Origin of the sequence: Bradyrhizobium denitrificans, assembly GCF_013179005.1 — a bacterium.
In the GTDB taxonomy this organism is placed as follows: Bacteria; Pseudomonadota; Alphaproteobacteria; order Rhizobiales; family Xanthobacteraceae; genus Bradyrhizobium; species Bradyrhizobium denitrificans.
In genome coordinates this window covers 57672-169140 of record NZ_JABFDP010000006.1, presented here as the reverse complement: position 1 = coordinate 169140, position 111469 = coordinate 57672, and the positions used below count along the sequence as shown (strand labels likewise).

At 65.4% G+C, this 111469-nt stretch carries 109 protein-coding genes, 1 other RNA gene and 1 pseudogene (2 of these 111 only partly in view); 41 read left to right on the top strand and 70 right to left on the bottom strand.

What is annotated here, in order from left to right; all coding sequences use genetic code 11:
- The 3 genes from HL671_RS08180 to HL671_RS08170 all read right to left on the bottom strand — a co-directional run.
- On the bottom strand, positions 1-118 hold the 5' end (the start) of the coding sequence (locus HL671_RS08180) for an ABC transporter ATP-binding protein (protein WP_172236094.1). The gene continues 1067 nt to the left of window position 1, outside the view; the window shows 118 of its 1185 coding nt (coding positions 1-118); the start codon lies at positions 116-118; its stop codon lies beyond the left edge, outside the window.
- 49 nt (positions 119-167) lie between these two features.
- Positions 168-1715: a glycerol-3-phosphate dehydrogenase gene (locus HL671_RS08175; RefSeq protein ID WP_172236093.1), complete on the bottom strand. Its 1548-nt coding sequence runs from the start codon at positions 1713-1715 to the stop codon at positions 168-170.
- Between the two features lie 131 nt (positions 1716-1846).
- The gene (locus tag HL671_RS08170) at positions 1847-4555 is read right to left on the bottom strand and encodes a sensor domain-containing protein (RefSeq protein WP_012046663.1); all 2709 of its coding nucleotides are present in this window, start codon (positions 4553-4555) and stop codon (positions 1847-1849) included.
- A gap of 211 nt (positions 4556-4766) precedes the next feature.
- Between HL671_RS08170 and HL671_RS08165 the strand changes: the two genes are divergently transcribed.
- Positions 4767-5870 (top strand): NAD(P)/FAD-dependent oxidoreductase, encoded by a 1104-nt coding sequence (locus HL671_RS08165; RefSeq protein WP_172236092.1) that lies wholly within the window; start codon positions 4767-4769, stop codon positions 5868-5870.
- Positions 5871-6110: 240 nt separating this feature from the next.
- Here HL671_RS08165 and HL671_RS08160 read toward each other — a convergent pair whose 3' ends face one another.
- On the bottom strand, positions 6111-6296 hold the full coding sequence (locus tag HL671_RS08160; protein WP_083780728.1) for a YdcH family protein: 186 nt from the start codon (positions 6294-6296) through the stop codon (positions 6111-6113).
- A 291-nt stretch (positions 6297-6587) separates the two neighbouring features.
- Between HL671_RS08160 and HL671_RS08155 the strand changes: the two genes are divergently transcribed.
- The 3 genes from HL671_RS08155 (at position 6588) to HL671_RS08145 (ending at position 7487) form a co-directional block, all read left to right on the top strand.
- Entirely contained in the window at positions 6588-6794 is a 207-nt protein-coding gene (locus tag HL671_RS08155) for a YdcH family protein (protein WP_041751032.1), read from the top strand.
- Positions 6795-6947: 153 nt separating this feature from the next.
- A complete protein-coding gene (locus tag HL671_RS08150; protein WP_012046668.1) occupies positions 6948-7160 on the top strand; it encodes a hypothetical protein in 213 nt (70 codons plus the stop codon).
- A 75-nt stretch (positions 7161-7235) separates the two neighbouring features.
- Positions 7236-7487 carry a hypothetical protein gene (locus HL671_RS08145; RefSeq protein ID WP_172236091.1) on the top strand — a complete coding sequence of 84 codons (252 nt, stop codon included), beginning with the start codon at positions 7236-7238 and terminating at the stop codon, positions 7485-7487.
- A 65-nt stretch (positions 7488-7552) separates the two neighbouring features.
- Here the strand turns inward: HL671_RS08145 and HL671_RS08140 are convergent, their stop codons facing one another.
- Positions 7553-8221 (bottom strand): GGDEF domain-containing protein, encoded by a 669-nt coding sequence (locus tag HL671_RS08140; RefSeq protein WP_049795425.1) that lies wholly within the window; start codon positions 8219-8221, stop codon positions 7553-7555.
- A gap of 146 nt (positions 8222-8367) precedes the next feature.
- On the opposite strand from HL671_RS08140, the gene purE reads away from it, so the two are divergent.
- From purE to rpsU, 3 genes are all read left to right on the top strand, one after another.
- A complete protein-coding gene (purE, locus tag HL671_RS08135) occupies positions 8368-8856 on the top strand; it encodes a 5-(carboxyamino)imidazole ribonucleotide mutase (protein ID WP_012046671.1) in 489 nt (162 codons plus the stop codon).
- Positions 8853-9968, top strand: a complete 1116-nt coding sequence (locus HL671_RS08130; RefSeq protein WP_172236090.1) for a 5-(carboxyamino)imidazole ribonucleotide synthase — start codon at positions 8853-8855, stop codon at positions 9966-9968. The genes purE and HL671_RS08130 overlap by 4 nt, the downstream gene beginning before the upstream one ends.
- Before the next feature lie 162 nt (positions 9969-10130).
- Complete coding sequence (rpsU, locus tag HL671_RS08125; protein ID WP_009028248.1) at positions 10131-10433, top strand: 30S ribosomal protein S21; 303 nt, start codon at positions 10131-10133, stop codon at positions 10431-10433.
- A gap of 255 nt (positions 10434-10688) precedes the next feature.
- Here rpsU and HL671_RS08120 read toward each other — a convergent pair whose 3' ends face one another.
- From HL671_RS08120 to HL671_RS08065, 12 genes are all read right to left on the bottom strand, one after another.
- Positions 10689-11576: a hypothetical protein gene (locus HL671_RS08120; RefSeq protein WP_172236089.1), complete on the bottom strand. Its 888-nt coding sequence runs from the start codon at positions 11574-11576 to the stop codon at positions 10689-10691.
- Positions 11577-11805: 229 nt separating this feature from the next.
- Positions 11806-12090, bottom strand: a complete 285-nt coding sequence (locus tag HL671_RS08115) for a cupin domain-containing protein (RefSeq protein ID WP_172236088.1) — start codon at positions 12088-12090, stop codon at positions 11806-11808.
- A gap of 17 nt (positions 12091-12107) precedes the next feature.
- Positions 12108-13205, bottom strand: a complete 1098-nt coding sequence (locus tag HL671_RS08110; RefSeq protein WP_172236087.1) for a calcium:cation antiporter — start codon at positions 13203-13205, stop codon at positions 12108-12110.
- Between the two features lie 110 nt (positions 13206-13315).
- Positions 13316-14650 carry a sodium:proton antiporter gene (locus HL671_RS08105; protein WP_172236148.1) on the bottom strand — a complete coding sequence of 445 codons (1335 nt, stop codon included), beginning with the start codon at positions 14648-14650 and terminating at the stop codon, positions 13316-13318.
- A gap of 100 nt (positions 14651-14750) precedes the next feature.
- Complete coding sequence (locus tag HL671_RS08100) at positions 14751-15551, bottom strand: alpha/beta hydrolase (protein WP_172236086.1); 801 nt, start codon at positions 15549-15551, stop codon at positions 14751-14753.
- An 18-nt stretch (positions 15552-15569) separates the two neighbouring features.
- Positions 15570-16967 carry an NAD(P)(+) transhydrogenase (Re/Si-specific) subunit beta gene (locus HL671_RS08095; protein ID WP_172236085.1) on the bottom strand — a complete coding sequence of 466 codons (1398 nt, stop codon included), beginning with the start codon at positions 16965-16967 and terminating at the stop codon, positions 15570-15572.
- Between the two features lie 45 nt (positions 16968-17012).
- A complete protein-coding gene (locus HL671_RS08090; RefSeq protein ID WP_006612207.1) occupies positions 17013-17330 on the bottom strand; it encodes a proton-translocating transhydrogenase family protein in 318 nt (105 codons plus the stop codon).
- Between the two features lie 24 nt (positions 17331-17354).
- Positions 17355-18482, bottom strand: a complete 1128-nt coding sequence (locus HL671_RS08085; protein ID WP_012046679.1) for a Re/Si-specific NAD(P)(+) transhydrogenase subunit alpha — start codon at positions 18480-18482, stop codon at positions 17355-17357.
- 126 nt (positions 18483-18608) lie between these two features.
- Positions 18609-18761 (bottom strand): aa3-type cytochrome c oxidase subunit IV, encoded by a 153-nt coding sequence (locus HL671_RS08080; RefSeq protein ID WP_012046680.1) that lies wholly within the window; start codon positions 18759-18761, stop codon positions 18609-18611.
- 105 nt (positions 18762-18866) lie between these two features.
- Positions 18867-19253 (bottom strand): type II toxin-antitoxin system death-on-curing family toxin, encoded by a 387-nt coding sequence (locus HL671_RS08075; RefSeq protein WP_083780729.1) that lies wholly within the window; start codon positions 19251-19253, stop codon positions 18867-18869.
- Positions 19250-19513, bottom strand: a complete 264-nt coding sequence (locus HL671_RS08070; RefSeq protein WP_172236084.1) for an AbrB/MazE/SpoVT family DNA-binding domain-containing protein — start codon at positions 19511-19513, stop codon at positions 19250-19252. The genes HL671_RS08075 and HL671_RS08070 overlap by 4 nt, the downstream gene beginning before the upstream one ends.
- 68 nt (positions 19514-19581) lie before the next feature.
- Positions 19582-21591 (bottom strand): M3 family oligoendopeptidase, encoded by a 2010-nt coding sequence (locus HL671_RS08065; protein WP_172236083.1) that lies wholly within the window; start codon positions 21589-21591, stop codon positions 19582-19584.
- Between the two features lie 120 nt (positions 21592-21711).
- On the opposite strand from HL671_RS08065, the gene HL671_RS08060 reads away from it, so the two are divergent.
- From HL671_RS08060 to HL671_RS08045, 4 genes are all read left to right on the top strand, one after another.
- Positions 21712-23205, top strand: coding sequence for a sigma-54-dependent transcriptional regulator (locus HL671_RS08060; protein ID WP_172236082.1), 1494 nt, complete (start codon positions 21712-21714; stop codon positions 23203-23205).
- 39 nt (positions 23206-23244) lie between these two features.
- Entirely contained in the window at positions 23245-23424 is a 180-nt protein-coding gene (locus tag HL671_RS08055) for a hypothetical protein (protein WP_148221548.1), read from the top strand.
- 100 nt (positions 23425-23524) lie between these two features.
- Positions 23525-25678, top strand: coding sequence for a L,D-transpeptidase family protein (locus HL671_RS08050; protein WP_463054344.1), 2154 nt, complete (start codon positions 23525-23527; stop codon positions 25676-25678).
- A gap of 298 nt (positions 25679-25976) precedes the next feature.
- Positions 25977-27611 (top strand): peptidoglycan L,D-endopeptidase MepK, encoded by a 1635-nt coding sequence (locus HL671_RS08045; RefSeq protein ID WP_172236081.1) that lies wholly within the window; start codon positions 25977-25979, stop codon positions 27609-27611.
- Positions 27612-27731: 120 nt separating this feature from the next.
- On the opposite strand, the gene HL671_RS08040 is transcribed toward HL671_RS08045, so the two are convergent.
- Together HL671_RS08040 and HL671_RS08035 are read right to left on the bottom strand one after the other, a co-directional pair.
- On the bottom strand, positions 27732-28007 hold the full coding sequence (locus HL671_RS08040; protein WP_012046687.1) for a DUF2312 domain-containing protein: 276 nt from the start codon (positions 28005-28007) through the stop codon (positions 27732-27734).
- 269 nt (positions 28008-28276) lie between these two features.
- The gene (locus tag HL671_RS08035; RefSeq protein WP_172236146.1) at positions 28277-28579 is read right to left on the bottom strand and encodes a DUF1244 domain-containing protein; all 303 of its coding nucleotides are present in this window, start codon (positions 28577-28579) and stop codon (positions 28277-28279) included.
- 193 nt (positions 28580-28772) lie between these two features.
- Between HL671_RS08035 and HL671_RS08030 the strand changes: the two genes are divergently transcribed.
- Both HL671_RS08030 and pyk read left to right on the top strand, forming a co-directional pair.
- On the top strand, positions 28773-29360 hold the full coding sequence (locus HL671_RS08030) for a DUF1036 domain-containing protein (protein WP_172236080.1): 588 nt from the start codon (positions 28773-28775) through the stop codon (positions 29358-29360).
- Positions 29357-30793 (top strand): pyruvate kinase, encoded by a 1437-nt coding sequence (gene pyk / locus HL671_RS08025; protein WP_012046690.1) that lies wholly within the window; start codon positions 29357-29359, stop codon positions 30791-30793. Before HL671_RS08030 ends, pyk begins: the two co-directional genes overlap by 4 nt.
- Positions 30794-30799: 6 nt before the next feature.
- Here the strand turns inward: pyk and HL671_RS08020 are convergent, their stop codons facing one another.
- The 3 genes from HL671_RS08020 to HL671_RS08010 form a co-directional block, all read right to left on the bottom strand.
- Positions 30800-32410 carry a glycosyltransferase 87 family protein gene (locus HL671_RS08020; protein ID WP_049795426.1) on the bottom strand — a complete coding sequence of 537 codons (1611 nt, stop codon included), beginning with the start codon at positions 32408-32410 and terminating at the stop codon, positions 30800-30802.
- A 92-nt stretch (positions 32411-32502) separates the two neighbouring features.
- Positions 32503-33177: a TetR/AcrR family transcriptional regulator gene (locus tag HL671_RS08015; protein ID WP_172236079.1), complete on the bottom strand. Its 675-nt coding sequence runs from the start codon at positions 33175-33177 to the stop codon at positions 32503-32505.
- A gap of 160 nt (positions 33178-33337) precedes the next feature.
- On the bottom strand, positions 33338-34564 hold the full coding sequence (locus HL671_RS08010) for a glycosyltransferase family 87 protein (RefSeq protein ID WP_172236078.1): 1227 nt from the start codon (positions 34562-34564) through the stop codon (positions 33338-33340).
- A 180-nt stretch (positions 34565-34744) separates the two neighbouring features.
- Between HL671_RS08010 and HL671_RS08005 the strand changes: the two genes are divergently transcribed.
- Positions 34745-35950, top strand: coding sequence for an acetylxylan esterase (locus HL671_RS08005; protein WP_172236077.1), 1206 nt, complete (start codon positions 34745-34747; stop codon positions 35948-35950).
- 245 nt (positions 35951-36195) lie between these two features.
- On the opposite strand, the gene ftsH is transcribed toward HL671_RS08005, so the two are convergent.
- From ftsH to HL671_RS07920, 17 genes are all read right to left on the bottom strand, one after another.
- Positions 36196-38112, bottom strand: coding sequence for an ATP-dependent zinc metalloprotease FtsH (ftsH, locus tag HL671_RS08000; protein ID WP_012046695.1), 1917 nt, complete (start codon positions 38110-38112; stop codon positions 36196-36198).
- 235 nt (positions 38113-38347) lie between these two features.
- Positions 38348-39424, bottom strand: a complete 1077-nt coding sequence (gene tilS, locus HL671_RS07995; protein WP_172236076.1) for a tRNA lysidine(34) synthetase TilS — start codon at positions 39422-39424, stop codon at positions 38348-38350.
- Between the two features lie 159 nt (positions 39425-39583).
- Positions 39584-40624: a tol-pal system protein YbgF gene (gene ybgF, locus HL671_RS07990; RefSeq protein WP_172236145.1), complete on the bottom strand. Its 1041-nt coding sequence runs from the start codon at positions 40622-40624 to the stop codon at positions 39584-39586.
- A gap of 171 nt (positions 40625-40795) precedes the next feature.
- A complete protein-coding gene (pal, locus tag HL671_RS07985) occupies positions 40796-41290 on the bottom strand; it encodes a peptidoglycan-associated lipoprotein Pal (RefSeq protein ID WP_041751034.1) in 495 nt (164 codons plus the stop codon).
- A gap of 277 nt (positions 41291-41567) precedes the next feature.
- On the bottom strand, positions 41568-42257 hold the full coding sequence (locus tag HL671_RS07980) for an N-acyl amino acid synthase FeeM domain-containing protein (RefSeq protein ID WP_244424219.1): 690 nt from the start codon (positions 42255-42257) through the stop codon (positions 41568-41570).
- Positions 42258-42566: 309 nt separating this feature from the next.
- Positions 42567-44900 carry a putative bifunctional diguanylate cyclase/phosphodiesterase gene (locus tag HL671_RS07975; protein ID WP_012046701.1) on the bottom strand — a complete coding sequence of 778 codons (2334 nt, stop codon included), beginning with the start codon at positions 44898-44900 and terminating at the stop codon, positions 42567-42569.
- 246 nt (positions 44901-45146) lie between these two features.
- Positions 45147-46505: a Tol-Pal system beta propeller repeat protein TolB gene (gene tolB / locus HL671_RS07970; protein ID WP_049795427.1), complete on the bottom strand. Its 1359-nt coding sequence runs from the start codon at positions 46503-46505 to the stop codon at positions 45147-45149.
- A 38-nt stretch (positions 46506-46543) separates the two neighbouring features.
- Positions 46544-47554, bottom strand: a complete 1011-nt coding sequence (locus tag HL671_RS07965) for a membrane protein TolA (RefSeq protein ID WP_012046703.1) — start codon at positions 47552-47554, stop codon at positions 46544-46546.
- A complete protein-coding gene (locus HL671_RS07960; RefSeq protein WP_012046704.1) occupies positions 47551-48030 on the bottom strand; it encodes a biopolymer transporter ExbD in 480 nt (159 codons plus the stop codon). Before HL671_RS07960 ends, HL671_RS07965 begins: the two co-directional genes overlap by 4 nt.
- Before the next feature lie 39 nt (positions 48031-48069).
- A complete protein-coding gene (gene tolQ / locus HL671_RS07955) occupies positions 48070-48783 on the bottom strand; it encodes a protein TolQ (protein ID WP_012046705.1) in 714 nt (237 codons plus the stop codon).
- 447 nt (positions 48784-49230) lie between these two features.
- Positions 49231-49719 carry a DUF2852 domain-containing protein gene (locus HL671_RS07950; protein ID WP_012046706.1) on the bottom strand — a complete coding sequence of 163 codons (489 nt, stop codon included), beginning with the start codon at positions 49717-49719 and terminating at the stop codon, positions 49231-49233.
- A 130-nt stretch (positions 49720-49849) separates the two neighbouring features.
- Entirely contained in the window at positions 49850-50569 is a 720-nt protein-coding gene (locus HL671_RS07945; protein ID WP_012046707.1) for a TetR/AcrR family transcriptional regulator, read from the bottom strand.
- A gap of 331 nt (positions 50570-50900) precedes the next feature.
- Entirely contained in the window at positions 50901-51269 is a 369-nt protein-coding gene (locus tag HL671_RS07940; RefSeq protein ID WP_172236075.1) for a YciI family protein, read from the bottom strand.
- A gap of 29 nt (positions 51270-51298) precedes the next feature.
- Positions 51299-51715, bottom strand: coding sequence for a YciI family protein (locus HL671_RS07935; RefSeq protein WP_012046709.1), 417 nt, complete (start codon positions 51713-51715; stop codon positions 51299-51301).
- A gap of 34 nt (positions 51716-51749) precedes the next feature.
- Positions 51750-52163: a YciI family protein gene (locus tag HL671_RS07930; RefSeq protein ID WP_172236074.1), complete on the bottom strand. Its 414-nt coding sequence runs from the start codon at positions 52161-52163 to the stop codon at positions 51750-51752.
- Positions 52164-52250: 87 nt separating this feature from the next.
- A complete protein-coding gene (locus tag HL671_RS07925) occupies positions 52251-52925 on the bottom strand; it encodes a glutathione S-transferase family protein (protein ID WP_172236073.1) in 675 nt (224 codons plus the stop codon).
- 62 nt (positions 52926-52987) lie between these two features.
- Positions 52988-53527, bottom strand: coding sequence for a dihydrofolate reductase family protein (locus tag HL671_RS07920; protein ID WP_172236144.1), 540 nt, complete (start codon positions 53525-53527; stop codon positions 52988-52990).
- 117 nt (positions 53528-53644) lie between these two features.
- On the opposite strand from HL671_RS07920, the gene HL671_RS07915 reads away from it, so the two are divergent.
- A complete protein-coding gene (locus HL671_RS07915) occupies positions 53645-54160 on the top strand; it encodes a winged helix-turn-helix transcriptional regulator (RefSeq protein ID WP_041751721.1) in 516 nt (171 codons plus the stop codon).
- A 51-nt stretch (positions 54161-54211) separates the two neighbouring features.
- Here HL671_RS07915 and HL671_RS07910 read toward each other — a convergent pair whose 3' ends face one another.
- Positions 54212-55423 (bottom strand): hypothetical protein, encoded by a 1212-nt coding sequence (locus HL671_RS07910; RefSeq protein ID WP_172236072.1) that lies wholly within the window; start codon positions 55421-55423, stop codon positions 54212-54214.
- 881 nt (positions 55424-56304) lie between these two features.
- Positions 56305-56436, bottom strand: a complete 132-nt coding sequence (locus HL671_RS38750) for a hypothetical protein (protein ID WP_283813078.1) — start codon at positions 56434-56436, stop codon at positions 56305-56307.
- Between HL671_RS38750 and HL671_RS07905 the strand changes: the two are divergent.
- A pseudogene (locus HL671_RS07905) lies at positions 56393-57149 on the top strand (SDR family NAD(P)-dependent oxidoreductase). The gene HL671_RS38750 and the pseudogene HL671_RS07905 sit on opposite strands and share 44 nt — an antisense overlap.
- Positions 57150-57170: 21 nt before the next feature.
- Entirely contained in the window at positions 57171-57617 is a 447-nt protein-coding gene (locus tag HL671_RS07900; protein ID WP_012046715.1) for a hypothetical protein, read from the top strand.
- Between the two features lie 13 nt (positions 57618-57630).
- Here the strand turns inward: HL671_RS07900 and HL671_RS07895 are convergent, their stop codons facing one another.
- From HL671_RS07895 to HL671_RS07875, 5 genes are all read right to left on the bottom strand, one after another.
- On the bottom strand, positions 57631-58044 hold the full coding sequence (locus tag HL671_RS07895) for a VOC family protein (protein WP_012046716.1): 414 nt from the start codon (positions 58042-58044) through the stop codon (positions 57631-57633).
- A 30-nt stretch (positions 58045-58074) separates the two neighbouring features.
- The gene (locus tag HL671_RS07890) at positions 58075-58443 is read right to left on the bottom strand and encodes a DoxX family protein (protein WP_012046717.1); all 369 of its coding nucleotides are present in this window, start codon (positions 58441-58443) and stop codon (positions 58075-58077) included.
- 161 nt (positions 58444-58604) lie between these two features.
- Positions 58605-59870 carry an RNA polymerase sigma factor gene (locus HL671_RS07885; protein WP_012046718.1) on the bottom strand — a complete coding sequence of 422 codons (1266 nt, stop codon included), beginning with the start codon at positions 59868-59870 and terminating at the stop codon, positions 58605-58607.
- The gene (locus HL671_RS07880; protein WP_012046719.1) at positions 59867-60235 is read right to left on the bottom strand and encodes a YciI family protein; all 369 of its coding nucleotides are present in this window, start codon (positions 60233-60235) and stop codon (positions 59867-59869) included. The genes HL671_RS07885 and HL671_RS07880 overlap by 4 nt, the downstream gene beginning before the upstream one ends.
- A 98-nt stretch (positions 60236-60333) precedes the next feature.
- Positions 60334-60636 carry a hypothetical protein gene (locus HL671_RS07875; protein ID WP_012046720.1) on the bottom strand — a complete coding sequence of 101 codons (303 nt, stop codon included), beginning with the start codon at positions 60634-60636 and terminating at the stop codon, positions 60334-60336.
- An 89-nt stretch (positions 60637-60725) separates the two neighbouring features.
- Between HL671_RS07875 and HL671_RS07870 the strand changes: the two genes are divergently transcribed.
- A complete protein-coding gene (locus HL671_RS07870; RefSeq protein ID WP_172236071.1) occupies positions 60726-61691 on the top strand; it encodes a 2-hydroxyacid dehydrogenase in 966 nt (321 codons plus the stop codon).
- Here the strand turns inward: HL671_RS07870 and HL671_RS07865 are convergent.
- Positions 61678-62367, bottom strand: a complete 690-nt coding sequence (locus tag HL671_RS07865; RefSeq protein WP_012046722.1) for a TetR/AcrR family transcriptional regulator — start codon at positions 62365-62367, stop codon at positions 61678-61680. The two genes, HL671_RS07870 and HL671_RS07865, sit on opposite strands and share 14 nt — an antisense overlap.
- 88 nt (positions 62368-62455) lie before the next feature.
- Here HL671_RS07865 and HL671_RS07860 point away from each other — a divergent pair, with 88 nt between their 5' ends.
- Both HL671_RS07860 and HL671_RS07855 read left to right on the top strand, forming a co-directional pair.
- Positions 62456-63100, top strand: coding sequence for a glutathione binding-like protein (locus tag HL671_RS07860; protein WP_172236070.1), 645 nt, complete (start codon positions 62456-62458; stop codon positions 63098-63100).
- 123 nt (positions 63101-63223) lie between these two features.
- The gene (locus tag HL671_RS07855) at positions 63224-68005 is read left to right on the top strand and encodes a DUF3320 domain-containing protein (RefSeq protein WP_172236069.1); all 4782 of its coding nucleotides are present in this window, start codon (positions 63224-63226) and stop codon (positions 68003-68005) included.
- A 96-nt stretch (positions 68006-68101) separates the two neighbouring features.
- On the opposite strand, the gene ybgC is transcribed toward HL671_RS07855, so the two are convergent.
- From ybgC to HL671_RS07820, 7 genes are all read right to left on the bottom strand, one after another.
- On the bottom strand, positions 68102-68551 hold the full coding sequence (ybgC, locus tag HL671_RS07850; RefSeq protein ID WP_172236068.1) for a tol-pal system-associated acyl-CoA thioesterase: 450 nt from the start codon (positions 68549-68551) through the stop codon (positions 68102-68104).
- Positions 68552-68611: 60 nt separating this feature from the next.
- On the bottom strand, positions 68612-69532 hold the full coding sequence (locus tag HL671_RS07845) for a metallophosphoesterase (RefSeq protein WP_172236067.1): 921 nt from the start codon (positions 69530-69532) through the stop codon (positions 68612-68614).
- Between the two features lie 83 nt (positions 69533-69615).
- The gene (gene ruvB, locus HL671_RS07840; protein WP_012046727.1) at positions 69616-70662 is read right to left on the bottom strand and encodes a Holliday junction branch migration DNA helicase RuvB; all 1047 of its coding nucleotides are present in this window, start codon (positions 70660-70662) and stop codon (positions 69616-69618) included.
- Positions 70659-71078 carry a cytidine deaminase gene (locus HL671_RS07835; protein ID WP_012046728.1) on the bottom strand — a complete coding sequence of 140 codons (420 nt, stop codon included), beginning with the start codon at positions 71076-71078 and terminating at the stop codon, positions 70659-70661. The genes ruvB and HL671_RS07835 overlap by 4 nt, the downstream gene beginning before the upstream one ends.
- 46 nt (positions 71079-71124) lie before the next feature.
- Positions 71125-71742 carry a Holliday junction branch migration protein RuvA gene (ruvA, locus tag HL671_RS07830; protein WP_012046729.1) on the bottom strand — a complete coding sequence of 206 codons (618 nt, stop codon included), beginning with the start codon at positions 71740-71742 and terminating at the stop codon, positions 71125-71127.
- On the bottom strand, positions 71739-72266 hold the full coding sequence (gene ruvC, locus HL671_RS07825) for a crossover junction endodeoxyribonuclease RuvC (protein ID WP_172236066.1): 528 nt from the start codon (positions 72264-72266) through the stop codon (positions 71739-71741). Before ruvC ends, ruvA begins: the two co-directional genes overlap by 4 nt.
- A gap of 74 nt (positions 72267-72340) precedes the next feature.
- Complete coding sequence (locus HL671_RS07820; RefSeq protein ID WP_012046731.1) at positions 72341-73087, bottom strand: YebC/PmpR family DNA-binding transcriptional regulator; 747 nt, start codon at positions 73085-73087, stop codon at positions 72341-72343.
- Between the two features lie 221 nt (positions 73088-73308).
- Between HL671_RS07820 and HL671_RS07815 the strand changes: the two genes are divergently transcribed.
- Both HL671_RS07815 and HL671_RS07810 read left to right on the top strand, forming a co-directional pair.
- Positions 73309-75063 carry a methyl-accepting chemotaxis protein gene (locus HL671_RS07815; protein WP_012046732.1) on the top strand — a complete coding sequence of 585 codons (1755 nt, stop codon included), beginning with the start codon at positions 73309-73311 and terminating at the stop codon, positions 75061-75063.
- Positions 75064-75120: 57 nt separating this feature from the next.
- Positions 75121-76548, top strand: coding sequence for a methyl-accepting chemotaxis protein (locus HL671_RS07810; RefSeq protein WP_012046733.1), 1428 nt, complete (start codon positions 75121-75123; stop codon positions 76546-76548).
- A 10-nt stretch (positions 76549-76558) separates the two neighbouring features.
- Here HL671_RS07810 and HL671_RS07805 read toward each other — a convergent pair whose 3' ends face one another.
- From HL671_RS07805 to ssrS, 3 genes are all read right to left on the bottom strand, one after another.
- Positions 76559-77383, bottom strand: coding sequence for a TIGR00282 family metallophosphoesterase (locus tag HL671_RS07805; protein ID WP_012046734.1), 825 nt, complete (start codon positions 77381-77383; stop codon positions 76559-76561).
- A 1-nt stretch (position 77384) separates the two neighbouring features.
- On the bottom strand, positions 77385-77966 hold the full coding sequence (locus HL671_RS07800) for a 5-formyltetrahydrofolate cyclo-ligase (protein ID WP_012046735.1): 582 nt from the start codon (positions 77964-77966) through the stop codon (positions 77385-77387).
- A gap of 135 nt (positions 77967-78101) precedes the next feature.
- Positions 78102-78263, bottom strand: a non-coding RNA gene (gene ssrS / locus HL671_RS07795) — 6S RNA.
- 514 nt (positions 78264-78777) lie between these two features.
- Here ssrS and HL671_RS07790 point away from each other — a divergent pair.
- Positions 78778-79233, top strand: coding sequence for a DsrE family protein (locus HL671_RS07790; RefSeq protein WP_012046736.1), 456 nt, complete (start codon positions 78778-78780; stop codon positions 79231-79233).
- Between the two features lie 119 nt (positions 79234-79352).
- On the top strand, positions 79353-80615 hold the full coding sequence (locus HL671_RS07785; RefSeq protein ID WP_172236065.1) for a TAXI family TRAP transporter solute-binding subunit: 1263 nt from the start codon (positions 79353-79355) through the stop codon (positions 80613-80615).
- Positions 80616-80901: 286 nt separating this feature from the next.
- Here the strand turns inward: HL671_RS07785 and HL671_RS07780 are convergent, their stop codons facing one another.
- Positions 80902-81543, bottom strand: coding sequence for a glutathione S-transferase family protein (locus tag HL671_RS07780; RefSeq protein ID WP_172236064.1), 642 nt, complete (start codon positions 81541-81543; stop codon positions 80902-80904).
- Between the two features lie 3 nt (positions 81544-81546).
- The gene (locus HL671_RS07775) at positions 81547-82815 is read right to left on the bottom strand and encodes a serine hydrolase domain-containing protein (RefSeq protein WP_172236063.1); all 1269 of its coding nucleotides are present in this window, start codon (positions 82813-82815) and stop codon (positions 81547-81549) included.
- A gap of 208 nt (positions 82816-83023) precedes the next feature.
- On the opposite strand from HL671_RS07775, the gene HL671_RS07770 reads away from it, so the two are divergent.
- Positions 83024-83227 carry a hypothetical protein gene (locus tag HL671_RS07770; protein ID WP_172236062.1) on the top strand — a complete coding sequence of 68 codons (204 nt, stop codon included), beginning with the start codon at positions 83024-83026 and terminating at the stop codon, positions 83225-83227.
- A 68-nt stretch (positions 83228-83295) separates the two neighbouring features.
- A complete protein-coding gene (locus HL671_RS07765) occupies positions 83296-83682 on the top strand; it encodes an ester cyclase (RefSeq protein ID WP_172236061.1) in 387 nt (128 codons plus the stop codon).
- Positions 83683-83861: 179 nt separating this feature from the next.
- Here HL671_RS07765 and HL671_RS07760 read toward each other — a convergent pair whose 3' ends face one another.
- On the bottom strand, positions 83862-84245 hold the full coding sequence (locus HL671_RS07760) for a cell division protein ZapA (protein ID WP_012046741.1): 384 nt from the start codon (positions 84243-84245) through the stop codon (positions 83862-83864).
- Positions 84242-84592 (bottom strand): DUF4164 domain-containing protein, encoded by a 351-nt coding sequence (locus HL671_RS07755; protein WP_172236143.1) that lies wholly within the window; start codon positions 84590-84592, stop codon positions 84242-84244. Before HL671_RS07755 ends, HL671_RS07760 begins: the two co-directional genes overlap by 4 nt.
- A 269-nt stretch (positions 84593-84861) precedes the next feature.
- On the opposite strand from HL671_RS07755, the gene tkt reads away from it, so the two are divergent.
- The 10 genes from tkt (at position 84862) to HL671_RS07705 (ending at position 96972) form a co-directional block, all read left to right on the top strand.
- On the top strand, positions 84862-86847 hold the full coding sequence (tkt, locus tag HL671_RS07750; protein WP_012046743.1) for a transketolase: 1986 nt from the start codon (positions 84862-84864) through the stop codon (positions 86845-86847).
- Positions 86848-87094: 247 nt separating this feature from the next.
- Positions 87095-88972, top strand: coding sequence for a DNA helicase RecQ (recQ, locus tag HL671_RS07745; RefSeq protein ID WP_012046744.1), 1878 nt, complete (start codon positions 87095-87097; stop codon positions 88970-88972).
- Positions 88973-89116: 144 nt separating this feature from the next.
- Positions 89117-90124, top strand: a complete 1008-nt coding sequence (gene gap / locus HL671_RS07740) for a type I glyceraldehyde-3-phosphate dehydrogenase (protein ID WP_012046745.1) — start codon at positions 89117-89119, stop codon at positions 90122-90124.
- A gap of 114 nt (positions 90125-90238) precedes the next feature.
- Positions 90239-91429: a phosphoglycerate kinase gene (locus HL671_RS07735; protein ID WP_012046746.1), complete on the top strand. Its 1191-nt coding sequence runs from the start codon at positions 90239-90241 to the stop codon at positions 91427-91429.
- Positions 91430-91475: 46 nt separating this feature from the next.
- Positions 91476-91733, top strand: a complete 258-nt coding sequence (locus tag HL671_RS07730) for a hypothetical protein (protein ID WP_172236060.1) — start codon at positions 91476-91478, stop codon at positions 91731-91733.
- A gap of 196 nt (positions 91734-91929) precedes the next feature.
- Positions 91930-92997 carry a class II fructose-bisphosphate aldolase gene (gene fba, locus HL671_RS07725; protein WP_172236059.1) on the top strand — a complete coding sequence of 356 codons (1068 nt, stop codon included), beginning with the start codon at positions 91930-91932 and terminating at the stop codon, positions 92995-92997.
- A 240-nt stretch (positions 92998-93237) separates the two neighbouring features.
- A complete protein-coding gene (locus tag HL671_RS07720) occupies positions 93238-94260 on the top strand; it encodes a class I fructose-bisphosphate aldolase (RefSeq protein WP_172236058.1) in 1023 nt (340 codons plus the stop codon).
- A 1-nt stretch (position 94261) separates the two neighbouring features.
- Complete coding sequence (locus HL671_RS07715; RefSeq protein ID WP_012046750.1) at positions 94262-94939, top strand: thiamine phosphate synthase; 678 nt, start codon at positions 94262-94264, stop codon at positions 94937-94939.
- Between the two features lie 10 nt (positions 94940-94949).
- Positions 94950-96056 carry a tetratricopeptide repeat protein gene (locus HL671_RS07710; protein ID WP_172236057.1) on the top strand — a complete coding sequence of 369 codons (1107 nt, stop codon included), beginning with the start codon at positions 94950-94952 and terminating at the stop codon, positions 96054-96056.
- Between the two features lie 124 nt (positions 96057-96180).
- Positions 96181-96972 (top strand): inositol monophosphatase family protein, encoded by a 792-nt coding sequence (locus HL671_RS07705; RefSeq protein ID WP_012046752.1) that lies wholly within the window; start codon positions 96181-96183, stop codon positions 96970-96972.
- Between the two features lie 45 nt (positions 96973-97017).
- On the opposite strand, the gene HL671_RS07700 is transcribed toward HL671_RS07705, so the two are convergent.
- From HL671_RS07700 to HL671_RS07680, 5 genes are all read right to left on the bottom strand, one after another.
- Complete coding sequence (locus HL671_RS07700; RefSeq protein WP_172236056.1) at positions 97018-97614, bottom strand: outer membrane protein; 597 nt, start codon at positions 97612-97614, stop codon at positions 97018-97020.
- A gap of 202 nt (positions 97615-97816) precedes the next feature.
- Positions 97817-100972 carry a multidrug efflux RND transporter permease subunit gene (locus tag HL671_RS07695; protein WP_012046754.1) on the bottom strand — a complete coding sequence of 1052 codons (3156 nt, stop codon included), beginning with the start codon at positions 100970-100972 and terminating at the stop codon, positions 97817-97819.
- Between the two features lie 6 nt (positions 100973-100978).
- Positions 100979-102175 carry an efflux RND transporter periplasmic adaptor subunit gene (locus HL671_RS07690; protein WP_210263805.1) on the bottom strand — a complete coding sequence of 399 codons (1197 nt, stop codon included), beginning with the start codon at positions 102173-102175 and terminating at the stop codon, positions 100979-100981.
- Between the two features lie 278 nt (positions 102176-102453).
- Positions 102454-103485 carry an SAM-dependent methyltransferase gene (locus HL671_RS07685; RefSeq protein WP_012046756.1) on the bottom strand — a complete coding sequence of 344 codons (1032 nt, stop codon included), beginning with the start codon at positions 103483-103485 and terminating at the stop codon, positions 102454-102456.
- Entirely contained in the window at positions 103482-104297 is an 816-nt protein-coding gene (locus tag HL671_RS07680; RefSeq protein WP_172236055.1) for a DUF1295 domain-containing protein, read from the bottom strand. The genes HL671_RS07685 and HL671_RS07680 overlap by 4 nt, the downstream gene beginning before the upstream one ends.
- Positions 104298-104481: 184 nt before the next feature.
- Here HL671_RS07680 and HL671_RS07675 point away from each other — a divergent pair, with 184 nt between their 5' ends.
- The 3 genes from HL671_RS07675 to HL671_RS07665 are packed head-to-tail and all read left to right on the top strand — an operon-like array spanning position 104482 to position 106991.
- Complete coding sequence (locus tag HL671_RS07675; protein ID WP_012046758.1) at positions 104482-105474, top strand: hypothetical protein; 993 nt, start codon at positions 104482-104484, stop codon at positions 105472-105474.
- A gap of 42 nt (positions 105475-105516) precedes the next feature.
- Positions 105517-106545, top strand: coding sequence for a peptidoglycan -binding protein (locus HL671_RS07670; protein ID WP_172236054.1), 1029 nt, complete (start codon positions 105517-105519; stop codon positions 106543-106545).
- Positions 106542-106991, top strand: a complete 450-nt coding sequence (locus HL671_RS07665; RefSeq protein ID WP_172236053.1) for a GNAT family N-acetyltransferase — start codon at positions 106542-106544, stop codon at positions 106989-106991. Before HL671_RS07670 ends, HL671_RS07665 begins: the two co-directional genes overlap by 4 nt.
- A gap of 148 nt (positions 106992-107139) precedes the next feature.
- Here HL671_RS07665 and HL671_RS07660 read toward each other — a convergent pair whose 3' ends face one another.
- Together HL671_RS07660 and HL671_RS07655 are read right to left on the bottom strand one after the other, a co-directional pair.
- On the bottom strand, positions 107140-107340 hold the full coding sequence (locus HL671_RS07660) for a hypothetical protein (protein ID WP_006614616.1): 201 nt from the start codon (positions 107338-107340) through the stop codon (positions 107140-107142).
- Positions 107341-107643: 303 nt separating this feature from the next.
- On the bottom strand, positions 107644-109503 hold the full coding sequence (locus tag HL671_RS07655; RefSeq protein ID WP_172236052.1) for an ABC transporter ATP-binding protein/permease: 1860 nt from the start codon (positions 109501-109503) through the stop codon (positions 107644-107646).
- A gap of 234 nt (positions 109504-109737) precedes the next feature.
- Between HL671_RS07655 and rpmE the strand changes: the two genes are divergently transcribed.
- Positions 109738-109965, top strand: a complete 228-nt coding sequence (rpmE, locus tag HL671_RS07650; RefSeq protein ID WP_012046762.1) for a 50S ribosomal protein L31 — start codon at positions 109738-109740, stop codon at positions 109963-109965.
- 140 nt (positions 109966-110105) lie between these two features.
- Here the strand turns inward: rpmE and rcdA are convergent, their stop codons facing one another.
- Positions 110106-110618, bottom strand: coding sequence for a protease adaptor protein RcdA (gene rcdA, locus HL671_RS07645; protein ID WP_012046763.1), 513 nt, complete (start codon positions 110616-110618; stop codon positions 110106-110108).
- A 399-nt stretch (positions 110619-111017) separates the two neighbouring features.
- The gene (locus HL671_RS07640; RefSeq protein WP_172236051.1) at positions 111018-111209 is read right to left on the bottom strand and encodes a DUF1192 domain-containing protein; all 192 of its coding nucleotides are present in this window, start codon (positions 111207-111209) and stop codon (positions 111018-111020) included.
- A 101-nt stretch (positions 111210-111310) separates the two neighbouring features.
- Between HL671_RS07640 and HL671_RS07635 the strand changes: the two genes are divergently transcribed.
- Positions 111311-111469 carry the beginning of an NAD(P)H-quinone oxidoreductase gene (locus HL671_RS07635; protein WP_172236050.1) on the top strand. The gene runs 840 nt beyond the window's last position, so 159 of the gene's 999 nt are visible here — the first part of the coding sequence; it begins with the start codon at positions 111311-111313; its stop codon lies off the right edge, out of view.

The following is a 111469-nucleotide window of genomic DNA, read 5'->3' as shown; positions in this document are numbered from 1 at the left end:
AGGTCTTGACCACGTTCTCGATCCGCAGGATCGGCGGCTGGGGATCAGGGCGCGGGACCGGCGACGATGGTGGCGCCGGCTCGGCAGCAGGCTCGGAGGTCGCGATGTCGTCAGCCATGATCCGTTCAAATCACCCCTGCCGGCCCGAACGGCACGGCGAGGGCAAGCTAGCCGCCGATGGCCTGCAGCTCAACCGCACGGGCCGGACTATCCCCGTCCACCTCATGCGGAGGCATCGTGCTCTGGTCACGGGCTGCCGCGGCCATGAAGGCTGCAAGCGCCTCCTGTTCGGCGGCGCCGAGGGTCAGGCCGAGCTTGGTCCGCCGCCACAGCACGTCGTCAGGAAAGCGGGCCCATTCCTTGGTCATGAGATAGCGGACCTCGGCCTCCGTCAGCTGCGATCCGAACGCGCGGCCCAGCTCGGCCCTGCTGCTGGCGTCCCCCAGGACGTCGGCGAGCCGTGTGCCGTAGGCGCCTGCCAGGCGCCTTGCCTCGGCTTCGCTGAGGAACCGCCAACGCTCGCGGACGTCGTCCACCAGATCGTCGAACCGGTTCCAATCGAAATCACCGCCGGGCAAAGGCGCGCCAGCGGTCCAGCGCGGCGACATCGGATAGAAGGTCGCGAGCCGGTTGATCGCCTGCTCGGCGCGCCGCCGGGCGGTGGTGACGTCGCCGCCGCACATCGTCAGCAGCGGCGCCTGGGTCCGGCTGGCCTCGAGGCTCACGACGGTCTCCAACCGCTCACCGCCGGCGGCGCGCAGCATCATGTTGGCTCCGGAGACCGTCCGCACCACGTCGACAGGCTGAATGTCGGAGCGGAAATAGCGGTTGGCGGCCCGGCAGAGATAGGCGACGTCAGGCGCCGGCATCGCCACCACCGCCGGATCGCCCTTGAACTCATGGGCGACCGTGCCGATCAGGGTGAAGTCCCGCTCATAGGGCTGGGCGAAGATCAGCCTGCCGTCATGGTTCTGGAAGACGTAGACCGCGTCGACATCGAACAGCCGGGGCACCACGATCTGACTGATCTGCCGCGCGACGACCCGCGGCGGCGGCTGACGCAGCACGGTCTCCGCCGTCGAGACGCTCCACGCGCCGGTCGCGTTGGCAAGGGCCCGGGACGTGACGATCCGCCGATGGCCGCGGTCGATGATCGCCAGCCGCCAGATGCGGTCGCGGTCGGCCCGCACGCAACGGGCACCGGTCCGGATCGCGGCGCCACGCTCGGCCGCGTCCAGCGCCGTCAGCACCACCAATCGGGAATCGTCGACCACGCAATCGGAATAGGCGAACGCCGTTCCGATCGGGCGCTTCAGCGCGTCGCCGATCGGATGATGCGTCACGTCCAGCGTCGTCGCGGCGGGCAACCGCTTGCGAGCCGCGAGCCGGTCGTAGAGCCACAATCCGGTGCGCAGCTGCCAGGTCGGACGCTCCTCGGCATGGGCGGGAATGGCGAAGCGGATCGGGCGCACCAGATGCGGCGCGATCCTGAGCCAGACGTCGCGTTCGGCAAGAGCGGCGCGCACGCGCAACACGCGGCGGCGCTCCAAGCTGGCGAGATCACCATGCACCAGCCGCGAGCTGGCGGAGGAGGCTGCGCTGCCGAGGTCGCCCTGCTCGACCAGAATGACGCGCAAGCCGCGGCCGACCGCGTCCCGCGCCAGGCTGACGCCGTTCAGACCTCCGCCGATGATTGCAAGATCATAGTCCGCCATACGCAACGTCTTCGAGCGTGTCAGGACATGCGATCCTAAGCCCGCATCGATGATTCTCGTAGCCGCGACGCGGACGACTCAGCGGATATATTCGTGCTGTTGCGCGATCGCCTCTGGCCGCAATCCTACGGTCATCCGGTCTTGCGAACCGCCGTGATGGCGTCGACATGCGCGCGGCCGACGATGCCGTCATATTTGTCGATCGGCAATGGCTTGCCCAGCAGATAGCCTTGAACGGAATCGCAGCCCTGCTCGGCGAGGAAGCCGAGTTGCTCCGGCGTCTCGACGCCTTCGGCCACGATCGACATGTTCATGCCGTGACCAAGCCCGATCACCGCACGGATGATCGCCGCGGATTGCGGATTGCGGCCGAGATTCATGACAAAGGCGCGATCGATCTTGATCTTGTCAAACGGGAAGGCCTGCAGATAGCTCAGCGACGAGTAGCCGCTGCCAAAATCGTCCATCGAGACGCGAACACCGAGCGCCTTCAACCGGCGCAGCAGCGCGACGCCGCGGTCGAAATCCTCGATCAGCACGCCCTCGGTGATTTCGAGCTCGAGCCGGCCGGGCGACAGCCCCGTCTCCAGCAGGATGGAGTGGACCAGAGCGACGAGATCGCCATGGACGAACTGGGCGGGCGACAGGTTGACCGCGACCTGCAGCGGCTTTGGCCAGGACGCCGCCTCGCGGCAGGCCTCACGCAGGATCCACTCGCCCATCTCGACGATCATTCCGCTCTCTTCCGCAAGCGGGATGAAGTCGCTGGGCGGCACGAAGCCACGCACGGGGTGGTGCCAGCGGGCCAGCGCCTCGAAACCGATGATCTCGCTGCAATCCACGGTCCGGCCGGAGCTCGCCTGCGGCTGGAAGTACAGTGACAGTTCGCCGTTCTTGATCGCGACCGACAGCTCCTGATGCAGAACGCGGCGGTCGCGGATCTGCTGGTCCATCTCGGGTTCGTAAAAGGTGATGCTGCCACGCGACCTGGCCTTGGCGCGGAACAGGGCTGCACCGGCATTCGCGAGCAGCGAGGCCGGATCCGGGCCGTTATGCGGGAACACCGAGATGCCGGTCGTCAGCGCGGTGCGAATTGATTTGCCTTCGATCTGAAATTCGACGGCGATGGCTGCGGCCAATTGTTCAGCGAGCGCCCTGCCTGTCTCCGGTTGCTTGCCGTCGATGATCAAGCCGAACTCGTCGCCGGAGAGCCGTGCAACCACGCCGCCTCTTGCCACGGTGTGCACGCGGCGAGCGACTTCGATCAGCAGCTTGTCACCGATGGCGTGGCCGAACACATCATTGACGTCCTTCAGCCCCTTGAGATCGACATTCAAGACGGCGAATTCCTCGCCGGTATCCGCGCAAGCTTCGATCATCTGGCTCAAGGCCTGGAGGAACGCCGCGCGGTTCGGCAGGTCGGTGAGGCCGTCATGATAGGCCATATGCGCCATCCGCGATTCGGTCTGGCGCCGGTCGGTCACGTCCTCATAGGTCTTGATCAGATATTGCGGCTCGCCACCGTCGCCGAGCACGGTCGCCCGCCGGGTCAGGAACAGGCGCAGGCCGTCCTTGGTCGAGATCGGATGTTCCTCGGTCAAAACCCCGCGCTTCTTGATGGCGGCTTCGTCGCGCGCCATGATCAGCCTGGCCTCGCGCGGATTGAAGATGTCGGCCGTGGTCAGGCCGGTTGCATCCTCCCGCTTGCGGTTGAGGATGATCTCCGCGCTGCGGTTGGCGAGCAGGTAGCGGCCATCGCCGGCGCTCTCGACGATCAGCGAGACCGGGATGTTGTCGACGATGAGCTCCAGGAACTTCTTGGTGCTTTCCAGCTCCTGGCTGAGCGAGCGCCGCTCGGTCGCATCATCGAACAAGGCGATGAGGAACTGCGGTTCGTTCTTGTCATTGCGCGCGACGACCCGGTGGGATTCCAGGATTCGTTTCTCGTCGCCGCGCTGGACCACGAGCTCGCTGCGATAGGTGGTGCCCGGCGCCAGCATCGCTGCGCGGTCGGCTTGCGTGATGTTGGCGGCGGTCTCCTCGCCGAACAGGTCGCCGGGGCGCTTTCCAATGATCCGGTCCCGCGACACCCGCGCGAACCGCTCGAAGGCGCGGTTGGCGAAAATGTAACGGCCGTCCTCGATGTTCTTGGCGACAACGCAGGCCGGGACCTGATCCACCACCGATTCGAGGAACTGCTTGGTCGAGGCGAGCTCGTCCTCCAGCCGGCGCTGCACCGTGCAGTCCTCGTGGATGCCGATCGATCCCCCGGTCGGCAGCCGGAAGATCTTCGCGCGGACCGCGCGTCCGTCGGGCAGGTCCGTCAGACACCCGTCCGGCTCGCGCGCCTTCCGGGCGTAGTCCTCGACCGATAGCGCGAGCAGGCCGCGCTGACGCCGAAGCTCGACAAGATCTCGCCCGGTACAGCCGGGCGGGATGTCCGCCCTGGTCATGCCGTAGATCTCGAGAAACCGACGGTTATAGAAGACGACGCGATTGGCGGAGTCCGTCAGCATCAGACCCTGGCTGAGATTGTTCAGCGCGGAGCTGACGAAGGCGTTACGGCGCAGTTGCGCACGCTTGGTTCGCCGCAAGCTCGAATGGATCCAGATCACCACCGAGGCGAGAAAGGCGCAGACCACGATTCCGGCGATCAGCACCTTCCAGAGCACGTCGGGCTCGACGACCCCCACAAAGCTGCTGGGCGAGAAATCGGCCGGAGCGGCCCAGGCACACGCCGGCGATGCAGCTTCCAACGCGGCCATGACGGCCATCGCGGCCGCAACGACACGCGCAGGAAACGCATTTCTGCTGCTCGCCTGCCAATTCTTGCCAGCCATCGATCACCCGCGGTATTCGGATGGCATAATCTGGCTTCACGTGTTGGGATCGGGTAAACGGCTTTGGCAAACTTCGAAAAAGGCGAAGCAAATTCGGTCAATGATCTCCCATGATGAACGGTTTGCTAACACGCGACATGCTTTGGAACGCGGTTCCACCTACTAAAAATTGCACGAGACCATAACTCCACGAATCGTTTCAGGAACGCGCATGGATAAAGTCGATTGCGTCATCATCGGCGCTGGCGTCGTCGGGCTTGCCATCGCCCGCCACCTCGCCATTTCGGGGCGTGAAGTGATCGTCCTCGAAGCCGCCGAGGACATCGGCACCATCACCTCGTCCCGCAACAGCGAAGTGATCCATGCCGGCATCTACTACAAGGCCGGCAGCCTGATGGCCCGCTTCTGCGTCAGTGGCAAGCGGATGCTGTACCGGTATTGTGATGAGCACGGCGTTCCCTACCGCAATTGCGGCAAGCTGATCGTTGCAACCAATCCGACCGAGACCGAGAAGCTGCAAGGCATCCGCGCACACGCCGAAGCGAATGGCGTGGAGGGCATGCAGCTGCTGTCGGGCCCGCAGGCGCGCGCCATGGAACCCGCCCTTGCCTGCGAGGCGGCCCTGCTGTCGCCGTCGACCGGCATCCTCGACAGCCACGCCTACATGCTGTCGCTGCGCGGCGAGATCGAGGACGCGGGCGGCGCGTTCGCCTTCAACACGCCGCTGCTGCGGGCCAGGGCGACCGGCGATATGATCGAGATTGATGCTGGCGGGGAGCAGCCGATGACGCTGGCCTCCCGGCTGCTGGTCAATGCCGCCGGCCTGAACGCGCCCGCCGTGGCCGGGCTGATCGAGGGCATGCCGCCAGCGCTGGTGCCCAAGGCCTATCTCGCCAAGGGCAATTACTTCAGCTGCAGCGCCAAGGCGCCGTTCTCGCGGCTGATCTATCCCGTGCCGGAGCCTGGCGGGCTGGGCGTCCACCTGACGCTCGACATGGCTGGCCAGGCGCGCTTCGGCCCGGACGTCGAATGGATCGATCACATCGACTACACGGTCGACCCGTCCCGCGCCGAACGCTTCTATCCAGCGATCCGCAAATACTGGCCGACACTGCCGGACGGTGCCTTGATGCCGAGCTATTCGGGCATCCGGCCGAAGATCGTACCGCCCGCGGTGGCCTCGCAGGACTTCGTCATTCAGGGCCCGCGCGATCACGGGGTGGCCGGACTGATCAATCTGTTCGGAATCGAATCGCCCGGATTAACCTCGTCGCTTGCGATCGCGCAGCATGTGGGCGAGCTCGCCGCGAACTGAGGAAGGAAGTTGGCGCGGGGAAAATCTGCGCGATGTCAGATCAGGACGCCCAACATTTTCAGGCAGAGTTTCCAGTTCGGAAATCACCAGACGGAGACGTCCACATCGAAGACGTCCTCAGATGATAGGCTGGGAATAGGCTGGGAAAGGCACGAAGCGTGCCTTCCCAGCGCGAACGCGTCTTTGGCGTTAGTGGTGATCCCGGCCGGGATCCGTCAGTTGTGATCTCAGGCGATCAAATCAGTGAATCGTCTCGCTCGTCACTTGTCTCAAGCGTTCGATCTCGTCCTTCACCATGAGTTTGCGGCGCTTCAACTCGGCAATACGCAAGTCGTCAGTCGATGGATGCAGGAGAGCTTCATGCAATTCGTTTTCAAGAACTTTATGCTTACGCTCGAGTTCAACGAGATGCGCCTGAAGGGCCATTCGAAACCTCCTCGATAGGTCAAGTTGAGATTCGACCAGGGTGAATAAGTGTACACAAGTGGTTTGACCTGTCGATGGGGCCAAAAGACCGCACATGCAAATTTGAAGGCCGTGTGTAATGAAGCGTGAGGAGATGTGGACGAATCTCGCACTGACACCAACTTGAAATTCACGGGACAGAGGCGGTGATTCAGTCGTTCTCGACTTGCGCGAGAGGTTCGCAAGCGCAATATTTGCGACCTCCCGCCGCAAGCCTTTCCCCTTCTGTCCGCTTTTTTGCTATCATAGATCATGGCTGACCAAGACGAGCGCGAACTGCAGGCCGAACTCGCGCGCCTGCAGCAGGAGCACCGCGATCTCGACGCGGCGATTGACGCTTTGCATCAATCGCCAGCGCCGGATTTGTTGCGGCTGCAACGACTGAAGAAGCGGAAGCTGTCGCTGCGCGACCGGATCGCCTTCATCGAAGACCAGATCACGCCCGACATCATCGCCTGACCACAAGCGTCAGCATTCCTGACGCATAACGTTCTGACCAACAGGGTCCGCAGATCGCTGTGAGTTCACACGTCGGCGGCAATTGACATTTTAGAACAAAACAAGAACAATCAGACCGCCTCTCACGCCGCCCGAGCAGACAGGATCGATCTGATGCCCGCCCCCTTTTCTCCGCAAGACCGCCTCTACGAACAGGCCTGCGATCAGGCGATCGCGATGTGCGACGGAAATCTGCGCTCCACGATCAAGGCGCTGATCATCGCCAACGAATATCTTGAACTGGAGCTGCACGAACTGCGCGCCGCGATCTCCTGCGGCTGCATGCCGAACGCCCTTTCGGACGAAGCGAAGAGCAGTGCCGCCTGAGCCGCCGTCTTCGATCCGCCCGCGGACGAGCCCCGACGCCTGCCCGTACTCCCGACCGAGTTGGAGACGCGTGCGATGCCTGATGTCACCTACTACGTGGCCCTGCCGTTTCGACTCGACGAATCAGGCGCGCTGATCGCCGGAGCGGCAGAGGAATGCCGGAGCGCGACGGCCGCGCTCCGCCGGGCAGAAGCAATGTCGCGCCTCGGGGACAACATCGGAGCCGTCGCCTTCAGTCGCAGCGGCGATCCCTTGTTGGGCGAATTCAGCGACGCGCATCTGCTGCACAAGTTCGGTGAGCTGCCGGACGATCTCGGCGAGCTGTGACGCCGTCGCATGGCCGGCGGCCTGCCCCCGCACAGGGAGAACGGAGGCCCCGTTCCTTGTGGTCCTCAGGCACGAGCTTCGTGCCTGCGCTGGGCCTTTCGGACATACATCGCACGGTCGGCCTCCTCCAACGCCCGCACCGGATTGACACGCCTGTCGAGAACGGCAACGCCGGCTGAGGCGCCGGCATGAACCGTCTGGCCATCGAAGGTGAAGCTCAGACTGTCGATGGCGTGTTCCAGCTCGGCCGCCTTGGCGCGCGCATCGGCCTCGCTGAGGTGCCACAGGAGCACGCCGAACTCGTCACCGCCGAGCCGCCCGATCACGTCCGAGGACCGCACGACTTCGCTGAGCACACCGGCCACCGCCTTCAGGACTTCGTCGCCCGCGGCATGTCCAAACGTATCGTTGATCGGCTTGAGGTGATCGACGTCGAGCACAATCAGCGCGCCAGTTGCGTCATAGCGCTTGATGAAGGCGATGGAGCGGTGGAGCTCCCGCGCAAATCCTCGCCGATTGAAGATGTCGAGCAGAACATCGCGCTCGGCCAGAGCCGTCAGTTCAGCGATCCGGGCTTGCGCCGCGGCGAGTTCCGCCTTGAGGCGGCGTACGACCTGGCGCGCCCCCGGCGGGGCCGCCGCCGCACGCGTCCCGGCGCCGCGCACGGGCTTCCGACGGTATTTTGTTCCGCGCGCTCCGGCATTCGCGGCCTTGATCATGCGCTTCTTTTTCATCGGAGACCTTGACGCACGAGGTTTGGGCTTGCCGGGGTTTACCAAGTCAGGATAGTCCATTCAGACCTCCATGCCATGGCTTGCCGCTGTCGGGACCGATCCTATACTCCGGCCCATGCTTCTGGATTCCCGAGAGAATTGAGTTCATGACCGCCGCGATCGCCATCATCATGGGAAGCCAGTCGGACTGGGATACCATGCGTCATGCCGCCGATACACTCGGCGCCCTCGGTGTGAGCTACGACGCCCGCATCGTCTCGGCGCATCGGACCCCGGATCGGCTCTACGCCTTTGCCAAAGGCGCCAAGGCGGCCGGCTACAAGGTCGTGATCGCCGGTGCAGGCGGCGCAGCGCATCTGCCGGGCATGACGGCGTCGCTGACAGAGCTGCCAGTATTCGGCGTCCCGGTCGAATCCAAGGCGCTATCGGGGCTCGATTCGCTCTATTCGATCGTTCAGATGCCGGCCGGCATTCCGGTCGGGACGCTGGCCATCGGCAAGTCCGGGGCGGTCAATGCGGCCCTGCTCGCGGCCAGCGTGCTGGCGCTCTCGGATACCGCCCTTGCCGAGCGGCTTTCGGCCTGGCGGCAGCAGCAGACGAGTTCGATCGCCGAGCGTCCGGAGGGCGCGGCGTGAGCGGGTCCAATCGGGTGAAGCTGAAGCCCGGCGACACGATCGGCATTCTCGGCGGCGGCCAGCTCGGCCGCATGCTGGCGCTGGCGGCGGCGCGGCTCGGGTTGCGCTGCCAGGTGTTCTCGCCGGACCCGGATTCGCCGGCATTCGATGTTGTCCTGAACGCAACCTGCGCCGAATATGCCGATGTCGAAGCGCTCGAATTGTTCGCCAACGACGTCGATGTCGTGACCTATGAGTTCGAAAACGTGCCATCGGCCGCTGCCATGGTGCTGGCTGCCAGACGTCCCGTGCTGCCGAGCCGCTCGGCGCTCGAAACCACGCAGGATCGGCTCACGGAAAAGGATTTCGTGACCTCGCTCGGTATCCGAACGGCCAATTACGCCGATGTCTCCTCGCCATCCACGCTGCGCGAAGCGATCCTGCGGATCGGCCTGCCGGCCGTGCTGAAAACCCGCCGCTTCGGCTATGACGGCAAAGGTCAGGTGAAGATCCGCCAGGGCGATGACCTGGAAAAACTGTGGGCTGAGCTCGGTACCAAATCCGCGATTCTGGAAGCCTTCGTCCCGTTCGAGCGCGAGATCTCGGTGATCGCCGCGCGGGGGGCTGACGGACAGGTCGAGTGTTTCGACGTCACGGAAAACGAGCATCGCGATCACATTCTGAAAGTGTCGCAGGCGCCGGCCCGCATCCCGGACACGCTGGCCGACGAGGCCCGCGACATTGCCAGCCGGATCGCCACCGCGCTCGATTATGTCGGCGTGCTGGCTGTCGAGATGTTCGTCGTGCCCGGCCCCTCCGGTCCCAGCGTGCTGGTCAACGAGATTGCCCCACGGGTGCATAATTCCGGCCACTGGACCTTGGATGGGGCTTCGATTTCGCAATTCGAGCAGCACATCCGGGCGATCGCGGGCTGGCCGCTTGGCAAGCCGCTGCGCCACGGGCAGGTCACGATGACCAATCTGATCGGCGACGAGATCAACAGCTACGAGCAATGGCTCACGGTTCCCGGCGCCACCGTGCACCTCTATGGCAAGGGGGCGGCCCGGCCGGGCCGCAAAATGGGGCATGTCACCCAGGTGTCCCCGATGCCGCCAAGGGCGGGCCTGAAATAATCCGCTTCTGGCGCGTTAAACTTTCCATCCAGAGCCCGGCACCGGGTGGACAGGGATGGTGTTGTCTGATACACGGGCGCCCTCAAGGTTAAGGGCGCGGCCTTTTGCCAGCCCTGGCTTTCACCAGATTTCAAACCGATAGACTGAGAAAGAGGATGCCGCGTGCAGGTTCTCGTTCGCGATAACAATGTCGATCAAGCTCTCAAGGCGCTCAAGAAGAAGATGCAGCGCGAGGGCATTTTCCGCGAGATGAAGCTCCGCGGCCATTACGAGAAGCCCTCTGAGAAGAAAGCACGCGAGAAGGCCGAAGCCGTGCGCCGCGCACGCAAGCTGGCCCGCAAGAAGCTGCAGCGCGAAGGCCTGCTGCCGATGAAGCCGAAGCCGGTGTTCGGCGCTGGCGCAGGTGGCGACCGCGGTGCTGGTCGCGGACCGGGCGCAGGCCCCCGTCCCGGCGCGCCGCGCTGATCTGCCCAAACAGATTTGACGATGTTCCAAGCGCGGGCCTGCAGCCCGCGCTTTTATTTTGCCTGCTGTAAGCGGGAGCGCTGTTGCGCGGGAGACGCCGCCGACGACCACCCGGCCATCTTGGCATCCGGCGATTTCGTCCCGAGCATCCTTCGGAACGCCGGTCTCACTTGTCCTTCGATGGTACCGACCAAAGCAAAAGCGGCGGACCCTTGGCCGCCGCTTTGAGATCACCGCAGGAGCTGAGCAAGTCCGCTATTTCGGCAGGACCGAATGGAACACGGACTTCGCAGCCGACATCATGTCCTGCGCAACGTTGGACATCTGATCCTTGATCGACGGATCGTTCTTGTCCGCACGCAGATCGAGCGGGCTCAACTGGCGTGTCGGGATTTCGGCCGGCGGCGTCGGGCGCCCATCCGGCTGGAGCGCCCCGGTATAGGGCGGGTTGGTGCCGGACGCCGGGGCCATGCCGAAGCTTTGCTCGGCCGGCGGAGCCGAAACCGTGACGGGAGGCGGCAACGGCCGGACCGCAGAGACCGGAGGCGTCGCCGTGACGATACGCGGCGCTTCGCCGGCACCACGGGCAGCATCGGCCGGCTTTTCGCTCGACGCCTTGCCGGTGCTCTCGCTCGCACGCAGCCGTTCGATCGCCGCGCGCGCCAGATCGGCGGCATCGCGTCGCTCCTCCGGCTGAGCGGCCGGCGCCTCTGCGGGAGTTCCTCGCGCGATCAGCTTCTCGCGCGGCGAGGCCGCACGGCGCGGGGTCTCGGCCGGAAGGCTCGCCGTCTCGGCCGGCTTCACCTCGACAGCCTTCTCCGCAGCCTTTTCGGTCAGCGATTTCTCCGAGACGCCCTTCGCCTTGATGCCCGGCGCCGGCACGTTGGAGACCTCGGCCGACGTCTCGGCGGACTTGGCATCCACCTTGGTCGCGTCGGTGTGACTTGCGGACGCGTCGGTCTTGGACGCGTCGCTCTTGGCGCCAGTGAGCTTGGCGTAGGCCGCCGACGCAACGGACGCCACGGTCGAGGGCGGCGAGTCGGGCTTGGTATTGATGTAGTGGTTGACGATGTACGCGCCGATGATGGTCGCCACCACCGACGGGATGATCTCCATGGCGAACTTGGTGAGATATTTCAGCATGCTGACCACTCCCGCGGCGCGGTATTTGCGGGAACTTTGAGGCACAATTAAGGGACCATTCCCCACCTTCCGAAGCTCACGCCTGCCAAGCGGACCGGCGCGCCCTTCGCAAGATCGTTTCCTGAAAGCCGTTCAGACCGGAGCCGTGCGGCCGCACTGGGCGGCGCCATAGCAAACCGGATCACCGGTTCAAGATACCACAATCAGCGGCATGCCGGTAAACAATTGGTTACGGCTTCAATTCAACTTCCAGGAAAACGATCTCGGAACCCGTCTCGTTCAGCACATCGTGTTCAACGCCCGCTTTGCGGAAGTAGGATTTCCCGACCGCGAGCTGCGCCTTCGAGCGCTCTCCCGACGGCGCCACGATCGTCATCTGGCCGGCGGTGACGGGCACGATCACGTAATCCATTTCATGGATATGGCGCCCCGTCGCACTCCCCGGCGCCAGCCGCCACTCCGTGACGCGGACCTCGGGCGTATCGACCTGGACGTCGGATTGAGCGCTGAGCATGCGGATCTCTCTCAAAATCAGGGCACGAAGAGCAGGAAGAGGAATATCGCGAACACGACCATGTGCACCAGCCCGAACAGGATGTTGGTCCGGCCTGTGCCGAAGGTCAGCATGCTCAGCACGAAGGTCAGGACCAGCAGCACCATTCCCTGGGCATCGAGCCCGAGCACGAGCTGCTTGTCGAGCGCATAAGCGGCGACCGCCACGGCCGGAATGGTCAGGCCGATGGTCGCGAGCGACGATCCCAGCGCCAGGTTGATGCTCTTTTGCAGATCGTTGGCGCGCGCCGCCGAGATCGCCGCCACGCTCTCCGGCAGCAGGATCAGCAGCGCCACCAACACGCCCGCGACGGCGGGCGGCGCACCGGTCGCGGCCACGCCGGCATCGACCACCAGCGAGAACTTCTTGGCGAGCAGCACGACAGCGAGCAGCGCGACCAGCAACAGCCCGACGCTGAGCATCAGCTTGCTGCGCGGCAGCCGGACATCATCATCGGCGAAGCCGGCCGAGCTGCCAACGAAATAGTCCCGGTGCCGGGTGGTCTGCGTATAAAGAAACATCGCGTAGAGCAGGATCGTGACGATACTGACGAAGGCGAGCTGCGCCGTCGAATAGACCGGACCGGGAGAGGTCAGCGTGTAGTTCGGTAGCACCAGCGTGATGGTCGCCATCGTGAACAGCACGCTGAGATAGAGATTGGCACCGGACACGAGCACGTCCTGCTCGCGATAGCGCAGACTGCCAATGAAGATGCAGATTCCGACCAGGCCGTTGCATACGATCATGACGACGGCGAACACCGTGTCACGGGCCAGCGCCGGCGCAGCCTTGTCGCCGAGCATGATGGTGGCGATCAGCGCCACCTCGATAATCGTCACCGCCAGCGTCAACAGCAGCGTGCCGAACGGCTCGCCGATCTCATGCGCGATCACCTCGGCGTGATGCACGGCCGCGAACACCGTGCCGAACAGGATGACCAGCAGCACGGCCGCAAACACCAGTCCAACCGCTGACGGAGTGAAGTCGTAATGCAATGCCGTGACCCCCACGACCAGCGCCACGGCGAGGCCGGGGAAGATCACCGACGATGCCGGCGTGGCACCCTTCACGCTCATGATTCGCGCTCCTCGATCGGTTCCCATCGACTATGCGCGATGGCGCGGCGATCGTCACGCGCCGGGACGCACGCTTCTCGACCGGCACGGCCTCCGACATCAGCATCGGATCAATGCGGGTCGAGCAGCGGGTGGATCGGCAGCACCGTCAGCAGCACGAAGAGCGGGATCAGGATGGCGGCCGCCCGGAGCATGTAGCCGAAAAAGCTCGGCATCCTGATGCCCTGCTCGTTGGCGATCGCTGCGACCATGAAGTTCGGCGCGTTGCCGATATAGGTCAGTGCGCCCATGTACACCGCCCCCATCGAGATCGCGGCCAGCGTTCCCGACAGCTCGCCCATCAACACCTTGGGATCGCCGCCGGCGAGCTCGAAGAACAACAGATAAGTCGGCGCATTGTCGAGGAAGGCCGACATCAAGCCGGTAAACCAGAAATAGGCGACCTCGCGCGGCGCGCCGGAGGGCGTCGTCACCGCGGTCAGGAGCCAGCCGAACGAGCCGCCATGGCCCGCATTCAGCATCGCGATGACCGGAACGATCGCGGTGAAGATCGCGGCGAACAGCTTGGCGACCTCTCGGATCGGCTCCCAAGTGAACCCATTGGCCTCGCGGTGCTCATCCGGGGTGAGCCAGAGCGACAATCCGGCGATCACGACCAGGACGGCATCGCGAACCAGGTTCTGCAGCTCGAGATGCGTGCCGACAACGTCGAAAGAAATGCCCGGCTTCCAGGTCGCAGAGATCAGCGTGTTGGCAACGATGGCGGCGATCAGGAGGATGTTGACGAGCCCGCGGACCCGCAGCGGCTCCGTCGGACCATCGACGCTCGCCGGTTTCTCGGCGCGGTAGCGCCAAACATCGACCGCGGCGAAGACGACGAGCAGCAGGCCGGCGACGATCGCCGTCTGCAGCCAGATGTTGCGCGTGGTCCAGAAGAAGTCGACGCCGCGCAGGAAGCCGACGAACAGCGGCGGGTCGCCCAGCGGGCTCAAGGCGCCGCCGACATTGGCCGCAAGGATGATGAAGAAGATCAGCACATGGACGTTGTGCGGCCGCGTCAGATTGGCGCGGATCAGCGGCCGCACGAGGATCATCGCCGCGCCCGTGGTGCCGACCACGCTCGCGATGATCGTGCCGAGCGCGAGGATCGACGTATTGGTGGCGGGCGTGCCTCGGATGTCGCCGGTCACCAGGACACCGCCGGCCACCGTGTAGAGCGCGAACAGCAGCAGGATGAAGCTGAGATATTCAGCAAGCAGCGCATGGACGAACGACGCGAATGCGGCGCCGGGCCCGGCCTGCCAGCTCAACGCCGCCAACGTCATCAACGCCCATGCCGCAGCGATCTTGCCGTAGTGATGATGCCAGAACTTGGCGAACAGCAGCGGCCCGAGCGCGATCGACAGCAGCAATCCGGCGAATGGCAGCGCGAACGGCCAGGTCATCGCGGCGCCGTCCAGCCCGGTGGCGGCATGCGCCGGCCCGGGCAGCGCTGCGAAAACCAGACCCCCAACGAGCAGCGCCGGCCACGTCTTGAGGCCGAAGCTAAGGGCCGTCGATGAAAGTCTTTGCCGTCTCGGTCGCACCAAACAAATCCAGATCATTATGTCCGCCGTCAGGAAACCGTACGAAGCGCTTGGGGTCATGCGCAAGCGCGAACAATCGTTCCCCGAAGCGGATCGGAATCCCCGGATCCTGGGCCCCATGCATGATCAGGAGCGGCACGTGGACCGCGGCGATGCGGCGGTCCGAATGAAAGCTGTCGCGCATCAGCAGGCTGACCGGAACGACGCGGAGCATCTCGGAGGCGACATCGACGGTCGACGTGTAGGGCGCCTCCAGGATGAGCTTTGCAATCGGATGCTGTGCAGCAATTGCGGTCGCCACGCCGCTCCCGAGCGAAAAGCCCCAGGCCACGATGCGGTCGGCCGCATAGCGCTCCCGCGTGAACGCATAGGCGGCTGCGGCATCCTGAAGCAGCCCCGTCTCGCTGGGACTGCCAGTCGATCCGGCATAGCCGCGGTAGGACAACGCCACGAGACCGGTGCCGTCGGCGGTCAGCGCCTTGAAGCGCGAGACGACCCCTGCGAGGAAATCGCCATTGCCGGGGAAATAGAGCACGAGCTTGTGCCCAGGCTTCGCCGGGACATGCCAGGCAATGACCTTCTCGCCATCGGCGGAGGTCAGCACATGCTCTTCAGCTTGCGGAAAGCCGGCGGCAGAAGGCGCCGTGCGGCCGACCGGCGGGATCGGAAACAGCATCGCGCGCTGACGCACGAACAGTACCGCAATCACGGTGGCGTAGATCGCCACCACGACGATCAGGAGCCATTTCACGACGGTCATGGCTCCCGACCGGCTCCGTCACATCGCCTTGACGATGTTCTCGGTCATCTTCTTGGCGTCGCCGAGCAGCATCATCGTGTTGTCGCGGTAGAACAGCGGATTGTCGATGCCGGCATAACCGGACGCTAGCGAGCGCTTGATGAACATCACCGTGCCGGCCTTCCAGACCTGCAGCACCGGCATGCCGTAGATCGGCGAGGTCTTGTCCTCCTCGGCCGCCGGGTTGGTGACGTCGTTGGCGCCGATCACGAAGGCGACGTCGGCCTGCGCAAACTCCGAGTTGATGTCCTCAAGCTCGAACACCTCGTCATAGGGCACATTGGCTTCGGCGAGCAGCACGTTCATGTGGCCGGGCATGCGGCCCGCGACCGGGTGGATGGCGTATTTCACCTCGACGCCTTCCTTCTTCAAGGTGTCCGCCATTTCGCGCAGCGCGTGCTGGGCCTGCGCCACCGCCATGCCGTAGCCGGGGACGATGATGACCTTCGACGCGTTCTTCATGATGAAGGCAGCATCGTCAGCCGAACCGAGCTTGGCCGGCTTCTGTTCGCCCGCGGCGGCCCCCGCGGACGCAGTCTCACCGCCGAAGCCACCGAGGATAACCGAGATGAAGGAGCGGTTCATCGCGTGGCACATGATGTAGGACAGGATGGCGCCGGACGAGCCGACCAGCGCGCCGGTGATGATCAGCGCCGAATTGCCCAGCGTGAAGCCGATGCCCGCGGCGGCCCAGCCCGAATAGGAGTTCAGCATCGAGATCACGACCGGCATGTCGGCGCCGCCGATCGGGATGATCATCAGCACGCCGAGCGCCAGCGCCAGGAGCGTGACCATCAGGAAGTCGAAGCCACCGCCGGTCAGCACGAGGCGGATGACGAAGAAGACGAGCGCGACGGCGAGCGCAATGTTGATCAGGTGGCGCGCCGGCAGGATGATCGGTGCGCCGCTCATCCGCGCCGACAGCTTGAGGAACGCGATCACCGAGCCGGTGAAGGTCAGCGCGCCGATGGCGACGCCGAGCGACATCTCGACGAGGCTCTGCGGATGGATGTTGCCGGCCGTGCCGATGTCGAAGGCTTCCGGCGCGAAGAAGGCCCCTGCGGCGACCAGCACCGCGGCCATGCCGACCAGCGAGTGGAAGGCGGCGACGAGTTCGGGCATCGCCGTCATCGGCACCCGGCGGGCGATGACCGCGCCGATGCCGCCGCCGATCGCGACGCCGAGGATCACCAGGATCCAGGCCAGCGCATCCGCCGGCGGGTGGCTGGCGAGCGTGGTAAGGACCGCGATCCCCATGCCCACCATGCCGAACAGATTGCCCTGGCGGCTGGTGGCCGGGCTGGACAGCCCGCGCAGCGACAGGATGAACAGCACACCTGCCACGAGATAAAGGAGTGCCGACAGATTGGCGTTCATTGCAGATGCCCCGTTGTGCCTGTCATCCCGCGTCGTGCGGCGTTGTTACTTGGACTTCTTCTTGTACATCGCCAGCATGCGCTGGGTGACGAGGAAGCCTCCGAAGATGTTCACGCAGGCGAAGATCAGCGCGATGAAGCCGAAGGCCCGCGCCAGACCGCTGCCGCTCGACACCATGGAGACGCCGACCGCCAGCAGGGCGCCGACCACGATGACCGAGGAGATCGCATTGGTCACCGACATCAGCGGCGTATGCAGCGCCGGGGTCACCGACCACACGACGAAATAGCCGACAAAAACGGCGAGGACGAAGATCGACAGCCGGAAGACGAACGGATCGACGGCTTGGACGACATGCTCCATGGCTTTGCTCCTTGTGTCTTCCGACTAGGCCTTCGGCTGGAAGTTCGGGTGAATGATGGCGCCGTCCTTTGTCAAAGCCGTGGCCTTGACCAGTTCGTCGTCCCAATTGACCGCCAGCGTCTTCTCCTTCTTGTCGATCATCGTCTCGATGAAGGCGAAGAGGTTGCGGGCGTACAGCCCCGAGGCCGAGGCGGCGACGCGCCCGGCCAGGTTCGGGAAGCCGATGATCTTGACGCCGTCGATCTCGACGGTCTCGCCGAGCTTGACGCCTTCGACATTGCCGCCGCGCTCGACTGCGAGGTCGACCAGCACCGAGCCCGGACGCATCGACTTCACCATCTCCATGGTGACCAAGCGCGGGGCCGGACGGCCGGGGATCAGCGCCGTCGTGATGATGACGTCCTGCTTCTTGATGTGTTCCGCCGTCAGCGCCGCCTGCTTGGCCTGATACTCTTTCGACATTTCCTTGGCGTAGCCGCCGGCGGTCTGCGCATTCTTGAATTCCTCATCCTCGACGGCCAGGAACTTGGCGCCGAGGCTTTCCACCTGCTCCTTGGTGGCTGGACGGACGTCGGTGGCCGAGACGATGGCGCCGAGCCGGCGCGCAGTCGCGATCGCCTGAAGGCCGGCGACGCCGACGCCCATCACGAAGACCTTGGTCGCCGGCACGGTGCCGGCGGCGGTCATCATCATCGGAAAGGCCCGGCCGAAGGCCTCGGCCCCTTCGATGACCGCGCGATAGCCGGCGAGGTTCGCCTGGCTCGACAGCACGTCCATGACCTGGGCGCGGGTGATGCGCGGCATCAATTCCATCGCAAAGGACGCTATGCCGGCATCGGCCATCGCCTTCAGCGCAGCGTCATTGCCATAGGGATCCATGATCGCGAACACCAGCGCGCCGCGCCGGTAGTTGGCGAGCTCGGAAGCCTCCGGCCGCTTCACCTTGATGATGATGTCGGCGTCCTTCAGCGCGTCGGCGCTCACGGTGGCGCCGGCTGCCGTGAACTCCGCGTCGGGGACGCCGGACTTGATGCCGGCACCGGGCTCGATCACGACCTCGGCGCCCAACGCCTTGAACTTCTTCACCGTGTCGGGAGAGGCGGCGACCCGCGGCTCCAACGGGTCGATTTCCTTGGCGACGGCAATCTTCATGAGGCCTCCGGCGCGGATGCGCGCGCGAGCTTAAAAGGGGCGGGACGGCGATGTGTCGTCAGCGGGCGCGGCATCCGCACTCAGCTGAAGGCCCGCCAGCGGGGTGCCGGCGGGCCGAAAGCGACATTAAGCGATGAAAATGGCCATCAAGATGACGATGAGGGCGACACCGATGGTGCCGTACTTCACCAGCGCGATGAATCCCTCATAGGTTGCTTCATGCGCCGCGTAGTCGTTGCCGTCAGCCGTCGAGTAGGCGGTCTCGCCATGGTTTGCCATCGGGGTCCCCCAGAGAAATATGCTTTGTTAAGGTCGCATACCTCAAAGCCGATGCAAGGGCAACGGCGGCCATGCCAGCCAGTTCTATCGGCTTTTCCGATCACCCTATTGGCTTGGCCAATTATCACGGATCCAGCGCGTCAGGCTGGCCTCGCTGACCTCGCCCGCAGCGAGGGCGAGGATCACCGCAGCGGCGTCCGCTTCCGGGACGTCGAAATCGAATCCATTGACGCCAAGGAACGTATAGAGCGCCAGCAGCGAGGTCCGCTTGTTGCCATCCACGAACGGATGATTGCGCGCAATGCCGTAGGCATAGGCTGCGGCGAGCTCCGGAAGCTCTGCGCCTTCGTAAGCCCACTTGTTTCTCGGGCGATCCAGCGCAGACTCGAGCATGCCCTCGTCGCGCAAGCCGCTTGCTCCGCCATGAATTGCAAGCTGCTCATCATGGATTGCAACGACCATCTGACGCGTGAGCCAGAACGGCTCGTTCATTTCGCCAGCTCGGAGAGCGCGTTGTGATACCGCTTCATGCCGCGCCGGGCGACTGTCATCGCCCGCTCGAAATCCGGATCATGCGGCGTCAGCATGATGCCGCCACCCGGCTGCTCGACAGGGAACAGCTTGTCCCCCTCTTTAAGGTTCAGCCGGGCCACCATCTCCTTAGGCAAGATCAGCCCGATGGAATTACCGATCTTTCGGACCTGCAGCACCACGCTGCTGTCCGGCTTCAGCTCCTTGGGACTTTCATTCATGGCAGGCTCCTCTGTTGTACACTTGTATAACAGAGAAGCCCACCCAGTTCAACAAATGTTATACGCCACTACCCCATCCGCTCCAGCTCATCGATCATGCCGGCGATGACCGACAGGCCGCCATCCCAGAATTTCGGGTCCTTGGCGTCCAGGCCGAACGGGGCGAGCAGCTCGGAATAATGCTTGGTGCCACCGGCGGCGAGCATCGCCAGATAACGCTCGGCGAAGCCCTCGGCGGCATGCTCGTAGACCGCATAGAGCGAGTTCACGAGGCAGTCGCCGAACGCATAGGCGTAGACATAGAACGGCGAATGGATGAAGTGCGGGATGTACATCCAGAAGTTCTCGTAGCCCGGCTTGATCTCGATCGCTTCGCCGAGGCTCTCGGTCTGCACCGACAGCCAGATCTGACCGAGCCGCTCGGCGGTGAGCTCGCCATTCTTGCGCTCGGTGTGCACGGCGCGCTCGAACGAATAGAACGCGATCTGCCGCACCACCGTGTTGATCATGTCCTCGACCTTGCCGGCGAGCAGCGCCTGGCGCTGCTTGGCGTCGCGGGTCTCGGACAACAGGCGCTTGAAGGTCAGCATCTCGCCGAACACGCTCGCGGTCTCGGCGAGCGTCAGCGGCGTCGGCGCCATCAGCGCGCCTTGCCTCGCCGCCAACACCTGGTGGACGCCATGGCCGAGCTCGTGCGCGAGCGTCATCACGTCGCGCGGCTTACCCTGATAGTTCATCAGCACATAGGGATGCGCCGAGGGCGTGGTCGGATGCGAGAACGCGCCCGGCGCCTTGCCCGGCCGCACCGGCGCATCGATCCAGCTCTGGTCGAAGAAGCGCTGGGCGATGTCGGCCATTTCAGGCGAGAAGCCGCGATAGGCCGTCAGCACCATGTTCTTGGCGTCCGGCCAGGCGATGGTGGCGTTGGCGGCGAAGGGCAACGGCGCGTTGCGGTCCCAATGCGCGAGCTTCTTCTTTTTGAACCAGCGCGCCTTCAGTTGATAGTAGCGATGCGACAGCTTCGGATAGGCCGCGCGCACCGACGCCACCAGCGCATCGACCACTTCGCGCTCGACCCGGTTGTTGAGATGGCGGGAATCCGCGACATCCTGGAAGCCGCGCCAGCGATCGGAGATGTCCTTGTCCTTGGCCAGCGTATTGGTGATCAGCGCGAAGGTGCGCTCATTGGCCTTGAAGGTCTTGGCCAGCGCCTCGGCGGCCGCCTTGCGCTTGGCACCGTCGCGGTCCTGCAGGAAGTTCAAGGTCGGCTCGATCGCGAGCTCCTTTCCCCCGACCTGGAAGCGCAGACCGGCGATGGTCTGATCGAACAGCCGGTTCCAGGCCGAATAGCCCGTCTGCGACTTCTCGTGGAACAGCTGCTCGACGCGATCCTCGAGCTGATATGGCTTGTCCTTGCGCAGATCCTCGATCCATGGCCGGTAATGGCCGAGCGCCGGCGTCTCCATCGCGCGCTCAATGACCGCGTCGTCGATGCGGTTGAGCTCGAGCGGGAAGAACAGCAGATGCGTGGATGCAGCGGTCAGTCGCTCGGAGATATCGCCGTAGAATTTGGAAATCGCCGGATCGACACTGTCGCCGGCATGCGCGAGGCCCGCGAATGAACCAAGCCGGCCGGCAAGATCGTCGATCGCCTCGTAGCGCCGCACGGCCGCTGCAAGCCATTCGCCGCCATCGTCGCGTGCGACATGCTCGGCGAGCTTGCCCTTGTAATCCGTCTCAAACGCGACGCATTCGGCATCCATCTTCGCGAGATCGTGAGCGATCTCCGGTGCGTCGATGCCCATATACAGGTCGCCGAGATTCCATTCGGGCAGCGTCCCGATTCCCGTCTTGGCCGCGACCTCCTTCTTTGCGGGCTTGGCGGACGATTTGGCCGCTGCACCACGCCCTGCTTTGACCGCCGGTTTCGACTTGGACGCCGGCTTGTTGGACGCCGGCTTGTTGGACGCCGGCTTGCCGGACGTCGGCTTGGCGGCGGCCTTCTTGGCCTTGGCGGTTTTGGACGGAGGAGCGGACTTGGTCGGCTTGCGGAGGGCGGAAGAAGCGCGCGAGGTCATCGGATGGGTAACCTGTTGTTCGAACGTGTATCCCGATCAGCGAGGTTTAAGGTTGCGTTAATCGGCGTCGGCGAGAGTGCCCCGATTCGAGACAGATAGTCGTAGCGTGCAAGGAAAGCCATGGCTGCCAGCATTTTGATCGCCGATGATGATCCGGTCCAGCGCCGGCTGGTGGAGAACATGGTGCAGAAATGCGGCTACGAGGCGATTGTGGTCGACACCGGCGACGCCGTCATCGAGAAGCTGACCCATCCCGACGCCGGCCCGATCGACGCCATCGTGCTCGATCTGGTGATGCCCGGGCTCGACGGCATGGGCGTCCTGTCCAAGATGCGCGAAGCCGGGATTTCGATACCCGTGATCGTGCAGACGGCGCATGGCGGGATCGACAATGTCGTTTCGGCGATGCGCGCCGGCGCGCAGGACTTCGTGGTCAAGCCGGTCGGGATCGAGCGTCTGCAGGTCTCCTTGCGCAATGCCCTGAACACGTCCGCGCTGAAGGGAGAGCTGCAGCGCATCCGTCACAGCCGTGAGGGCCGGCTGACGTTCGACGACATCATTACACGGGCGGAGGCGATGGCGCCGATCCTGCGCATCGCCGAGAAGGCTGCGGCATCCTCGATCCCAGTCTTGATCGAAGGCGAATCCGGAGTCGGCAAGGAGCTGTTCGCCCGCGCGATCCACGGCACCAGCGAGCGCAAGACAAAGCCGTTTGTGGCGGTCAATTGCGGCGCGATCCCCGACAACCTCGTGGAATCGATTCTGTTCGGCCATGAGAAGGGCGCATTTACTGGCGCGACCGAGCGTCACATGGGCAAATTCGTCGAAGCCCATGGCGGAACGCTGTTCCTCGACGAGGTCTCCGAGCTGCCGCTCGCCGCCCAGGTCAAGCTGCTGCGCGCTTTGCAGGAAGGCGCGGTCGAGGCGGTCGGCGGCCGCAAGCCGGTCAAGGTCGATGTCCGCATCATCTCGGCGACCAATCGCAGGCTGCTCGAACGCGTCAAGGAAGGTCATTTCCGCGAAGACCTGTTCTACCGGCTGCATGTGCTGCCGCTGACGATCCCGCCCTTGCGCGCGCGCCGCGAGGACATTCCGCATCTGCTGCGGCACTTCCTCGCGCGTTTCGCGGCCGAGGAGAATCGCGCCGTGACCGGCATCGCCGGCGACGCCGTCGCCTATCTGACCAAGCTCGACTGGCCCGGCAACATCCGCCAGCTTGAAAACGCGGTCTATCGCGCCGTCGTCATGAGCGAGAGCGATCTGCTCGGCGTGGCGGATTTTCCGCTGATCCCGACCCATGCACCGCCGGTGGAGCCGGCGCCCGCGCTCACCGTCGAGCGGCCCATCCCGTCACTGCCGGCGGTCGTGCCGGGTAGTGAAGTACCCATCGCTCCCCTGCCCTCGCACGGTGCTCTGCCGCTCCTGACCGCGAGCGGCGAGGTGCGCCCACTCGAGGAACTGGAGCACGAGATCATCCGCTTCGCCATCGCGCATTACCGTGGCCAGATGTCGGAGGTTGCGCGGCGTCTCAAAATCGGACGCTCGACGCTATACCGCAAGCTCGACGAAGCCAATGGCGAGACGCCGGCGACGGAATCTCCGCCGCTGGGATGATCGGCTCATGTCCGAAAAACGCCGCAAGGCTCCGCAACAATGGAACATCTGAACCGTTGCCTTGCGGTGACAGACAAAGGAAAAAACGCATGGCACAAACGCACGATCGGTTTGGCCGGGGTTTCCCAAGAGTCAGTTTGTCGTGAGTTGTCCCGTGTGGCGCTGGCCGCAGAAATGGGGCTTGAGTATCGTTTGGTGAATCATTGCGTGCATGCGTGATCCATTCTCACAAGCGGGCGCTCGAGCCGGAGCCGGCGGGCAGAAGCGAGCGTGTGACCGACCCTGTTCCGGACGGAACGAATCATCCGAGGGATTGACGATGCGAGATTGTGTGACCACCCGTGGCGGATATGACCGCGTGTTGATGGCTGTCGCGGCAACCTTCCTCGCGGTGTCCGCGACCTCGGCTTTGGCCCAGGGTGACGCGCCTCGCAACAACGCTGCCGAGTTGGCCATCGATGCGGCGATCCCGCTGCCCGAGCCGGCCAATGTGCCGCCGCCGACCGCCAGCGATTTCAAGCTCGACACCACCGCGACGGTCTCGCCCGGGCCGGCCAAGACACCCGACAAGACCCCGGATCTGGCCAAAACCCCCGAGCAGGCCAAGGCACCCGAGCCGACGAAGCCGCTCGACGCTGTCGCGGCCCCGGCCGCTGAGCCAGCCAAGACGATGGCCAGCCCGCCTGCTGCCACGGCAACGGCGCCCGAACCGGCGAAGGATCCGGTCAAGGCGGCCAGCAACATTCCTGCGGCCGATCAGCCGGTGGCCGATCGTTTGCGCGACCTGATCGCCACCAAGGGCGCGCGCTATTTCGATCGCAAGACCGAGCGCGCCGCGGTCGAGAAATTCTACACCGGCCGCGACTATGCGCCGATCTGGACTCAGGCCGGCAACCTGACCGCGACCGCCAAGGGCGTGATCGCTCGCCTGCGGGATGCGGCGGCGGACGGCCTCAATCCTGCCGATTATCCGGTGCCCGATTTCAGCGCTGCGGCGGCCACGCCCGATGCGTTGGCGGAAGCCGATCTCAAGCTGACTGAAAGCATGCTCGACTATGCCCGCCAGGCGCAGAGCGGCCGCATGCACTGGTCGCAGGTGTCGGCGGACATTCAATATCCCGAACATCCGGTCGACCCGAACGAGGTGCTGGCCAACGTCACCACCGCCAAGGACGCATCTGCGGCGCTTGAGAGCTACAACCCGCCGCACAAGCTCTACAAGCTGCTGAAGGCCAAGCTCGCCGAGTTGCGCGGCGGCAGCGATGGGGCGCCGATCATCATCGACGACGGCCAGCCGCTGAAATACACCCCGGCCCGCGGCAAGAACGCGCCCGAGGCCGAGGCGCAGATGTCCGATCCGCGCGTGCCGAAGCTCCGCGCCAAGCTCGGACTCACCGAGAATGCCGACGACATCCGCTATGATGCGAAGGTCGCCGCGGCCGTGCGCAAGTTCCAGGAGAGCGCCGATCTCAAGCCGACCGGCGTGCTCGACGATCGCACCGTGAAGGCGCTGAACACGCCCAAGCGCGACAAGCAGATCGACACCATCCTCGTCAACATGGAGCGCTGGCGCTGGCTGCCGCGCGACCTCGGCGCGCCGGCGCTCGGGGATGCCTATGTGATCCTCAACATTCCCGATTATACGCTGAAGGTCATGCAACGCGGCGCCCAGGTCTGGACCACCCGCGTCGTGACCGGCAAGCCGGGCCAGCATGCGACCCCGCTGCTCAGCGAGACGATGAAGTTCATCACGGTCAATCCGACCTGGAACGTACCGCCGTCGATCATCTACAACGAATATCTGCCGGCGCTGCAGCAGGATCCGACGGTGCTCGACCGCATGGGGCTTCGCCTGGAGCGCGCCCGCGACGGCTCGATCCACATCTCCCAGCCGCCGGGCGAGGCCAACGCGCTCGGCCGCATCCGTTTCAACTTCCCGAACAAGTTCCTGGTCTATCAGCACGACACGCCGGACAAGCATCTGTTCGCGCGCGAGGACCGCGCCTTCAGCCATGGCTGCATGCGCGTGCAGTATCCCGACCAGTACGCATCCGTTCTGCTGAACATCGCCATGCCGGGCGAGCGCTACACGCCCGAGCGTATCCGCAGCATGTATGGTTCGAGCGAGATCGACCTGAAATTCCCGACGCCGATCCCGGTCAACATCACCTACCAGACCGCCTTCGTCGACGATGCCGGCAAGCTGCAGTTCCGCAAGGACGTGTATGGCCGCGACGCGACCATGATCTCGATCCTGAAGAACGGCCGCGGCAAGGATCTCGAAAACGTCGTCGCCCACGCGCAGCCGAGCTATGCGCGGCCGCGCGGACCACTGCCGAGCGCGGTCAATGTCAGCGACAACAGCTTCTCGTCGGGGTCAGGGCCGAACTTCTTCGAGCGCCTGTTCGGCGGCGGTTCGCCGACCCCGCCGGCCCCGGTCGGGCGCCCGGTGCGACGGGTGTTCACCCGCTGATCCGAGCAAGGTCCACGACCTGAAAATAACGATCTGAAAATATCGACGTGAGATCAAGAAGCCCGCCGAAGGTAACATCTTCGGCGGGCTTTTTTAATGTTGGTTAACCACAACGGTCAACCACGATTCGCTGGCCCTTTTTCGCCACACTCAAGAGTATATGTTAAGGGTAATTGGGGGGCGGGCCGGTGAGTATCCTTTAACCATCCCGCCTTAGGTAAGCGTTTCCTCTCTCTTCCGCCGGACGGGCCGCAAGAGGGTATCCGAGTAAACGCTCGTCGACGGGGTGGGCTGCATCTTGCTGTCTGTTTTCGCGCGCCAATCTGTTTCGCTCACGAGAGCGGGTTGGAAGGCTGGATGCCGATCTGGACTGGCGACGCTGCTGCTGCTGATCGGCGCAGGCTCGGTCCATGATGCGGCGGCCTTGAACGAAACACGCACGCTCTCCTTCCATCACACCCATTCCGGCGAGGACCTCACGGTCACCTTCAAGCGCGAAGGCCGCTATGACGAAGATGCGCTGAAGAAGCTCAACCACTTCCTGCGCGACTGGCGCACCCAGGACGAGACGGTCATGGACCGCCGCCTGTTCGACATCCTCTGGGAAGTCTATCGCGACGTCGACGCCAAGCAGCCGATCCAGATCATTTCGTCGTACCGCTCTCCCGCCACCAATTCGATGCTGCGCCGGCGCTCGGCGCATTCCGGGGTGGCGCGGCACAGCCAGCACATGCTGGGCCATGCGATGGATTTCTACATTCCCAACGTGCCGCTGGAGCAGATCCGCTTCGCCGGCCTGCGCCTGCAGCGCGGCGGCGTCGGCTTCTATCCGACCTCCGGCTCGCCCTTCGTGCACTTGGACACCGGCAATATCCGGCACTGGCCGCGCATGACCGCCGATCAGCTGGCGCGCGTATTCCCTGACGGCAAGACCGTGCACGTCCCGAGCAATGGCGTGCCGCTAAAGGGCTATGAGCTGGCGAAGGCCGAGATCGAGAAGCGCGGCAATGGCGAGGACGCCTCGGCTGGAAAGCCCGGCCTGCTCGCACGCCTGTTCCGGGGACGCCCGAGCGAGGATGACGAAGAGTCGTCGGAGGCCGACGTCAAGCCGGTCCAGACAGCGGCGGTCGCGGCCAAGCCGGCCGACAGCAAATCCACGGCGCGCGGCAAGATCGCCAATGCGCTGCAGTTGGCGTCGGCCGATTCGCAGGGCGCACAGCCAGTGGCCGCCAAGTCCGGCAACAAGCCCGAGTCCAGGCCCGAGAGCCAGCCGGAGGCGAAGCCCGAGACCACGAGCGCGATTGCCGCCAATGCGGCCCGGGACGGCGGCCCGCAGAGCGTCGCCGACATCATCAATTCACGCGGCTTCTGGGGTGACAATCCAGCGACGCCGAAGCAGGCGACGCCCGAGCAGGTGGCCGCGATCACCGCGCGCCGGGCGCTGTCCTCGATCGATCAGCCGCAGAACGCAAGCCTGATGCAGGCCATGGCCTTCGCTCCTCCGGCCTCCTCGCCGATCGATCGCGCCAATGGCAGCGGCACCGCGGCAGTGATCCCGGTGCGCAATTCCCGCCCCGCGACGCGCAGTGCGGCACCCGCTCCCGACGGCGCCGCGGCGGCCGGCAAGAACGCCCAGGGCCAGGATGCCGTGATCACGATGTCCACCCGGATTTCGGCCGCCAAGGGCACCGATTCGACCTGGATGCGGGCGATTCTGTTGACGCCGAGCGCCTCGTCCTCGATGTCCGTGACCAAAATGGGCGACCCTGATCTCACGGTCATGCGCAGCTATTTCGTCAAGCCGCAGGTCGCGATCGCGATGAGCTTCGCCGCCGATCCGACACCGGGACTGAGCTATGACCAGTTCTCCGGGCCTGCGATCATCAAGCTCGAAACCAAGAGCTTCACGATGCGCGCCGCAGCCTTGCGCTGAGGTGCCGTGGGCCCGCCGCATCTGCCGGCGTGACGAGCCCGGTCGGGATGCCGACAAGCAAATGCCCGCGGATGCGAGCATCCGGGGCATTCGAACGTCGACGGATCAGGCGCTTTCGCCTCAGACCATGCCGAGCGCCTGCATGTAGGTCTCGAGGATGCTCTCCTCCTCCTGGCGCTCATTCGGGTCCTGCTTGCGCAACCGGATGATGGTGCGCAGCGCCTTGACGTCGAAGCCGTTGCCTTTGCTTTCGGCATAGACGTCCTTGATGTCCTCGGAGATCGCCTTCTTCTCCTCCTCCAGCCGCTCGATGCGCTCGATGATCGACCTGAGCTGGTCTACGGCGAAGCGGGTCGCGGGCGAGTCGTCGTCCTTCGCGGCGGCGGAGGTGGCCATTTGATACTCCTGAATAGAACTGGTGTGTCCAATGAAGGCGCCCGTCAGGCGCATGTGCTCGCCGCGACCCTCAAATCTGGCGTGCCCTGCGTCAAGGCGACATCGTCCTCATCCACAGAGCGCCCACACTTTGTTGGTCCAGATGGCGGCAGGCGCGGGCCAGCCGGCGACGCCGCTTGCGTTGAGCCCGCCATCCGGCGCAGCCCTCCGATTCGCTCATTCGCGCTATCCGCGCCTGCCCTTGCAAGGGCCGATAACCAAGCCCGATATCAGCGGCCCGGGTGGACTTTTTTCATGGCGTCGAGCTGCTCGGCACTGGCCTCACGCTGATACTTCGCCTTCCACTCCTCATACGGCATGCCGTAGACGGCCTCGCGGCTCTCATCCCTGGTCATCGCGGCGCCCTTGGCGTCGGCCGCGTCCTTCAGCCAGTTGGACAGGCAATTGCGGCAGAACCCCGCCAGGTTCATCAGGTCGATATTCTGAACGTCGGTTCTGGTCCGCAGATGCTCGACGAGCCTGCGGAAGGCGGCAGCTTCGAGTTCGGTCCGGGTGGTGCTGTCCATCGTCATCGCTTTCGTTCCCTGTTCCGCGTCGTGGCGGATGTCTGCTATAAGATGCGGCATCGTCGCAGGCTTGGCCATATCGCAACACCTTAAGGGGGCAATGGGCGCGATCGACCCACCGTCGCCACGAATTGCCTTGCCGTTGACAGCCGCAGCCAAGTCACGCGACATCAATCAACGTTTGATATAGCGTCGCGCAATGATCCCCAAAACCTCCTCCCTCCTGCATCGCATTCCCCGCCGCCCCGGTTTCGGACTGCTTTCGCTGCTTGGGCTGGCCACGCTCTGTCTCTCCTCGACCCCGGCAGCGGCTGATTTCCGGCTCTGCAACAACACGTCAAGCCGGGTCGGCATTGCCCTTGGCTACAAGGACGCCGAGGGCTGGACCACCGAAGGCTGGTGGAACGTCTCATCTCGCAGCTGCGAGACCCTGCTGAAGGGCACCCTGGTGGCACGCTATTACTACATTTATGCGCTCGATTATGACCGCGGCGGCGAGTGGTCCGGCCAGGCCTTCATGTGTTCGCGCGACAAGGAATTCACGATCAAGGGAACCGAGAACTGCCTGGCCCGCGGCTTCGACCGCACCGGTTTCTTCGAGGTCGATACCGGGGACCAGCGCGCCTGGACGGTACAGCTGACCGAAGCCAATGAGCAGCCCGCGCAGCAGCGCGTTCCCGGCATTCCCGGCACGCTGGGCCCTGGCGGCAATGTGCCGGGCCTCCCCAATGGACCGCAGGCCGCCCCGCCGGCCGCCACGCCTCCCGGGCAAGCGCCCAAGCCATGAGACGATTACGGCGCATCAAGATCCTCGCCACGCTCGGCCCCGCCTCCTCGGACAGCGCGATGATCCGCAAGCTGTTCGAGGCGGGCGCCGACATCTTCCGGATCAATATGAGCCACACCCCGCATGACAAGCTGCGGGAGCTGGTGGCGACCATCCGCAGTGTCGAAGCGAGCTATGGCCGTCCGATCGGCATTCTGGTCGATCTGCAGGGGCCGAAGCTGCGGCTCGGCACCTTTGCCGACGGGCCGGTGCAGTTGAACAACGGCCAGAGCTTCGTGCTCGATGCCGACAAGACGCCGGGCGATGCGACCCGGGTGCATCTTCCGCATCCGGAGATCCTGGCGGCGCTGCAGCCGGGCCATGCCCTGCTGCTCGACGACGGCAAGGTGCGGCTGATCGCCGAGGAGACCTCGCCGACCCGCGCGGTCACCCGCGTGGTGATCGGCGGCCGGATGTCCGACCGCAAGGGCGTGAGCCTGCCGGACACCGACCTGCCGGTGTCGGCGATGACGCCGAAGGACCGCGCCGATCTCGAGGCCGCCTTGAATATCGGCATCGACTGGATTGCGCTGTCTTTCGTGCAGCGTGCCGACGACGTGCTCGAGGCCAAGAAGATCATTCGTGGCCGCGCTGCGGTCATGTCCAAGATCGAGAAGCCGCAGGCGATCGAACGTCTGAACGACATCATCGACGCTTCGGACGCGCTGATGGTCGCCCGCGGCGATCTCGGCGTCGAGCTGCCGCTGGAGCGCGTCCCCGGTCTGCAGAAACTCATGACCCGGCTGGCCCGCCGCGCCGGCAAGCCGGTCGTCGTGGCGACGCAGATGCTGGAATCCATGATCCAGTCGCCGGTGCCGACCCGCGCCGAGGTCTCCGACGTCGCCACCGCGGTCTATGAAGGCGCCGACGCGATCATGTTGTCCGCGGAATCGGCCGCCGGGAAATACCCGATCGAGGCGGTGTCGACGATGAACCGGATCGGCGAGGAGGTCGAGCGCGACGTGGTGTACCGCTCGGTGATCGCCGCGCAGCGCCCGGAGCCGGAATCGACCGCCGGTGATGCGATCGCGGAAGCCGCTCGCCGCATTGCCGAGAATCTCGACCTGCCCACCATCATCTGCTGGACCTCGTCCGGCTCGACCGCGGTCCGCGTCGCCCGCGAACGCCCGAAGCCGCCGGTCGTCGCGATCACGCCCAATCTCGCCACCGGCCGACGATTGTCGGTCGTCTGGGGCGTGCACTGCGTCGTCGCGGAGGATGCCCGCGACCAGGACGACATGGTCGAGCGCGCCGGCTCGATCGCATTCCGCGACGGCTTCGTGCGCGCCGGTCAGCGCGTGCTGGTCGTCGCTGGCGTTCCGCTGGGCACGCCCGGCACCACCAACATGGTGCGCATCGCTTATGTCGGGCCGTCCAGCGAGGCCCTTCTCTGACACCGATCAGTCGGCGCTCGTGCTCGGCCGCAATCCTGCCGTCGGCGCCGCGCGCCGCGTGGCCGCGACGACCGGACAGGCCGTGATGTCGGTGCCATCGGCGCCGGCGATGCGCTCGCAGCGCCGCGATCCGTCGATCGTGAGATCGTAATCGCCGAGCACGTCGAGCCGGGGCGGATTGTCCGCCGGGCTTTCCGAGTAATACAGCGCCCAAACGCCGCCGGGCAGCGGATCGGCCAGGCCAGCGCGAACCCTGCGGTCCAGCACGCCGCCTGGCACGATCGGGACCACCAGCTCGGACAGCTGATAGACGCGCGAGCCCGCCGGCAGGAACGAAGTGACATAGCCAAGCGGCTTCTGCAGCAGCAGGACCGTCGCCGGCTGCTGCAGCGTCTCCGCAAGCAGCGGCCGGTACGGGTCCGCCCACGGCCGCCGCATCCAGTCGGTCGGCTGCGACGCCAGCGCGATGACGAGCGCGACGCTGACGACGACAGCCTGCGCAGCGCGCGATGAGGCCGGTGGCGCCTCGCGCCAGGCCTCGATCAGCCGCAGCAACAGCAGCACGATCAGCGGCGCCGCAAGCAGCTCGAGCGGCATCAGATAGCGCTGGATCGAGAAGGCGAGCATCCACAGCACATAGCCGACCCAGAAGAAGGTGATCAGGCGGCGGTCGCGCAGCTGCAGCACTTCGCGCTTCTGCCACAGGCCCGTGACCACGAGCGCGGCCAGCAGCATGATGACGACGGCGAAGCGCGGATCACGGAACGGCCATTCCGACGACGGATGTCTGCCGACCACCCAGTAGAATGGATAGGCCAGCGCATCGAGCAGGCCCGCGGGCATGAAGCGCGTGTCGACGATCGAGATCTGCGGCGCCTCGGGCGAACGAAAGATCGTGTTGTAGAACGGATAAAGCGGACTGCCGAAATCACGAGCCATCTTCAGCGCCCACGGCCCTGCCGTCACGACGACGCCGATAGCGCTGGCCAGGCCGAAGGCGAGGACGGCACGCCATGGCCGGACCACGAGCAGCAGCGACACGCCGGCCGCGATCAGGAAGCTTGCATTGGTCAGCTTCAGCCCGGTCGCGGCACCGATCAGGACGCCGGCGGCGAGCAGATGCCGCATCGATGGCGTGTCGTCCTCGGCGCTGAACATCAGCGCGATCGCGGCGAGAATCGGCAAGGTCGTGAGAATATCCGCAAAGCTGGTGCCGACCTCGGACAGCGCCATCGGACTGAGCGCCGCGATGAGCAGCGCCGCCGCCAATGTCCAGATGTCGGCGGCACGGCCCAGCAACACGCGTGTCACCCAATACACGACGGCAAGGTTGAGCCCATGCAGGGCGCCGAGCGCGATGCCCCACCAGGGCGCGCCCAATCCATGCCGGACCATGTAAGGCAGCAGATAGATCAGCGGATTGAGGAAGCTCTGAAAGCCGCCCGGCGCCACGTCGACATCGAACCGGCCATGCACCAGCGCAAAGCCGGCATAGTCGTGATAGTTCTGCCAGTCCCAGTTGATGTCCTCGCCGGCCATATAGGCGTAGACGGCGCCAGCAGCGGCCGATCCGGCGATCACGAGCAGCATCACCGGATGTTTACGCACGATGGACATCGATTGACGACAACGCCTGGGGGTTGCGAGCTGCGGCGGCCGTCGCGGCGCCGCGCCCGACCATGGCGGCGACCCATGAATCCTTGCTTAAGCTAGGCGCCGACCAGGCTCTTGACCGGCAACACCGCCTGCACGACGAGGCCACGGGCGCGCGCGTCCATCACGCCCACCGCACGCAACGCCAGCAGGGTCACCGCCTGAACCGTGTCGCGAAGCTTCGCCGGATCGTCGAGATGGTCGGGCGCCAGTGGCCCGACCAGCGCCTCGTGCAGGGCACCGAGCAGCGCGGTGGCGGCGAGCTGGGTGTCCTGCGCCGGCAGATGTCCGGCGCGCACGGCGGCATCGATCCGCGAGGCGATCTCGCCGACGATGTCGCGGCGGCTGGCCAGGCGGGAGGCGGTGACGTCGACATCGACCGGCTCGGCCAGGATGCCCCAGGCGAGCTTGCGCTGAGACAGCACATGGACGGCGACCGTGGACACCGCCGCCGCCAGCGCCGAGGACGGCCCGGGCGCGGCATCGGCCGCGCGGCGGACAGCCACGAGCTCGTCGCGCGACACTTCGGCGATCAGCTCCGAGATCAGGTCGGCCTTGGAGGGGAAATAGCGATAGACCGTCCCGGCCGCAACATTGGCGCGGACCGCGACGGGCGCAATCTGGACAGCGGACATGCCGCCCTCGGCGGCGGTTTCACGCGCGGCCGCCAGAATGGCGCTGCGGCGCGCGGCCAGCCGCTTCACGACCTGGTGGGTTCGCCGGTAAACCATGACGCTTCTCGTCCCCGACGCGTGCCGTCCAGGCGATTCCTGGCGAACGCTGGTTCAGTGTTTTTGGAGGCTCGGCCTCGCAAATCTCAAGGAAGAACTGAACACCTGTTCAGAGCACAAGACAAGGGGGTTGTTGGCTCGATGATCGGCGGGAAGGATGTCAGGCTGCGGACAGCACCGCGCCGGAGTGAGCCGGCTGCCGTCGCCACCATGCGCCAGCTCGCGCCAGCGCCAGCCCGCCGATGATCAGGTTGGCCGCCAGGCCGAGCGGGATGCCGGTCAGCATGAACGTGATCTGGAGCCCCGCGCTACAGCCGAGGGCCGGCAGCTCATAGCGCCGGAAACCATCATGCAGGCCCATCCGCACCAGCCACGCCACCGCGATCGCCTGCACCATCATGTCGTACATGAACAGATAAGGCGTCGTGAGCAGCAGCCCGACCGCCAGGGCCGCGGCCTTGACCGCATAGCGCACCGGGCTTCGCCACATCACGACCAGCACCATTGCGATCGCCGCGGTGAGCACCCATTGCAGGGCCCAGGCGAGCGTCTCGGAGCCGCCCAGATAGCGCACCAGCGAGAACAGGCTTTGCAGCTTCCACCAGGTCGCCTTGCCCTCGGTGAGGAAGGCCTGGGAAAAGGCCGGCATCCAGTGAACGAAGGCCTGCCAGCTCTCAAGGCCGAAAGCGAGGAAGGACGCCAGCGCCAGAACCAGGGCGGTGGCGCTGGCCGAGACGAACGCGGTCCAGCGCTGGGTGGCGATCAGCAGGATCGGAAACAGCAGCCCGTATTGCGGCTTGTAGGTCAGGAGGCCGAGGCAGATCCCGGCCAGCACCGGCCGCACCGGCAGCCAATACAGCGTGCCGCCGACGAGCGCAGCGGTGAGACATCCGTTCTGCCCAACCAGCGCATTCGAGAACAGCGCTGGGAAGCCGGCCGCGAGCAACAGGCCGAAACCGCGGCCGACGATCGCCCGCATCGCCAGCGCATAGGGAATGAAGCTCGCATAGACCCAGCCGGCAAAGGCCAAGGTGTAAGGCAATTGCGCGAGCAAGGCCGCAACGAACAGGAAGGGCGGCGGATAGTGCCAAGCGAAATAGCCTGGGAAGTCCTGCCGCAGCAGATCAAGCTCGATCTGACGCTGCACGTCCCAATCCCAGGCCAGGGCCGGATGGCCCTGCAACGCAAGCTTGCCGGCGGCCCAGACGTTGACGAAATCGGTCGGGATGCCGAGCCCGTCCGCTCCCCAGATCCAGACGCCGGAGAAGAGACCTGCGGGGAAGAACGCGGCATTGATACAGGCAAGCGCGAAGCACGCTGCGAACAGGCTCACCGGAACGCCAGGACGCTGCGATGGGATCGCGGCGGCAACGGAATTGTCGGCCATCTGAACCTCACCCGCGCCAGCACGGGCGCACTCCTGATCAAGGCATAGGCCGCGAGGCTTGAAGAAGGCTTAAGCGCGGGGGCGCCGGCTGAGCTGGAGCGAGGCCGGCCGCACTGATTGTTTACGCGCGCGCTGTAGACAGGGCTCCGATGCAACTGGCAGGCACCACGCAGGAGTCCCATGCCCATGATTCGAATGATCGTCGCCCTCGCGCTCTGCCTGATGTGGCCGGTGGCAAGCCTCGCCCAGGACAAGGGCGTGGTGCGCGTCACGTCCGACGTCTCCTACGAGTTTCTGGCGCGCTGGGACACCGACCGGCTGAACAAGATCCTGACCATCGACACGCCGAAATTCGCCAGCGTCACAGTCAGCTATACGCCAGCTGTCAACGCCGTCCGGCTTTATCGCATCACCTACGCGTCGGTCGTCCCCGAACGCGGCAACAAGCCGATCCGCGCCACGGGCCTGCTGGCCGTGCCCGAGATCACCGAGACCAGCCTGCCGATGGTGTCCTATCAGCACGGCACGGTGTACGGAAAACAGGAGGTGCCGTCGTTCCCGGAGCAGTCCCCCGAGACGCAGCTGATGATCGCGCAGTTCGCCGGGCAAGGCCATCTGCTGATCGGCGCCGACTATTTCGGCATGGGGACTTCGACCGAGCCTGAAGGCTACATGGTCAAGGCGAGCCACCAGCAGGCCACCTACGACATGCTGATCGCCAGCCGGGCCGTGCTCAACGATATGCATCTGACGCCCACCAGACTGTCCATCGCCGGCTGGTCGCAGGGGGGCTTCGTCACCATGGCGTTCCTCGAAAAGCTCGAAAGCGCCGGCGTGCCGGTCGCAGCAGCTGCGACCGCAAGCGCCCCCGTCGACGTGTTCGTCGCGCTCAACGGCTTCCTGAATTTCCCCCGCAGCAACGACGCGTCCTGGGTCAACTCGCTGTTCATCCTGTCGGCGTTTGCGTTCGAGAACTATTATGCGGTGCCGGGCCTCGCCCGCTCGGTGATCGCCGACACCTATTACGATGTCGCCCGCAAGGCCTATGAGCGGCAGCCTTTCAACGTCGCCGACATACCAACCGATCTGCACAAGCTGCTGAAGCCGGATTATTTCGACGCGCAATATTTCGCCGCCTCGAGCTATGGCCGCCTGGTCGCGCAGACCCAGGCCTATCGCTGGATCATCAAGTCGCCGGTGCGCAACTATTACGGCGAGAACGACGAGGCGATCTCGGTCGGCCTCGGCCGGCTGGCCATGACCTATCAGCAGGCGATCGGCGCCGGCAACGGCAAGGTCGAGGCGGTGTCGACCGGACCGACCACGCATCGCGGCACATTCGCCACCGCCGTTCCGCAATGGAAAGCCTGGTTCGACAAGCCGTGATCCGCGCGATGAGCAGCCGGACATGGCGACGCCCGGGCGTCATCATCGCCGGGGGGCAGCCGCCCGAGACTGACGGCGCGCAGACCCGATTGCGATGCCGCTCGGGAGTCGTCGGCTGACTTTCGCAAGCCGCGGTTGGACAGCAAGGGTCGCTGAAAACGAAAAGCCCGGCTGCAAAGCCGGGCTTGTCGATTCGGTCTCGTTAAAAAGGGGGAAGTAATTCTGGTCCCCCCTCTTTGCCCGGATCAGGCCTGAGGCTGCGGCTCCAGGCCTGGATCGGGCCGCGGGCGGGGCTTGCCGGCCGGCGGCACGGCCGAGGCACGCGGCGTCGACGGCTCGATCGCAGATTCGCGGTTCGGCTTCTTGCCCTTGAGCAGGTCGAGGATCTCCTCGCCGGTCAGCGTCTCATATTCGAGCAGCGCCTGGGCGATCGCTTCCCAATCCTCACGCTTCTCGGTGATGATGCGGCGCGCCTCCTGCTCACCAGCCTCGATCAGGCCGCGAATCTCCGAGTCGATCAGGCGGGCGGTGTCATCCGAGATGTTGGTCGAGCGCGCCACCGAATGACCCAGGAAGACTTCCTGCTCATTGCTCTGGTAGCGGACGCGGCCGAGCTTGTCGGACATGCCCCATTCCATCACCATCGCACGGGCGAGGTTGGTGGCCTGCTGGATGTCGCCGGTGGCGCCGTTGGTCACCTTCTCCGGACCGAACTTCTGCACCTCGGCCTCGCGGCCGCCGAACATCATCGCGAGCTTCGACACGCACCATTCGCGGGTGTGCGAGTGGCGATCCGCCTCCGGCAGCGACTGCACCATGCCGAGCGCGCGGCCGCGCGGAATGATGGTGGCCTTGTGGATCGGGTCGTGGCTCGGAACGTTGAGACCGACGATCGCATGGCCCGCCTCGTGATAGGCGGTCAGCATCTTCTCTTCCTCGGTCATCACCATCGAGCGACGCTCCGCGCCCATCAGCACCTTGTCCTTCGCCTCTTCGAACTCGGCCTGCGTCACCATCCGCTTGTTGCGGCGGGCGGCGGTCAGCGCGGCCTCGTTGACGAGATTCATCAGGTCGGCGCCGGAGAAGCCGGGCGTGCCGCGGGCGATAGTCTTGAGGTTGACGTCCGGCGCCAGCGGCACCTTGCGGACATGGACCTTGAGGATCTGCTCGCGGCCGATGATGTCGGGGTTGGACACGACGACCTGACGGTCGAAGCGGCCCGGACGCATCAGGGCCGGATCGAGCACGTCGGGACGGTTGGTGGCGGCGATCAGGATGACGCCCTCATTGGCCTCGAAGCCGTCCATCTCGACCAGCAACTGGTTGAGGGTCTGCTCGCGCTCGTCATTGCCGCCGCCGAGGCCGGCGCCGCGATGGCGGCCGACGGCATCGATTTCGTCGATGAAGATGATGCAGGGTGCGTTCTTCTTGGCCTGCTCGAACATATCGCGGACACGGCTTGCGCCGACGCCGACGAACATCTCGACGAAGTCCGAACCGGAGATGGTGAAGAATGGCACATTGGCTTCGCCGGCCACGGCGCGCGCGATCAGCGTCTTACCGGTGCCGGGAGGGCCGACCAGCAGCACGCCGCGCGGGATGCGGCCACCGAGCCGCTGGAACTTGCCGGGGTCGCGCAGAAACTCGACGATCTCCTGCAGGTCCTGCTTGGCCTCGTCGACGCCGGCGACGTCCTCGAAGGTGACGCGGCCATGCGCTTCCGTCAGCATCTTGGCCCGTGACTTGCCGAAGCCCATTGCCTTGCCGGCGCCGCCCTGCATCTGGCGCGACAGGAAGATCCAGACGCCGATCAGCGCGATGAATGGCAGCCAGGACACCAGAAGCGACACGAACCACGGCACATTGTCGCCCGGCGGCTTGGCCGTGATCGAGACCTTGGCGTCATACAGGCGCTTGACCAGGTTCGGATCGCTCGGCGCGTAGGTCTGGAACGAGGAGCCGTTCTTGAAGGTGCCGTGGATCTCCGGCCCCTGGATCACGACGTCGCGCACATTGCCCTGGTCGACCTCGCTCAGCAGCTGCGAGAACGAGATGTCCTGGGACGACGCGCGTTGCCCTGGATTTTGGAAGAGTGTGAACAGCGCCAACAGCAACAGGACAATAATGACCCAAAGGGCGAAATTGCGCAGATTGGCGTTCATCGATTTTCCTTCGTGGTCGCGCGGATCGCGGCCGTTAGTCCTCGGACTCATCCCTGGGCAGCCACGAGGGAATCCCCCGGTCGACCGTCTCGTAATCTAGGTACCACTCGCAGCAATGCCAAGGGAACCAGACAGGACTATTTATCGCATCATAGCCTGATTCCCGCTCAAAAAATGGCGCCCGAAAGCGCCGCCGACGCAGGTGGTTAAGGGTCCGCGAAGGCGTCAGGCCGCATCATTCGCCGCGCCGTCGCCGAGGCGGCGCGGGCGAGATGCGGATGGCGTCCTTCGCCAGACTTACCAATGCACCGGCCAGGGTCTGTTTTAGCGTGCCGCGCTCGGCTGTACCACCATCTGTGATCCCCGCAAGAGTCCGGTCCAGCCGTTCCAGCAGCGCTTCGGCCTTGCCGAGTTCCACGGGGCCCTCGGTTCCAACCCGGTCAATGGCACGCATCAGCAGCCGCAGCCTGATTTCGGCTGGGAGTGCGGCAAAGGCGCGCGGGTCGAACATCTCCCCCTCGCCGCCCCGGCGCTTTGACGACCGGCCGGCCGCCAGCAGCGCGAGGTACCGTTCGGCGCCGTCGGCCATCAACTCGATGGCAGCATTGGCCCGCCGAGCCCGGTTGGCCAGCGTGGCGAGGGTGCGCGGGTCGCCCCCCTCCGCGGCGAGCGTCGGCATCAGCGCGCGCAGCCTTGGCCGGGTGAAGGCCGGGTCTCGATTGGTCGGATCATCCGCGAACGCAATTCCGGCGGAGCGCAGCGTGGCGAGGAGCCTCGCCTTCGACAGCGAAAGCAGCGGGCGCGCGAGCAGCAGGCCATCGCGTCGGCTGACGGGCGCCATCGCCGCCAGGCCGGCAATGCCGCTGCCGCGCAGCAGCCGCATCAGCACGGTCTCAGCCTGGTCGTCTCGGGTGTGGGCGGTCACGACATGGCTCGCCCCGGCCTGCTCGGCCGCGCGCGCCAGAAGCCGGTACCTCGCGATGCGAGCCGCTTCGGGAATTCCGGCTGCCGGCTTCTCGCCGCTCCAGCGCAGGGTCCGGTGCGTCAGGCCGAGCTGGCGCGCCAGTTGTTTGACCATCAGCGCTTCGCGCCGGGACTCCGGCCGCAAACCGTGATCGACGGTGACGGCGAGAAGACGCGGCCCCCCGGCGCGCGTTGCGCGCCAGCGCGCCGCCAGCCACATCAGCGCCATGGAATCCGGTCCGCCGGAGACGGCCAATGTGAGCATGCCGCTGTCGGCAAATGGCGCGAACAGGCGCTCCGCTTCGGCCGCGGAGATCGGAAGATGGTCTTCGGACTGTCCAGTCGACATCGCGCGCGAGACTAGATCATGATGCATTTCCGCGGAAACGCATCATGATCGTTCCTCCTGGTCTGAGCATGATCTTTTGGGAAAGCCAGTTTCCACTTTTCAAGATCATGCTCTAACGGCCTCACCGATCCGGCGCGAGGCCCTGCACGCCCGGAAGGATCAGCACTTCACCCGCTTCTGCTCACGATCGACGGTCGCCTTCACGCCGGCCGATGCGCGCGGATATTTGCGCGAGATCTCGCCGAAGGCGGCACAGGCAGCTTCCTTTTCCTTCAAGGCCGCCAGCGACTGGCCGAGGCGAAGCAGCGCATCCGGCGCCTTCGACGATTTGTCGTGCTTCGTCGTCACTGCCAGAAAGACCTCGGCGGCGTCGCGATATTGCTGCCGCTGGTAGAAGCTTTCGCCGAGCCAGTATTTGGCATCGCCGATCATCGGATCGTTGGGATATTTCTGCGTGAAGTTCCGCATCGTCTGCTCGGCGAGCGCATAATCGCGGCGCTGCATGTAGCCGATGCCGAGATCATATTCGTCACGCGGGGTCTGTGTCGGCGGGGCCGTATCGAGCCCACCCGGTGCGGCAGCCGCGGGTGGCGCCTGGTCGTAACGCCCGGTGCGGAGACTGGCGGCGTCACCTCCGGCCCGGCCGGTCGGCTGACCGCCCGCCTGAACCGGCAATTGTCCACCGCCAAGCGCTTGCGGGGCGCCCGGCGCACTGGGGTTTTGGCTCGGGTCGAACGCATCGCCGCGCCGCCGGACGCCGGCTCCCGGCGCCGGCTGGTCCTGCGCGATCGGCGCGGGCGCAGCTTGCGGCTGCGCATAATTGGGCTGCGGCTGCGGATAGGCCTGTTGCGGCTGCGGCTGGCCGTATTGCGGCTGACCGGCTTGCGGCTGGCCATAAGCGGGCTGGGAGGGCTGGCCGTAAGCCGGCGCGATCTGGGTCGGAGGCGCCGCACTCGGCTGTACCGCCGGCGCCGTCGGCTGCGCGCCGCTCTGCAGCTGACGCAGGCGCTCTTCCAGCTGGCGGTTGCGATATTGCAGTTCCTCGTTCTGACCGGTGAGCTGCCGGAGCTGATTTTCCAGCCGCTGAATCCGGATCTCCGGATCATCGTCGACCTGGGCGAAAGCTGGCGACGACAATGCCTGGTACGAGACAATCACGAGCGCTGCGATGGCCGCAGCGGCGCTCCTTGGAAGAAACATGAACGACATGCTGTCCTGACGACGGAATCCGGGAGACGGTGGAAATAGCCCGATGGGCGAGGCTGTACGTCAGAATTGAAATAGCGACAAATGACGATCAAGCGAAGACGAAAAGATGAAGCCGGCGTCGATGACCGACGCCGGCTTCATGAACCAGCTATCCGTTCAGCTTTATGAACTGGCGTTCAGCACCGTGACCGCACGGCGGTTCTGCGACCAGCAGGAGATATCGTTACAAACCGCGACCGGCCGCTCCTTGCCGTAGGAGATCGTGCGCATGCGACCCTGGTCGATGCCGCGCGAAACCAGGAAGTTGCGAACTGATTGCGCACGCCGGGCGCCCAGCGCGATGTTGTACTCGCGCGTGCCACGCTCGTCGGCATGGCCTTCGATCGTGAAGCTGTAACGCGGATAGGTCTGCAGCCACTGCGCCTGCTTCTCCAGGGTCGCGATCGCCTGGGGCGTCAGATCGGTCTGGTCGCTTTCGAAGAAGACGCGGTCGCCCACGTTCACGACGAAGTCCTGCTGGCTGCCCGGCGTGGCAGCGCTGGCCATCGCGCCATCGGCCCCGGTGAGATTCTTGTTGGCACACGCGCCCATCGACAGCGCGACCGCGAGCACGGCGGCCAACTTCAATCCCTGGAGGATACGCATCTGATATTTCATTCCCGGAGCCTCCACGCTCACGTTCTAGACTGCCATCCGGTCTACAGGGCGATGGTTAAGCGAACGTTCCGTCAACCTTGATGGGGTCTTGCCGAACCCGGTCAAATGCTAACGAAACCCGAAAAAGCGACCGCGATGGTTAATGGGTTGTAAATGTGGCGCCAGGGTGAAGGCAAGCGGGGACGCGCCCGCATCGGGGCGCTTTTTCGCTGATATCCGATAACATCTCCGAACGATCCGGTCCCGCCGACAACCTCTGAGATCAGCGGGGTCGGGATCAACCGGCTTTGGCGACCGCCTGAATCCTGAACGAATCAGTGAAGGCGTCGGGCGTCGCGCGATCGAACAGCATGCGCCGTTCGAACACGGTCGAGTGCAGGAACGGATAGCGCGCCAGAACCCTGTCACGCACGCTCGGCAGATGCGACGCCATCAGTCCGACCGGCTTCACGAGGCCCGGGAACAGGCGCGGCGGGCCCCACGTCTCATGCAGGAAAACGCGATGATAGAAGGCCTGGTGCTCGGGACGCACCATGGCGAGGCCATAGTCGGCATCGAAATGCACGCCGGCCATCGACCCGAGGCGCACCGTCACGTAAGGCAGAGCCGTCCAGGACCTCGCTTTGTCGGGGTCCGCCACGAACCGCGTCGAGTCGACGAAAACCAGCCCCTCATCCAGCTTGGGATGGAGAACGTCGCCGAACACGTCGACCGAGGGCGACTTGCGCCAGGCGGGCGTGGCGATGTGGATGCGGATCGAGCTGCACAAATGCCCGTCCACATAGACCCCGAAGATCCAGCAGTTCGGCAGATCGTCATAATGATCGAAGACGCGCTCGTCTGGAGCGGGTGAGACGGCCCCTTCCCGCAGATAGGCCCTGTAGCGCAGACGATAGATCTCGTCTTTCTCCTCCGCCGTCCGCGCCAGTCGATAATCGACACGGTCGAGCAGGTCCAAACCTCGCATGCTCGCTGCGCTATTCGCGTCCGCAGCCCCCATTACCAACCCCACTTCACACAACTTTTACGAGCTATCTCAACCTTAACAGCTCGTTAAAATCGGCGCAAAACATTCGCTGGTAGAGGGTTAACGCCGCATCGAATCCACAATGCCGATCATGGCTTATTGGGAAAAGCGCCCCCGGACAGCGTTCGCTTTGAGCATCTACCCAGCATTTCAGCGAGAAATCGCACCTCACATGAAATGCCGCCGCACACCCCACCACCACGTGCAGTTGTGCCATCTTGGCACGGGTTCGCGTCGATGGCGCGGCGATCAGGCGATCGAGCGGATTCCGTTAAGGGGAGTGATCGCCTCGTCGGTCATTCGACGGCCATGCGAGGCGTTCAGGAGCTGGCGGATGCGTATGGCAGGCACGGGGCGGCTGAACAGATAGCCTTGCGCCTCGGTCACCGTGCCATCGGCACTGACCAGCTCGAGCTGCTCGTTGGTTTCGATGCCCTCGACCACGACCGACATGCCGAGATCGGCAGACAGCCGGGCGACACCGCGCAGCAAGGTCAACGGGCGGTCGGTATCGATGCCCTCGAGGAAGGAGCGATCGATCTTCACCTTCTCGAGCGGGAAATTATGCAGATAGCTGAGGCTCGAATAGCCGGTGCCGAAATCGTCCAGCGAGATCCGGACGCCGAGCATGTGCAGCTGCGACAGCACATCATGGGTCAGCTGGGTGTTGCGCAACAGCGAGGATTCGGTGATCTCGATCTCGAGGCGATGCGGCGGGAGGCCGGAGACTTCGAGGGCGTAGCGGACCTCGCTCAGGACGTCGCGCTGATGGAACTGCTGCGGAGAGAAGTTGACGGCGACGCTGACGGCGTCCGGCCACTTCATGCATTCGAGGCAGGCCTTGCGCAGGATCCACCGGCCGAGATCCACGATCAGGCCCATGTCTTCCGCGACGGGAATGATGTCGACCGGAGACACGGTCCCGCGCACCGGATGGTTCCAGCGCAGCAGCGCCTCGCAGGTCGAGATCTTGCCGGATTTGAGATTGACCAGCGGCTGATAGAACAGCTCGAATTCCTCGTTGGCCAGCGCCTTGCGCAGGTCGAGCTCGAGGATGCGGCGCGCCTCCACGGTCTGGGCCAGCTCGTCGCGGAAGAAGCAGAACGTGCCGCGTCCTTCGGCCTTGGCGCGATAGAGCGCCATGTCGGCGTTCTTCAGCAGCGTATCGGCGCTGATCCCCGGCGCGGTCATGGCGATGCCGACGCTGGCGCCGATCTCGACCAGATGATTGTCGATCTTGTAGCGCTCGCTCAGCTGGTCGACGATGCGCCGCGCCAACACCGCGGCGTCGTCATTGGAGCGGATGTTGCGCTGGAATACCACGAACTCATCGCCGCCGAAGCGGGCGACGAAATCCTCCGGCCGCAGCATGTCACGCAGCCGCTCGGACACGGCGCAGAGCAGCTGATCGCCGCAGGGGTGGCCGAGCGTGTCGTTGACCTGTTTGAAGCGATCGAGGTCGACGAACAGCAGCGCCGAGAGCTCACCCTGGCGCGGCGGGATTCTCAGGAGCCGCTCGATTTCGTCGCGGAAGCTGACGCGGTTGGGCAGCGTCGTGAGCTCGTCATAGCGGGCGAGATGCGAGATCCGCGCCTCCGCATGGCGGCGCTCCGTGATGTCTTCGAGCAGTACCACCGCGCCGCCATCCGCCATCGGCTGGAACGTCCAGGACAGCGACCGGTCACGCATGATGTCCGGATCGCTGGTGATGATATTGTGGGTCTTGGTGTTCTCGATCTCCGACAGGATCAGCCTGCCGCTGGCAGCCGAAATCGATCCGGAGAGCACGCAGGCATTGATGATATCGGCGGCGGTGCCGCCGGACTGCAGGATGTCCTCCGGCAGGCTCATCATCTCGCCGAACCGGTGATTCATGACGGCAAGACGCCCGTCCGGGCGGAACATGCAGAGGCCATGCGGCATGTTGTTCAGCGCAGTATCGAACTGGTTGGCCAGCGCCGCCTCGCGGTCGCGGGCGGTCAGCGCATCGACGAAGATCTTTTGCAGGTTCTTGGTGATCTCGCGCAGCGCAAACAGGAATCCGGCGGCGACGAACGCCAGGCCGATATAGTAGATCGTGCCGTGGAGGATCAGTGCGATCGACGTGATGCCGAAGGACAATGCGATCTGGAGATGGTAGATCCAGGGCCTTCCGAAGGTCCGGCCGACACCGCCCGCGATGTAGCCGACGGTGACCACGATCGAGATCATGTGGACGACAGTATCGGTCGTCGCCAGCAGGCCGACGGCGCACCACAGGCCGAGCGCAGCCGCGTAGAGAATGGCGCCGAACTGATAGCGCATCTCCCACTTCTGCGCCAAAGCGGGCGTTGAATGAAGCCGGCCGACGCGGTAGCAGTACATGTCGAACGTGCGCCATCCGCCGCTGAGGACGAGCAGCCCGACGCAGCACCAGAGCGATGTCAGCCCTGTCTTGGTCGCGGTGAGCGCAGCGGCCATCGCGACGAGGGCCGCACCCGCGCCCAGCGACTGCGGATTCTGGAATAGCGAATCGACCAGGGCAGCATTGATTGACGACTGCAATCGCTGGTCGATTTCATCGCTCTGCTTGATGACCTGCATTCGTGGCACGCGTCCTGTTCGGCGCGTACTATTACCGTTTGCAGGTGAAGCCTTTCTGAGCGAACATCGTTAGCGAACCCTTGCCGCAGCCGCGAAGAGCCTGAATTCGCGTGGGAATTCAGCAAACTAGGCAAACCTTACCCAGGTCCTGCAACGGCTGGTTCTATTTTCTCCCGGAACACGCGACGCGCGACTCCTCGGATCCGGTATACCAGGACGTGAGCAGGTCGCAATGACCACCCGAATTTAGGACAGAAGCGGCGACCATGCCGGGTCCGACGCGTAGCCGGGGCTCGGCACCTTCTGCTCGAAACGGCCTGAGACGTCGATCGTGTAGAGCGACGGGCCGGCAGTCCCGCCGGGATCGCGGAAGAACATCAGCACGCGCCCATTCGGCGAGAAGGTCGGCCCCTCATTGTGGAAGCCTGACGTGAGGATGCGCTCGCCCGAGCCGTCGGTCTTCATGATGCCGATCGCGAATTGGCCGCCGCCCTGCTTGGTGAAGGCGATGTAGTCGCCGCGCGGCGACCAGACCGGCGTCGAATAGCTGCCCTCGCCGAACGAGATGCGCTGCGCGCCGCCGCCATTGGCCGGCATCACATAGATCTGCGGCTTGCCGCCGCGATCGCTTTCGAAACAGATCTGATTGCCGTCCGGCGAGTAGCATGGCGAGGTGTCGATCGCCGGCGTGTCGGTGAGCCGCGTGGTGGTGCGCGAGCGCAGATCCATCACAAACAGATTGGAGTTGCCGCCCTGCTGCAGGCTCAGGATGATGCGTTGGCCGTCGGGCGAGAAGCGCGGCGAGAACGACATGCCCGGGAAATTGCCGACGATCTCGCGCTGACCGGTCTCGATGTTCAACAGATAGACCTTCGGGTCGCCCTGCCCGAACTCCATATAGGTGATTTCCTGGCTCGACGGCGAGAAGCGCGGCGTCAGCACGAGGTCGGCGCCGCGGGTCAGATAGCGCACATTGGCGCCGTCCTGGTCCATCAGCGCCAGCCGCTTGACGCGGCGCTCCGACGGGCCGCTCTCGTCGACGAACACGACGCGGCTGTCGAAATAGCCCTTTTCGCCGGTCATCTGCGAATAGATCTGGTCGGAGATGATGTGGGCGATGCGCCGCCAATATTCGGGAGCCGTTACATATTGCTGGCCGGTGAGCTGCTGGCCCGAATTCGGGTCCCACAGCCGGAACTCGGCCTTGAGCCGCCCATCTGGCTGTCGCGTCGCGCGGCCGGTCACGAGCCCCTGCAGAGCGAGCGGCCTCCAGCTGGCGAATTGCGGCGGGGCCTCGAAATTGGCGATGCGCTCGGGAAACGCAGCCGGATCGACGGGCGCGAACAAACCACTGCGCTTGAGATTGTTGGTGATCACCTGCGAGATGCCGTTGCCGACATCGGCATCGCCAGCGCCGCCCGGTACGAAGGGCGGAATCGCGATCGGAATGGGCGCAAATTCGCCCGGCAGGATCGGCACCCGTTTTTGCGCCAAAGCAGAACGCATCGAACCCATTCCGGCCGCGCCAAGCGCGACCGCCCCCGCGATCAGCTGGCGGCGGGTCGGCGAAACGAGCGCGCGGCGCAGTCCGGATGGATCATGCATATCGTGAATTTGCTTCATGAGGGCAACCATAGACCTCGTTATGTCCGCCGTGCGTCGTCGTTGAACACTGGCTGGAAATAGCTCCAATCGTCGTAGAGCTTGGGCGGCAGATTATAGGGCTGGCACGCAATAATCGCGCGCTGAGCACTGTCGCGATAGGCCCGCAGAAACGGCGTATCGGCGGCTCCGACGGGAACGGGTGGGCCGTCCAGGGTGCCGTCACGTCGCAGCCTGACATTGAAGGCGACGACGGGATTGGCATCGACCCCCGAATAAGGCGGCTTCCAGCATCGATTGACCTGCTGCTGGAACAACGCCACCCAGCTCGCCGAATTGTCCGCCGCCGCGCCGCGCGCCGAGCCCAGCGCCGCATTGGCATTGAGCTCGGCCCCGGTCACGGCCTGCCGCGTCGGGTCCTTCTGATTGATCAGGCTCGCCATCTTCTCGGCGTCGAACTTGCGTTCGCTCTTGTGCTTCGGCGGTTCCGGCGTCGCCGCAGCCGCCTGCTGCGGCTTCGGCGGCTGCTTCGGCTTGTCCTTGTTCAGCACGCTCGCGATCTGATCCGGATTGAACGGGTCCGGCTTCTTCTCCTCCGGCTTGGGTTTCTCGGCCGGCGCTGGTTTCGGCGGCTCGGGCTTCTTCTCGGCCACCGGCTTCGGCGTGTCCGGCTGCTTCTCGACCGGCTTCGGCGGATCGGGCTTCTTCTCGAGCGGCTTCTCGGGCTTGGGTTGCGGCGTCGGCGCGGCGTCGGTCTCGGTGACCGGCTTGGGATCGACCTTGCCGACGATGTCCTCGGTCGGCTTCTTCTCGCCGATCTTGTCGGCGAGGAGTTTTGCGACCTCCTTCTTGCCGGTCAGCGCACCGGCCTTGGCCTTGGAGGTGTTGTCCTCCGAGATCACATCGACCGGAACCAGATCCTCCGGCGGCGCCACCATCGAGCGCGCGGAGAAGCTGAACAGACCCCAGCCCAGCACGAGCACGTGCAAGGTCACGGACAGCACCGTGCCCTTGCGCGCGCGAACGAACCGGGTGAGGTCTGAGACCGTCATGAGCCCTGTTCCGGCAGCACGACGATGCTGGCCCGATAGCCGGCGTCGCGCGCCAGCCCCAGCACCTTCATCATATCGGAATAGCAGGCGTCGCGATCACCGCGAATCTTGACGACATTGTCGCCGCCGCCAGCGCCGGCTTCCTTCATCGCCTTGATCTTCGGTCCGAGCTCGTTGATCCCGATCTGCGTCTCGCCGAGATAGACGTCGACCTTGGAGGCGCAGCCGCCGCCGGTCTTCTTGACGGTCACCTCGAGCGGCGGCTTGGCGTCCGCGGTCGAAGCCGAGCCGCCTTGCGCCTGCGGCAGGTCAACTTGGATATTCACGGTGAGCAGCGGCGCGGCGACCATGAAGATGATCAGCAGCACCAGCATGACGTCGACCATCGGCGTGACGTTGATCTCCGCCATCACCGGTGCCTTGCGCCGTCCGCGACGGCCACCGCCGCCGGACGCGCTTCCCATGCTCATGCCCATCGTCTGGTACTCACCATCCGGACGCCACTATACCTGCCCTCATCCCCGCTCGTCGATCTGACGGGACAGGATGGCGGAAAATTCATCTGCGAAGCCTTCCAGCCGCTGCGCCTGCCGATTCACCTCGGAGGTGAATTTGTTGTAGAAAATCGTTGCCGGAATGGCCGCGATCAGGCCGATCGCCGTGGCAAACAGCGCCTCGGCAATGCCGGGCGCCACGACGGCGAGCGAGGTATTCTTCGACGCCGCGATCGACTGGAAGCTCGACATGATGCCCCAGACGGTGCCGAACAGACCGACGAACGGGCCCGCGGAGCCCACGGTGGCGAGCACCAGAAGCCGGCGTTCCAGCCGTTCCACCTCGCGCGCGATCGACACGTTCATGACCTTCTCGATGCGCATCTGCAGGCCGGCGAACGAGCGCGCATGACCTTCGAAGGAGCGCTTCCATTCGCGCATCGCCGCGACGAAGCAGGCTGCCATCGATTGCGTCGGCTTGGCGGAGAGCGCCCGATACAGTTCCTCGATCGACTCGCCGGACCAGAAGGCCTGCTCGAACCGGTCCATCGAACGGCGCGTGCGCGAATACAGAAACAGCTTGTCGATCGCGATCGCCCAGACCCAGACCGAGCAGGTGATGAGACCGAGCATGACGCCCTTGACCACCCAATGCGCCTGCCAGAACAGCGCGATCAGGGAGACGTCGCCGGAAACGACCGGAAGGGCGGCCGGAGCCACGTCAGCCGGATTCATTGGCAATATCCTCTCAAACATCCCGGCGGTCCGGGACCCATGCAGCCGCCGTTGCACGGCGGACGCCGTCGCGGCGGAAGCGCCTGCGCGAGAAAGCCCGATCCTGATCGCTTTAAGAGGCCCGCCGAAGCCATCAGCGGCCTGCTTCCTCTGCCAACGTGTCAAAACAAGGGCTCTCGGCGCGCGTAAGCGCCCCTTAACCAAACCCCCATCGGGGTTAAGGCGGGGTTACCGCGGAGAATTGCGGAGGTCAAAGGCCCAGCCCAGCCAGCCAGATAGAGCCTTTGTGATCAGACCCCGGCCAATCGGGGGCGCGATCGGCCAGCGGCGACCTGCCGCAGCAAGAGGTATCGGGAGACGCAAAACGCCCGCCGGCAGGAACCGCGGCGGGCGTCTTGAGCCGATTTTGGGTCAGGGCTGGGGCTGAAGGCCCTGCGGATCAGCCGATCAGGTCTGCGGCGGCTGCTCGTTCGGCGGAGTCGGACGCGGCTTGTGCTGGGCCATGAAGGCGTCGAACTCCTCCTTGTCCTTGGCGTGGCGCAGCCGCGTCAGGAAGTCGCGGAACTCCTGCTGCTCCTCTTCCAGCCGGCGCAGCGTCTCCATACGGTATTCATCGAAGGCACGGTTGCCGCTCGAGGCCGGCTGCGAAAAGCCGAAGCCGAACCCGCGGCGCTCCATCTTGTCGCGCATGCGGTCCATCTTCCACTGCATCCGCTCCATCTTGTTCTGCCAGCGATCCCCGCCGTTCCAGCACGCCATCTTTCTGCTCCCGAGTGTGAAAAAGAGAAGGGCAAGTCCGATCGGCCACCAGATGATGAAGCCGAGCACGGTCACGGCGATCCAGCCGGGATGCCAGGGCGACTCCAGCATATGGGGCCGGTACCTCTGCTCCTCCTCCGAACCGCGCCATCGATTGACATCTGCGGTGTAGGCCATCTCCCTCTCCATTCGCGGCGCCATGCCGTGTGAATGTAAATAACATTTACATAGCTAGCTCAACCCGCGATTTTGTCAAGGCGGCCGCCTGACGCGGCGCTCGAATTAATTTTAGGCGGACCTTTGAACCTTATTTGGACCGGCCCCACGGCCCGGCCGGCTTGTCGTCGTCCGGCAGCGGCGGCGGCTCGGCTGCGGAGGCCGGCCGGCGGTCGGTGGTGAAGCCGAGCCCACGCAGATAGATCAGCACCTCGGCCTCCAGCAGCTCTTCCGGCGACATCGGCAGCTTGCGCCGGGCCGCATCACCGCGCGCAAACAGCGAGGCGACGCCATGCGACATCGACCAGATGTGCAGCGCCATCATCAGCGCCGGCGGCCGCGGCACATTTGGCGGCGCCAGCGCCGCGAGCCGCTCGGCGGCAGCGCGAATGACGCCGAATGCACGCTCGCCGGCCGCCAGCAGCCCGGCCGTTGAGTCCGCCGCCACGCCGGATTCGAACATCGCCGAGTAGAATGCGGGCTCGGTCCGGGCGAAGGCGAGATAGGCCTTGCCGACCCGCTCGAACGCGGTGACCGTATCCGGGCGACCATCGTCCCAGGCCGCCGCGAGTTGGGCTTCGAACTGCTCGAAGCCGCGCTGGGCGATGCTGGACAGCAGTTCGTCACGGTCGCGGAAGTGACGGTATGGCGCGGCCGGGCTGACGCCGGCCATGCGGGCGGCATCGGCGAAGGTGAAGCCGGCGGCGCCCTTTTGCGCAATCAGGTCGAGCGCCGCCTGCAGCAGCGCCTCCTTGAGGTTGCCGTGATGATAGCCGCGCTCGGCGCGGCGCTCTTCCTTGCGCCAGCTCATGTGAAGGGCTTTTACATGAGCCGGTGCGAAAGAGGCCAGAGGCTTTTGGGAATAGAGGGTCGCTCCCAAGCCAAGGTGCAGGTCCACCTTCCCCTTGAGGGGGGATCTCCCGCGCAGCGGGCGAGCGGGGTGGGGTGAGCCCCGGGGGAGGTCGGCATGGCGTTGCGTAGACGGCTGCAGAGAGTGACCCGTAGAACCTCAGCATCGAGCATGCCGATAGTCTGTCACCCCACCCCGGCTCGAATCCGCTGCGCGGATTCGAGCCGACCCTCCCCCTCCAGGGGAAGGGGGCACCGGGACCCACCGCTGCCTGCTCGCAAAGGCGCGGGGCCTAACCACCCGGGATCGGCAGCACCGGCATGATCTCGACGCGCTCGCCGGGGAAGATGGTAAAATGCGGGTGGTTCACGAACATCTTCGCCGCATCCTCGTGCGAGGCAGCCCTCACCACCGTGAATGCGCCCATCTCGTTGGCGATGTCGTTGACGCCGCCCTTGTCGACCCGCTTGGTCTTGCCGAGCGGCCCGCCCATCGCGACAACAGCGTCCCTGTATTTCTCGACCCAGGCGTGCCAGGCGGCCATGCCTTGCTGGCCCTTCGCATGGCGCTCCGACTCGGACATCGCCTCCCAGGCCTGCCACGCGGGGCTGGTCCGACTACCGAGAAACATGGCGAGATAGGTGTTGCTGTTGTCGCTCATCGCACTTTCCTCCTGTTGTGAAATGATGATCAAGCACGGCCGGCATGCGGCAACTCGGCAAAGCCGGCCGCCGCCTGCTGCACCTCGTCGGAGAAGTCGGTCATCTCCTGGACCTGGCGGATCTCGATGATCTCGTTGTCGGAGGCCGGGCATTGTTTGGCCCAGGCGATCGCCTCCTCACGCGAGGCGACCTCGATCATCCAGAAGCCGCCGAGCACCTCCTTGGCCTCGGCAAACGGCCCGTCGGTGACCATCGGCTGGCCACCTGCGAACGACACTCGCGCGCCCATCGACGGCGGATGCAGGCCTTCCAGCGTGATCAGCACGCCGGCCTCCTTCAAAGCCTCATTGTAGCGCATCATCGCAGCGACCCGCTCGGGATCGAGTTGCACATCCGGTGGCGCGCTCTCATAGCCGAGCGGAATCATCAGCATCATGAATCGCATCGCGTTCCTCCTCTCTTGGTCCAGGCTGCCAGGCTCAGCTGTTGCCGGCCTGCGCACGCAGGCGCGCGACCCGTTCGCGCAGCTCCGGCGTGAACGTCTCGCCGAAATCCTCGTCCGCATAGACCTGCCGAATCTCGATCTCGCCGCTCGGGAACGGCGCGCGCGCCATGTGCTCGATCACCTCGTCGAGCGAGCCGGCCTTGAGCATCCAGAAGCCGGCCGTGAGATCGCTGGTGAAATCGAACGGACCGCGCATGACGCGAGGCTTGCCATCCGAGAACGCGATGCGCGCGCCCTTGGCGGTCGGATGCAGACCCTCGCCTACCTCCATCAGGCCTGCCTTGACCAGTTCCGCGTTGAACCGGCCCATCGCAGCGAATTCCTCAGTGGTCGGCAGAACCCCGGCTTCGGTGTCCCTCGTCGCCTTCACAATCACCATGAACCGCATGGTCACTCTCCCTGAAGCTCGGGCAGGATTGCCCTGCCTTCCCCAGAAAGACGATTCGCCTCCGCGACCTCCGACACGGCTCTGCAATTAATTTCGTGCGGAGGTCGGCTCACGCTCGTTCGGGAACATGTGGAAATACGGCTCCGCCTCGGCGACAACGCGCGCGACGGATGGCCGCGCCTTCAGCCGGTCGAGATAGGCCGGCACCGTCTTCAGCGCGTCACCGAAGGGTTCCACTTTCTCGGCGTAGAACAACGCCGGCAGGGCCGCGCAATCCGCCAGAGTGAAGCTCTCGCCCATCGCCCAGCCCGCGGACGGCAGCTCGGCTTCGAGCATCGCATAGGATGTGCGCAGCCGCGCCCGCGCATCGGCGACGCCAAGCGGATCGCGCGTATCGCTCGGCCGCAACCGGTCAAATACGATGGTCTGCGTCGGCATGTGCAGATAGAGATCCAGAAAACGATCGCGCAGCCTCGTCCGCAGCGCCAGGTCCGGCGCGGCGGGAATGAAGCGCATCACTCCGGCAAAGTGCTGATCGAGATATTCGATGATGATGCTCGACTCGGGGATCGTGCGCTGGCTTTGCTCGTCGCGCAGCACCGGAAATTTGCCGATCGGCCACAGCTTCAGAAACGCCGCACGATCGTCGGCGTCGCCCAGATTGATCAGCCTTGGCGTGAACGAAATGTCGTTCTCATACAGCGCGATCAGAACCTTCCAGCAGAACGACGACAGCGGATGATAGTAGAGGGTGAGAGACATCGGTGCTCCTGACTGGTCAAGGAAGGCGACGTTTGGCTGAGCTCGCGCGACGCCGACAGCGCCTACGCGTCCCGCGCAGGCACATAGCGCACGATCACCAGGCCGCTGGACAGCGGGCGGCTGTCGATCAACCGGAGCTTCATCGCCAGACCCGGCTTGAACAGCGGTGCTCCACCGCCGAGCACGCGCGGATTGATCGCGATGCGGAACTCGTCGATCAGATCATGCGCCATGAGCGTGGCGGCGAAATCCGCGCTGCCGAACAGGAACAGATCCTTGGCGCTCGCCCTCTTGAGCCTGTCGACCTCGGCGGCAGGCTGATCGCCCAGCAGATGCGCATTCGACCATGCAAGAACGGACAGCTTGCGCGAGGCGACATATTTCGGAATGGCGTTCATGAACTCGGCGATCGCGCCGTTTTGCGACGGCCAATAGCCCGCCATCAGATCGTAGGTCACGCGACCGAACAGCAATCCTCCGGCATCCTTCAATTGCGCCTCGGAGAATTGCTCGAGCTCCGGGCCCCAGACATCCTCGTGCCAGGAAATGTCGCCCTCCGCGCCCGCGACCATGCCGTCGAGCGTCATCATGTTCCACATCACCAGCCTGGCCACGGACTTACCTCCCTAACTGCTTTCATTTTGCAAGCAGTTTGAGAATGCCGAGACCGATGCAATATTGCAAGCAGTTTTGATTGGCGACCGCACCCAGAGATTTCCATGTCCGACCTTCAGCGCTCCGGCTGCCCGATCAACCTCACGCTCGAGGTCGTGGGCGACAAATGGAGTCTCTTGATCATCCGTGACATGATGTTCGGAAATCGCCGCCACTATCGCGAGCTGCTCGGCGGCTCCGAGGAGGGCATCTCCTCCAACATCCTGGCCGATCGGCTCAAGACCCTGCTCGCCGCCGGAATCATCAGCCGCGACGACGACCCGAGCCACAAGCAGAAGGGCATCTATTCCCTGACCGAGCAGGGCATCGAGCTGCTGCCGATCCTCGCGCAGATGGCAGGCTGGGGTTACAAATATCTGCCGGTGTCAGAGGAGCTCGGCATCCGCGCCAGGCTGCTGATGGAGGGCGGCCCCAAGATGTGGGCCGAGTTCATGGACGAATTGCGCGAGATCCATCTCGGCATCAAGCGGCGCAAGAAGGCAGGCCCCAGCGTCGGTGAGCGACTGCAGGCGGCCTATCAAAGGGTGCTCGCCGAGCAGGCCGAGACGCGCCGCAGCTGAGGCTTCGATCTGCAAGCCGGTCCCGAGCCGCGCGACCCACCTGGCCGCGCGTCAGAACCGCGTATTGTCCGCCCTGTAGCGCGATGATTTGCGCGGCGCGCGTTCCGGCACCTGCTCCAACTGCGCGATCGGACGACGATAGGTCTCGGCGCGACGCAGCCAGCCCGCCTCCCAGATGCGGTTGGAGGGGAGATTGCGGACCCGCTGCTGCAGCACGATCTGGACGGCGTCGGAATATTCGGCGAGCACGGCTTTCGGCTCGGTGGTCGTGCCATTCATCTTCAACAGCACCTGCTTAAGGCCCCAGCCCTGACGCTGACCGGTTTCCTTGTCGACCGCGGTCTCCGACGGGTTGGTGCCCTCGCCCTTGAAGTTGATGTAGTCGATCAGCGGATAGAGATCCTCCGAGGCGCGCACGACGCGGGAATATTGCGCGACGATGTGTTCGCGTTCGCCACTGTCGGGCGTATTTGCGAGGATCTTGTCCATCGCGCCCTGCGCACGCGCCACCAGGAACTGCGTCTGCTCCGCCATCGTATCCAGGAGGAACTGACGCAATTGCCGCATCTGCGGCGAATTGAAATTCCGCTTGAAGTCGGCCCGGCTCGTCCACGGGCAGGCCGGAATCGGCGTCTTGTCGAGCCAGGCCGGAAGCGGCGTCTTGCCCTTGCGGAGAAACGCGACCAGCCCGGGGAAACCTTCCTCATAGGGCGGCTTCGCGGTGACCGGGTACCAGATGAAATGTCCGATCCCGAGCGAGGCGAATTCTTCGCCCGCATTCCAGGAGGTGATTGCATCGCGTCGGCCACCGGCCTCGTTGAGCCAGATCTTGCGACCGATCTTCTGCGCGACCTCGGCCGGCAGCACCCGCTGCGGGACGGAGAGGTTCTTGGTGTCCTTGGCATCGCGCGCCGCGCTGCGCACATCGCTCTTCCGTTCGGCTGTTGCCGGCTTCCCGGCCTCGGTCGACGGCACCACGACCTTCGGACCTGTCGTCTGCACCTCTGCCGGCCGACCAACCGTCTCTGGCTCGGACGTCGATGTCGGGGATTGCGGCGGCACGGCCTGCTCGAGCGGAGCGGGCTTGGCCGCGACCGAATCATCTGCCCGAGCTCCGCTGCTCGCAGCCAGACCAAGGACCACGCACGACCACAACAGCGCGCCACGCGCGCGCGCAAGACTGCCCGGCTCACGCAACAGCACCTGCTGCTCCGTGCTCCGGGTCACGATGGTGATTCGATGGTTGGGGAATTGACGGTCCATGTCGATTCTACCGAGACTCTTATACTCTACGCTACCCGCTCAGGATTCGTCCAAACCATGACCCGACGGGCAAATCAGCCGGCGGTGTCGCGATCGCGTTGGCCGGGGAAACACGGTCCGGGACACTGCGGCGCGGTCTCGCAGCGGCTGCGCCACAGCGCTTTTTTCCTGAAGACTTTCAAGTCGCTCATCCTTGTCCAGTCCGCTCCGTAAATTTTTTTCTTCTTTCGTCTTTTCAGAAACAATGCTCTTCTCGTCCCCTCCTGGTCCCGATCGAGAGGGACGTTTCGCGATCGTTACGAACGTTGGGAGCGGGACGCGGTGGACGCGTCGATGTTGCAGCGTGGAGCATGATTCGGAACCGGAGGTGATGACGCGCATTGCGCCACAGCTTTCCGACAAGATCATGCTCATATGAAGGACACGTGGACGAACAACGCGGCGCGTACGGCGAAATCGTGTGGTCCTGGCATCCCGATGCTGATGTCATGTCCGATGCGCGTACGCATTGTGGCAAAAACGGGGGCAATCAAGCCGGTCCCCGAGGAGAGCGCGTATAAGCCGTGAGCCCATCGCGCCGCGAAGGCCGCCGGATGTCCGAGCCGAACCTGTGGTTCCTGCCCGGTGCATTTTGTTCGCACGGGGGCCATGGGAGCGGCGAGCTCCCGGCCTTCCCTGCTCCCTCTGATCAGAGGAGGACAGCAATCGAGCAAGACTCGGGCGCCTGCGCGCCGCGAGAACGCGAGCCGATGCCCCTCCTACTACCCTTGGCTGTTTGACAAGGACAGCGAACTTGGCTGCCTTATGCAGCGATTCAAATTGAAAGCACACTCACAATTGTGACGGCCTTCACAGCCGGTCCGCGCCGCGCGTGTTAGCAATCACAACAGCCAAGAGCCGGGCCACCGGCCGAAGGAGCCGACGACCGTGACGGAAGCACCAACGGCGATGCCGAACGACAAGGTCGCCTTGATCACCGGGGCAGCGCGCGGCATCGGGCTTGCGACCGCCAAGCGATTTCTCCACGAGGGCTGGCGCGTGGCCCTGCTCGACATCGAGCAACAGCTGCTCGACAGCGCCACATCCTCTCCGATGCCCGGATCGAACGCTCGCGCTGCATTGCGATGTCTCGGACGCGGCCATGGTGGCCGATGCGCTGGAGCGCATCACCCGGCGGTTCGGCCGCCTCGATGCGCTGGTCAACAATGCCGGCGTCGCGCGCTTCGCCCCGATCATGGAGACGACCGAGACCGACTGGCAACGAATCCTCGACGTCAATCTGACCGGACCGTTTCTTTGCACGCGGGCCGCGGTGCCGCTGATGCGCGAGCATGGCGGGGCCATTGTCAACATCACCTCGATCTCGGCCGTGCGCGCGTCCACGCTGCGCTCCGCCTACGGCACCAGCAAAGCGGCCCTGGCGCATCTGACCAAGCAGCTCGCGGTGGAACTCGCCTCCGCCGGCATCCGCGTCAATGCGGTCGCGCCCGGACCGGTGGAGACCGCGATGGCGAAGGCCGTTCATACGCCGGAGATTCGCGCCGACTATCACGACGCGATCCCGCTCAACCGCTACGGCCTTGAAGAGGAGCTGGCGGAAGCCATCTTCTTCCTGAGCTCGGAGCGATCGAGCTATATTACGGGCCAGGTGCTGGCGGTCGACGGCGGCTTCGACGCGGCCGGAATCGGGCTGCCGACCTTGCGCGGTGAACGCAGGAACGCATAGGACGCAGGAGCGCATGAGACCATGCCGAGCCGGATGCGCATCATCCTGACCTTGCTCCTCGCGGTGGTGCTGTGGGGGATCGCCACGATGCTGGCGCGCGCCGATATCCGCATCATCTCTTCGCCCGGCGGCGAGGTCGGGCCGTTTCTCAGCCTGTTCGAGAAGGTCCGTGCCTCCGGCGAGCGCGTGGTGATCGACGGCCCATGCCTGTCGGCCTGTACGCTGGTGCTGTCCCTGGTGCCCGAAGACCGCATCTGCGTGACCCGGCGCGCCGTGCTCGGTTTCCACGCGGCGCGCTCGGTCGATCGTCGTGGGCGGACTTATGCCGAGCCCGAGGCCTCAAAGCTGGTGCTGCAGACCTATCCGGCGCCGGTGCGCGGCTGGATCGCGCGCCGCGGCGGCCTGACGTCGCGGCTCCTGATGCTGCGCGGGCGCGAGCTGAAGGCGATGTACGCCTCCTGCCGCTGATTTCGGGAGACGGTCAATAGCCCTCGGCCGGGCAGTTGATCATCCAGGGAATGCCGAAGCGATCGACACCCATGCCGAAGCCCTTGGACCAGAACGTCCTGCCGAACGGCATGGTGACGGTGCCGCCGTCGATCAGCGCATTGAACTTGCGCTCGGCCTCGGCGACATCGTCGATCTGCAACGAGACGGAGATGCCCTGCGGCTTGCCCTGATAATAGTCGGGCGGCGAATCCGACGCCATCAGGACATCGCCAGATATCGAGAAGCGGACGTGCATGATCCTGTCCTTGTGCTCCGGCGCCGACGGCATCTCCGGCGGAGCCTCGCCATAGCGCATCATCATGTCGATCTTCGCGCCGAGCACATGGCCATAATGCTTCAGGGCCTGCTCGCAGTCGCCATTGAAGGTGAGATAGGGACAGATCATGTCATCCTCCTTGGTTGGAAAGCTGATGCGTCAACGCAGCGGCAGCAGCGCGCGCAGGCGGCGGTCGCGCAGCCACAGGCCTCCCCACACCATCAGCCCGAGATAGAGGCCGAACAGCACGTGGCTGAACAGCGGACTGCCGATGCGGACATGCGCGGCGATGGCGCCGCCGAGATAGCCGGTGAGCAGGATCGCGCCCAACAACGAAGTCGAGGGCAGCGCATACAGCAATGTGCAGAGCAGCGTGATCAGCCCGAGCGCCCGGGCCATGGCGTCGCTGCCGCCATAGCCCATCTGATCCATGGTCTGGGTGACGACATCAAGCGGGATGAGCTTGATCGCGCCATCGAACAGCAGGAACAGGATCACCAGCCCGCTCAGGATGCGGCCGCCCCACAATTCGGCACGCGAGACCGGCTGGTCCAGGGTGATCGTCGACATTTCGAGCTCCTTTCCGTGATGCTGCTCCCAGGACGATCGAACCATCGCGCTGCCGACAGCTCCGACGGAATTGTTGCGCATATATGCTCAAGCCGACGTCCGGCGATGTCCGATGCGGCTCATCGCCCCGGACGCGCCGTGGCGCTGTCACGCATCAGACGGTCGAGCTGCATGCGGATATGAGCGGCCTCGGCCGAGCTGTGCGCCAGCGCGATGGCGCGATCGAAGGCGGTGCGCGCTTCGTCATTGCGTCCGAGCTGCATCAGCAGCGCGCCACGCACACCGAAAAAGTAAAAATAGTTGGCAAGTCGGGTCTCGAGTGGCGCGATCAGATCGAGCGCCGCCTGGGCGCCGCGCACCTTCGACACCGCCACGGCGCGATTGAGCGTCACGACCGGCGACGGCTGCACCACTTCCAGCGCGCCATAGAGCAGGTCGATCTGCGTCCAGTCGGTGTCCTCCGGCCTGATGGCACGCGCATGCAGGGCCGCGATCGCCGCCTGGATCTGGTAGGGGCCACTGCGGCGATGCCGTATCGCCTTGTCGATCAACGCCAAGCCTTCGGCGATCATCGGCTGATTCCACAGCGTGCGGTCCTGGTCCTCCAGAAGGATCGGCAAGCCCTCGGCATCGAAGCGGGCGGCGCTACGCGCATGCTGCAACAGCAGCAGCGCCATGAGGCCCATGATCTCCGGCTCGCCCGGAAACAGCCGCAGCAGCAGCCGCGCCAGCCGGATCGCCTCCTCGGACAGCGGCTGGCGCAGCTCGGCGGCCTCGCCGCTGGCCGAATAGCCCTCGTTGAAAATGAGGTAGATCATGGCAGCGACCGCCACCAGCCGCTCTGCGCGCTCCACCGCGCCCGGCGTCTCGAACGGCACGTCCGCTTGCGCGACGCGCGCCTTGGCACGGGTGATGCGCTGCTCCATCGCGGCCTCGCTGACCAGGAAGGCACGGGCGATCTGCTTCACCGTCAGCCCGGACACCACGCGCAGCGCCAGCGCGATCTGCTGCGTTGCCGGCAGCTCCTTGTGGCAGCAGATGAACAGCAGCCGCAGGATGTCGTCGCGGTAGTGCGAGCCGTCGAGCCGGTCGGCGAGCGCGCTCTCGGCATCGTCGAGATCGGAGATCGCCTCATCATCCGGCAGCGGTTGTTCGCGGCGGACACGCCGGACATCGTCGATCCCGGCATTGCGCCCGACCATGATCAGCCACGCCGCGGGATCGCGCGGCGGTCCGTTCTGCGGCCAGCTCTTCAGGGCGCGCAGGCAGGCGTTCTGGAACGCCTCCTCGGCGGCGTCGAGGTCACGGAAATAGCGCAGCAGCGCGCCGACGGCCTGGGGACGTGCTGATGTCAGCGTTGCATCAATCCAGGCCCCGTCGGTCATGTCAGCGCTCCGCCCGGCCTGAACGTCCCAACAGGACGGATTTCATACGACCCGCCGGGATTGGCCTCGCCGAGCTCGCGCGCCACCGCCAGCGCCTCGTCGAGATTGGCGCAGTCGACGATGTAGAAGCCGAGCAGCTGCTCCTTGGTCTCGGCGTAGGGACCATCGAGCACGAGCGGCGGGTCCTCCTTGCGTAGGGTCGTCGCCGCCGTGGTCGGCAACAGCCGCGCCACCGGCCCGAGCCGTCCCTGCTTGGCGAGCTTCTCCTGGATGACCGCGAGCTTGGCCATGACCGCGGCATCCTGGTCCTTGCTCCAGGCGCAAACGACATCCTCGTCGTGATAGCAAAGCAGCGCGTACAGCATCGGCAGGCTCTCCCTTCGTCTTCAAGACGGGGAAGTATGCCTGCAACCGACAAAGCGGCGAAGAATTTTCACGTGTTCCGCAGGTAGGAACAGTCAGCCTACCAGGATATGCCGTACTTGGCGGCAATGTTGCGCGCGCGTGTCTCCTGCGCGCTTTCGCGCGGCTGCTTGGCACGCCCCGCCTGCCGCTGCGACTGGCCCTGTCCCTGCCCTTGACCTGCGGCGCCCTGGCCTGCCTGGTTGCCGGCGCCCTGGGTCATGCCCGGCGCGGCCCCCTGCTGGCCGCCGCCGTTGCCGAGGGAGATGCCGTTGGCCGACAGAATCCCGCCGACGTCGATGGTCTGGGCCTGGGCCGCGGCAGAGGCGAGAATGAAGGCGGTGGTGAGAAGCAATTTGCGCATGATGATGTCTCCGTGTTGACGTTCGGAGATTGGCCTGCCCGCGCGATCTGGTATGTGGGGCAGATCACTCAAGCTTCGAGGACCTTCCGATGAGCAAAGGCGCGTTGGCGCTCCTGATCCATGGCGGCACCGACAATTGGTCGCCGCAGCGCTGGAAGACACGTTTCGACGACGTCTGCGGCGACCGTCCGGTGGTGCTGCTGCCCGATGCCGGCCTCGACCCGGCCGAGGTGCACTACGCCGCGGTGTGGAAGCCGGTCCCCGGCGAGCTCGCCGGCTTTCCGAATCTGCGCGTGATCTTCAATCTCGGCGCCGGCGTCGATGCGCTGATGGCCGACAAGACCTTGCCGAGCGTGCCGCTGGTCCGCGTCGCGGTGGACGATCTCACTGCGCGCATGACCGAATATGTCGTTCTGCACGTGCTGATGCATCATCGTCAGGAGCTTTACCTGCGCGAGTCGCAGCGCGTGAAGCGCTGGGCACCGAAATATCAATGGCCGGCGGCCGCGATCGGCGTCGGCATTCTCGGGCTGGGCACGCTCGGGATCGATGCTGCCGAGGTCCTCAGGCGCATCGGCTTCCAGGTCGCTGGCTGGAGCCGCAGCGAAAAGCAGGTTGCAGGCATCGAGACCTTCCATGGCGGGGCGCAGCTCGACGCGTTCCTGGAGCGGACCGACATTCTCGTGTCGCTGCTGCCGCTGACGGCAAATACCCGCGGCATTCTCGACCGCAAGATGTTCGCCAAGCTGCGGCGCTCGTCGCCGCTCGGCGCCCCGATCATGATCAATGCCGGCCGCGGCGGCCTGCAGAACGAGGCCGACATCCTCGCCTGCCTCGACGACGGCACGCTCGGTGCCGTCTCGCTCGACGTGTTTGGACAGGAGCCGCTGCCCGCCGACAGTCCGTTCTGGACGCATCCGAAAGTCGTGCTGACGCCGCACAATGCGGCCGACACTGACGCCGACGCGATCTCGCGCTACGTCGCCGAGCAGATCGCGTCCTTCGAGGCGGGCGGCGCGCTGCGCAACCTGGTCGATCGCGTCAGGGGCTACTGACCCGCGATCTGCCGCCCAGCATCAAATCGATCGCGCCGGCGACGATCGCCTCCAGCTCCGGGCGCGGCACCCGCGCCCGGGCGCGGACCGCGATCGAATGGATCGTGGCCGAGGCGAGCTGCGCTAGCACGACAGGGTCGGCGCCCTCAGGCAGTTCGCCCTTCTCCTTGGCGCGGCGGAAGCAATGCGCGAACGCTCTGTCGAGCTCGGTCAGCGCGTTCTGCACCATGGCGCGGATGTCGGGATCAGCCACCGCTTCCGACCCCGCCGTCATCACCGTGAAACAGCCGCGCGGTCCCTCCTCGCCGGAGAGATAGATGTCCAGCGCGGTGGCGAAGATCTGCTCCAGCTGTCGCCGCACCGGCCAGTCATGGCGGAAGATGTCACCCATCGCGACGCGGGCATTGTCGCGATAGCGCTGATAGCTCTTGATGTAGAGCTCGCGCTTGTCGCCGAACGCCCCATAGAGGCTCGGCCGATTCATGCCCGTTGCGGCACTGAGGTCGTCGAGCGACGTCGCGGCGAAGCCCGTTGTCCTGAACAGATCGAGCGCCTTGCCCAGAGCGATATCCGGCTCATAGGCGCGCGGCCGCCCGCGCCGTTTCGGTTCGGGTCGCGCGGCCGCTTGTTCTGGGACGGAGCCTTCAGGGGGCGGCCCCTTCCTTTTTTGTACCATTTCGCAATAAATCCTTGACCGCCGATATATTATGCGAGACAGTATAAAAATCAATGAACGCTCCGGTCCGGAGCCCAGGGAGACGTCCATGGATTTGTATTTCTCGCCGCTCGCCTGCTCGCTCGCCACCCGCATCGCGCTCTATGAAGCGGGCGCAGACGCAAACTACCTCGAGGTCGATCCGAAGACGAAAATCATCCTCAACGACGGCTCAGATTTTCGTAACGTCAATCCGCTCGGCCTCGTGCCGACCCTGCGCACCGATGACGGCGACCTGCTGACCGAGAACGCGGCCATTCTGCAATATGTCGCCGACCGCTTTCCCGAGGCGAAACTCGGCACCGGTCCCGGCATGGATCGGAGCCGGCTGCATCAATGGCTCTGCTTCATCGGCACCGAGTTGCACAAGGGCCTGTTCATTCCGATTCTCGACAAGACCGCCCCCGACGACATGAAGATGCATGTTCTGAAGAAGAACCTGTCGCGCCTTGATCATCTCGAGATCCATCTGCGCAACCGAGATCATCTGCTCGACCATTTCAGCGTGGCGGACGCCTATCTCGTGACGGTGATCAACTGGACCATGGCAACGCCGCCGATCGAGCTCGCCAAATGGCCAGCGGTGAAGGCCTACTACGAGCGTCTGCGCCAGCGACCGGCGATCGCACGCGCCATCGCCGAGGAGTTCGAGCTCTACAAGGCGGAACTGGCGCGCCACAGAGCGGCGGCATAGCCGGGTGCGTGTCATCTTCGTCGCGCAGCGCTACAGCCGCGCGGCGGACCGAGTCGGCACGGTATCCAATGCTTGACCGCGGAGACGCCGGGTTGCAATCCTCGAATCGCAGGAGGATTGCACGTGGCAGGAACATCCGTACGCGACAGATTGCTGGCGGACCGGCGCGCGCTGCTCGATTTGGGCACGCGCAATCGGCTCGTGCACATCCCGCTCAAGACCAAGAACATCCGGACCATCGAGATCGCCGGCGCGCGCTCGGCGACGCTGTTCGAACTCCTCAAGGAAGGCAAGCGCTTCACCTTCCTGCCATCGAAGACGGAGACGCCACCGGAGGCCGAGGGCGCGGCTGCGACCGCGACGCCCGTCATCGCGACCACGGCGCCCGAGGCGGCGGCACGACAGAACGGGGACGGTTCGGACGCGCAGGCCCGGCCGTCTGAAACGCGGCTGCAGACTCGGTTGTCGTCCGAGGCGCTGCAGAAGCGGCTGCTCGACATCTGGTACGACGCCAGAACGTTGGAGGAGGAACAGGGCGTCAACATCCTCTACCTCGCCTTCGGACTGCTCAAATGGTTCGAGGATGAGAAATCCGAGGTCGAACGGCTTGCTCCGCTCGTGCTGCTGCCGGTGCGCCTGGAACGCAGCAGCGCTGCCGAGCGCTTTCATCTCGTCTCCCGCGCCGAGCCGCCCTCGCCCAACCTCTCGCTACAAGCCAAGCTCAACGAGGAGTTCGGGCTCAAGATCGAGGATTTTGGCGACGAGGACGATGTCGATATCGCGAGCTATCTGGCCGGGATCGCGGAGACGGTCGCGACCAAGAAGACGTGGGAGGTCAAGTCGGACGCGATCGTTCTCGGCTTCTTCTCGTTCTCCAAGTTCCTGATGTATCGCGATCTCGATCCCGAGACCTGGCCCGCGGACGGCGCACTGGATCGGCACCCGCTGATCACGGCGCTGCTCCAAAACGGCTTCGAAGCATCCGAGCCGATCGTGGCCGACGATGGCAAGATCGATCCAGTCATCCAGCCGGTCGCGATGAACCATGTCGTCGACGCGGATTCATCGCAGGCGGTGGTGATCGAGGAGGTCGTGCGCGGGCGCGACCTCGTCGTCAAGGGACCGCCGGGAACCGGCAAGTCGCAGACCATCACCAACATCATCGCCACGGCCGCCGCCGAGGGGAAGACGGTTCTGTTCGTCGCCGAAAAGATGGCGGCGTTGGACGTCGTGCACCGCCGGTTGAAGGCAGTTGGCCTCGGCTCCCTAGCCCTCGAGCTTCACTCCAACAAGGCGAACAAGCGCGCTCTGCTGGAGGAACTCAAGCGCTGCAAGACGGCCCGGGTGCCCGCACCTCGCGGCGAGGCGACGCTGGTGCAGCGTCTCACCGACAGTCGCGACAGTCTGAATCAGCACGCCGAGATGATGCACCGTCCGCACCAGCCGAGCAGGCTGACGCCGTTCCGGTTGCTCGGCCATCTCCTGCGCTGCGGAGAATCCTCCGCACAGCCGGCGCTGCCCTTGCAGGGCGCGCCCTCCTGGACTCCCTTGGACCTGGAACGGCGGCGCGAGCTGATCGCAGAGCTGGCCGGGCGGATTGCATCCGATGGGCCACCTCATCTGCACCCCTGGCGCGGCGTCGACCGCGACGCGCTGGACCCCGCCGAGATGGCAGAGCTGCGAACGTCGCTGGATGACATTGCGAAGGTTCTCAACCGTGTCACCACGGCAGCGGCGCGCATCGGCTCGCTGCTCGATCTGCCTGCGGCGGTCACATTGGCGGATGCCGCAGGCGTGCTGGCATGCGCAGAAGCCGTGGCCGCGATGCCGGAGTGCGACAAGGCTGCTTTCCGCGATCCGATCTGGAGCCGGCCCCATGATGTCGCCGATCTCGTCGACAAGGGTCTGCGCTATGCCAAATTGAAGACGGCGTTCGAATCAGCCTTCGTGGAATCCGCCTGGGATGCATCGATGGCCGATTGCCGCAAGGTGATCGCGGAGAAAGGCAACTCCTGGCTTCGCCTCCTCAGCACGCATTATCGCGCGCAGATGGCGCTGCTGAGCTCCTACTTGAAGGTGCCGATGCCGAAAGCGCTCGATCAGCGCCTCCTGCTGATCGACGGCCTGATGGCGGCGCAGGCCGCGCGCCGATCCTTCGAACAGGTCGAGAGTGCCGGCAGCGCTGCGTTTGGAACCGCTTGGCACAAGGAGCAGTCGGATTGGGATGCGCTTTCGAAACTCACAGCCTGGTGGAACGCATTCCCGAGGTCGCTCGCGAACGACGACGCGCGCCAACGGTTGACGCAGCTCACGCTATCGGCCGACGAACGACAGGCGATCGATCAATTCAACAGCGATCTCGCCGGCCTGCGGTCCGGCCTGCAGCAGCTGATCGAGTTTCTGGAATTGGAGCCCGGCCGCATCCCGCTCGACGCCAGTGATCGTATCCGCTTTGACGAACTGTCCCAGACCCTGTCGACGTGGCAGGGCTCCACCGAACGCCTCACCCGCTGGATCGCTTTCATGGATCGCGTGCGCCGGGCGCGCACGGACGGGCTGGCGGCGCTGGTCGATGGGGCGCTCGATGGCTCGTTGCCGGGCGAGGAGCTGGAACGGGCTTTTGACAGATCCTACTACGATGCCATGCGCGGCGTGATCTTCGCTGAGCATCCCGAGCTGAAGCGTTTCGACGGCGAGTCGCACAGCCGGCTCGTCGACGGCTTTCGCAAGCTCGACCTCGAACGCATGCAGCTGGCCCGCGACCAGATTGCCTATGAGCACGCGGCGGCGCTGCCGCGCAATGCCGGCGGCATCGGTCCACTTGGCGTGCTGAATGGTGAGATTGCAAAAAAACGCAACCACCTTCCGATCCGGCAGCTGCTGGAGCGCGCCGGCCCCGTCATTCAGCAGATCAAGCCGATCTTTCTGATGAGCCCGCTGTCCGTCGCGCAATTCCTGAAGCCCGGTGCGATCGCCTTCGATCTGCTGGTGGTGGACGAGGCCTCGCAAATCGAGCCGGTCGATGCGCTCGGCGCCGTCGCGCGCTGCCGGCAGATGGTCGTGGTCGGTGACGAGCGACAGCTGCCGCCGACGCGCTTCTTCGCAAAGTTGACCGGCAATGATGACGACGACGGCGATGACGAGGACCAGCCGACCTTTCAGGTGAAGGACGCCGAGAGCATCCTCGATCTCTGTCTGGCCAAGGGCCTGTCGCATCGGATGCTGAACTGGCACTATCGCAGCAAGCATCAGTCGCTGATCGCGGTCTCCAACAAGCAGTTCTACGACAACCGGCTGTTCATCGTGCCCAGTCCCTATGACGCCGTCGCCGGCATGGGACTGAAGTTCAACTATGATCCCGATGCGCATTACGAGCGCGGCAGCAGCCGCACCAATCCCAAGGAGGCAAGGGTTGTGGCCGAAGCCGTCATGCGCCACGCGCGGGAAACGCCGCAGAGAAGCCTCGGCGTCGCGACCTTCTCCGTGGCACAGCGCCAGGCCATTCAGGACCAGCTCGAGATGCTCCGCAAGGAGAGCCCGGAGACGGAAGACTTCTTCGCGCCCGGCACGAGCGAGCCGTTTTTCGTGAAGAACCTCGAGAACATCCAGGGCGATGAGCGCGACGTCATCTTCATCTCGATGGGCTACGGTAGGACGAAGGAAGGCTTCGTGTCGATGAGCTTCGGCCCGCTGAATTCGGATGGCGGCGAACGGCGGCTGAACGTGCTGATCTCGCGCGCCAAGCTGCGCTGCGAGGTGTTCTCCTCGATCACCGGCGACGACATCGATCTGTCGCGCGCCAAGGGCCGCGGCATTGCCGCGCTGAAGACGTTCCTGACCTTCGCCCAAACCGGGCAGCTCGATATCGCACAGGAGACCGGCCGCGATCCGGATTCGGTGTTCGAGGAGCAGGTCGCCGCCAGGCTGCGGGCGCTCGGGCATGACGTGAAGACACAGATCGGCACGGCCGGGTTCTTCGTCGATCTCGCGATCGTCGATCCTGACAAGCCCGGCCGTTTCCTGCTCGGCATCGAGTGCGACGGTGCGCAATATCATGCGTCCCGCTCGGCGCGCGACCGCGATCGCTTGAGACAGAACGTGCTGGAGGCGCATGGCTGGGTCCTGCACCGTATCTGGTCGACGGACTGGTTTCTCCGGCCCAAGGAGGAAACCGAGAAGGTCGTGCGTGCGATCGAGGCGGCGAAGGCGCATTGGCGGGAGATCGACGAAGGCACGGTCGCGGCGCAGCCGGTCCCTCCGTCAGGCATCGAGGCGCCTCCACCGGAACAGGCCGAGGACCGCGTTGCTCCGATGGTCGCACAGACGCCGGCTGTGGTCGCGTATGAGGAGGCGAAGCTTCGGGTGCGCAGGGAGGTCGAGCCGCACGAGACCTCGCTGAAGGATATGACGCGCCACGTCGCCGAGATTGTCGCCGTCGAAGGGCCGGTGCACGAATCGGAAATCATCGTCCGGATCAGATCGGCCTGGGGCCTCGCCCGCGCGGGCAATCGCATCCGCGATGCGGTGAGAGCAGCCTTGAACGCGGCAGTTGCCAACGGGCAGATCACCGGAGGTCCGTTCTACGCCGTGCCCGGCCAGGCCGTCGTCGTGCGAAACCGCGAGCATGTGCAATCGCAGTCGATGCGTAAGCCCGAGATGCTGCCGCCGGACGAGATCAAGGCGGCGATCATCCAGGTCGTGCAGCAGAACTACGGCGCCGAGGACGACCAGTTGGTCCAGGCCGTGGCCCGGCTGTTCGGCTTCGGCTCGACCAGCGCCCAGCTGCGCGACGCGGTTCAGGGCAGCCTGCGCGAGCTTCTGGAGGCGGGGCAGCTCCGCCGCGAGGGAGACATGGTGAGCAAGCCGCAGGACGCCTCGCCTGCAGCGCAAGGCTCAACCGGCTAGATCATGAGGCGTTTCCGCAGCAGCGCATCATGATCGTATCTCCCGGATCAGCATCATCGCTTCGGAAGGCAGGTTTCCATCTTCCCGAAGCATGCTCTAAGCAAGGTCCGCCTTCATCAGGTCGCGCAGCGCCCTTGGGATCGGCTGCGCCTTGCCGCCGCTGATGAAGGCGACGCGGACATCGGCCTTGACGAGCACCTCCTCTCCGCGCCGCACCTCCTGCGCCAGCGTGATCGAGGCGCCTTTGACCGCGATCGGCCAGGTGACGACGTCGAGCACGTCGTCCATGCGGGCCGGCCGCAGGAAATCGAGCGTCATCGAGCGCACGACGAAGGCGAAGCCGGGCGCCTCGCTGGCGGCCTCGGCGAACAGCGCGTGCTGCTCGGCCCCCATCAGCCGCAGATGATTGGTGCGGCCGCGCTCCATGAAGCGGAGATAGTTGGCGTGATAAACGATCCCCGAAAAATCCGTGTCCTCGTAATAGACACGCACCTGCATATGGTGGCGCCCGTCGCGGATCTCGCCGTCGAGATGTTGATGGGTCACTGGAAATCCTCGATCGCCCGAAATGGCGATCGTTTCGCCCAGTTCAACCGCGAGCGCAAGCTACGACGTGACCTCCTGCGGTTCCCCGCCGACGGTGACCTGAACGATTTCCGGGGGCATGCCGATTCGCACCGGCATGAGGCTGCAGCCGAGCCCGCCGGAGACGATGACGTCACATTGCGTGCGGATGTGGCCGTAAGCCAGGTTGACACCATTGCGCGGAGGAACCGCCGGTGACCAGCCGAGCAGGCGGACCTGCCCACCATGGGTATGGCCGGACAATTGCAACGATACGCGCGACGGCACCCGCAGTGCGATGTCAGGCTCGTGAGCCATCAGGATGACCGGCGCGCGATCCGTGACCTTGCGCAGCGTGCCGGCGAGATCATCGACACCGATCCGCGGCACGGACCGGAATCGCCGCGCCGGCACGTAAGCCAGCTGATCGCCGAGGCCCGCCAGCCAGAAGGCCTGGCCGTCCTTGGTCAGCCGCACGACCTCGTTCTCATAGACGGGAATCCCGGCCGCCTCGAGCGCTTGCTGGGCGACCGGAACGCCGCGGCCGTTGCGTTGCACGGTTCGATCGTCCCAATAATCGTGATTGCCGAGAATGGCATGGACCCCCAGCGGCGCCTTCAAGCCGCCCAGCACCGGCGCCCAGGCCGCAGCGTCGATACGGCCGATGTGATGACGATGACCGGCGACATAGTCGCCGAGCAGCACGATCAGATCCGGTCGCAACGCGTTGGTCCGCGCCACGATGGTCTCGATATGCGCCAGCGACATCCAGGGATCGCAGGCATGGATGTCGGCGATCGCCGCGATCTTCAGCTCGAGGCCTACAGGCCAATTGCGCGGACGAACATGATAATCGGTGACGCCGAGGCGAAGCGGCTCGATGCCCACGCCATAGGTGGCGGTGGAAAAACCCGTGGCGGCGAGGCCACCGGAGAATGAGAGAAAGCGACGGCGTGACAGCATGGACGAACTCCTCGCACGCAATCCTCTTCTCCGCTCATTGCAACCGATTTCGGGTGTGTCTGTGCAGATTGTCAGCAGTTTCGTTAAGCATCGTCCTCGCTGCCGAACAGGCCGAACTGGCTGGCATCGCGGCTGGGCTCGGCCATGCCGAGATGACGGAACGCATGTGAGGTCAAGAGCCGGCCGCGCGGGGTGCGCTGCAGATAGCCGCACTGGATGAGATAGGGCTCGATGATGTCCTCGATGGCGTCGCGCGGCTCCGACAGCGCCGCCGCCATGGTCTCGACGCCGACCGGGCCGCCGCCGTAGTTCAGCGCGATGGTCGTGAGATAGCGCCGGTCCATCGCATCGAGCCCGGCGGCGTCGACCTCCAGCGCGCTCAACGCGTGATCGGCAATCGCACGATCGATCGCGTCCGCGTTCGCCGCCGAGGCGAAGTCGCGGACCCGGCGCAGCAGGCGGCCGGCGATGCGCGGCGTGCCGCGGGCGCGACGGGCGATCTCGTTGGCGCCGTCGGCGGTCATGCCGACCCCGAGCACGCGGGCGCCGCGCGTGACGATGCCCTCGAGCTCCTCCACCGTGTAGAAGTTCAGCCGGATCGGGATGCCGAAACGGTCACGCAGCGGATTGGTCAGCAGGCCTGCGCGCGTGGTCGCGCCCACCAGCGTGAACTTCGCCAGGTCGATCTTGACCGAGCGCGCCGCCGGTCCTTCGCCGATGATGAGGTCGAGCTGGAAATCCTCCATCGCCGGATAGAGCACCTCCTCGACCGCCGGGCTCAGGCGATGGATCTCGTCGATGAACAACACGTCGCGCTCTTCGAGATTGGTGAGCAGCGCCGCGAGATCGCCGGCCTTGGCGATCACGGGTCCCGACGTCGCACGAAAACCGACGCCGAGCTCCCGCGCGACGATCTGCGCCAGCGTGGTCTTGCCGAGACCGGGAGGGCCGACGAACAGCACATGGTCGAGCGCCTCGCCGCGCTTGCGCGCCGCCTCGATGAAGATCGACAAATTGGCGCGCGCCTGCTGCTGGCCGACGAACTCAGAGAGCTGCTGCGGACGCAGCGCGGTGTCGCCGACATCGTCGGAGCGCCGCTCCGGGCTGACCATGCGCGCGGGCGGCTTCATTTGCTGCCGCGCTTGTACTTGTTGGGCAGCAGCTCGCCGATGGTAACGACCTCAGGCCCGGCGCCGTTCGATGGCACGATCACGCGCGCTTTGGCATCGTAGTCATGGATCAGTTCGCGGCAGGTGCCGCAGGGCGAGACCACCGCGACCTCGCCGGGCTCGCCGGGCTTCGGATGGCGCACCGCGACGATGGTCTCGATGCCATGATCACCGTGCTCGGTGATGGCGCGGCCGATGGCGATGGCCTCGGCGCAGACGGCATTGCGGCCGAGATAGGCGTCGATGTTGACGCCGGTGATGATACGGCCGTCGCGGGTGCGCATGGCCGCGCCGACCTCCTGCCATTCGTTGCGGTAGCGGCTCCTGACCGCGGCTGCGGCGGCCTCGATCAGCTCCTTGTCCTTCTTGCTCACCATGAGGAAAACATCTGCCCTTCTGCTCGCCCGGCGCGGCAACGATAGCTTATTTCGCCAGCTCTTTGAGACCGAGACGGATGAGTTGCGCGGTCTCGGCCTTGTCGCCGGCGGCCCGCGAGGCGGCGGCGATGGCCGCGGCCGCCTGCGGCTGGCCATAGCCGAGATTGATGAGCGCGGAGATCGCATCCGCGATCGGTTGCGGCGCGCGGGAGTCCTCGATTGCGCCGGACAACCTGATAACGCCTGGATCGACATCGGCAAAGGCCGGAGCCTTGTCCTTCAGCTCGGTCACGATGCGCTCGGCGACTTTGGGACCAACGCCCGGCGTCCGCGCCACCGCGGCCTTGTCGCGCAACGCAATGGCGTTGGCGAGATCGGCCGGCGGCAGGGTGCCGAGGACGGCGAGAGCGACCTTGGCGCCGACGCCCTGCACGGTCTGCAAAAGGCGAAACCATTCCCGTTCGACATCCGAGCGAAAACCGAACAGCTTGATCTGGTCCTCGCGCACATAGGTCTCGATCGACAATGTGGCGGCTTCACCCGGCGACGGCAAGGCCTGCAAGGTGCGCGCCGAGCAGTGCACCTGATAGCCGACGCCGCCGACGTCGAGGATCACGAAATCCTCGGCATAGGAATCGATCAGGCCCTTGAGCTTGCCGATCATAGTCCGGCCACCTTCATCCGCAGCGCCTGGCCCTGGCGGTGATGGGCGTGGGTGATGGCGATGGCGAGCGCATCCGCGGCGTCCGCCGACGGCGGCTCGGCCTTGGGCAGCAGGATCTTCAGCATCACCGCGATCTGGCCCTTGTCGGCGTGTCCGGCGCCGACGACGGTCTTCTTGACCTGGTTGGGGGCGTATTCAGCGACGGAAATTCCGAACATCGCCGGCGCCAGCATGGCGATGCCGCGAGCCTGGCCAAGCTTGAGGGTGGCGACGCCGTCCTTGTTGACGAAGGTCTGTTCGACCGCGGCCTCCATCGGGGTGTAGCGGCCAAGCACCGCTGAGAGCCCCTCGTGGATCGCTAGCAACCGGTTCGCCAGCGGCAGGTCGTCGGGCGGCTCGACCGACCCACAGCCGACATAGATCAGCCGGTTGCCCTCGCTCTCGATCACGCCCCAGCCGGTGCGGCGGAGGCCGGGATCGATCCCGATGATGCGGACGGCGGCGCGAATCGGCTGGGCTTTCATGCGTTAGAGATAGCCTCGCGCCACACCGATGGAAACATAAACGGAACAGCGGCAGCGACGTGGTTAAGCGTCCGTCAACCGCCCATTTTCGCCATCAGCGCGTCCGAGATCTCGAAATTGGCGTAGACGTTCTGAACGTCGTCGTGCTCGTTCAGAAGGTCCATCAGCTTCAGCAGCTTCTCGCCGGTCTCGTCGTCCACCGACACTGTGTTCTGCGGTTTCCACGTCAGCGCCGCCTTGCGCGGCTCGCCGAACTTGGCTTCGAGGTTCTTGGCGACCTCATGGAAGCTGTCCGGCGACGCATAGACCTCGTGGCCGCCCTCGCCCGAGATCACGTCGTCGGCGCCGGCCTCGATCGCCGCGTCCAGCACCGCATCGTCGGAGGCGACGCTGCGGTCGAATTCGATGATGCCAACGCGGTCGAACATGAACGAGACCGAGCCGGTTTCGCCGAGATTGCCGCCCGATTTGGTGAAGTAGGAGCGGATGTCGGAGGCCGCGCGGTTGCGGTTGTCGGTCAGCGCCTCGACGATGACGGCGACACCGCCAGGGCCGTAGCCCTCGTAGCGGATCTCGGCATAGTTCTCACCCTCGCCGCCGAGCGCCTTCTTGATCGCGCGCTCGATATTGTCCTTGGGCATGTTCTCGGCGCGGGCGGCGACCACGGCGGCCCGCAAACGCGGGTTCATCGCCGGATCGGGCGTGCCGAGCTTGGCCGCGACGGTGATTTCGCGCGCCAGCTTGCCGAACAGCTTGGACTTCATCGCATCCTGCCGGCCCTTGCGATGCATGATGTTTTTAAATTGGGAATGGCCGGCCATGCGAGGTCTCTTGGAAGGGTCTGAGGTCAGTGGGAAGCGCGGCCTTATAGGCCGATGACTCGTCAAAATCAAAGATTTGGAGCGGATTCAAGGGGCGGTGCAACCGACGGCATGCAGCTGGTGGCCTTGCACCGTAAGGCGGAATTTAACCATCGCTTCACGCCGAAGTGCAAGGATATCAGCCTATCTGCACCTTTTCACGCGCACCGGGGTACCTTCCCATGGCGTTTGGTTTTCTTGCACGACGTGCCCCTGCGCCCGAGACGAAGGCGGAGGTCGCCCTGAAGCCGATCGCCGTCGTTGAGACGCCGGCCGGAGCGGACGGCGATTCGGCGAGCGCGATTCTCGACCTGCTGGAGCTGGAACTCGGCGGGATGATCCGTCAGCTGGAACGCGCCGCGAACGCCGTCGCCAGCGGTGCCGAGGCGACCGCGGGGACACTGACCGACATCCGCCAGCGCGCGGACGCCCTGACCGGCCGCAGCAGCGCCGCCCAGGGGACGGCCGCGACCTTTGCCCAGGCGGCCGAGAAGGTGACCCAGTCGGCGCATGGCATCCGCGCACAGGTCCAGGATGCAGGCCAACTCGCCGACCAGGCCAGCGCTGCCGCGAGCGAGGCACGCGCCAATGTCGACCGGCTGCGCGAATCCTCGGCCGCGATCGGCAATGTCGTCAACCTGATCTCCCAGATCGCCCGCCAGACCACCCTGCTCGCCCTCAACTCGACCATCGAGGCCGCGCGGGCCGGCGACGCCGGCCGCGGCTTTGCGGTGGTCGCGACCGAGGTCAAGGCGCTGGCCATCCAGACCCAGAATGCGACCGAGGAGATTACCCGCAAGATCGAGGCGCTGCAGAAAGACGCCGCCGGCTCCGCCGACGCCGTGCACCGCATCGCGCAGGCGATCGATGCGATCCGCCCGGTGTTCACCAATGTCAACGGCGCGGTGGCCGAGCAGAACCAGACCACCGGCGAGATGTCCGGCAATGCGGCGCAGGCGTCGCAATTCATCGCCTCGGTCGTGGACAGTGCCGCCGACATCGGCACCGCCACCAAGCAGGCGGAGAGCTATGGCGAAAGCGTCACCAGCGCCGGCCGCGCGGTGAAGATGCACGCGCAGAAGCTGAAGGCGCGCTGCGCGGTGCTGCTGCGCCAGGGCAATCGCGTTGCCCGCAGCGGCAATGAGCGCCTGCCCTGCCATCTCAGCCTCGAGATCAAATCCGGCGCGCGCAGTCTCAGCGTCCCTGTCTATGAGATCTCCAACGATGGCATGCTGATCACCGGACCTGAGGCGAGCCGCCTGCCGGTGAACGAGCGTTTCGACGCCGTGCTGGAGGATGTCGGCCCCTGCCGGCTGCGCGTGACCGAGCAGGTCAAGGCTGGCGCCCAGGCGCGGTTCGATGCGCCGAACGCCGAGCTGCGCGAGAAGATCGAGGACAAGCTCTGGGCGCTGCACGAGGAGAACAACGAATTCGTTGCCCGTGCGATGGAGGCCGGCACCGAGCTGAACCGGATTTTCGAGAACGCAGTCAAGAACGGCGAAATCACCCTCGAGGACATGTTCGATACGAACTATGTCGAAATCGCCGGCACCAATCCACAGCAGCACCGCAGCCGCATTCTCGACTGGGCCGACCGCGCTTTGCCGCCGTTCCAGGAGGCCTTCCTGGCCAAGGATGCGCGGATGGCATTCTGTGTCGCGATCGACCGCAACGGCTACCTTCCGGTGCACAACAGGATCTATTCGCACCCGCAGCGGCCGGGGGACGTGGCCTTCAACACCGCCAACAGCCGCAACCGCCGAATCTTCAATGATGCGGCCGGCCTCGCCGCCGGCCGCAACCAGCGACCTTATCTGATCCAGAGCTATGCCCGCGACATGGGCAACGGCAACACCGTCATGATGCGCGAAATCGACGTGCCGATCCGCGTCCGCGGCCGGCACTGGGGTGGCTTTAGGACTGCCTACAAGCTGTAAATCGAGCTGAGATCCGCCGACAATCCTCTTAATAAGCATAATGCTGGGAGCCTGGAAATGTCCGTCGCGCAACGCGCAATCCTGGAAAGTCACGATGCGCGCTGGGGCGCCGAACGCCTCATCGACGAAATCGCCGACCGCATTGGCGGGCTCGGCGTCGAGCTCGCCGATGTCGCTGGCAATGTGCAGGAGGTCGCCAACCGGTTCAGCTACCAGTCGCAGCGGTTCGGCCATCTGCAGACGACCGCCAAGACGATGGTGGCGGCCAATCACGACATCGCCACCGCCTCGCAGGCGGTGCAATCGGCCACGTCGGCGGCGGTCGGCGATATCGCGCAATCGCGCAGCGTCGTCGATGCCGCGGTGCGCCACATCGCCGAGCTGGTGGATTCGGTCGAGCGCATCGAGCAGCGGCTCGGTTCGGTGGGCGATGCGCTGTCGCAGGTCGCCAAAGTGTCGGTGGCGATCGAGGCGATCGCCAAGCAGACCAACCTGCTCGCCCTCAATGCCACGATCGAGGCGGCGCGCGCCGGCAGCGCCGGCCGCGGCTTCGCTGTGGTCGCGAGCGAGGTGAAATCGCTCGCCGAGGCGACCCGCCAGGCCACGCAGCAGATCGGCGACACGCTGCGGGGACTCGATTCCCAGGTGAAGAACCTGCTCGGCGAGAGCGGCCAAGCCTCCTCGCGAGCCAAGACCGCGGGCGAAGGCGCCCAGCAGATCGGCGGCATCATCGTCCGCGTCCAGGACGGCTTCACCAGCGTCGGCCAGGAAATCGACGGCGTAGCCAAGGCCGCGACCTCCAACCTCGCGCATTGCGACGCTGTGATCAGCGAGCTCAACGAGCTTGCCAAGGGTGTCGATCAGTCCTCGATCGAGCTCAAGCAAGCCGACGCCCGCATTGCCAAGCTGCTCGACAGTTCCGAGGCGCTGATCGGACTGATCGCCGAGAGCGGCGTGCAGACCGCCGATGCGCCGCTGATCAAGGCCGTCGTCGAGACCGCAAAGCAGATCTCCGCGGTGTTCGAGGCCGCCGTCGATCGCGGCGAGATCTCGCTCGCCGACCTGATGGACGAGAACTATCGCGAGATTCCGGGCACCAATCCCAAGCAATTCATGACGCGCTATGTCGACTTCACCGACCGCGTTCTGCCGCCAATTCAGGATCCGCTGCAGAGCACCGACCCGCGCATCGTGTTCTGCGTCGCCTGGGCGCGGGGCGGCTATCTGCCGACCCACAATCCGAACTACCGCAAGCCGCAGGGGCCCGACCCGGTCTGGAACAACGCCAATTGCCGCAATCGCCGCCTGTTCGAGGATCGGGCCGTGAAGAAGGTCGCCGCGGCGAGCAACAAGCCGTTCCTGCTGCAGACCTATCGGCGCGACATGGGCGGCGGCCAATTCGTGCTGATGAAGGACCTTTCGGCGCCGATCTTCATCAAGGGCCGTCATTGGGGCGCATTCCGGATGGGCTTCCGCCACAGCTAGGCGCGGTGCCTCACGCGCCCCAGAAGGGAGGCCTGGCCGGGGACAATCGTCCGCCGATGCGCAACGGCGCGATCTTGACGGCCAGCCCGGTCGCATCATCGGTCTCGACCGCCACACCGCTCAGGGTGGCCTCGCCCATCGCCGGCTCGAACCGCGCCGACGGGATGCCGGACTGGAAGCGGCGCAGCGGCTCGTCCTTCTGCATGCCGATGATGGAGTCGTAATCGCCGGTCATGCCGGCATCGGTCATGTAGGCGGTGCCGCCGGGCAGGATCTGGTGATCGGCGGTCGGCACATGGGTGTGGGTACCGACCACGAGACTGGCGCGGCCGTCGCAGAAATGGCCGAGCCCCTGCTTCTCGCTCGACGCCTCGCAATGCACGTCGACCACGATCGCGTCCGCCGCCTCGCGCAACGGGCAAGCGCCGAGCTCGCGGCCGATCGCCGCGAACGGATCGTCGAATGGCGTCATGAACACGCGGCCGAGCACGTTGACCACCAGCGCCCGCGCGCCGTTCTTGGCCTCGACCAGCGCGGCGCCGCGCCCGGGGGTGCCCGGCGGATAGTTCGCGGGACGCACCAGGCGCGGCGCCCGCTCGATGAACACCAGCGCCTCGCGCTGATCCCAGGAGTGATTGCCGAGCGTGACCGCGTCCGCTCCGGCATCGACCAGTTCCTGATAGATCGCCTCGGTGATGCCGAAACCGCCGGCCGCGTTCTCGCCATTGACGATGACGAGATCGAGCGCCCAGTCGCGGATCAGGCCTGGAAGGTGGTCAGAGACGGCGCTGCGGCCGGCCCGGCCGACCACGTCGCCGACAAACAGAATTCGCAATTCATTTGCTCCGGAAATCGAAGGTCTCGCGTTCGGTTAGCACATAATCCAGCGCGGCGTCGTGGGCCAGGGCCGGCACCGCAGCGGTTTCCTGGATGGCGAAACCGAGACCGACGCCGATGACATGATGCGCCTTCCGCAGGTGCGAAAAGGTGTAGTCGTAGTAGCCGCCGCCATAGCCGATGCGGTGGCCGGCGCGGTCGAAGGCCGCGAGCGGCACCAGCATGACGTTCGGGATCAGCTCGGCGGCGGCCGGCGACGGTTCGGGGATGCCAAGCGACCCCATCACCAGCCGATCGTCCGGCGCGAAGGCCCGGAAGGTCAGCGCGTGGCCCCGCGCGGTGATCGCCGGCAGCGCCAGCCGGGCCCCGGCGGCGGCAAGTCTCAGCATCAGGGGGGCCGGATCGAGCTCGCTGCGAATCGCGACATAGCCGGCGACGACGGCGCCCGGCTGCAGCGCGAACGGCAGGCCGCGGGCGGCAATCGTCGCTGCGGCCGCCTTGCGGGCATCCTCGCTCAGCGCATCGCGCGCGGCAAGCGCGTTGGCTCGCAACTGCTGCTTGGACTGCTGTGCGGCCTTCATCGGCATGCGACGTGACCTCCGGGGAGGCCCGCGGACGGCGGGCGATCGAACGTTCTCAGAAACGCTGGGGACCGGCAACCGATGGGGACGGAGAACAGAGAAATGAGGGCAGAGAGATGAGGGAAGAGAGTGAAGCGCGAAGCCGCAATCGCCGTTGAAACGCTCGATCCCGGAGTTCCCTACGAAAGTAGGTGGGCACCATATGTCCAGGTCCACGGACCTGGCCAGGGACAGTTCCCTAAAGGATCGATAAGGCCCCGGGGATATGTTGGTTCCGGACGCGCGTCGCAGCCTCGCCGAGCCAATGTAACCATCGCGGGGTGATTTTGCCAGCGGTGGACGTGATAAGGCGAGACTAGGCCTGCAACTCGCTGTCGTGGCCCGGGTTGCAGCCTTCGCTCAAGCTTCGGCGCGCCCCGGGGGCTCATGGCGGCCGCGTCGAAGGCGAAGACGTGACCGGGCGCCCCAATACTCCGAGGCCGCGGTGACGGAGCCGAGAGGCCGCGGCGTACTGGATCGCCCGCTTTCGCGGACAATGACAGTTGTGGGTTTGCGACGGTCGGGCCGATCACGGCAGAGCCGACGCGGATTGCCCGTTGTGCAAAGGGGCCGTGCGAGAAGGCCGGTATCGCGACGACGCGAGGCCGCCATACATTCCGCTGTCCCGCGAGGCTGCCAGCGAGGCAGCGCGGCACAAGCCGCGCATAGTGTCGCCATGATTGAGGCTCAACGATTGCAGCAGTGGTTGTGCCGGATCATGACCACCAATGCCCAGTAGCGTACATATCTGTAGCGTCCATTGGAGACTGGCATGCGCTTCGATCTCAGGACAGTCACAGCGGCCTGCGCGCTGTTGATCGCATCGGCGGGCGCGAGCCTCAGCGCCGAGGTCAAGATTCACCGTGTCGCGATCCAGGTCGATCAGAACGATCCGGCGATCATGAATCTGGCCCTCAACAACGCCAGCAACATCATGGAGACCTTCAAGGAGAAGGGCGAGGAGGTCGAGATCGAGCTCGTCACCTACGGGCCCGGGCTCAACATGCTGCGCGAGGACACGTCGCCGGTGAAGGACCGGCTCAAGCAGATCGCCGAGCTCAGCTTTCCCGCCAAGATCAAGTTCTCCGCCTGCAACATCACCAAGCGCGGCATGGAGAAGCGCGAAGGTCACCCGATCGCGATCGTCGCCGAAGCCAGCCTCGTGCCCTCGGGCGCTGTGAGGCTGATGGAACTTCAAGAGAGCGGCTGGAGCTACCTAAAACCCTAGGTAGCTGTCGCCGCAAATCCGCCAGGTTTATATCACACGTTCACACGACCTTAGATTGAAGCGGCCATATCAGTCTGCTCACGGGGACACGCGGGCAGACGCGATCGGGGATGATCATCATGCGTCGAACGCCCGCTGGTCCAGCGCTGATCGCGCTGGCGCTGACCTCTGCTGTCTTGTTCACTGCCGGGCCCGTGGCGCTGGCTCAGGATCTCATCAGGGATCAGCCTGCGACGCCGCTCTCCCTCAAGCCCGCCCGCACGGCGGAACGACGGGCTGTCGAGCCTCGGGCCGCGCAGGCGCGTGTGCCCGAGCCACGCAGCGCAGCGGACGAAACCGCGACCAAGACGCGCATGAACCAATGGACCGTCGGCCTCGCCGCGGGCCTGCCCGATGGCGGCTTCGTGCGCTTCGCCAGCGAGATGGCGCGGACGATGGATGACGGCGACAATATGCGCCTGATTCCGATGGTGACGCGCGGCACGACGTCGAACATCGCCGACCTGCTCTATCTGCGCGGCGTCGACGTCGCGATCACCTATGCCGATGCGTTCGACTTTTATGTGAGGCAGGCCGGGCTCGCCAACATCAACGACCGCATCCGCTATGTGCTGCGATTCTTCATCTCCGATGTGCATATCTATGCACGCAATGAGTTCAAGTCGCTGCAGGATCTCAGAGGCCAGAAGATTGCGGTCGGCACGGCCGGCGTCGCCGCGGCGCATACCGGCCCGCTGATCTTCCGGCGACTTGGCATCGACATCGAGCCGGTCGCGGTTGGCGGACCGGTCGCGCTGGAGAAGCTGCACAAGGGCGAGATTGCGGCGATGGTCTATGTCGCCTCGAAGCCGGGCGAGGTGTTCAGCAGCATGAAGGCGGCCGACCCGGGCTTTCACTTCGTGCCGATCCCCTACACCAGCCAGTTCTCGGACTTCTATTATCCCACGGCGATCAAGGCCGAGACCTATCCGGCGCTGCTCGCGCCAGATACCTCGATCGAGACGATCGCGGTCCCTTCGGTGCTCGCCGTCTACAATTGGAAGCCCGGCAGCGACCGCGCCGACCGCGTCAACCGTTTCGTCGAGACGCTGTTCACCAACCTCGCCCGCCTGCAGCAGCCGCCGTTTCATCCGGGCTGGAAGGATCTCAATCTCGACGCCCAGGTGCCGGGCTGGCAACGCTATCCCTACGTCGAGACGGTGCTGGAGCGCATGAGGAAGGAAGCCGATGTCGGCCTGCCGCCGGCCGCAACCGGCAGCCTGTCGCAACAGGAGCGCTTCGAGGCGTTCCTGGCCTCGCAGGCCAAGGCGCCGACGACGAAGGCCGAGAAGGAGGAGCTGTATCGCTCGTTCCTGGACTGGAGCCGCAAACGTCAGAAGTGAGGGATCGACGTGATCCGATGCCAGCTGGCGCTCAATCGCTTATCGCAGCGATGCGAGCAGATAGGTGGAAACTGAAAAGCGAGCTATCACGGCAGAGACGGTCAGCTCCCTCTCCCCGTTCTTACGGGGAGAGGGTTGGGGTGAGGGGCAGCCGCACGGGAAGTGCATGCGGTGAGACCTGTCCCCCCTCACCCGGATTGCATCTGGCGATGCAATCCGACCTCTTCCCGCAAGCGGGGCGAGGTGCACCGCGCCTGCCGCACGAGCGATCGTCAAACAACTTTTCTCAGCTCAACAACAGCTCCATGCCCGGATCGCCCTTGGCCATGGCCCGCTGATAAGCGGGGCGCGCGCCGATCCGCGCCAGATAGCCGCGGATGTTGGGGAACGGCGCGAGGTCGTAGGGCAGGAAGTAGCGCATCGTGGTCAGCGAGAACACGGTCATGATGTCGGCGGTGGTCAGCGCGTTGCCGGCCAGATAATCCGTCTCGCCGCAGCGCGCCTCGACGGCGGCGAAGGCGCGATCGACGCGCCCGCGCATCGCCAGCAGCATGGGATTGTCCTCGGGCAGATTGAGCCGGTTCAGGATCATCAGCCGCCCCATCGCCGCCTGCAGCGTGCCGTTGGCGAAGTGAAACCAATACAGGAACGGGGCAAAGCCGGGATCGTCGGGACCGGGCCGCAAGCGCCCCTGGGCGTATTTCGCGGTGATGTACTCGACGATCGCCCCGGACTCGGCGAGTTGCAGCTCGCCGTCGGTGATGACGGGCGCGGCGCCGATGGCATGCAGCGCCTTGTACTCCGCGGGCGCCAGGATGGTCTTGGCGTCGCGCGCGTAACATTTCAGATCGTAGGGGATCTCCAGCTCCTCGCAGAGCCAGACGATGCGTTCGGATTGGGATTTTCCGAGATGATGAACGGTGAGCATGCGCTACCTTACCATCGCGCCATAGACGATGTCCTGCACCTGCTCGCGATAATATTTGCGCAAGTCCCCGGGCGCCGCCGTGCCGACCACCACAACGAGGCGCTCCTTGGGATCGCAGAAGAACTGCGTGCCGAAGGCGCCGTTCCAGCTGAACTCGCCGGGATTGCCGGGGACAGCAGAAAGGCCCTCGCTCACGCGCACGGCGACGCTGAGGCCGAAGCCGAAGCCGGCGCGATGCGGCTCGACATTGGCGACGGTGTTCTTGATCTCCGGTCCCAGATGGTTGGAGGTCATGTGATGCACTGTCTTCGGGCTCAGGATGCGCACATCGTCGAGCTCGCCGCCATTGAGCAGCATCTGGCCGAAGCGGATGTAGTCGCCGATGGTCGCAAACGAACAGGCGCCGCCGCAATCCGACCTGGTCGGCGTGTCCAGGAGCTTGATCGCCTGCGGCTTGCCGGTGAGCGGATCGTTCGGGAACGGCCGCGCCAGCCGCGGCCGCTGCGCCTCGGTCGGCGCGAAGGTGGCATCGACCATGCCGAGCGGCTTCCATAGATTGTTGGAGAGATAGTCGCCGAGCCGCTGCTCTGAGACCTTCTCGACGACGGCGCCGAGCACGTCGATGGAGAAGCCATATTCGAACTGCGTGCCCGGCTGATGCGCCAGCGGCAGCTTGGTGAGGCGCTCGATGAAGGCCTGGGTGTCGCCCTCGATCGCCGGCGCGATGCCGTCCGGATAGAGCCGCGCCACCGGGCTCGCGCTGTCTGGCCGGCCGCCATACATCAGGCCCGAAGTGTGGCGATAGAGATCATGGATCAGGATCGGGCGCCGCTGCGGCTCGAACTGCAGCGCTCCGCCCTCCTGCACCACGCCGACCTTCATGTCCGCGAACGCCGGATAATAATCGGCGAGCTTCGCCTGCAGCGGCAGCCGGCCCTGCTCCATCAAAGTGAGCGCGCCGACCGCCGCCATCGGCTTTGTCATCGAGGCCAGGGCAAAGATCGCATCCAGCGGCATCGGCGTGCCCTTGACCGGATCGAGCTGGCCATAGGCCTTGTAGTGCACCAGCTTGCCATCGCGCGCGATCGCCACCACGGCGCCGGGCACGCGCTTGGCGGCGATCTCGCGGGCGAAGAAAGCGTCCATGCGGTCCAGGCCGGATTGCGAGAAGCCGACCTCGTCGGGCTTGGCTTCGGGCAGAGGTGCGGCAGCGAGCGGCGTGACGATCATGGTGAAGGCAATGGCCGCAGCCGCCTTGATCCGCGTCTTCATGAAACCTCCCTGATGCGGGTGACCCCGCTTATGCTTGCGGGACTCGACAGGTCCGCTGACGCAAGCAGTAAGTCAGCTCGCGGAGATCGACAAGCGTTTGCAACACGATCGTATCGCGGCGATGTGATCAGCTTCGCTGCTGCACAATGGCCGCGCGACCTGACGAATCATCGAGGACGGATGAGATCGCTGCCGCGCGGGATCACGCATGCTGAGAACGATCGGGCACATCCTTCACGCGATCTGGGCTGTCTGCGCGATCGCGGCCGGCACATTCGTCGGTGCCGCCTTAGGTCTTCACTCCGGCGGCTGGATCGGCGCCGTTGTGCTGGGGGCCGTCGGCCTCGTCATCGGCGCCGTGGCGGCGGCATTCCCGTTGCAAACCATCGCAACGATCATCGAGGGCCTCTGATCGCATCGCCGGAACCGTTGCGGTTGCGAGATGTTGGCTAACTCACGTTTCGAACAGAGCTTAGCGCCATGACCGCAACCGAACTCGGCGCGCGCTATCGCGCCTACATCGCGTGCCTGAACGCGCAGGACTGGCCGCAGCTCGGCAATTTCGTGCACGAGCATGTCGTCCACAACGGGCGGCAGATCGGGCTCGCAGGCTATCACGACATGCTGATGGGCAATTTCGCCGAAATTCCAGACCTTCGCTTCGACATCCGCCTGTTGCTATCAGACCCGCCACATGTCGCGAGCATCCTGAGCTTCGATTGCCGGCCGCGCGGCACGTTTCTCGGCCTCCCCGTCAACGGCCGGCGCGTCGTCTTCGCCGAGCACGTGTTCTACGCATTCCGCGAGGGCAGGATCGCCGAGGTGTGGTCGGTCATCGACAAGGCGGCGATCGAGCTGCAATTGTGAGGCCACGGCGCGAGCGTACATTCCATCCTGCCACTGATGGATCTGGCTCTGTCATTGATGGCGAGTGCTGCGAAACAATGCTGAGCCTTTGCTCGGCCCTGGATTGCTTCGCTGCGCTCGCAATGACGGAGCAAGTCAATGATGATTGGACAAACTGATCAGTTGTATGTCGTAGCAACCTACCCGATCGCCACGCCACCGCCGATCGTGCGGTTCAGCACCTGCGTGGTGCGCTCGATGCGCTCGGCGGCGGCGTTCAGCGCCTTGGCCACGGCAACCTGCGTCGCGCGGGCGCGGTCGGCGGACTGGTTGCGCACATTGCGCAGGCCTTCGAGCTCCTGCTCCAGCATCTGCACGCGCTGATTGGCGTCGATCAGTTCGTCGCACACCGTGAGCGCCGCCATCACGGTGAGCCTGGCGTCACCGATCTCGCCGAACTTGCCGCGCAGATTGGTGATGCGGGATTCGAGGCTCTCGGCGAGCTTCAGCAGCCTGAGCTCCTGGCCCTCCTCGCAGGCCATGCGATATTGGCGGCCGTTGATGGTGACGTTGATGTGGCTCATTCGTCATCCTCATCATGATGCGCCGTGTCCTGCGCGTCGCCGCCATTGAGCACCGCGCGAATGGTGCCGATCGCGCTATCGAGGCGCTCGGCGATCTCGCGATTGGTGCGCTCGAGCCGGCGCGTTTTCATCAGCGAGCCGTCGAGTTCATCCGCGAGGCGGGAGCGATCGGCGCCGAGCGCCTGGATCCGCGTCGCCAGCTCGTCCTCGTCCCGATCAGCCTCCCGCCGCCGCTCGACCGCGCTCTCCAGCGCGTCGAGCGCGGTCATCAGGCGCCGCGTCGCCGCCTCAAGATCGGCGGCGCCGGGTTCCACCTGACCGGCAAGATTGGCAGGGTGATCGTTCATGAGGCGGATGCGAGGCCCTTCCATCGCCGGGATAGCGACAAAAGCCGCTGTCCGGCAAGCGTTTACGGGCAAAATCTTACGTGCTGGACGAGCCAAGCGCAACGCTCGGCCGAAACTATGCACTACTAAGCAACTTTTGGGCGGCCCGGGACGTTGCATTGCCTTTGATTCCCGGAACCGAGGTGCTAATCAGCCCGCAAATTCCGGGCCCGCCAGCGATACCGGCGGCTCTCTTGTCATCAGCACTTCACGTTTGGACGGATTCCAGCATGACGCAGGTCGATCATTCCCGCATGGCCAACGCCATCCGCGCGCTCGCGATGGATGCCGTCGAGAAGGCGAAATCGGGCCATCCCGGCCTGCCGATGGGCGCCGCCGATGTCGCCACCGTGCTGTTCACCCGCGTGCTGAAATATGATGCTGCAGCGCCCGCCTGGCCGGACCGCGACCGCTTCGTGCTGTCGGCCGGCCACGGCTCGATGCTGCTCTACGCGCTGCTGTATCTCACCGGCAACGAGGAGATGACGCTCGACCAGATCAAGCGTTTCCGCCAGGTCGATTCGCTCACCCCCGGCCATCCGGAAAACTTCCGCACCAAGGGCATCGAGACCACCACCGGCCCGCTCGGCCAGGGCATCTCGACCGCCGTCGGCATGGCGCTGGCCGAGAAGATGCTGCAGGCTGAATATGGCAAGAAGATCGTCGACCATCACACTTACGTGCTGGCCTCCGACGGCGACCTGATGGAGGGCATCTCCCAGGAAGCGATCGCGATGGCCGGGCACTGGAAGCTCAACAAGCTGATCGTGCTGTGGGACGACAACGGCATCTCGATCGACGGCCCGCTGTCGATCGCCGACTCGGTCGACCAGGTGAAGCGCTTCAAGTCGGCCGGCTGGGCCGCCGAGCTGATCGACGGCCATGATCCGGAGGCGATCGCCGCCGCGATTGCCCGTGCGCAGAAATCCTCCAGGCCGTCGCTGATCGCCTGCAAGACCACGATCGGCTATGGCGCCCCGACCAAGGCCGGCACCTCCAAGGTGCATGGCGAGGCGCTCGGGCCGGAGGAATTGAAGGGCGCCAAGGAGAAGCTCGGCATCTCCCTGGAACCTTTCTCGGTGCCGGACGACGTGCTGGCGGCCTGGCGCGAGGCCGGCCGCCGCGGCGCGCCTGCGCGCGCCGAATGGGAGACGCGGCTCGCCGAGATGGGCCCGCGCAAGCGCGCCGAGTTCGAGCGCCGGTTGCGCCATGAGCGTCCCGCGGCGCTCGCAAAAGCGCTGAAGGACCACAAGAAGGCGCTGCTGGAGACCCCGCTCAACATCGCGACGCGCAAATCGTCGGAGGCCGCGATCGAGGTGATCGCCGCGGCGATGCCGTTCGAATTCGTCGCAGGCTCCGCCGACCTCACCGGCTCCAACAACAACAAGGCGAAGTCGGCCACCTCGTTCTCGGCCAAGACGCCGAAGGGCCGCTTCATCCATTACGGCATCCGCGAGCACGGCATGGCCGCGGCCATGAACGGCATCTTTCTGCATGGCGGCTTCGCGCCGAACGGCGCCACCTTCCTGGTGTTCTCCGACTATGCCCGCGGCGCGATGCGGCTGTCGGCGCTGATGGGTGCCGGCGTCGTCTATGTCCTGACGCACGACTCGATCGGCCTCGGCGAGGACGGCCCGACGCATCAGCCGGTGGAGCATCTGGCGGCGTTGCGCGCGATCCCGAACATGCGCGTGTTCCGCCCGGCCGATGCGGTCGAGACCGCCGAGTGCTGGGAGCTGGCGCTGAACCGCACCAACGGGCCAACCGTGCTGGCGCTGACGCGGCAGAACCTGCCGCAGCTGCGCACCTCGGCCCCGTCGGACAATCCGTGCAGCCATGGCGGCTATGAGCTGGTCGCAGCCCAAGGCGAGGCCAAGGTGTCGCTGTTCGCCACCGGCTCCGAGGTCGAGATCGCGGTCGCCGCGCAGAAGCAGCTCGCCGAACGTGGCATTCCAGCGCGCGTGGTCTCGGTGCCGTCGCTGGAGCTGCTGCTGGAGCAGCCGGAGGACGCGAAGGCCGCCATCATCGGCAAGGCACCGGTCAAGATCGCGATCGAGGCCGCGGTGCGCTGGGGCTGGGACGCCGTGATCGGCTCGGACGGCATCTTCATCGGCATGCATTCGTTCGGCGAGAGCGGCCCCTACAAGGAGCTCTACAAGCATTTCGGCATCACCGCCGAGGCCGCCGTGGACGCGGCCGTGAAGCGGCTGGGCTGATCCTGCCGCAAGCGGCTGCATCGCCAGCCTCCGATCTCAACCCTCATGGTGAGGAGGCGCAAAGCGCCGTCTCGAACCATGAGGCCCGGGTCGAGATCACGGGCCTCGTCCTTCGAGACGCTTGGCTTCGCCAAGCTCCTCAGGACGAGGAGCGGCATTGACTGTGACGCGCAAAGACGAGGACAATACGAGAACCGGCGCGGCTTGACGCCCCTGTTCTCCCGACCTGCGGACGCTCTCTCCACCCATGGCCTCAGCCCCCAACGCCACGACCGATACGGCCGATCGCGCGCTGGCCGTGCTGCATTCGGTGTTCGGGCTGCCGGGCTTTCGCGGCGCGCAGGAGAAGGTGGTCCGGCATGTCACCGCGGGCGGCAATTGCCTGGTGCTGATGCCGACCGGCGGCGGCAAGTCGCTGTGCTATCAGCTGCCGGCGCTGCTGCGCAAAGGCTGCGGAATCGTCGTCTCGCCGCTGATTGCCTTGATGCGCGACCAGGTCGCCGGGCTGACCGAGGCGGGCGTCAATGCCGCGGTGCTGAACTCGACGCTGTCGCGCGAGGAGGCCGACGAGGTCGAGCGGCGGCTCATCGCCGGCGATCTCGATTTACTTTACGTCGCGCCGGAGCGGCTGGTGACGCCGCGCTGCCTGGCGCTGCTGGAGCGCGCTGACATCGCGTTGTTCGCGATCGACGAGGCGCATTGCGTGTCGCAATGGGGGCACGATTTCCGCCCGGAATATATCGGCCTGTCGATCATTGCCGAACGCTTCCCCGAGGTGCCGCGCATCGCGCTGACCGCGACCGCCGACGAGCTGACGCGCAAGGAGATCGCCGAACGGCTCGGCCTCACCGACGCACCGCAATTCGTCGCGAGCTTCGACCGCCCGAACATCCGCTACGAGATCGTCGACAAGAACAACGGGCCGGCGCAGCTGAAGGCCTTCATCAAGGAGCGCCACCCGGGTGACGCCGGCGTCGTCTACTGCCTGTCACGCGCCAAGGTCGAGGATACCGCGGCGGCGCTGACCGAGGCCGGCATCACCGCGATCCCCTATCATGCCGGGCTCGAGGCGAGCGTGCGTTCGCGCAACCAGGACCGCTTCATCAACGAGGACGGCATCGTCGTCGTCGCGACCGTCGCCTTCGGCATGGGCATCGACAAGCCCGACGTGCGCTTCGTGGCGCATCTCGATCTGCCGAAAAGCATCGAGGCCTACTACCAGGAAACCGGACGCGCCGGGCGCGACGGCAAGCCGTCGACCGCCTGGATGGCCTACGGCCTGTCCGACATCGTGCAGCAGCGCCGGATGATCGACGAGTCCACCGGCGCCGAGGCGTTCAAGCGGGTGTCGATCCGCAAGCTCGACGCGCTGGTGGCGCTGGCCGAGACCGCCGGCTGCCGGCGCCGGCTGCTCCTGAGCTATTTCGGCGAGACCCCGGCGGACGAGAAATGTGGCAATTGCGACAATTGCCTGTCGCCGCCGCAGGTGCGCGACGGCAAAGTGATCGCGCAAAAGTTGCTGTCCTGTGCCTATCGCACCGGGCAGCGCTTCGGCGCCATGCATTTGATCGACGTGCTGGTGGGGCGCGCGACCGAGCGCGTCAAGCAGTTCGGACATGATCAATTGTCAGTGTTCGGCGTCGGGCGCGAACTTAATGAGAAGCAATGGCGCGCGGCGCTGCGCCAGCTGGTGGCGATGGGCCATCTCGCGCCGGACAGCGAGGCCTATGGCGCGCTGAAGCTGACGGAGAGCGCGCGCGGCGTGTTGAAGGGCGAGACGCCGATCCTGCTGCGCGAGCAGACGGCGAGCACCGGCCGTGCGATCCGCAGCAAATCGCGGCGTGGCGACCTGGTGCAGCGGCCGGCCGCGGCAGGCGATGCCACGCTGCTCGCGCGCCTGCGGGCCTGGCGCTCGGAGATCGCGCGCAAGCGTGGTGTACCAGCCTATGTCGTGCTGCACGATGCAACCATCGATGGCATCGCCAGCGCCCGGCCGGCCACGCTCGGGCAGCTTCGCGACATCCCCGGGATCGGTGACAAGAAGCTTGAACATTACGGCGACGAGTTGCTGGCGCTGATCACGGCGGCAGGCGCCTCAGGATCAGGATCGCCATCAGACAGTTGAGATTGGCGCAAAAACGGGCTACCAAGGGCTCATATCGTCCGCTCCCGTCCGGCAGAACCGGTCGGCATTAGTTCCAAAACCCTCGTGGCGCCCTTCCGAAAGGGTCGCAGACGGGGACGAGAAACGTCATTGAAGGAGACGAACATGGCAGTCCGGGTCGGGATCAACGGGTTTGGCCGCATTGGCCGTAACGTTCTGCGCGCCATCGCGGAGTCGGGTCGCAAGGACATCGAGGTGGTCGGCATCAACGATCTCGGCCCGGTCGAGACCAATGCCCATCTGCTGCGCTTCGACAGCGTGCATGGCCGCTTCCCCCACACCGTGACCGTCGACGGCGACAGCATCGATATCGGCCGCGGCAAGATCAAGGTGACCGCCGAGCGCGATCCGTCGAAGCTGCCGTGGAAGGATCTCGGCGTCGACATCGCGCTCGAATGCACCGGCATCTTCACCTCCAAGGACAAGGCCTCCGCGCATCTGACCGCCGGCGCCAAGCGCGTGCTGGTCTCGGCGCCGGCCGACGGCGCCGACGCCACCATCGTCTACGGCGTCAACCACACGACGCTGACCAAGGATCATCTTGTCGTCTCCAACGGTTCGTGCACCACCAACTGCCTGGCGCCGATCGCCAAGGTGCTGAACGATCTGGTGGGCATCGAGACCGGCTTCATGACCACGATCCACGCCTACACCGGCGACCAGCCGACGCTCGACACCATGCACAAGGATCTCTATCGCGGCCGCGCGGCGGCGATGTCGATGATCCCGACCTCGACCGGTGCGGCCAAGGCGATCGGCCTCGTACTCCCCGAGCTGAAGGGCAAGCTCGACGGCGTCGCGATCCGCGTGCCGACGCCGAACGTCTCGGTGGTCGACCTCAAGATCGTCGCCAAGCGCAACACCGATCCGAAGGAGATCAACGAGGCGATGAAGCGCGCCAGCGAGCAGGAGCTGAAGGGCATCCTCGGCTACACCACGGCGCCGAACGTCTCGATCGACTTCAACCACGATCCGCACTCCTCGACGTTCCACCAGGACCAGACCAAGGTCATGAACGGCAACCTCGTGCGCGTGATGTCCTGGTACGACAATGAGTGGGGCTTCTCCAACCGCATGGCCGACACTGCCGTCGCAATCGGCAAGCTGCTGTAACCCACATACACCGTCATGCCCGGCCTTGTGCCGGGCATCCACATCTTGCTCGCAAGGCAACTAAGCCGTGGATGGCCGGGTCAAGCCCGGCCATGACGGAGGGAGATGTTCGACATGACAAAATTCCGCACCCTCGACGACGTCGATCCCAAAGGCAAGCGCGTGCTGCTGCGCGTCGACCTCAACGTGCCCACCGAGAACGGCCACGTCACCGACACGACGCGGCTGGAGCGCGTCGCGCCGACCATCAACGAGATCGCGACCAAGGGCGGCAAGGTCATCCTGCTCGCCCATTTCGGCCGGCCCAAGGGCCGCGATCCGAAGGACTCGCTGAAGCCGGTCGCGGCCGCGCTGTCCGCGGTGATCAAGCGCCCGGTCGCCTTCGCCGATGATTGCATCGGCGAGCCGGCCGCAACCGCCATCGCCGCGATGAAGGACGGCGACGTGCTATGCCTGGAGAACACGCGCTTCCATAAAGAGGAAGAGAAGAACGACCCGGCCTTCGTGGCCGAACTGGCGAAACTCGGCGACATCTGGGTCAACGACGCGTTCTCTGCCGCCCACCGCGCCCATGCCTCGACCGAGGGCCTCGGCCACAAGCTGCCGGCCTATGCCGGCCGCACCATGCAGGCCGAGCTCGACGCGCTGGAGAAGGCGCTGGGGTCGCCCGTCAAGCCGGTCATCGCGATCGTCGGCGGCGCCAAGGTGTCGACCAAGATCGACCTCTTGGAAAACCTCGTCACCAAGGTCGATGCGCTGGTGATCGGCGGCGGCATGGCCAACACCTTCCTTCATGCCCAGGGCGTGCAGATCGGCAAGTCCCTGGCCGAGAAGGATCTCGCCGCGACCGCGCTGCGGATCATGGAGAAGGCGGAAGCCTCGAACTGCGCCATCATCCTGCCGGTCGATGCCACCGTCTCCTATCACTTCGCGGCCAACTCGCCGTCCTTCGCCTATGGCCTGGACGCGATCCCGCCGGACAGCATGATCCTCGACGTCGGCCCGCAATCGACCGCGCGCATCCATGCCGCGATCGACGATGCGGCGACCTTGGTGTGGAACGGCCCGCTGGGCGCCTTCGAGCTGACGCCGTTCGACCGCGGCACGATGGTGGCCGCCAAGCATGCGGCGGAACGGACCAAGGCCAAGAAGCTGATCTCGGTGGCGGGCGGCGGCGATACCGTCGCGGCGCTCAACCAGGCCGGCGTGGCATCGGACTTCAGCTACGTCTCGACCGCCGGCGGCGCCTTCCTGGAGTGGATGGAAGGCAAGCCGCTGCCGGGCGTCGAGGTACTGAAAGTCTGAGACCGCGGAGCTTGTCGGCCATGAATGTTTCTGTTATGTTCCATTCATGGCCGAGGCACCGACGGATGCTGTTCGTCCGATCCTGGTGAAGATCCAGGAAGGCATCGCTGCACTCCGGGCCGAGGTCGGGCAGTTCAGGCAGGACGATCGCGCCGAACACGAGCGGATGGAATCTTTGATCCGCAAGCAGCGCCGCGATGCCGCCGGCATGCTGGTCATGATGCGCGCAACCGCCAGCGACTTCGACGAGCGGGTCAGCGAGGTCGAGGAGCGCATCGCGGCTCTCGAAGCCAGGACGACCTGATCCTGCGGCCTTGGCGTGATCGACCAGCGGCGCCAGCTCGGGTCGCTAACCTCAACATCGCCTGACCGTCCCCTCCTCCCGCCTGCGTCGCCGCCACCCTTGGATTCCGCCCACCGCCGCGTTATGCACGGGAGATCAGTTTCGGCGCGTGCGTCAGCCGCCGCACAGTCCAATTCTTAATCAGGGAGTTCCAGCCATGGCTCGTATTACGTTGCGTCAATTGCTCGATCACGCGGCGGAGCACGATTACGGCGTCCCGGCCTTCAACATCAATAATATGGAGCAGGCGCTGGCGATCATGGAGGCGGCCAATGCGGCCGATGCCCCGGTCATCATCCAGGCCTCGCGCGGCGCCCGCGCCTATGCCAACGACGTCATGCTCAAGCACATGATGGACGCGCTGACCGAGATCTATCCGCAGATCCCGATCTGCGTGCATCTCGATCACGGCAACGAGCCGGCGACCTGCATGACCGCGATCCAGTCCGGCTTCACCTCGGTCATGATGGACGGCTCGCTCAAGGCCGACGGCAAGACGCCCGGCGATTGGGACTACAATGTCGGCGTCACCAAGACGGTGACCACCATGGCGCATCTCGGCGGCATCTCGGTCGAGGGTGAGCTCGGCGTCCTCGGCTCGCTCGAGACCGGCATGGGCGACAAGGAGGATGGCCACGGCGCGGAAGGCAAGCTGTCGCATGATCAGCTTCTGACCAATCCCGACGAGGCGGTGAAGTTCGTGCGCGAGACCAAGGTCGACGCGCTCGCGATCGCGATGGGCACATCGCACGGCGCCTACAAGTTCACGCGCAAGCCGGACGGCGACATTCTCGCGATGAACGTGATCGAGGAGATCCACCGCAAACTGCCGAACACGCATCTGGTGATGCACGGCTCGTCGTCGGTGCCGCAGGACCTGCAGGAGATCATCAATTCCTATGGCGGCAAGATGAAGCCGACCTGGGGCGTGCCGGTCGCCGAGATCCAGCGCGGCATCAAGAACGGCGTGCGCAAGATCAACATCGATACTGACAACCGCATGGCGATGACCGGCCAGATCCGCAAGATCCTGTCGGAGCACCCGGAAGAGTTCGATCCGCGCAAATACCTGAAGCCGGCGATGGAAGCGATGACCAGGCTGTGCAAGCAGCGCTTCGAGGAGTTCAACACCGCCGGCCAGGCCGGCAAGATCAAGCGCGTGCTGACGACCGCGGAGATGGCCAAGCGCTACGCCAAGGGCGAGCTCGACCCGACGGTGGCTTAAGCCTGCCGTCATCGTCGAGGCTTATCGAGCCCAGGCATGGGCGCCAGAGCGATGTCCTCCCTAGAGAGGAGAGGACATCGCTGACGGCCAATTGAAAGGCTGAGGCGAAAGAGGCTCGGCGAAAGAGGCAGCCTGCTTCACCTCTCCGAGAGCCCGCCTTACCTGCGGCCAATGTTCGCTCGGCATCCGCCCGAGAACCGTCTATTTTGATGGGCAGGGCAGGTGCGTCTGGAGCCAAACATGAATCTCTCCGCACTGAACACCGTCGCGCTCGCCATGGTCACCCCCGGGAAGGGCATTCTCGCGGCCGATGAATCCACCGGCACCATCAAGAAGCGCTTCGACGCCATCGCCGTCGAATCCACCGCGCAGAACCGCCGCGACTATCGCGAGATGCTGTTTCGCAGCGACGGCATGACGTTCATCTCCGGCGTCATCCTGTATGACGAGACCATCCGGCAGAACGCCGCCGACGGCACGCCGCTGGTGAAGCTGATCGAGCAGGCCGGCAGCATTCCCGGGATCAAGGTCGACGAGGGCACGCAGCCCCTGCCCGGCTGCCCCGGCGAAACCGTCACGGTGGGACTCGACCGGCTTGCGGATCGGCTGGCGGCGTACTACGCGCTGGGTGCGCGCTTCGCCAAATGGCGAGCGGTGATCGATCTCGACAAGGACAGGATCCCCTCGATGACCGCTGTTCATGTCAATGCGCATGCGCTCGGCCGCTACGCCGCGCTGTGCCAGGCCGCCGGTCTCGTGCCGATCGTCGAGCCAGAGGTGTTGATGGACGGCGATCACGATATCGGTCGCTGCTTCGACGTCACGCGGCGCGTGATGAACGAGGTGTTTCGCGAATTGCGCATCCAGCGGGTTGCACTCGAAGGCATGATCCTGAAGCCGAACATGGTCGTGTCCGGTCAGAAATGCCCTGTGCAGGCCGGCGTCACGGAGGTCGCTGACCGAACCGTGCAGCTCTTGAAGGAGTGCGTGCCGGCGGCCGTGCCGGGTGTCGCCTTCCTGTCGGGCGGACAATCGGATGCACTGGCAACGGCGCATCTCGACGCAATCAACCGGCGCGGCCCGCTGCCTTGGATGCTGACCTTCTCCTATGGCCGCGCATTGCAGGCGGCGCCGCAGCGCGTCTGGGCTGGCCGGACGGCGAACGTCCGCGCCGCGCAGCGCGCCTTCAGCCACCGCGCCCGCATGAACGCGCTGGCGAGCCGCGGTCAATGGACCACCGAACGCGAGAACGAGGCGGCCTGACGTGTCCGACAAGACAGCTCCCGCGCGGCCGGCGCCGCGGCTCTATCTGGCAACCCAAATGGTGACCGATCCGGCCCCGCTCGCGGCCAGCCTGCCGGCGATCCTCGGCAGCGCCGACGTCGCCGCGGTGCTGGTGCGGCTCAAGGAAACCGATCCGCGCAGCATGATCACCACCGTCAAGGCGCTGGCGCCCGCGATCCAGGGCACCGGAGCGGCGCTGCTGATCGACGGCCATCCCGACATCGTGGCCCGCGCCGGCGCCGACGGCGCGCATTTAACGGGGATCAAGGTGCTGGAGGAGGCGCTCCCCGGCCTGAAGCCCGACCGCATCGCCGGGATCGGCGGCTTGTCGACCCGCCACGATTCGATGCGCGCCGGCGAACTCGGCGCCGATTACGTGCTGTTCGGCGAGCGCGACGCCCACGGACGGCGGCCCTCGCCGGACGCGATCAACGAGCGCCTGGCCTGGTGGGCCGAGCTGTTCGAGCCGCCTTGCGTAGGCTACGCCATCTCGCTCAAGGAAGCGGCTGATTTCGTGGCTGCCGGCGCCGATTTCGTGCTGGTCGACGATCTCGTCTGGAACGACGCCCGCGGCCCGGCCGCGGCGTTGGCGGAGATCGGCGCGACGATCCGGGCCGCTCATGCCGCGGCGCCGGTCGCCCCGGCGGGACAGGGCTGAACGGCTGGCGATGACCCTCCTGCGCCTGACATATATGCTTGCGGTGATCGCGGCGGCGACGACGGCGGCGCATGCGCAGATCTCGTTGACGCCGCCGACCCTGCAGCAGCCGCCGGCCGAAAAGCCGAAACCCGCCGAACGGCCCGCCGAGAAGGCCGCCGACAAACCCAAGCCGCCAGCGGTCACGAAGAAGCCGGCGCCCGCCCCTGCCCCGACGGCAAAGCCCGCCGCTCCGGCGCCGGTGGCATCGCCGCAGCCGCCGCAGCCGGCCGCCACCGATCCCAATGTCGACCTGGTCTACGGCGCCTATCAGCGCGGCCAGTACAAGACCGCCTTCGACTTGGCCACGCCCCGCGCCCAGGCCGGAGATCCCAAGGCGATGGCGATGCTGGGCCAGCTGTACGAAAACGCCATGGGCATCCGCCGCGATTACGAGAAGGCGGCGATCTGGTACAAGCGTGCCGCGGAGGCCGGCGACCGCGAGGCGATGTTCGCGCTGGCGATGATGCGCCTGGCGGGGCGCGGCGGCCCCGTGGACAAGCAGGAGGCGGTGAAGCTGCTCGCCTCCGCCGCCAAGCTCGGCGAGCCCAAGGCGGCCTATAATCTCGCACTGCTGTATCTCGACGGCCAGACCCTGCCGCAGGACCTCAAGCGATCCGCCGAGCTGCTGCGCATGGCTGCCGATGCCGGCAATCCGGAGGCGCAATATGCGCTGGCCACCTTCTACAAGGAGGGAACGGGCGTTCCGAAGGACCCGGAAAAGGCGACCCGGCTGCTGCAGGCGGCAGCGGTCGCCGACAATGTCGACGCGGAGGTCGAATACGCCATCGCGCTCTATAACGGGGTCGGCACGCCCGAGAACAAGCCGGCGGCGGTGTCCCTGCTGCGCCGGGCAGCACGGCAGAACAGCCCGATCGCCCAGAACCGGCTCGCCTGGGTGCTCTATTACGGCGCCGGCGCTCCGATGGACAAGGTCGAAGGCTACAAATGGCATTTGGTGGCCAAGACGGCCGGCAAGGGGGATCCCAAGCTCGACGAGAAGTTTGCCGACATGCCGCCCGAGGACCGCGCCAAGGGCGAGCAGGCCGCCAAGCGCTGGCTCGGAACCACCAAATGACCGGCGCCTGATCGGCTCTTGACGTCGCCGCCCCGGCAGGGCACCCACTGCATCCGTCTCACCCGCCTCCGCCCGTCCGGACGAGGCACACCGCGAGCTGCGGTCAGCCCAGCGCATCGAGAACATGATCCATTCCGCCCTCATCAATGTCATGGTCAAGGCCGCGCGCCGGGCCGGCCGCAACCTCAAGCGCGACCTCGGCGAGATCGAGCACCTGCAGGTGTCGCTGAAGGGACCCGCGAACTTCGTCTCCCGCGCCGACAAGAAGGCCGAGGAGATGCTGTACGAGGACCTCTCGAAGGCCCGCCCCGGCTACGGCTTCATCGGCGAGGAAGGCGGCACGCGCGAGGGCAGCGACAAGTCGCATACCTGGATCGTCGATCCGCTCGACGGCACCACCAACTTCCTGCACGGCATCCCGCAATTCGCGATCTCGATCGCGCTGCGCCGCGAGGACACGGTGATCGCCGGCGTGATCTACAACCCGGCCAATGACGAGCTCTATATCGCCGAGCGCGGCAAGGGCGCATTCCTGAACGACCAGCGGCTGCGCGTCGCCGCGCGCCGTCAGCTGCATGAATGCGTCATCGCCTGCGGCCTGCCGCATATCGGCCGCGGCGACCACCAGTTGTTCCTGCGCGAGATGACCGCGCTGCAGCCGAGGGTCGCCGGCCTCCGCCGCTTCGGCGCCGCCTCGCTCGATCTCGCTTTCGTCGCGGCCGGCCGTTTCGATGCCTATTGGGAGCGCGATCTGCAGCCCTGGGACATCGCCGCTGGCATGATCATGGTGCGCGAGGCCGGGGGCACCGTCTCCGACGTCGACGGCAAGACCGACGCGCTGACCACCGGCCACGTGCTGTGTGGCAACGAGGTCATCCACCGCGAGCTGGCCAGGGTGCTGAAGGCGGCGGCGTAACGCCGCCGGGGATACCTTGGGGGCAGAGACCTGCCCCGCGCGGCTCTACCGCCGGCCGCTGGTGAACGCCTGCGGCGTGGCGCCGGGCAGGGCTGGCGAGTTGATGTCGCTGTCGATGCGATCGGACGACTGGCCGGCATAGCTGAAGCCGAGCGACAGGCTGATATTGGACGTCGGCTTGAACTCGACGCCGCCATTGATCGCATAGGCCGGAGTCGAGGTCGATCGCCCGTCGAAGGTCGCGAACGGGCCGCCAAGGCCGGGATTGTATTTCAGCGTATCGAAGCCGCCGTAGAAGCTGACGCCGCTCTTGAAGGTGTAGCCGTATTGCGTACCTTCGGTGGTGTAGGAGCCGAGCGATCCATAGCGGTTGACGATGTTCGAGCTGAGGCCGACGCCCGACAGCGCCGACCAATTGTTCGTCACGCTGTAGCGTCGTGAGAAGAAGCCGCTGTCGGTTCCGTTCGTCGTAAAGCTCGGAACATCGCCGTAGGAATCGAGGCTGCCGGACTCGCTGAAGCCGACCGGCCAGCCCGGAAGCCAGTATTTGACTGGGCCCGACTGGGCGTGGGCCGCGTCAACGCCGAGGCTGAGGCCAGCCAGCAGAAACGCGAAAGCCAATTTGCGTGAGACCATCGACATGCCGTTACCGCTACACGTCTGCGGATCATACACGCGGAGAGTGGCGAACTCCAGACACAGACAGGATATCGAGCGCCGCGAAGCGGGTGCGCTTCCCTCCCCACGCCGCAATCGCGCCAGCGATTATCGGCAGCGGGGAGGGAGCAGAGCATCTGCGGGGATCAAATGTGGCACGATCGTTTGAGCGCGCTGCTCCGATCGCCTACGGCTTCGCCGGCGCCGGCGGTCCGTAGACCTCGCGCTCGGCCATCGGCTGCGGCTTCTCCCGATCGCCCGCGAGCACCCGCTGCACCGAGACGAAGAACACCGGCACCATCAACAGCGCGAGGACCACCACGGCGATCATGCCGCCCATCACATTGGTGCCGAGCGCCTGCTGACTGGCACCGCCGGCGCCTGTGGCCATCGACATCGGCAGCACGCCGCAGACGAAAGCGAGGCCGGTCATGATGATCGGCCGGAAGCGCAGGGAGCAGGCCTCGATCGTCGCCTCCACCAGCGGCTTGCCGTGGGCGCGCAGATCCTTGGCGAACTCGATGATCAGGATGGCATCCTTGGCGGCGAGGCCGATGATGGTGATCAGCGCCACCGTGAAATAGACGTCGTTGGAGAGACCGCGCAGATTGGCCGCGACCACGGCGCCGAGAATGCCGAGCGGCACGGTCAGGAGCACGGCCAGCGGAATGGTCCAGCTTTCGTAGAGCGCAGCGAGACACAGGAACACGACCAGCGCCGACAATCCGAGCAGCAACGGCGCCTGCGAGCCCGACAGCTTCTCCTGCAGCGACTGGCCGGTCCATTCATAGCCGAAGCCACGCGGCAGATTGGCGGCGAGACGCTCCATCTCGTTGAGCGCATCGCCCGAGGTGTAGCCCGCCCTCGCCTCGCCGGAGATGCGGATTGCCGGATAATAGTTGAAGCCGGCGATCTGGCTCGGTCCCTTGGCCCATTGGATCGTCGCGAAGGACGAGAACGGTACCGGCTGTCCCCTCGCGTTCTTGACGCTGTAATTGAGAATGTCGTCCGCATTCATGCGGCTGATGCGGTCGGCCTGAACCACGACGCGCTGCATACGGCCGCGATTCGGAAAGTCGTTGACGTAAGTCGAACCGAGATTGGTCGAGATGGTGTTGTTGATGTCCTCGAAGGTGACGCCGAAGGCGCCGGCCTTCTCGCGGTCGATCATCAGATTGACCTGCGGGCCCTGCGGCAGGCCCTCGATATAGACCTTCTGCAGCACCGGGCTGGCATTGGCCGCGGCAATCAATTGGTCGGCGGCCGCGGTCAGCGCGGCATAGCCCTTCTGGCCGCGGTCCTGCAGGCGGAAGCTGAAGCCCGAGGAGTTGCCGAGATTGTCGATCGGCGGCGGCTGCAGCGCGGTGATCTTGGCATCGCGGAGCGAGGCCAGATCGCGGTTGATGTCGGCGACCAGCGCCGCGGCGCTGTCCTGCTTGCCGCGCTCGGACCAGTCCTTCAGCGAGATGAACGCCTGCGCCGTGTTGACGCCCTGGCCGGCATAGCTGAAGCCGGTCAGGAACGTGACGTCCTCGATGCCCTCGCGCTTGGCCAGATACTTCTCCACCGCCTCGACCGCGGCCTGCGTCCGCGCGTAGGAGGAGTCCGCCGGGGTCTGCACGTCGGTGGTGATGAAGCCCTGGTCGTCGACCGGCAGGAAGCCGCCGGGCAGCTGGATGAAGGCGTAGGTGAGCCCGACGAGGAAGATCGCGTAGATCAGCATCAGCCGTCCGGTGCGCGTCAACGCGCCGCCGACCACGCTTGTGTAGCGGTTGCGGCTTCCGTCCATGAAGCGGTTGAACCAGCCGAACAGCCCCGTTCTGGCATGGCCGTGGCCGGCTTGCACCGGCTTCAACAAGGTGGCGCACAGCGCCGGCGTCAACGACAGCGCCAGCAGCGCCGAGAAGCCGATCGCCGCAACCATGGTGACCGAGAACTGCCGGTAGATAATGCCGACCGAGCCGGGGAAGAACGCCATCGGCACGAACACCGCCATCAGCACCAGCGTAATGCCGATGATGGCGCCGGTGATCTGGCCCATCGCCTTGCGAGTCGCCTCCTTCGGCGACAGCCCCTCCTCGGCCATGATGCGCTCGACATTCTCGACCACGACGATGGCGTCGTCGACAAGGATGCCGACCGCGAGCACCATGCCGAACATCGTCAGCATGTTGATGGAGTAGCCGACCAGCATCAGGGTCGCGCAGGTGCCGAGCAGCGCCACGGGCACCACGATGGTCGGGATGATCGTGTAGCGGATGTTCTGCAGGAACAGGAACATCACCACGAACACCAGCACCACGGCCTCGACCAGGGTCATCAGCACCCGCTTGATCGAGGCCTTCACCACCGGGGTGATGTCGTAGGGAATCTCGTAGCTGATATTGGACGGGAAGAAGCGCGACAGCTCCTTCATCTTGGCCTCGATCGCGCTCGCGGTCGCCAGCGCGTTGCCGGTCGGCGACAGCAGCACCGACAGGCCAGCGGTCGGCTTGCCGTTGAGGCGGGTGTTGAACTGATAGCTCAAGCCGCCGATCTCGATGCGGGCCACGTCGCGCAGCCGCACCGTCGAACCGTCGGGATTGGCGCGCAGCATGATCGACCCGAACTCATCCGGCGAATCGAGCTGGCCCTTGACCAGCACCAGCGCCGAGGTGCGCTGCACGGTCGTCGCCGGCTCGGCGCCGATACTGCCCGAGGCGACCTGCGCGTTCTGGGCGCCGATCGCCTTGGTGACGTCGTCGGCGGTGAGGCCGTAGCCGATCAGCTTGTTCGGGTCGAGCCAGACCCGCAGCGAACGCTCGGTCGAATACAGCGTGGCGCGGCCGACGCCAGGGATGCGCCTGATTTCGCCGAGCACGTTGCGGATCATAAAGTCGCCGAGGCCGATTTCGTCGAGACTGCCGTCGGTCGACTGCAAGGTGATGATCTGCAGCACTGCGGCGGAGGCCTCCTCGACCAGGATGCCCTGCTGAATGACCGCGCGCGGCAGCCGCGCCTCGACGCGCTTCAGCCGGTTCTGCACCTCGACCGACGCATCATTGGTCGACGTGCCCGGCACGAAGTTCGCGGTGATCTCGACCTGGCCGAGCGAGTCGCTGGTGGATTCGAAATTGAGAATGCCGGAGGCGCCGTTGAGCTCCTCCTCGATCAGGCGCGTGACGCTGTTGTAGAGGTTTTCGGGCGAGGCGCCGGGATAGCTGGTCGAGATCGAGATCGAGGGCGGCGCGATGATCGGATATTGCGCCACCGCCAGCAGGGGAATCGCGATCGCGCCGATCAGGCAGATGAAAAGGGCGACGACCCAGGCAAAGATCGGCCTGTCGATGAAGAAGCTCGGCATCGGCGACTAACGCGGCGTCGCGTTCGGCTCGATCTGAGCCGCGGCGCTGGCCTCGGTCCAGGCCTGCGGGGCCACCTTGTCGCCGGCGGCGAATTTCTGGAAGCCGTCGACCACCACCCGGTCGCCGGCCCTGAGGCCGTCGGTAACCAGCACCAGACCGTCCTGGATCGGACCCGTGCGGATCGGCCGCGCGATCGCGCGGTTGTCCTCGCGGATGACGTAGACCTCGGACCCGCCGGCGGCGTTCCGCTGCACCGCCTGCTGCGGCACCGCGACGGAATCGCTGTCGATGCCCTGCTCGATACGCACGCGCACATACATGCCCGGCAGCAGCTCGCGTTTCGGATTGGCGAACTCGCCCCGCAACGTGACCTGGCCGGTGGCAGCGTCGACCTTGGCATCGGAGAACAGCAGCTTGCCCGGAATCGAATACAACGTGCCGTCATCGAGCACGAGCCGGACCTTGATCGCGTCCGGCGCGATCTGGTCGAGATCGCCGGACTCGAAGGCGCGGCGCAGGCGGTTGAGCTCGCTGACCGACTGGGTGAAGTCGGCATAGATCGGATCGAGCTGCTGGATGGTCGCGAGCGAGGTCTCGTTCTGGACCGCGATGGCGCCTTCGCTGACCTGCGCGGCGCCGACGATGCCGTCGATCGGCGCACGCACCGTCGCGTAGTCGAGATTGAGCTGGGCACGCGCGAGATCCGCCTTGCGGGCCTCGACATCGGCCGCCGCCTCGCGCTCGCTCGCGATCGCCTTCTCATGCTCGACCTCGGGCGCGGCGCGCTCCTTGAACAGCAGGTTGATCCTGCGCGCCTGCTGCACGGCGCGCTCATGCACCGCCTCGGCCTTCGCCAGCGCCGCACGGCCCGACATGATTTCCACCTCGAAGGGCTTCGGGTCGATCCGGTACAGCGGATCGCCTGCCTTGACCTCGCTGCCCTGGCGGAACAGCCGCTCGACGACGATGCCCGACACCCGCGGCCGAACGTCGGAGACGCGGGTCGGCGCAATGCGGCCGGGCAGCTCGCGCACGATCGCGCGCGGCTTCTGCTCGACGGTGACGATGCCGACGTCGGGAACGACGGCCTGTTCGTTGGCGGACGCCTGAGCCTGCGTAGCTTCGTTACAGCCGGCCAGCAGCGGCGCGGCAACGGCGAGCATCAATGCGGAGCTGATCAGCACCGCGCGCGAACGAGACATGGGTAATTGCGCCCCTGGATGATGTTGCAAAGCGGTCGACCGGGCGTCCCGGTCATGGCGCCATTCTGGCGGCAATGTCCCGTGCAACATAGAAAGCGCACGCTGCGACGCAACGCAGCAGCCGGGCGGCTTGATGTCACACGAGCCAACCCCTTCATTCCTAATCGCTTTTTACGACTCACCGAATTGTGAGCGTTTTGTGTCGGCGGGTTCCAGCCGGTTCCGCACAGCGAAACCGGCATTGTGCGCCGGTTCCGGCGAATCCGGCAGCCCTCGATTTATGTATTGGCCGGACGCAGACGATAGTGGCTGACGCCCCATTCCCGACCCTCGTCGTGACCGAACAGGCCGGCCGTGGCGAGGAAGAACCAGCGCCAGCGGCGCATCCACAACGCGGTGTCGTCGCCATAGACCGGCTGCAGCGCCTGCAGGATGCGGTCGCGATCGGCGTCGAAATTGGCGAGCCAATCCTTGGCGGTGCGCTGATAATGCGTGCCGCTCCAGCGCCACTCCTTCTCCACCGCGAACAGATCTTCGTGCTGCCGGATCAGGGTGTGGCTCGGCATGATGCCGCCGGTGAAGAAATGCTGCGCGATCCAATCCTCGCGATCATTGCGGTCGAACAGATAGGAGCCGGTGCGGTGGGTGAAGATGTGAATGAACAGCCGCCCCTCCGGCTTCAGCCACGATCTGACGCGCGACAGCAATTGCCGCCAGTTCATCATGTGCTCGAACATCTCGACCGACACCACGCGATCGAACTGGCCGTCCGGCGCGAAGTCGTTCATGTCGGCGGTGACAACACGCAGGTTGAGCAGGCCCCGCGCGCTCGCCATGTCAGCGATGGCGAGACGCTGAGAGTGAGAATTGGACACCGCCGTGATCTGCGCATGCGGAAACTGCCGCGCCATCCACAGCGACAGCGAGCCCCAGCCGCAGCCGAGCTCCAGGATGCGCTGGCCGTCCTGCAGACCGGCATTGGCGACGGTCTGACGTAGCGCCTCCTCCTCCGCCTCCTGCAAGGTCGAGGCCGGGTCCTTGTAGAAGCAGCAGGAATATTTCCGATTGGGCCCCAGCACCCGCGCGAAGAACGCGGCCGGCACCTCGTAATGCTGGCTGTTCGCCGCATCGGTATGCTCGGCGATCGGCCGCATCGCCAGCAGGCGGGCGAACTCTGCGTCGCCCATCGCCTGCGGCTGCGCCAGCCGCGCCGCCGTGCGCGCGCACAATTCATGGATCACGGCACGGATCACTGGATCGGGCAACGGCACGCGCTCGGCGGCGCCGATGATGGTGGAGATGAAGCTCATGCGGTGGCTCCGTCACGCGGCGGCAGGGGAAAGAAGGCGCTGGTGCGCGCCTGGTAGGCCCGGTAGCTGTCGCCGCGCGAGCGCAGCATCTGCTGCTCGAGCGGCGGGATGCCGGTGACATGGACCAGGATCCAGTACATGAACAGCGGCGCCAGCAGGCTCGCGAGGCCCCACGGATTGTCGAATGACAGCGCGATGACAGGGTAGGACAGCCAGCACACCCACTCGAAGAAGTAGTTGGGATGACGCGACCAGCGCCACAGCCCGACGTCACACACCTTGCCCTTGTTGGCGGGATCGGCGCGAAACGCCTTCAGCTGCGCGTCGGCGAGCCCCTCACCGGCGATGCCGAGAAACAGCACCAGGATGCCCAGATAGTCCTGCAGGCGCAGTTCGGCCGCCGGCGCATGGGCGGCGACGAAGATCGCGAACACCAGCGGGATCGAGCCCCAGGCCTGCTGCTGCAGGAACAGAAACATCCGCCGCGGCGCGGCGGCGCCCCATTGCCTGGCGAATTCGGCGTAGCGCGGGTCGTCGGAGATGCCGCGGCTGCGCACCGCGACGTGGCCGCCCAGCCGCACCGCCCAGATCGCAACCAGGACCGCCACCAGCCATTGCCGCGCATTCGGCGCGGCACCGCCGACCGGCCAGATCGCCCCGGCAGCGCCGACGAGGCCGACGGAAAATGTCCAGATCGTGTCAACCCAGCCCGAATTGCCGCTGCGCTGCTGCACCATCCAGGCCAGCGCCATCAGCACGGACATCGCCAGCGCCATCGCCAGCAGAGCTTGCAGATATTCCAGGATGGTCATGACAAAGCCCGGGCATTCCAGCTAAATATAAGCCACGGGACTAACTACGCCGCGGACGCCCGCCGGTTTCAGCCACAGTTCCGCGCAGGGGACGGGAATTGCGCCGATCGCGGCTTTTCTCCCGCCGCTGCTGTGCCATAGTGGATTTTCGGGACCGGTCCCCCCGCAACGGATGTCATCGACAATGCCTCAAGGCTCCCCTTCCCGCTCCGCGATGGACGTCGCAATGACCAAATTGTCCACGCCCCGGATCTTCCTGGTGCGGATGCTGGTCTTCCTGGTGCTGTGCGCCCTGGTCGGGGTGGTGCTCTACAAGCAGATCATCATGGCGTTCTTCGCCAATCCGGGGCTCAACGCACTGATCGGTGCGGTGCTGCTGATCGGCGTCGTCTTATCGTTCCGGCAGGTCATCCGGCTCTATCCCGAAGTGTCCTGGGTCAACAATTTCCGCATCGCCGATCCCGGCCTGGCGGTGCCCCGCCACCCGACCCTGCTGGCTCCGATGGCCGCGATCCTCGGCCGCGAACGCTCCGGCCGAATGTCGATCTCGCAGCAGACGATGCGCCATCTGCTGGATTCGATCGCCACCCGCCTGGACGAGGCCCGCGACATCTCGCGCTACATGACCGGCCTGCTGGTCTTCCTCGGCCTGCTCGGCACCTTCTGGGGCCTGATCGAAACCGTCGGCTCGGTCGGCAAGGTGATCGACGGGCTCAAGGTCGGCGGCGACGCCGGCGCGCTGTTCGACACGTTGAAGGGCGGCTTGGCGGCGCCGCTCAGCGGCATGGGCATCTCGTTCTCGTCCTCGCTGTTCGGCCTCGCCGGATCGCTGATCCTCGGCTTCCTCGACCTGCAATCGAGCCAGGCGCAGAACCGCTTCTATACCGACCTCGAGGACTGGCTCGCCGGCACCGTGCGCGAATTTGGCGGCAGCGGCGACGGCGCGAGCGGAGATCTCGCCATCGCCGTCGAGCGGCTGCGGACGGCCATGGAGGAAGGATCGGGCCGCGGCGCCACCGCGGCGATGGCCAACCTCGCCGAGGCGATCCAGGGCCTGGTCGGCCACATGCGCACCGAGCAGCAGATGATCCGGGAATGGGCCGACGGCCAGGGCGAGCAGAACCGCGAGATCAAGCGGCTCCTGGAGCGGCTCGCGCGGCAGACGGAAAAGAGCTAGCGCGCAACCGCGCTTGCGTTGGCAGTTCTGAGGAGACGCTGAATGGCGCTTGCCCGTACCCGCCGTGGAGATTCCGGCCTCAACTACTGGCCGGGCTTCGTCGACGCGCTGTCGACGCTGGTGCTGTCGATCGTGTTCCTGCTGACCGTCTTCCTGGTGGTGCAGTTCTTCCTGTCGCAGGAGGTCACCGGCAAGGACAAGGCGCTGGAGCAGCTCAACGCCAAGATCGCGCAGCTCAACGAGATGCTGTCGCTGGAGAAGCTCGGCAAGCTCTCGCTGGATGACCAGGTCGCGCAATTGCGCGCGGGCCTCGCCAACGCCGAAGCCGAGCGCGACCGCGTCAAAGGTCTGTATGACGGCCTTGCCAGCGCCGGCAGCAATGCCGCCGGCCGGACCAACGAGCTGAACCGGGCGCTCGATTCCGAGAAGCAGGTCACCGCGCGGGCGATGGCCCAGATCGAGGTGCTGAACCAGCAGATCAGTGCGCTCAGGCGCCAGCTCGCCGCGCTCGAGGATGCGCTCGACGCCTCCGAAAAGCGCGACAAGGAATCGCAGAACCGCATCGCCGATCTCGGCTCCCGCCTCAACGTCGCGCTGGCGCAGCGGGTGCAGGAGCTGACGCGCTATCGCTCCGAATTCTTCGGCCGGCTGCGCGCGATCCTCGGCAACCGTCCCGACATCCGCGTCGTCGGCGACCGCTTCGTATTCCAGTCGGAGGTGTTCTTCGACACCGGCCAGGCTACCCTGCTGCCCGAGGGACAACAGGAGCTGAACTCGGTGGCCACGGCGCTGGTTGATCTCGACAAGCAGATCCCGACCGAGATCTCCTGGGTGCTGCGGGTCGACGGCCATACCGATGTGCGGCCGATCAACAGCCCCGTGTTCAAGTCGAACTGGGAATTGTCGTCGGCGCGCGCCATCTCGGTGGTGCAATATCTGATCTCGCTCGGCGTGCCCGCGCAGCGCCTCGTCGCCGCCGGCTTTGCCGAATTCCAGCCGCTCGATCCCGGCAACACCGAAGATGCCTTCCGCCGCAACCGCCGCATCGAATTGAAGCTGACGGAGCGGTGACGCCGAACGTCTCATTGCGGCCCTATCGCGCGGCGGACGAGGACGCGGCGATCGCGTTATGGCAGGCGACGTGGCAGCTGGCCTATCCCGCGATCGACTTCGCGGCGCGGATGCCGTGGTGGCGCGCGCGCTGGCGCAACGAGCTGGTGCCGAACGCCGAGGTGATCGTCGCCGAGACGGACGGCGCGCTCGCGGGCTTCGTGACCATTGATGCCACGGGCTATCTCGATCAGCTCGTGGTCGCGCCGCAGCATTGGGGTTCGCCGCTCGCGACGCGCCTGGTCGAGGCCGCGAAGGCGAGGTCCCCCGGCGGCATCACGCTGCTGGTCAACACCGACAACGCCCGCGCCATCCGGTTCTACAAGCGCAGCGGCTTCGTCGAGGCCGGCGCGGACGTCAATCCGACCTCGGGCCGCCCGGTCCTGCGCATGGCGTGGACGCCTTAATCGCCTCCCGATCGCAGCGACACATACCGCCGTCGTCCCGACAACCGAGCGACCACAGGCCGCAGCAGGGTTTGGCGAAGAACGATGTGGCGAGTATCGCCCGCCCCTGCTTTCGCAGGGGCGACACCGCGTATGGGGTGAACAGCAACTACACGCCGCGAAACAGCACACCGATCGTGAGCACCACGAAGGCGATCGCCAGCGCGTCGAAGGCATGCGCGGCCGACAGCAGCGGCACCGAGGCGTGCATGTAGTGCGCGAGCATCGCGACCAGGGCGAGCACTAGCGCGATCGCGAAGATCACGAAGGAGGGGGGCGTGAGGGCAAAACTGCCACGACGGTAAGGCATGCGCGCTGCTCCTGTGCGGTCAAGTGTGCGGTCGGCGCACATCGAGCGCCGCGCCAACTGTTCCGGCAGGGAACGTACAAGGCCCGAGAAAGGTTGCAGGTCCGCCGCGAGAATTCGTGGGTGTGTTTGCACGTCGTCATGGCCGGGCTTGTCCCGCCATTCACGTCATCCTCCCCCCTCGGAACAACGTGGATGCCCGGGACAAGCCCAGGCATGACGGCCTAAATCATTGTTGGGCGTTCCTGCTGCGCTTGAGCCAATTGGTCAAACGCGATCGCCCTGCTGTGCACGGGAGTGCCGAAACTACACGCCTTCGAACTGCAGCCGCGCCAGCCGGGCATAGAGGCCGTTGGCGGCGACCAGCGAGCTGTGCGTGCCCTGCTCGACGATCCGGCCGCGGTCCATGACCAGGATGCGGTCGCAGGACAGCACGGTGGCGAGGCGATGCGCGATCACCAAGGTGGTCCGGTCCTTCATCAGGCCTTCGAGCGCGGTCTGCACCAGCGTCTCGCTCTCGGCGTCGAGCGCCGAGGTCGCCTCGTCGAGGAGCAGCAGCGGCGCGTCGCGCAGGATGGCGCGCGCGATCGCAATGCGCTGGCGCTGGCCGCCCGACAGAGTCACGCCGCGCTCGCCGAGCGGGGTGTCGAAGCCTTCCGGCAGCCGGCGAATGAACTCGCTGGCATGGGCGAGATCGGCCGCGCGCTCGACCTCGGCGTCCGACGCCTCCGGCCGGCCGAAACGGATGTTCTCGCGCGCACTCGCCGCAAACACCACGGACTCCTGCGGCACCAGCGCGATGCGCTCGCGCACCTTGCGCGGATCGGCGGCGCGCACCGGCACGCCGTCGACCGAGATCGCGCCGGAGGCCGGATCGTAGAACCGCAGCAGCAGATGAAACAACGTGCTCTTGCCGGCGCCGGAGGGGCCGACGATCGCGACCTTCTCGCCGGCGCGGATCGCAAACGAGACATCCTCGAGCACGCGGACATCGCGACGGCTCGGATAGGCGAAGCTGACACGGTCGAAGCTGATGTCGCCGCGCGCAGGCTCCGGCAAAGCCGCGGGGTGTGCCGGCGCCTTGATGTCCGGTTGGACATGCAGGAGTTCGAACAACCGCTCGGCGGCGCCGGAGGCGGCCGAGACCTCGCCCCACACCTCCGAGAGCTGGCCGAGCCCCGCGGCGGCGAACGCCGCATAAAGCACGAACTGGCCGAGCCGCCCGGCACTGATATTGCCGGTCAGCACGTCATGCGAGCCGACCCAGAGGATCGCGACCACGCTGGAGAACACGATGAAGATGATGATCGCGGTGAGCACGCCGCGGGCCTGGGTCGAGACCCGCGCCGCCTCATAGGCCTGCTCGACCTCGCCGCCGAACCGCCCTGCCGCCAGCTTTTCGCTGGTATAGGCCTGCACCGTGCGGATGGCGCCGACCAGTTCGGAGGCATAGGCCGAGGCATCGGCCAGAGTATCCTGGGCGTTGCGCGACAGACGCCGGACCCAGCGGCCGAATGCGACCAGCGGCATCACGATCAGCGGGATCGCCAACAGCACGAAGCCGGACAGTTTGGGGCTGGTAAAGACCATCATGCCGGTGGCGCCGACGAACAGCAGCAGATTGCGCAGCGCGATCGAGACCGAGGCACCGGCCGCCGACTTGATCTGCGTGGTGTCGGCGGTGAGCCGCGACACCAGCTCGCCGGACCGCGCCGAATCGAAGAAAGACGGCGACAGCGACATCAGATGCGCGAACACGTCGCGGCGGATATCGGCGACGATGCGCTCGCCGATCGTCATCACGAGGTAATAGCGGGCGGCGCTGGCCAGGGCGAGCACGGCCACCACGGCGATCATGACGCTGAAATAGCTGTTGATCAGCTCGATGCCCTTCGGCGTGAAGCCGAAATCGATCATGCGCCGCACCGCGACCGGCACCAGCAGGGTGGTCAGCGCGGCGATCGTCAGCGAGATCAGCGCGAGGAGGGCACGGCCGCGATAGCGGGCGATGTAGGGGGCGAGCGCAAGCAGCGGCCGCAGCTTGGACCGGCGGACCGGGGTCGTGGGCTCGATCAGCGCTTCGACGGCCGCAGCCGCGTCGCCGACCGGGTCCTGCCCTGGAGGAACAACGCTCTGCCGCTCGTCCAGCCGTTCCACTGCGCTCATGAGGCCACCTGAGAATTCATCCAATCTGTCGTCGTGATAGGCCCGCCGCACCGGCCTTGGCAAATCCGGTAATATACCAAGGTGGATGGCGGATCCTGGCTTGTTTCGCGACCTTGGCTTGTTTTGGGCGGGACCTTGGGCTATAGACCGCGCCAATTGTCCCCCTTCAGTGACGGCAGGATGAGGCGCGACCGCGCCCTGTCATGTCTAACGCATTGCGCCCTAGGATCCGCCATGAAAGCCGACATTCACCCGAATTATCATACGATTACCGTCGTGATGACCGACGGCACCGAGTATCAGACCCGTTCGACCTGGGGCAAAGAGGGCGACAAGCTCAACCTCGACATCGACCCGAAGTCGCATCCGGCCTGGACCGGCGGCACCCAGCAGATCATGGACCGCGGCGGCCGCGTCTCGCGCTTCCAGAAGAAGTTCCAGGGTTTCCTCAAGAAGGATTGATGCAGCGCGCGGGCCTCAAGCGCCCGCAGCACTGGCAGCCTGACAGCAAAACGCCCCCGGAAACGGGGGCGTTTTTGTTGCGCGTGTCGCTGCGGCGGTGCCGGCGAGCTCGGCCTGCGCCGAGCCCCGGGATTCGAGGCTTACTGCTCGAAGGCAGCCTTCAGCCGGTTGAGATGCGGCACCAGCGGATTGCCGATCGCGCTCTGGTCCGGCGGCGGGGAATGGATCGTGGCGTCGAGGCGGCGGACCCGCCCCTGCAGGCTCATCGAGCGCGCGATCAGGTCCTGCAGCTGCTGCGGCAGCTTCTCCAGGAGGTCGGCCGGCCCGGGATCTGCGGCGGTGAGCTTGACCTTGGTCTTCTCCCGATTGGCTTGACCCAGCGTCATCTCGCCTTCCTTCACGGCGCGGTGCAGCAGCAGCCAGGACGCCAGCTGCATCAGGCGCGTGGTGAGCCGCATGCTCTCGGTCGCGTAGGTCAGGCTGACGGCGCGATCCAGCGCCTTCGCTTCGTTGCGGCCGTCGCCATCGAGATAGGCGGCGGTCTCCTCGACCAGATCCATGCCCTCCCGAAACAGCGCGCCGAATGCAGCAGAATTGGTGAGCCGCTCATTGAACTGAACCAGAGCGCCATCGCCCAGCAAACGGTCCGACATGGTTAACGCCTCATAAACGCGACTGATTTACGCAATCCGGCCACCGCGCCGGTATGATGAACAAATCATTGCGCGACGGCTTTTCAGAGTCCAGCGGCAACGCCTTTTATGGTTTCCACGGCGTGGGGCGAGCGTCCTTCATACCGCTCGTGATGCGAGCAACGGTAGCTGGACAACGCAAAAAAAGAGCCGCCGTTTCCGGCGGCTTTTGAAGTTGATAACAGGGAGGCGTCAAACAGAGTGGACAGGAGCCACTCGGTGTCCAAACGAGGACGGTTCCGGTTGTAAACCCGAAAGCTTAATCAACCGTAAATGGCGAAAATTTTTCAAACTTCATTAGCCATGTCGGCCACTGGCCGACCGTCACTCGCCGACCGTATTTCTACCTGCTGGAACAGGTCAGGATTTGAAGATGCTGGCGGCGGCGTCGCGCGATGCGCGCTTCTTGGCCAGCGCCTGCTCGACCCGCTCGATCTCACTTCGCAACAGCGCAATGCGGCCGGTCAGTTCCTCGACGGAGAGCATCGCGAGATCCTGACCGATCTCATGTGACCCTGCCTTGCGCGGCCGGTCGTCGTCCTCGTTTGCCATCGCCCCCTCCTCCCGGTTGCCAGCCCGGCCCCGGCTGGCTTAAGCACGCCCAGCACACCGTCTCAATATCCTGGTCTCAACGTCGTGCTGAAGGACATCTCATGGAACAGCTGCCCGCGCAAATGACCGTGGTCGCCATCAGCAAGCCGGGTGGCCCCGAGGTGCTGCAGCCCGAGACCCGGCCGGTTCCCAAGCCGGGTCCCGGCGAAATCCTGATCAAGGTGAAGGCTGCGGGGGTCAACCGTCCCGACGTCGCTCAG

What these genes read in the sequence shown, in the direction of transcription:
- HL671_RS08175 (WP_172236093.1), bottom strand. Translation starts at nt 1,715, where the DNA reads ATGGCGGACTATGATCTTGCAATCATCGGCGGAGGTCTGAACGGCGTC.
- HL671_RS08170 (WP_012046663.1), bottom strand. Translation starts at nt 4,555, where the DNA reads ATGGCTGGCAAGAATTGGCAGGCGAGCAGCAGAAATGCGTTTCCTGCG.
- HL671_RS08165 (WP_172236092.1), top strand. Translation starts at nt 4,767, where the DNA reads ATGGATAAAGTCGATTGCGTCATCATCGGCGCTGGCGTCGTCGGGCTT.
- HL671_RS08160 (WP_083780728.1), bottom strand. Translation starts at nt 6,296, where the DNA reads ATGGCCCTTCAGGCGCATCTCGTTGAACTCGAGCGTAAGCATAAAGTT.
- HL671_RS08155 (WP_041751032.1), top strand. Translation starts at nt 6,588, where the DNA reads ATGGCTGACCAAGACGAGCGCGAACTGCAGGCCGAACTCGCGCGCCTG.
- HL671_RS08150 (WP_012046668.1), top strand. Translation starts at nt 6,948, where the DNA reads ATGCCCGCCCCCTTTTCTCCGCAAGACCGCCTCTACGAACAGGCCTGC.
- HL671_RS08145 (WP_172236091.1), top strand. Translation starts at nt 7,236, where the DNA reads ATGCCTGATGTCACCTACTACGTGGCCCTGCCGTTTCGACTCGACGAA.
- HL671_RS08140 (WP_049795425.1), bottom strand. Translation starts at nt 8,221, where the DNA reads ATGAAAAAGAAGCGCATGATCAAGGCCGCGAATGCCGGAGCGCGCGGA.
- purE (WP_012046671.1), top strand. Translation starts at nt 8,368, where the DNA reads ATGACCGCCGCGATCGCCATCATCATGGGAAGCCAGTCGGACTGGGAT.
- HL671_RS08120 (WP_172236089.1), bottom strand. Translation starts at nt 11,576, where the DNA reads ATGCTGAAATATCTCACCAAGTTCGCCATGGAGATCATCCCGTCGGTG.
- HL671_RS08115 (WP_172236088.1), bottom strand. Translation starts at nt 12,090, where the DNA reads ATGCTCAGCGCTCAATCCGACGTCCAGGTCGATACGCCCGAGGTCCGC.
- HL671_RS08110 (WP_172236087.1), bottom strand. Translation starts at nt 13,205, where the DNA reads ATGAGCGTGAAGGGTGCCACGCCGGCATCGTCGGTGATCTTCCCCGGC.
- HL671_RS08105 (WP_172236148.1), bottom strand. Translation starts at nt 14,650, where the DNA reads ATGACCTGGCCGTTCGCGCTGCCATTCGCCGGATTGCTGCTGTCGATC.
- HL671_RS08100 (WP_172236086.1), bottom strand. Translation starts at nt 15,551, where the DNA reads ATGACCGTCGTGAAATGGCTCCTGATCGTCGTGGTGGCGATCTACGCC.
- HL671_RS08095 (WP_172236085.1), bottom strand. Translation starts at nt 16,967, where the DNA reads ATGAACGCCAATCTGTCGGCACTCCTTTATCTCGTGGCAGGTGTGCTG.
- HL671_RS08090 (WP_006612207.1), bottom strand. Translation starts at nt 17,330, where the DNA reads ATGGAGCATGTCGTCCAAGCCGTCGATCCGTTCGTCTTCCGGCTGTCG.
- HL671_RS08085 (WP_012046679.1), bottom strand. Translation starts at nt 18,482, where the DNA reads ATGAAGATTGCCGTCGCCAAGGAAATCGACCCGTTGGAGCCGCGGGTC.
- HL671_RS08080 (WP_012046680.1), bottom strand. Translation starts at nt 18,761, where the DNA reads ATGGCAAACCATGGCGAGACCGCCTACTCGACGGCTGACGGCAACGAC.
- HL671_RS08075 (WP_083780729.1), bottom strand. Translation starts at nt 19,253, where the DNA reads ATGAACGAGCCGTTCTGGCTCACGCGTCAGATGGTCGTTGCAATCCAT.
- HL671_RS08070 (WP_172236084.1), bottom strand. Translation starts at nt 19,513, where the DNA reads ATGAATGAAAGTCCCAAGGAGCTGAAGCCGGACAGCAGCGTGGTGCTG.
- HL671_RS08065 (WP_172236083.1), bottom strand. Translation starts at nt 21,591, where the DNA reads ATGACCTCGCGCGCTTCTTCCGCCCTCCGCAAGCCGACCAAGTCCGCT.
- HL671_RS08060 (WP_172236082.1), top strand. Translation starts at nt 21,712, where the DNA reads ATGGCTGCCAGCATTTTGATCGCCGATGATGATCCGGTCCAGCGCCGG.
- HL671_RS08055 (WP_148221548.1), top strand. Translation starts at nt 23,245, where the DNA reads ATGGAACATCTGAACCGTTGCCTTGCGGTGACAGACAAAGGAAAAAAC.
- HL671_RS08050 (WP_463054344.1), top strand. Translation starts at nt 23,525, where the DNA reads ATGCGAGATTGTGTGACCACCCGTGGCGGATATGACCGCGTGTTGATG.
- HL671_RS08040 (WP_012046687.1), bottom strand. Translation starts at nt 28,007, where the DNA reads ATGGCCACCTCCGCCGCCGCGAAGGACGACGACTCGCCCGCGACCCGC.
- HL671_RS08035 (WP_172236146.1), bottom strand. Translation starts at nt 28,579, where the DNA reads ATGACGATGGACAGCACCACCCGGACCGAACTCGAAGCTGCCGCCTTC.
- HL671_RS08030 (WP_172236080.1), top strand. Translation starts at nt 28,773, where the DNA reads ATGATCCCCAAAACCTCCTCCCTCCTGCATCGCATTCCCCGCCGCCCC.
- pyk (WP_012046690.1), top strand. Translation starts at nt 29,357, where the DNA reads ATGAGACGATTACGGCGCATCAAGATCCTCGCCACGCTCGGCCCCGCC.
- HL671_RS08020 (WP_049795426.1), bottom strand. Translation starts at nt 32,410, where the DNA reads ATGTCCATCGTGCGTAAACATCCGGTGATGCTGCTCGTGATCGCCGGA.
- HL671_RS08015 (WP_172236079.1), bottom strand. Translation starts at nt 33,177, where the DNA reads ATGGTTTACCGGCGAACCCACCAGGTCGTGAAGCGGCTGGCCGCGCGC.
- HL671_RS08010 (WP_172236078.1), bottom strand. Translation starts at nt 34,564, where the DNA reads ATGGCCGACAATTCCGTTGCCGCCGCGATCCCATCGCAGCGTCCTGGC.
- HL671_RS08005 (WP_172236077.1), top strand. Translation starts at nt 34,745, where the DNA reads ATGCCCATGATTCGAATGATCGTCGCCCTCGCGCTCTGCCTGATGTGG.
- ftsH (WP_012046695.1), bottom strand. Translation starts at nt 38,112, where the DNA reads ATGAACGCCAATCTGCGCAATTTCGCCCTTTGGGTCATTATTGTCCTG.
- tilS (WP_172236076.1), bottom strand. Translation starts at nt 39,424, where the DNA reads ATGTCGACTGGACAGTCCGAAGACCATCTTCCGATCTCCGCGGCCGAA.
- ybgF (WP_172236145.1), bottom strand. Translation starts at nt 40,624, where the DNA reads ATGTTTCTTCCAAGGAGCGCCGCTGCGGCCATCGCAGCGCTCGTGATT.
- pal (WP_041751034.1), bottom strand. Translation starts at nt 41,290, where the DNA reads ATGAAATATCAGATGCGTATCCTCCAGGGATTGAAGTTGGCCGCCGTG.
- HL671_RS07980 (WP_244424219.1), bottom strand. Translation starts at nt 42,257, where the DNA reads ATGCGAGGTTTGGACCTGCTCGACCGTGTCGATTATCGACTGGCGCGG.
- HL671_RS07975 (WP_012046701.1), bottom strand. Translation starts at nt 44,900, where the DNA reads ATGCAGGTCATCAAGCAGAGCGATGAAATCGACCAGCGATTGCAGTCG.
- tolB (WP_049795427.1), bottom strand. Translation starts at nt 46,505, where the DNA reads ATGCATGATCCATCCGGACTGCGCCGCGCGCTCGTTTCGCCGACCCGC.
- HL671_RS07965 (WP_012046703.1), bottom strand. Translation starts at nt 47,554, where the DNA reads ATGACGGTCTCAGACCTCACCCGGTTCGTTCGCGCGCGCAAGGGCACG.
- HL671_RS07960 (WP_012046704.1), bottom strand. Translation starts at nt 48,030, where the DNA reads ATGGGCATGAGCATGGGAAGCGCGTCCGGCGGCGGTGGCCGTCGCGGA.
- tolQ (WP_012046705.1), bottom strand. Translation starts at nt 48,783, where the DNA reads ATGAATCCGGCTGACGTGGCTCCGGCCGCCCTTCCGGTCGTTTCCGGC.
- HL671_RS07950 (WP_012046706.1), bottom strand. Translation starts at nt 49,719, where the DNA reads ATGGCCTACACCGCAGATGTCAATCGATGGCGCGGTTCGGAGGAGGAG.
- HL671_RS07945 (WP_012046707.1), bottom strand. Translation starts at nt 50,569, where the DNA reads ATGAGCTGGCGCAAGGAAGAGCGCCGCGCCGAGCGCGGCTATCATCAC.
- HL671_RS07940 (WP_172236075.1), bottom strand. Translation starts at nt 51,269, where the DNA reads ATGAGCGACAACAGCAACACCTATCTCGCCATGTTTCTCGGTAGTCGG.
- HL671_RS07935 (WP_012046709.1), bottom strand. Translation starts at nt 51,715, where the DNA reads ATGCGATTCATGATGCTGATGATTCCGCTCGGCTATGAGAGCGCGCCA.
- HL671_RS07930 (WP_172236074.1), bottom strand. Translation starts at nt 52,163, where the DNA reads ATGCGGTTCATGGTGATTGTGAAGGCGACGAGGGACACCGAAGCCGGG.
- HL671_RS07925 (WP_172236073.1), bottom strand. Translation starts at nt 52,925, where the DNA reads ATGTCTCTCACCCTCTACTATCATCCGCTGTCGTCGTTCTGCTGGAAG.
- HL671_RS07915 (WP_041751721.1), top strand. Translation starts at nt 53,645, where the DNA reads ATGTCCGACCTTCAGCGCTCCGGCTGCCCGATCAACCTCACGCTCGAG.
- HL671_RS07910 (WP_172236072.1), bottom strand. Translation starts at nt 55,423, where the DNA reads ATGGACCGTCAATTCCCCAACCATCGAATCACCATCGTGACCCGGAGC.
- HL671_RS07900 (WP_012046715.1), top strand. Translation starts at nt 57,171, where the DNA reads ATGCCGAGCCGGATGCGCATCATCCTGACCTTGCTCCTCGCGGTGGTG.
- HL671_RS07895 (WP_012046716.1), bottom strand. Translation starts at nt 58,044, where the DNA reads ATGATCTGTCCCTATCTCACCTTCAATGGCGACTGCGAGCAGGCCCTG.
- HL671_RS07885 (WP_012046718.1), bottom strand. Translation starts at nt 59,870, where the DNA reads ATGACCGACGGGGCCTGGATTGATGCAACGCTGACATCAGCACGTCCC.
- HL671_RS07880 (WP_012046719.1), bottom strand. Translation starts at nt 60,235, where the DNA reads ATGCTGTACGCGCTGCTTTGCTATCACGACGAGGATGTCGTTTGCGCC.
- HL671_RS07875 (WP_012046720.1), bottom strand. Translation starts at nt 60,636, where the DNA reads ATGCGCAAATTGCTTCTCACCACCGCCTTCATTCTCGCCTCTGCCGCG.
- HL671_RS07870 (WP_172236071.1), top strand. Translation starts at nt 60,726, where the DNA reads ATGAGCAAAGGCGCGTTGGCGCTCCTGATCCATGGCGGCACCGACAAT.
- HL671_RS07865 (WP_012046722.1), bottom strand. Translation starts at nt 62,367, where the DNA reads ATGGTACAAAAAAGGAAGGGGCCGCCCCCTGAAGGCTCCGTCCCAGAA.
- HL671_RS07860 (WP_172236070.1), top strand. Translation starts at nt 62,456, where the DNA reads ATGGATTTGTATTTCTCGCCGCTCGCCTGCTCGCTCGCCACCCGCATC.
- HL671_RS07845 (WP_172236067.1), bottom strand. Translation starts at nt 69,532, where the DNA reads ATGCTGTCACGCCGTCGCTTTCTCTCATTCTCCGGTGGCCTCGCCGCC.
- ruvB (WP_012046727.1), bottom strand. Translation starts at nt 70,662, where the DNA reads ATGAAGCCGCCCGCGCGCATGGTCAGCCCGGAGCGGCGCTCCGACGAT.
- HL671_RS07835 (WP_012046728.1), bottom strand. Translation starts at nt 71,078, where the DNA reads ATGGTGAGCAAGAAGGACAAGGAGCTGATCGAGGCCGCCGCAGCCGCG.
- ruvA (WP_012046729.1), bottom strand. Translation starts at nt 71,742, where the DNA reads ATGATCGGCAAGCTCAAGGGCCTGATCGATTCCTATGCCGAGGATTTC.
- ruvC (WP_172236066.1), bottom strand. Translation starts at nt 72,266, where the DNA reads ATGAAAGCCCAGCCGATTCGCGCCGCCGTCCGCATCATCGGGATCGAT.
- HL671_RS07820 (WP_012046731.1), bottom strand. Translation starts at nt 73,087, where the DNA reads ATGGCCGGCCATTCCCAATTTAAAAACATCATGCATCGCAAGGGCCGG.
- HL671_RS07815 (WP_012046732.1), top strand. Translation starts at nt 73,309, where the DNA reads ATGGCGTTTGGTTTTCTTGCACGACGTGCCCCTGCGCCCGAGACGAAG.
- HL671_RS07810 (WP_012046733.1), top strand. Translation starts at nt 75,121, where the DNA reads ATGTCCGTCGCGCAACGCGCAATCCTGGAAAGTCACGATGCGCGCTGG.
- HL671_RS07800 (WP_012046735.1), bottom strand. Translation starts at nt 77,966, where the DNA reads ATGAAGGCCGCACAGCAGTCCAAGCAGCAGTTGCGAGCCAACGCGCTT.
- HL671_RS07790 (WP_012046736.1), top strand. Translation starts at nt 78,778, where the DNA reads ATGCGCTTCGATCTCAGGACAGTCACAGCGGCCTGCGCGCTGTTGATC.
- HL671_RS07785 (WP_172236065.1), top strand. Translation starts at nt 79,353, where the DNA reads ATGCGTCGAACGCCCGCTGGTCCAGCGCTGATCGCGCTGGCGCTGACC.
- HL671_RS07780 (WP_172236064.1), bottom strand. Translation starts at nt 81,543, where the DNA reads ATGCTCACCGTTCATCATCTCGGAAAATCCCAATCCGAACGCATCGTC.
- HL671_RS07775 (WP_172236063.1), bottom strand. Translation starts at nt 82,815, where the DNA reads ATGAAGACGCGGATCAAGGCGGCTGCGGCCATTGCCTTCACCATGATC.
- HL671_RS07770 (WP_172236062.1), top strand. Translation starts at nt 83,024, where the DNA reads ATGCTGAGAACGATCGGGCACATCCTTCACGCGATCTGGGCTGTCTGC.
- HL671_RS07765 (WP_172236061.1), top strand. Translation starts at nt 83,296, where the DNA reads ATGACCGCAACCGAACTCGGCGCGCGCTATCGCGCCTACATCGCGTGC.
- HL671_RS07760 (WP_012046741.1), bottom strand. Translation starts at nt 84,245, where the DNA reads ATGAGCCACATCAACGTCACCATCAACGGCCGCCAATATCGCATGGCC.
- HL671_RS07755 (WP_172236143.1), bottom strand. Translation starts at nt 84,592, where the DNA reads ATGAACGATCACCCTGCCAATCTTGCCGGTCAGGTGGAACCCGGCGCC.
- tkt (WP_012046743.1), top strand. Translation starts at nt 84,862, where the DNA reads ATGACGCAGGTCGATCATTCCCGCATGGCCAACGCCATCCGCGCGCTC.
- recQ (WP_012046744.1), top strand. Translation starts at nt 87,095, where the DNA reads ATGGCCTCAGCCCCCAACGCCACGACCGATACGGCCGATCGCGCGCTG.
- gap (WP_012046745.1), top strand. Translation starts at nt 89,117, where the DNA reads ATGGCAGTCCGGGTCGGGATCAACGGGTTTGGCCGCATTGGCCGTAAC.
- HL671_RS07735 (WP_012046746.1), top strand. Translation starts at nt 90,239, where the DNA reads ATGACAAAATTCCGCACCCTCGACGACGTCGATCCCAAAGGCAAGCGC.
- HL671_RS07730 (WP_172236060.1), top strand. Translation starts at nt 91,476, where the DNA reads ATGGCCGAGGCACCGACGGATGCTGTTCGTCCGATCCTGGTGAAGATC.
- fba (WP_172236059.1), top strand. Translation starts at nt 91,930, where the DNA reads ATGGCTCGTATTACGTTGCGTCAATTGCTCGATCACGCGGCGGAGCAC.
- HL671_RS07720 (WP_172236058.1), top strand. Translation starts at nt 93,238, where the DNA reads ATGAATCTCTCCGCACTGAACACCGTCGCGCTCGCCATGGTCACCCCC.
- HL671_RS07710 (WP_172236057.1), top strand. Translation starts at nt 94,950, where the DNA reads ATGACCCTCCTGCGCCTGACATATATGCTTGCGGTGATCGCGGCGGCG.
- HL671_RS07705 (WP_012046752.1), top strand. Translation starts at nt 96,181, where the DNA reads ATGATCCATTCCGCCCTCATCAATGTCATGGTCAAGGCCGCGCGCCGG.
- HL671_RS07700 (WP_172236056.1), bottom strand. Translation starts at nt 97,614, where the DNA reads ATGTCGATGGTCTCACGCAAATTGGCTTTCGCGTTTCTGCTGGCTGGC.
- HL671_RS07695 (WP_012046754.1), bottom strand. Translation starts at nt 100,972, where the DNA reads ATGCCGAGCTTCTTCATCGACAGGCCGATCTTTGCCTGGGTCGTCGCC.
- HL671_RS07690 (WP_210263805.1), bottom strand. Translation starts at nt 102,175, where the DNA reads ATGTCTCGTTCGCGCGCGGTGCTGATCAGCTCCGCATTGATGCTCGCC.
- HL671_RS07685 (WP_012046756.1), bottom strand. Translation starts at nt 103,485, where the DNA reads ATGAGCTTCATCTCCACCATCATCGGCGCCGCCGAGCGCGTGCCGTTG.
- HL671_RS07680 (WP_172236055.1), bottom strand. Translation starts at nt 104,297, where the DNA reads ATGACCATCCTGGAATATCTGCAAGCTCTGCTGGCGATGGCGCTGGCG.
- HL671_RS07675 (WP_012046758.1), top strand. Translation starts at nt 104,482, where the DNA reads ATGCCTCAAGGCTCCCCTTCCCGCTCCGCGATGGACGTCGCAATGACC.
- HL671_RS07670 (WP_172236054.1), top strand. Translation starts at nt 105,517, where the DNA reads ATGGCGCTTGCCCGTACCCGCCGTGGAGATTCCGGCCTCAACTACTGG.
- HL671_RS07660 (WP_006614616.1), bottom strand. Translation starts at nt 107,340, where the DNA reads ATGCCTTACCGTCGTGGCAGTTTTGCCCTCACGCCCCCCTCCTTCGTG.
- HL671_RS07655 (WP_172236052.1), bottom strand. Translation starts at nt 109,503, where the DNA reads ATGAGCGCAGTGGAACGGCTGGACGAGCGGCAGAGCGTTGTTCCTCCA.
- rpmE (WP_012046762.1), top strand. Translation starts at nt 109,738, where the DNA reads ATGAAAGCCGACATTCACCCGAATTATCATACGATTACCGTCGTGATG.
- rcdA (WP_012046763.1), bottom strand. Translation starts at nt 110,618, where the DNA reads ATGTCGGACCGTTTGCTGGGCGATGGCGCTCTGGTTCAGTTCAATGAG.
- HL671_RS07640 (WP_172236051.1), bottom strand. Translation starts at nt 111,209, where the DNA reads ATGGCAAACGAGGACGACGACCGGCCGCGCAAGGCAGGGTCACATGAG.